The organism is Micromonospora sp. NBC_01699 (assembly GCF_036250065.1).
Taxonomy (GTDB): Bacteria; Actinomycetota; Actinomycetes; order Mycobacteriales; family Micromonosporaceae; genus Micromonospora_G.
The window spans coordinates 1,726,183-1,841,525 of the sequence record NZ_CP109199.1 but is presented as its reverse complement, the minus strand read 5'-3'; the positions used below and the strand labels follow the sequence as shown (position 1 = coordinate 1,841,525).

General features: G+C 70.6%; 99 protein-coding genes and 2 pseudogenes (2 of these 101 only partly in view). 51 read left to right on the top strand and 50 right to left on the bottom strand.

Annotation, left to right across the window (positions count from 1 at the left end):
* The 4 genes from OG792_RS08320 to OG792_RS08305 all read left to right on the top strand — a co-directional run.
* Positions 1-1,981 carry the 3' portion of a bifunctional aldolase/short-chain dehydrogenase gene (locus OG792_RS08320; RefSeq protein WP_329108648.1) on the top strand. Its footprint begins 59 nt before the window's first position, so the window shows 1,981 of its 2,040 coding nt (coding positions 60-2,040); its start codon lies off the left edge, out of view; it ends in the stop codon at positions 1,979-1,981.
* Between the two features lie 58 nt (positions 1,982-2,039).
* A complete protein-coding gene (locus tag OG792_RS08315) occupies positions 2,040-3,530 on the top strand; it encodes a rhamnulokinase (RefSeq protein ID WP_329108647.1) in 1,491 nt (496 codons plus the stop codon).
* 371 nt (positions 3,531-3,901) lie between these two features.
* Positions 3,902-5,206, top strand: coding sequence for a DUF1996 domain-containing protein (locus OG792_RS08310; protein ID WP_329108646.1), 1,305 nt, complete (start codon positions 3,902-3,904; stop codon positions 5,204-5,206).
* Positions 5,207-5,324: 118 nt separating this feature from the next.
* Positions 5,325-5,936, top strand: coding sequence for a DUF305 domain-containing protein (locus tag OG792_RS08305; RefSeq protein ID WP_329108645.1), 612 nt, complete (start codon positions 5,325-5,327; stop codon positions 5,934-5,936).
* 19 nt (positions 5,937-5,955) lie between these two features.
* Here the strand turns inward: OG792_RS08305 and OG792_RS08300 are convergent, their stop codons facing one another.
* Both OG792_RS08300 and OG792_RS08295 read right to left on the bottom strand, forming a co-directional pair.
* Complete coding sequence (locus tag OG792_RS08300; RefSeq protein WP_329108644.1) at positions 5,956-7,170, bottom strand: zinc-dependent alcohol dehydrogenase; 1,215 nt, start codon at positions 7,168-7,170, stop codon at positions 5,956-5,958.
* Between the two features lie 184 nt (positions 7,171-7,354).
* Positions 7,355-8,656, bottom strand: a complete 1,302-nt coding sequence (locus OG792_RS08295; RefSeq protein ID WP_329108643.1) for an ABC transporter substrate-binding protein — start codon at positions 8,654-8,656, stop codon at positions 7,355-7,357.
* Positions 8,657-8,882: 226 nt separating this feature from the next.
* On the opposite strand from OG792_RS08295, the gene OG792_RS08290 reads away from it, so the two are divergent.
* From OG792_RS08290 to OG792_RS08280, 3 genes are all read left to right on the top strand, one after another.
* The gene (locus OG792_RS08290; protein ID WP_329108642.1) at positions 8,883-10,067 is read left to right on the top strand and encodes a Gfo/Idh/MocA family protein; all 1,185 of its coding nucleotides are present in this window, start codon (positions 8,883-8,885) and stop codon (positions 10,065-10,067) included.
* Between the two features lie 261 nt (positions 10,068-10,328).
* A complete protein-coding gene (locus OG792_RS08285; RefSeq protein WP_329108641.1) occupies positions 10,329-12,707 on the top strand; it encodes an acyltransferase family protein in 2,379 nt (792 codons plus the stop codon).
* Positions 12,708-12,962: 255 nt separating this feature from the next.
* Positions 12,963-15,902: a M36 family metallopeptidase gene (locus OG792_RS08280; protein WP_329108640.1), complete on the top strand. Its 2,940-nt coding sequence runs from the start codon at positions 12,963-12,965 to the stop codon at positions 15,900-15,902.
* A gap of 214 nt (positions 15,903-16,116) precedes the next feature.
* Here OG792_RS08280 and OG792_RS08275 read toward each other — a convergent pair whose 3' ends face one another.
* On the bottom strand, positions 16,117-17,184 hold the full coding sequence (locus OG792_RS08275; protein ID WP_329108639.1) for a hypothetical protein: 1,068 nt from the start codon (positions 17,182-17,184) through the stop codon (positions 16,117-16,119).
* 188 nt (positions 17,185-17,372) lie between these two features.
* Between OG792_RS08275 and OG792_RS08270 the strand changes: the two genes are divergently transcribed.
* Complete coding sequence (locus tag OG792_RS08270; protein WP_329108638.1) at positions 17,373-18,044, top strand: class I SAM-dependent methyltransferase; 672 nt, start codon at positions 17,373-17,375, stop codon at positions 18,042-18,044.
* 9 nt (positions 18,045-18,053) lie between these two features.
* Complete coding sequence (locus OG792_RS08265) at positions 18,054-19,238, top strand: cytochrome P450 (RefSeq protein WP_329108637.1); 1,185 nt, start codon at positions 18,054-18,056, stop codon at positions 19,236-19,238.
* Between the two features lie 43 nt (positions 19,239-19,281).
* Here OG792_RS08265 and bioD read toward each other — a convergent pair whose 3' ends face one another.
* Positions 19,282-20,022 carry a dethiobiotin synthase gene (bioD, locus tag OG792_RS08260; RefSeq protein WP_329108636.1) on the bottom strand — a complete coding sequence of 247 codons (741 nt, stop codon included), beginning with the start codon at positions 20,020-20,022 and terminating at the stop codon, positions 19,282-19,284.
* A 31-nt stretch (positions 20,023-20,053) separates the two neighbouring features.
* Complete coding sequence (locus OG792_RS08255; RefSeq protein WP_329108635.1) at positions 20,054-21,190, bottom strand: 8-amino-7-oxononanoate synthase; 1,137 nt, start codon at positions 21,188-21,190, stop codon at positions 20,054-20,056.
* Positions 21,191-21,548: 358 nt separating this feature from the next.
* Between OG792_RS08255 and bioB the strand changes: the two genes are divergently transcribed.
* From bioB to OG792_RS08240, 3 genes are all read left to right on the top strand, one after another.
* Entirely contained in the window at positions 21,549-22,544 is a 996-nt protein-coding gene (gene bioB / locus OG792_RS08250) for a biotin synthase BioB (RefSeq protein ID WP_329108634.1), read from the top strand.
* A gap of 14 nt (positions 22,545-22,558) precedes the next feature.
* Positions 22,559-22,777 carry a biotin synthase auxiliary protein BsaP gene (gene bsaP / locus OG792_RS08245; RefSeq protein WP_329108633.1) on the top strand — a complete coding sequence of 73 codons (219 nt, stop codon included), beginning with the start codon at positions 22,559-22,561 and terminating at the stop codon, positions 22,775-22,777.
* Positions 22,778-23,213: 436 nt separating this feature from the next.
* Positions 23,214-24,239, top strand: coding sequence for an ice-binding family protein (locus OG792_RS08240; protein WP_329108632.1), 1,026 nt, complete (start codon positions 23,214-23,216; stop codon positions 24,237-24,239).
* 101 nt (positions 24,240-24,340) lie between these two features.
* On the opposite strand, the gene OG792_RS08235 is transcribed toward OG792_RS08240, so the two are convergent.
* Positions 24,341-24,949: a TetR/AcrR family transcriptional regulator gene (locus OG792_RS08235; protein WP_329108631.1), complete on the bottom strand. Its 609-nt coding sequence runs from the start codon at positions 24,947-24,949 to the stop codon at positions 24,341-24,343.
* 115 nt (positions 24,950-25,064) lie between these two features.
* Between OG792_RS08235 and OG792_RS08230 the strand changes: the two genes are divergently transcribed.
* Together OG792_RS08230 and OG792_RS08225 are read left to right on the top strand one after the other, a co-directional pair.
* On the top strand, positions 25,065-25,976 hold the full coding sequence (locus OG792_RS08230) for an SDR family oxidoreductase (RefSeq protein ID WP_329108630.1): 912 nt from the start codon (positions 25,065-25,067) through the stop codon (positions 25,974-25,976).
* A gap of 479 nt (positions 25,977-26,455) precedes the next feature.
* Positions 26,456-27,040: a hypothetical protein gene (locus tag OG792_RS08225; protein WP_329108629.1), complete on the top strand. Its 585-nt coding sequence runs from the start codon at positions 26,456-26,458 to the stop codon at positions 27,038-27,040.
* A gap of 364 nt (positions 27,041-27,404) precedes the next feature.
* On the opposite strand, the gene OG792_RS08220 is transcribed toward OG792_RS08225, so the two are convergent.
* Complete coding sequence (locus tag OG792_RS08220) at positions 27,405-28,367, bottom strand: hypothetical protein (RefSeq protein WP_329108628.1); 963 nt, start codon at positions 28,365-28,367, stop codon at positions 27,405-27,407.
* A 12-nt stretch (positions 28,368-28,379) separates the two neighbouring features.
* On the bottom strand, positions 28,380-28,994 hold the full coding sequence (locus OG792_RS08215) for an RNA polymerase sigma factor (protein ID WP_329108627.1): 615 nt from the start codon (positions 28,992-28,994) through the stop codon (positions 28,380-28,382).
* 748 nt (positions 28,995-29,742) lie between these two features.
* Here OG792_RS08215 and OG792_RS08210 point away from each other — a divergent pair.
* The 5 genes from OG792_RS08210 to OG792_RS08190 all read left to right on the top strand — a co-directional run bounded on the left by OG792_RS08210 (position 29,743) and on the right by OG792_RS08190 (position 32,657).
* Complete coding sequence (locus OG792_RS08210) at positions 29,743-30,933, top strand: helix-turn-helix domain-containing protein (protein ID WP_329108626.1); 1,191 nt, start codon at positions 29,743-29,745, stop codon at positions 30,931-30,933.
* A gap of 291 nt (positions 30,934-31,224) precedes the next feature.
* Positions 31,225-31,449: a hypothetical protein gene (locus tag OG792_RS08205; RefSeq protein ID WP_329108625.1), complete on the top strand. Its 225-nt coding sequence runs from the start codon at positions 31,225-31,227 to the stop codon at positions 31,447-31,449.
* Positions 31,446-31,592: a hypothetical protein gene (locus OG792_RS08200; protein ID WP_329108624.1), complete on the top strand. Its 147-nt coding sequence runs from the start codon at positions 31,446-31,448 to the stop codon at positions 31,590-31,592. The genes OG792_RS08205 and OG792_RS08200 overlap by 4 nt, the downstream gene beginning before the upstream one ends.
* 504 nt (positions 31,593-32,096) lie before the next feature.
* Positions 32,097-32,372 (top strand): hypothetical protein, encoded by a 276-nt coding sequence (locus OG792_RS08195; RefSeq protein WP_329108623.1) that lies wholly within the window; start codon positions 32,097-32,099, stop codon positions 32,370-32,372.
* Between the two features lie 12 nt (positions 32,373-32,384).
* A complete protein-coding gene (locus tag OG792_RS08190; RefSeq protein ID WP_329108622.1) occupies positions 32,385-32,657 on the top strand; it encodes a hypothetical protein in 273 nt (90 codons plus the stop codon).
* A 106-nt stretch (positions 32,658-32,763) separates the two neighbouring features.
* On the opposite strand, the gene OG792_RS08185 is transcribed toward OG792_RS08190, so the two are convergent.
* Positions 32,764-35,568 carry a glycoside hydrolase family 9 protein gene (locus OG792_RS08185; RefSeq protein WP_442932451.1) on the bottom strand — a complete coding sequence of 935 codons (2,805 nt, stop codon included), beginning with the start codon at positions 35,566-35,568 and terminating at the stop codon, positions 32,764-32,766.
* 538 nt (positions 35,569-36,106) lie between these two features.
* Between OG792_RS08185 and OG792_RS08180 the strand changes: the two genes are divergently transcribed.
* Entirely contained in the window at positions 36,107-37,675 is a 1,569-nt protein-coding gene (locus OG792_RS08180; protein WP_329108620.1) for an aldehyde dehydrogenase family protein, read from the top strand.
* A gap of 93 nt (positions 37,676-37,768) precedes the next feature.
* Here the strand turns inward: OG792_RS08180 and OG792_RS08175 are convergent, their stop codons facing one another.
* Together OG792_RS08175 and OG792_RS08170 are read right to left on the bottom strand one after the other, a co-directional pair.
* A complete protein-coding gene (locus tag OG792_RS08175; RefSeq protein WP_329108619.1) occupies positions 37,769-38,710 on the bottom strand; it encodes an NAD-dependent epimerase/dehydratase family protein in 942 nt (313 codons plus the stop codon).
* Positions 38,711-38,959: 249 nt separating this feature from the next.
* Positions 38,960-39,361, bottom strand: a complete 402-nt coding sequence (locus OG792_RS08170; RefSeq protein ID WP_329108618.1) for a hypothetical protein — start codon at positions 39,359-39,361, stop codon at positions 38,960-38,962.
* Between the two features lie 186 nt (positions 39,362-39,547).
* On the opposite strand from OG792_RS08170, the gene OG792_RS08165 reads away from it, so the two are divergent.
* Positions 39,548-40,009 carry a VOC family protein gene (locus OG792_RS08165; protein WP_329108617.1) on the top strand — a complete coding sequence of 154 codons (462 nt, stop codon included), beginning with the start codon at positions 39,548-39,550 and terminating at the stop codon, positions 40,007-40,009.
* A gap of 84 nt (positions 40,010-40,093) precedes the next feature.
* Here OG792_RS08165 and OG792_RS08160 read toward each other — a convergent pair whose 3' ends face one another.
* Complete coding sequence (locus tag OG792_RS08160) at positions 40,094-41,266, bottom strand: GNAT family N-acetyltransferase (protein WP_329108616.1); 1,173 nt, start codon at positions 41,264-41,266, stop codon at positions 40,094-40,096.
* Between the two features lie 75 nt (positions 41,267-41,341).
* A complete protein-coding gene (locus OG792_RS08155) occupies positions 41,342-42,064 on the bottom strand; it encodes an amino acid-binding protein (RefSeq protein WP_329108615.1) in 723 nt (240 codons plus the stop codon).
* Between the two features lie 220 nt (positions 42,065-42,284).
* Between OG792_RS08155 and OG792_RS08150 the strand changes: the two are divergent.
* The 3 genes and pseudogenes from OG792_RS08150 to OG792_RS08140 form a co-directional block, all read left to right on the top strand.
* Positions 42,285-43,385: pseudogene (locus tag OG792_RS08150) on the top strand (phosphotransferase family protein); the annotation flags it as partial.
* Between the two features lie 4 nt (positions 43,386-43,389).
* Positions 43,390-44,073: a hypothetical protein gene (locus OG792_RS08145; RefSeq protein WP_329108613.1), complete on the top strand. Its 684-nt coding sequence runs from the start codon at positions 43,390-43,392 to the stop codon at positions 44,071-44,073.
* A 48-nt stretch (positions 44,074-44,121) separates the two neighbouring features.
* Positions 44,122-45,360, top strand: coding sequence for an acyl-CoA dehydrogenase family protein (locus OG792_RS08140; protein WP_329108612.1), 1,239 nt, complete (start codon positions 44,122-44,124; stop codon positions 45,358-45,360).
* Positions 45,361-45,470: 110 nt separating this feature from the next.
* Here the strand turns inward: OG792_RS08140 and OG792_RS08135 are convergent, their stop codons facing one another.
* The 9 genes from OG792_RS08135 to OG792_RS08095 all read right to left on the bottom strand — a co-directional run bounded on the left by OG792_RS08135 (position 45,471) and on the right by OG792_RS08095 (position 56,103).
* Entirely contained in the window at positions 45,471-46,517 is a 1,047-nt protein-coding gene (locus tag OG792_RS08135; RefSeq protein WP_329108611.1) for a LacI family DNA-binding transcriptional regulator, read from the bottom strand.
* Between the two features lie 83 nt (positions 46,518-46,600).
* Positions 46,601-47,992, bottom strand: a complete 1,392-nt coding sequence (locus OG792_RS08130; protein WP_329108610.1) for a GH1 family beta-glucosidase — start codon at positions 47,990-47,992, stop codon at positions 46,601-46,603.
* Entirely contained in the window at positions 47,989-48,897 is a 909-nt protein-coding gene (locus OG792_RS08125) for a carbohydrate ABC transporter permease (RefSeq protein ID WP_329108609.1), read from the bottom strand. Before OG792_RS08125 ends, OG792_RS08130 begins: the two co-directional genes overlap by 4 nt.
* Positions 48,898-48,907: 10 nt before the next feature.
* Positions 48,908-49,894, bottom strand: a complete 987-nt coding sequence (locus tag OG792_RS08120) for a carbohydrate ABC transporter permease (RefSeq protein ID WP_329108608.1) — start codon at positions 49,892-49,894, stop codon at positions 48,908-48,910.
* A gap of 71 nt (positions 49,895-49,965) precedes the next feature.
* Entirely contained in the window at positions 49,966-51,279 is a 1,314-nt protein-coding gene (locus OG792_RS08115) for an ABC transporter substrate-binding protein (RefSeq protein ID WP_329108607.1), read from the bottom strand.
* 257 nt (positions 51,280-51,536) lie between these two features.
* Entirely contained in the window at positions 51,537-52,103 is a 567-nt protein-coding gene (locus tag OG792_RS08110) for a plasmid pRiA4b ORF-3 family protein (protein ID WP_329108606.1), read from the bottom strand.
* Between the two features lie 388 nt (positions 52,104-52,491).
* On the bottom strand, positions 52,492-53,652 hold the full coding sequence (locus OG792_RS08105; protein WP_329108605.1) for an alkaline phosphatase PhoX: 1,161 nt from the start codon (positions 53,650-53,652) through the stop codon (positions 52,492-52,494).
* A gap of 225 nt (positions 53,653-53,877) precedes the next feature.
* The gene (locus OG792_RS08100) at positions 53,878-54,660 is read right to left on the bottom strand and encodes a TIGR03089 family protein (RefSeq protein WP_329108604.1); all 783 of its coding nucleotides are present in this window, start codon (positions 54,658-54,660) and stop codon (positions 53,878-53,880) included.
* A 249-nt stretch (positions 54,661-54,909) separates the two neighbouring features.
* Positions 54,910-56,103 (bottom strand): endonuclease, encoded by a 1,194-nt coding sequence (locus tag OG792_RS08095; protein ID WP_329108603.1) that lies wholly within the window; start codon positions 56,101-56,103, stop codon positions 54,910-54,912.
* A 298-nt stretch (positions 56,104-56,401) separates the two neighbouring features.
* Between OG792_RS08095 and OG792_RS08090 the strand changes: the two genes are divergently transcribed.
* Positions 56,402-57,280 carry a pyrimidine reductase family protein gene (locus OG792_RS08090; protein WP_329108602.1) on the top strand — a complete coding sequence of 293 codons (879 nt, stop codon included), beginning with the start codon at positions 56,402-56,404 and terminating at the stop codon, positions 57,278-57,280.
* A gap of 142 nt (positions 57,281-57,422) precedes the next feature.
* Positions 57,423-58,805: a hypothetical protein gene (locus OG792_RS08085; protein ID WP_329108601.1), complete on the top strand. Its 1,383-nt coding sequence runs from the start codon at positions 57,423-57,425 to the stop codon at positions 58,803-58,805.
* 13 nt (positions 58,806-58,818) lie between these two features.
* Here OG792_RS08085 and OG792_RS08080 read toward each other — a convergent pair whose 3' ends face one another.
* Together OG792_RS08080 and OG792_RS08075 are read right to left on the bottom strand one after the other, a co-directional pair.
* Positions 58,819-59,445, bottom strand: a complete 627-nt coding sequence (locus OG792_RS08080; RefSeq protein ID WP_329108600.1) for a hypothetical protein — start codon at positions 59,443-59,445, stop codon at positions 58,819-58,821.
* Between the two features lie 4 nt (positions 59,446-59,449).
* The gene (locus tag OG792_RS08075; RefSeq protein ID WP_329108599.1) at positions 59,450-60,094 is read right to left on the bottom strand and encodes a TetR/AcrR family transcriptional regulator; all 645 of its coding nucleotides are present in this window, start codon (positions 60,092-60,094) and stop codon (positions 59,450-59,452) included.
* 92 nt (positions 60,095-60,186) lie between these two features.
* Here OG792_RS08075 and OG792_RS08070 point away from each other — a divergent pair, with 92 nt between their 5' ends.
* From OG792_RS08070 to OG792_RS08030, 9 genes and pseudogenes are all read left to right on the top strand, one after another.
* Positions 60,187-60,942 carry an SDR family NAD(P)-dependent oxidoreductase gene (locus OG792_RS08070; protein ID WP_329108598.1) on the top strand — a complete coding sequence of 252 codons (756 nt, stop codon included), beginning with the start codon at positions 60,187-60,189 and terminating at the stop codon, positions 60,940-60,942.
* Between the two features lie 179 nt (positions 60,943-61,121).
* Complete coding sequence (locus OG792_RS08065) at positions 61,122-62,498, top strand: extracellular catalytic domain type 1 short-chain-length polyhydroxyalkanoate depolymerase (protein ID WP_329108597.1); 1,377 nt, start codon at positions 61,122-61,124, stop codon at positions 62,496-62,498.
* Between the two features lie 255 nt (positions 62,499-62,753).
* A complete protein-coding gene (locus OG792_RS08060; RefSeq protein ID WP_329108596.1) occupies positions 62,754-64,523 on the top strand; it encodes an ATP-binding protein in 1,770 nt (589 codons plus the stop codon).
* Positions 64,524-64,533: 10 nt separating this feature from the next.
* A complete protein-coding gene (locus OG792_RS08055; protein ID WP_329108595.1) occupies positions 64,534-65,679 on the top strand; it encodes an exonuclease SbcCD subunit D in 1,146 nt (381 codons plus the stop codon).
* Positions 65,679-68,159 carry an SMC family ATPase gene (locus OG792_RS08050; protein WP_329108594.1) on the top strand — a complete coding sequence of 827 codons (2,481 nt, stop codon included), beginning with the start codon at positions 65,679-65,681 and terminating at the stop codon, positions 68,157-68,159. The genes OG792_RS08055 and OG792_RS08050 overlap by 1 nt, the downstream gene beginning before the upstream one ends.
* Complete coding sequence (locus OG792_RS08045; protein WP_329108593.1) at positions 68,156-69,130, top strand: hypothetical protein; 975 nt, start codon at positions 68,156-68,158, stop codon at positions 69,128-69,130. The genes OG792_RS08050 and OG792_RS08045 overlap by 4 nt, the downstream gene beginning before the upstream one ends.
* A gap of 45 nt (positions 69,131-69,175) precedes the next feature.
* On the top strand, positions 69,176-70,033 hold the full coding sequence (locus OG792_RS08040) for a spermidine synthase (protein ID WP_329108592.1): 858 nt from the start codon (positions 69,176-69,178) through the stop codon (positions 70,031-70,033).
* Between the two features lie 249 nt (positions 70,034-70,282).
* Positions 70,283-70,867, top strand: a pseudogene (locus OG792_RS08035) (sigma-70 family RNA polymerase sigma factor); the annotation flags it as partial.
* Positions 70,864-71,640 carry an RNA polymerase subunit sigma gene (locus tag OG792_RS08030; RefSeq protein WP_329108591.1) on the top strand — a complete coding sequence of 259 codons (777 nt, stop codon included), beginning with the start codon at positions 70,864-70,866 and terminating at the stop codon, positions 71,638-71,640. The pseudogene OG792_RS08035 and the gene OG792_RS08030, both read left to right, overlap by 4 nt.
* A gap of 75 nt (positions 71,641-71,715) precedes the next feature.
* Here OG792_RS08030 and OG792_RS08025 read toward each other — a convergent pair whose 3' ends face one another.
* Positions 71,716-72,576: a helix-turn-helix transcriptional regulator gene (locus OG792_RS08025; RefSeq protein ID WP_329108590.1), complete on the bottom strand. Its 861-nt coding sequence runs from the start codon at positions 72,574-72,576 to the stop codon at positions 71,716-71,718.
* Positions 72,577-72,679: 103 nt separating this feature from the next.
* Here OG792_RS08025 and OG792_RS08020 point away from each other — a divergent pair, with 103 nt between their 5' ends.
* Entirely contained in the window at positions 72,680-73,435 is a 756-nt protein-coding gene (locus OG792_RS08020; RefSeq protein ID WP_329108589.1) for an SDR family oxidoreductase, read from the top strand.
* An 18-nt stretch (positions 73,436-73,453) separates the two neighbouring features.
* Here the strand turns inward: OG792_RS08020 and OG792_RS08015 are convergent, their stop codons facing one another.
* The 4 genes from OG792_RS08015 to OG792_RS08000 are packed head-to-tail and all read right to left on the bottom strand — an operon-like array spanning position 73,454 to position 80,363.
* The gene (locus tag OG792_RS08015) at positions 73,454-76,639 is read right to left on the bottom strand and encodes a DEAD/DEAH box helicase (RefSeq protein WP_329108588.1); all 3,186 of its coding nucleotides are present in this window, start codon (positions 76,637-76,639) and stop codon (positions 73,454-73,456) included.
* Positions 76,632-78,446, bottom strand: a complete 1,815-nt coding sequence (locus OG792_RS08010) for a phospholipase D family protein (protein WP_329108587.1) — start codon at positions 78,444-78,446, stop codon at positions 76,632-76,634. The genes OG792_RS08015 and OG792_RS08010 overlap by 8 nt, the downstream gene beginning before the upstream one ends.
* The gene (locus OG792_RS08005; RefSeq protein WP_329108586.1) at positions 78,433-79,719 is read right to left on the bottom strand and encodes a DUF6361 family protein; all 1,287 of its coding nucleotides are present in this window, start codon (positions 79,717-79,719) and stop codon (positions 78,433-78,435) included. Before OG792_RS08005 ends, OG792_RS08010 begins: the two co-directional genes overlap by 14 nt.
* Positions 79,716-80,363, bottom strand: a complete 648-nt coding sequence (locus OG792_RS08000) for a DUF6308 family protein (protein WP_329108585.1) — start codon at positions 80,361-80,363, stop codon at positions 79,716-79,718. Before OG792_RS08000 ends, OG792_RS08005 begins: the two co-directional genes overlap by 4 nt.
* 328 nt (positions 80,364-80,691) lie before the next feature.
* On the opposite strand from OG792_RS08000, the gene OG792_RS07995 reads away from it, so the two are divergent.
* On the top strand, positions 80,692-81,354 hold the full coding sequence (locus OG792_RS07995; RefSeq protein ID WP_329108584.1) for a hypothetical protein: 663 nt from the start codon (positions 80,692-80,694) through the stop codon (positions 81,352-81,354).
* Positions 81,355-81,436: 82 nt separating this feature from the next.
* Here the strand turns inward: OG792_RS07995 and OG792_RS07990 are convergent, their stop codons facing one another.
* On the bottom strand, positions 81,437-82,756 hold the full coding sequence (locus OG792_RS07990) for an NAD(P)/FAD-dependent oxidoreductase (protein WP_329108583.1): 1,320 nt from the start codon (positions 82,754-82,756) through the stop codon (positions 81,437-81,439).
* Positions 82,753-83,700: a ferric reductase-like transmembrane domain-containing protein gene (locus tag OG792_RS07985; protein WP_329108582.1), complete on the bottom strand. Its 948-nt coding sequence runs from the start codon at positions 83,698-83,700 to the stop codon at positions 82,753-82,755. Before OG792_RS07985 ends, OG792_RS07990 begins: the two co-directional genes overlap by 4 nt.
* Positions 83,701-84,035: 335 nt before the next feature.
* Here OG792_RS07985 and OG792_RS07980 point away from each other — a divergent pair, with 335 nt between their 5' ends.
* The 3 genes from OG792_RS07980 (at position 84,036) to OG792_RS07970 (ending at position 87,312) form a co-directional block, all read left to right on the top strand.
* Positions 84,036-85,034 carry a DUF4142 domain-containing protein gene (locus tag OG792_RS07980; RefSeq protein WP_329108581.1) on the top strand — a complete coding sequence of 333 codons (999 nt, stop codon included), beginning with the start codon at positions 84,036-84,038 and terminating at the stop codon, positions 85,032-85,034.
* A 29-nt stretch (positions 85,035-85,063) separates the two neighbouring features.
* Entirely contained in the window at positions 85,064-86,071 is a 1,008-nt protein-coding gene (locus OG792_RS07975) for a Pecanex-like protein 1 (protein WP_329108580.1), read from the top strand.
* A 320-nt stretch (positions 86,072-86,391) separates the two neighbouring features.
* Positions 86,392-87,312 carry a DNA-3-methyladenine glycosylase family protein gene (locus OG792_RS07970; RefSeq protein WP_329108579.1) on the top strand — a complete coding sequence of 307 codons (921 nt, stop codon included), beginning with the start codon at positions 86,392-86,394 and terminating at the stop codon, positions 87,310-87,312.
* A gap of 62 nt (positions 87,313-87,374) precedes the next feature.
* Here OG792_RS07970 and OG792_RS07965 read toward each other — a convergent pair whose 3' ends face one another.
* Positions 87,375-88,442 (bottom strand): ATP-dependent DNA ligase, encoded by a 1,068-nt coding sequence (locus OG792_RS07965; protein WP_329108578.1) that lies wholly within the window; start codon positions 88,440-88,442, stop codon positions 87,375-87,377.
* Between the two features lie 218 nt (positions 88,443-88,660).
* Here OG792_RS07965 and OG792_RS07960 point away from each other — a divergent pair, with 218 nt between their 5' ends.
* Complete coding sequence (locus OG792_RS07960) at positions 88,661-90,235, top strand: alpha/beta hydrolase (RefSeq protein ID WP_329111157.1); 1,575 nt, start codon at positions 88,661-88,663, stop codon at positions 90,233-90,235.
* A gap of 5 nt (positions 90,236-90,240) precedes the next feature.
* Positions 90,241-90,699: a GNAT family N-acetyltransferase gene (locus OG792_RS07955; RefSeq protein ID WP_329108577.1), complete on the top strand. Its 459-nt coding sequence runs from the start codon at positions 90,241-90,243 to the stop codon at positions 90,697-90,699.
* A gap of 54 nt (positions 90,700-90,753) precedes the next feature.
* On the opposite strand, the gene OG792_RS07950 is transcribed toward OG792_RS07955, so the two are convergent.
* The 5 genes from OG792_RS07950 to OG792_RS07930 all read right to left on the bottom strand — a co-directional run bounded on the left by OG792_RS07950 (position 90,754) and on the right by OG792_RS07930 (position 94,925).
* Positions 90,754-91,161 (bottom strand): hypothetical protein, encoded by a 408-nt coding sequence (locus tag OG792_RS07950; RefSeq protein ID WP_329108576.1) that lies wholly within the window; start codon positions 91,159-91,161, stop codon positions 90,754-90,756.
* A complete protein-coding gene (locus OG792_RS07945) occupies positions 91,158-91,619 on the bottom strand; it encodes a hypothetical protein (protein WP_329108575.1) in 462 nt (153 codons plus the stop codon). Before OG792_RS07945 ends, OG792_RS07950 begins: the two co-directional genes overlap by 4 nt.
* Before the next feature lie 379 nt (positions 91,620-91,998).
* Positions 91,999-92,811, bottom strand: a complete 813-nt coding sequence (locus OG792_RS07940; protein ID WP_329108574.1) for a hypothetical protein — start codon at positions 92,809-92,811, stop codon at positions 91,999-92,001.
* A gap of 394 nt (positions 92,812-93,205) precedes the next feature.
* Positions 93,206-94,243: a non-homologous end-joining DNA ligase gene (ligD, locus tag OG792_RS07935; RefSeq protein WP_329108573.1), complete on the bottom strand. Its 1,038-nt coding sequence runs from the start codon at positions 94,241-94,243 to the stop codon at positions 93,206-93,208.
* A gap of 91 nt (positions 94,244-94,334) precedes the next feature.
* Positions 94,335-94,925 carry a hypothetical protein gene (locus OG792_RS07930; RefSeq protein WP_329108572.1) on the bottom strand — a complete coding sequence of 197 codons (591 nt, stop codon included), beginning with the start codon at positions 94,923-94,925 and terminating at the stop codon, positions 94,335-94,337.
* A gap of 66 nt (positions 94,926-94,991) precedes the next feature.
* Here OG792_RS07930 and msrB point away from each other — a divergent pair, with 66 nt between their 5' ends.
* Positions 94,992-95,405, top strand: coding sequence for a peptide-methionine (R)-S-oxide reductase MsrB (gene msrB / locus OG792_RS07925; protein WP_329108571.1), 414 nt, complete (start codon positions 94,992-94,994; stop codon positions 95,403-95,405).
* A gap of 78 nt (positions 95,406-95,483) precedes the next feature.
* Here the strand turns inward: msrB and OG792_RS07920 are convergent, their stop codons facing one another.
* Positions 95,484-95,759: an isoamylase early set domain-containing protein gene (locus OG792_RS07920; RefSeq protein WP_329108570.1), complete on the bottom strand. Its 276-nt coding sequence runs from the start codon at positions 95,757-95,759 to the stop codon at positions 95,484-95,486.
* 158 nt (positions 95,760-95,917) lie between these two features.
* Here OG792_RS07920 and OG792_RS07915 point away from each other — a divergent pair, with 158 nt between their 5' ends.
* Entirely contained in the window at positions 95,918-96,178 is a 261-nt protein-coding gene (locus OG792_RS07915; RefSeq protein ID WP_329108569.1) for a Prokaryotic metallothionein, read from the top strand.
* Positions 96,179-96,251: 73 nt separating this feature from the next.
* Entirely contained in the window at positions 96,252-96,701 is a 450-nt protein-coding gene (locus OG792_RS07910) for a GNAT family N-acetyltransferase (RefSeq protein WP_329108568.1), read from the top strand.
* 125 nt (positions 96,702-96,826) lie between these two features.
* Here OG792_RS07910 and OG792_RS07905 read toward each other — a convergent pair whose 3' ends face one another.
* Complete coding sequence (locus OG792_RS07905; protein ID WP_329108567.1) at positions 96,827-98,017, bottom strand: GNAT family N-acetyltransferase; 1,191 nt, start codon at positions 98,015-98,017, stop codon at positions 96,827-96,829.
* Positions 98,018-99,341: 1,324 nt separating this feature from the next.
* On the opposite strand from OG792_RS07905, the gene OG792_RS07900 reads away from it, so the two are divergent.
* On the top strand, positions 99,342-100,133 hold the full coding sequence (locus tag OG792_RS07900) for a hypothetical protein (protein ID WP_329108566.1): 792 nt from the start codon (positions 99,342-99,344) through the stop codon (positions 100,131-100,133).
* Between the two features lie 275 nt (positions 100,134-100,408).
* Here the strand turns inward: OG792_RS07900 and OG792_RS07895 are convergent, their stop codons facing one another.
* From OG792_RS07895 to OG792_RS07875, 5 genes are all read right to left on the bottom strand, one after another.
* Positions 100,409-101,002 (bottom strand): hypothetical protein, encoded by a 594-nt coding sequence (locus OG792_RS07895; protein ID WP_329108565.1) that lies wholly within the window; start codon positions 101,000-101,002, stop codon positions 100,409-100,411.
* Between the two features lie 14 nt (positions 101,003-101,016).
* Complete coding sequence (locus OG792_RS07890; protein WP_329108564.1) at positions 101,017-101,628, bottom strand: matrixin family metalloprotease; 612 nt, start codon at positions 101,626-101,628, stop codon at positions 101,017-101,019.
* A gap of 949 nt (positions 101,629-102,577) precedes the next feature.
* Entirely contained in the window at positions 102,578-102,850 is a 273-nt protein-coding gene (locus tag OG792_RS07885; protein ID WP_329108563.1) for a hypothetical protein, read from the bottom strand.
* Positions 102,847-103,056 (bottom strand): hypothetical protein, encoded by a 210-nt coding sequence (locus OG792_RS07880; RefSeq protein ID WP_329108562.1) that lies wholly within the window; start codon positions 103,054-103,056, stop codon positions 102,847-102,849. Before OG792_RS07880 ends, OG792_RS07885 begins: the two co-directional genes overlap by 4 nt.
* Complete coding sequence (locus OG792_RS07875; RefSeq protein WP_329108561.1) at positions 103,053-103,244, bottom strand: hypothetical protein; 192 nt, start codon at positions 103,242-103,244, stop codon at positions 103,053-103,055. Before OG792_RS07875 ends, OG792_RS07880 begins: the two co-directional genes overlap by 4 nt.
* Positions 103,245-104,091: 847 nt before the next feature.
* On the opposite strand from OG792_RS07875, the gene OG792_RS07870 reads away from it, so the two are divergent.
* Together OG792_RS07870 and OG792_RS07865 are read left to right on the top strand one after the other, a co-directional pair.
* On the top strand, positions 104,092-104,946 hold the full coding sequence (locus OG792_RS07870) for a helix-turn-helix domain-containing protein (RefSeq protein WP_329108560.1): 855 nt from the start codon (positions 104,092-104,094) through the stop codon (positions 104,944-104,946).
* A gap of 2 nt (positions 104,947-104,948) precedes the next feature.
* Positions 104,949-105,143, top strand: a complete 195-nt coding sequence (locus tag OG792_RS07865) for a DUF397 domain-containing protein (protein WP_329108559.1) — start codon at positions 104,949-104,951, stop codon at positions 105,141-105,143.
* 183 nt (positions 105,144-105,326) lie between these two features.
* On the opposite strand, the gene OG792_RS07860 is transcribed toward OG792_RS07865, so the two are convergent.
* Positions 105,327-106,079: an acetate uptake transporter family protein gene (locus OG792_RS07860; RefSeq protein WP_329108558.1), complete on the bottom strand. Its 753-nt coding sequence runs from the start codon at positions 106,077-106,079 to the stop codon at positions 105,327-105,329.
* A 258-nt stretch (positions 106,080-106,337) separates the two neighbouring features.
* On the opposite strand from OG792_RS07860, the gene OG792_RS07855 reads away from it, so the two are divergent.
* Positions 106,338-108,542, top strand: a complete 2,205-nt coding sequence (locus OG792_RS07855) for a ricin-type beta-trefoil lectin domain protein (RefSeq protein WP_329108557.1) — start codon at positions 106,338-106,340, stop codon at positions 108,540-108,542.
* Between the two features lie 52 nt (positions 108,543-108,594).
* Here OG792_RS07855 and hemQ read toward each other — a convergent pair whose 3' ends face one another.
* Genes hemQ through hemE form a run of 3 tightly spaced genes read right to left on the bottom strand, consistent with a single transcriptional unit; the run spans position 108,595 to position 111,888 of the window.
* A complete protein-coding gene (gene hemQ, locus OG792_RS07850; protein ID WP_329108556.1) occupies positions 108,595-109,311 on the bottom strand; it encodes a hydrogen peroxide-dependent heme synthase in 717 nt (238 codons plus the stop codon).
* Positions 109,308-110,786 (bottom strand): protoporphyrinogen oxidase, encoded by a 1,479-nt coding sequence (hemG, locus tag OG792_RS07845; RefSeq protein WP_329111155.1) that lies wholly within the window; start codon positions 110,784-110,786, stop codon positions 109,308-109,310. The genes hemQ and hemG overlap by 4 nt, the downstream gene beginning before the upstream one ends.
* A gap of 19 nt (positions 110,787-110,805) precedes the next feature.
* Complete coding sequence (gene hemE / locus OG792_RS07840; RefSeq protein WP_329108555.1) at positions 110,806-111,888, bottom strand: uroporphyrinogen decarboxylase; 1,083 nt, start codon at positions 111,886-111,888, stop codon at positions 110,806-110,808.
* A gap of 117 nt (positions 111,889-112,005) precedes the next feature.
* On the opposite strand from hemE, the gene OG792_RS07835 reads away from it, so the two are divergent.
* On the top strand, positions 112,006-112,578 hold the full coding sequence (locus tag OG792_RS07835; protein WP_329108554.1) for a DUF3000 domain-containing protein: 573 nt from the start codon (positions 112,006-112,008) through the stop codon (positions 112,576-112,578).
* Between the two features lie 98 nt (positions 112,579-112,676).
* Here the strand turns inward: OG792_RS07835 and OG792_RS07830 are convergent, their stop codons facing one another.
* Positions 112,677-113,396 (bottom strand): hypothetical protein, encoded by a 720-nt coding sequence (locus tag OG792_RS07830; RefSeq protein ID WP_329108553.1) that lies wholly within the window; start codon positions 113,394-113,396, stop codon positions 112,677-112,679.
* A gap of 49 nt (positions 113,397-113,445) precedes the next feature.
* Positions 113,446-114,720, bottom strand: a complete 1,275-nt coding sequence (locus OG792_RS07825) for a S1C family serine protease (RefSeq protein ID WP_329108552.1) — start codon at positions 114,718-114,720, stop codon at positions 113,446-113,448.
* A 220-nt stretch (positions 114,721-114,940) separates the two neighbouring features.
* On the opposite strand from OG792_RS07825, the gene OG792_RS07820 reads away from it, so the two are divergent.
* Positions 114,941-115,343 carry the 5' portion of a ribonuclease D gene (locus tag OG792_RS07820; RefSeq protein WP_329108551.1) on the top strand. Its footprint extends 917 nt past the window's final position, so the window shows 403 of its 1,320 coding nt (coding positions 1-403); it begins with the start codon at positions 114,941-114,943; its stop codon lies off the right edge, out of view.

Below are 115,343 nucleotides of genomic sequence, written 5' to 3'. Positions count from 1 at the left end.
CCGGCGCAACACCAACTTCGGCGGGGGCAACGTCTCGGTCAAGGCCAGCGGCGACGACCCGGTCACCGGTGCGCCGGTCGAGCTGATGTGGGTCAAGGGCTCCGGCGGCGACATCGGCACCCTGACCGAGGCCGGGCTGGCGGTGCTGCGGCTGGACCGGCTCCGGGCCCTGGTCGACGTCTACCCGGGCGTCGAGCGCGAGGACGAGATGGTCGCCGCGTTCGACTACTGCCTGCACGGCAGGGGCGGTGCCGCGCCGTCGATCGACACCGCCATGCACGGCCTGGTCGACGCCCCCCACGTCGACCACCTGCACCCGGACGCCGGCATCGCGTTGGCCACCGCCGTCGACGGCGAGGAACTGACCCGCCGCTGCTTCGGCGACCGGGTGGTCTGGGTGCCGTGGCGCCGGCCCGGCTTCCAACTCGGCCTGGACATCGCCACCCTGGCCCGGGAGAACCCGCAGGCCATCGGGGTCATCCTCGGCGGGCACGGGATCACCGCCTGGGGTGCCACCAGCGAGGAGTGCGAGGCCCGCTCGCTGGAGATCATCGCCACCGCCGAGCGGTTCCTGGCCGAGCACGGCCGACCCGAGCCGTTCGGCCCGGTCCTGCCCGGCCATGCCGCGCTGCCGGCCGAGCAGCGCCGGGCGAAGGCCGCCGCGCTGGCCCCGATCATCCGGGGCCTGGCCAGCACCGACGCCCGGCAGGTCGGCCATTTCAGCGATGACGAGGCGGTGCTGGACTTCCTGTCCCGCGCCGAACACCCCCGGCTGGCCGCGCTCGGCACCTCCTGCCCGGACCACTTCCTGCGGACCAAGGTCCGGCCGCTGGTGCTCGACCTGCCGGCGGACGCACCGCTGGAGCAGGCGGTGGCCCGGCTGCGCGAGCTGCACGAGGCGTACCGCAAGGACTACCGGGCCTACTACGACCGGTACGCCGAGCCCGACTCCCCCGCCATCCGGGGCGCCGACCCGGCGATCGTGCTGGTCCCCGGCGTCGGCATGTTCAGCTTCGGCAAGGACAAGCAGACCGCGCGGGTGGCGGCCGAGTACTACCTCAACGCGGTCAACGTGATGCGCGGCGCCGAGGCGGTCTCCAGCTACGCGCCGATCGACGAGTCGGAGAAGTTCCGGATCGAGTACTGGCTGCTCGAAGAGGCGAAACTGCGCCGGCTGCCGGCGCCGAAACCGCTCGCCGGCCGGGTCGCGCTGGTCACCGGCGGCGGCTCCGGCATCGGGGCGGCGATCGCCCGCCGGCTCGGCGCCGAGGGCGCGGCCGTCGTGGTCGCCGACCGGGACGGCGCCGCCGCCGCGAGCGTGGCGGCCGAGATCGGCAACACCGACCGGGCGGTCCCGGTCACCGTGGACGTCACCGACGGCGCGGCGATCGAGGCCGCGTTCGCCTCGGCGGCACTCGCCTTCGGCGGCGTCGACCTGGTGGTCAACAACGCCGGGCTGTCGGTGTCGAAGTCGCTGCTGGACACCACCGAGGCCGACTGGGACCTGCAACACGACGTGATGGCGAAGGGCTCGTTCCTGGTGTCCCGGGCCGCCGCGAGGCTGCTGATCGACCAGGGCACCGGCGGCGACCTGATCTACATCGTCAGCAAGAACGCCGTCTTCGCCGGCCCGAACAACGTCGCGTACGGGGCGGCCAAGGCCGATCAGGCGCACCAGGTCCGGTTGCTCGCCGCCGAACTCGGCACGTACGGCATCCGGGTCAACGGGGTCAACCCGGACGGTGTGGTCCGGGGGTCGGGCATCTTCGCCGGTGGCTGGGGCGCGAAACGGGCCGCGGTGTACGGCGTACCGGAGGAGGACCTGGGCGCGTTCTACGCCCAGCGGACCCTGCTGAAGCGGGAGGTGCTGCCGGAGCACGTGGCCAACGCGGTCTTCGCACTCACCGGCGGGAACCTGTCGCACACCACCGGGCTGCACGTGCCGGTTGACGCCGGCGTGGCCGCCGCCTTCCTGCGCTGACGAGACGACAGCGGATGGCCAGCGACAATGCACGACCGGCAACGATGGATGACCGGCGATGAGGCGTAACGCGTCGGGGTCGGCGGCGGTGGCCGCGGTCGACCTCGGCGCGTCCAGCGGTCGGGTGATGCTGGCCGAGGTCGACCGGGACCGGATCAGGCTGACCGAGGCGCACCGGTTCGACAACGGCCCGGTACGCCTGCCCGACGCCCTGCACTGGGACGCGCTGCGGCTGTACGCGGAGACGCTGACCGGCCTGCGCACCGCCGTGGCCCGCCGCCCCGACCTGGCCAGCGTCGGGATCGACTCCTGGGCGGTGGACTACGGCCTGCTCGACGCGGGCGGGGCGCTGCTCGGCAACCCGGTGCACTACCGGGACGGGCGTACCGACGGGGTGTCGGAGCGGGTGGTGGCGGCGCTCGGCGCGCAGCGGCTCTACCGGGTGACCGGGCTGCAACTGCTGCCGTTCAACACGCTGTTCCAGCTCACCGCCGCGCTCGGTACGCCCACACTGGCGGCTGCGCAACGAATGCTGCTGATCCCGGACCTGCTGTCGTACTGGCTGACCGGGGTGGCGGGCAGCGAGGTCACCAACGCCTCCACCACGCAACTGCTGGACGTACGCACCCGCGAGTGGGCGAGCGAGCTGATCGAGCAGGCCGGGCTGCCGGCGCGGCTCTTCGGCCCGCTGCGCCGCCCCGGCGACCCGGCCGGGGAGCTGCTGCCCGAGGTCGGCGAGGCGATCGGCGCGAGTTGGCCGGTGCCGGTCACCGCGGTCGGCTCGCACGACACCGCCTCGGCGGTGGTCGCGGTGCCCGCCGAGGGTGACCGGTTCGCCTTCATCTCCTGCGGCACCTGGTCCCTGGTCGGGCTGGAACTGACCGAGCCGGTGCTGTCGGCGGCGAGCCGGCGGGCGAACTTCAGCAACGAGGCCGGGGTCGACGGCACGGTCCGCTACCTGCGCAACGTGATGGGACTCTGGCTGCTTCAGGAGTCGCTGCGCGCCTGGCGGGCGGCCGGGTTGACGGTGGAGCTGGGCGAGTTGCTGGCCGAGGCGGCCCGGCGTCCGGCGCTGGCCGCCGTGGTCGACCCGGACGACCCGGAGTTCCTGCCGCCGGGCGGGATGCCGGCCCGGATCGCGCGGGCCTGCGTACGGCTGGGGCAGCCGGCGCCGGCCGATCCGGCGGCGGTGGTCCGGTGCATCGTCGACAGCCTGGCGCTGGCCCACCGGGCCGCCGTCCGGCAGGCGCAGGAGCTGTCCGGCCGGGACGTGGACGTGGTGCACGTCGTCGGTGGCGGCGCCCGCAACGAGTTGCTCTGCCAGCTCACCGCCGACGCCTGCGGGCTGCCGGTGGTGGCCGGGCCGGTGGAGGCGACCGCGCTGGGCAACGCGCTGGTGCAGGCGCGGGCGCTGGGCGTACTCGACGGTGGGCTGGCCGAGTTGCGGGCGGTGTCGCGCCGCGACGGGGCGCTGCGGACGTACCGCCCGACCCCCGGCGCGGCGGCGGCCTGGCAGTCGGCGGCGGACCGGGTCGGCCGGTCCGGCTGAGACCTCCCGCGGGGGGGGGTGCCCGCGGGTACGGGAAGGGGGTGCCGTGCCTCGTGCGGTGGCGCGGCACCCCACCCCGGGGGGGCATCGATCGTGGTCAGGGAGATTCGTCCGGGGGAAGACCTTGTTCCGGAACCGTCCCGAAGCATTGACTCTGGGCGATAGAGGAGTCAAAGTGGTGCCAGAGAGCGCTCTCAGCACACAGTTCGATACTCGTCCGTAACCCGTACGACACAGGTTTCGGTGCGCCCGACCAGCGCCCGTCCCGGCCCGCCTCGACTGTGGAGCCGGGCGCCGCCGCAGCCCACCCACGGACGTTGCACCGGTGGCGACTCCCACGCCGCTCTCCGCCCATGCCCCGAAGGAGCCCCATGCACCCGGTCGCACCACCAACCCGTTCCAGACCACGTCGGCGGCTGCGCCTCGCCACCGTGACCACCGCACTCGTCGCCCTGCTCGGCACCTACTTCGCGGTCGGCATCGGCCCGGCCGCCGCCGCCGAGATCACGCTCTCCCAGGGGCGCCCGGCCACGGCCTCCACGGTCGAGGGGGCCTTCGCGGCCACCGCCGCCGTCGACGGCAACGCCGCCACCCGCTGGTCCAGCACCTTCGCCGACCCGCAGTGGATCCAGGTCGACCTCGGCTCGGCCCGCGCGGTCAGCCGGGTCGCACTGAACTGGGAGGCCGCGTACGCCAGCGACTTCCGGATCCAGACGTCCACCGACAACGTCAACTGGACCACCATCCACACCACGGTCAACGGCACCGGCGGCAGCAAGAGCATCGCGGTGTCCGGCAACGGCCGGTACGTCCGGCTGCACGCCACCAAGCGCGCCACCGCGTACGGGGTGTCGCTGTGGGAGTTCCAGGTCTTCGGCGACGACGGCGGAGCACCGCAGCCGCCCCCGCCGAACGGCCCGATCGTCCGGGTGGCCGAGTTCCTGGCCGACTGCCCGTTCACCCGCCGACTGCCGGACGACCCGATCATCTTCCCCGGTCTGCCCGGCGCGTCGCACATGCACAGCTTCTTCGGCAACACCTCGACCAACGCCAACTCGGACTACACGAGCCTGGCCAACGCGTCCAGCAACTGCAACCCGTCCATCGACCTGTCGTCGTACTGGGTGCCGACGCTGTACAACAACAACGTGCCGGTCGAGCCGACCATCGTCACCTTCTACTACCTGGGCGAGGGCGTACGGGCCGACATCGTCGCGCAGACCCAGCCGATGCCGCTCGGCCTGAAGATCGTCGCCGGCAACGCCCGGGCCGCCAGCGGCGACGAGAGCATCGCCCGCTGGTCCTGCCTGCACGCCGGACAGGTGCCACCGGGCAAGGACTTCGTCAACTGTCCGGCCGGCACCATGATGGAGTCGTACCTCGACTTCCCGCAGTGCTGGAACGGCCGTGACCTGGACTCGCCCGACCACAAGAGCCACATGGCGTACCCGGTCAACCAGGCCTGCCCGTCCACCCACCCGGTGCACGTGCCGAAGCTGCGCCAAGTGCTGCGTTACCCGGTGAACGGCAACCCGGCGAACTTCCGCCTGGCATCCGGGCCCGGCTACACGATGCACGGCGACTTCTTCAACGTCTGGCCGGCGGCGGAGATGGAGCGGCGGGTGCTCAACTGCATCCGCCCGGTCATCAAGTGCGGCCACGACGGCACCTACTGACCCGACAAGTGAAGAACTGACCCGAAGCGAAGAGTTGTCGCTCGACGGCGGGGCCCGGTCGACCGGGCCCCGCCCCGGCGGTTGGAGAATCGAACCGCCGCGAACCGGGGAGGCCGAGATGAGCAGGATCGTCCGTGACATGGCAGTGGTGGCGCTGGTCGGCGTACTCGTGACGGGTTGTGCCCGCACCGGCGACGAGCCGGCGGCCGGCGGCGGCGCGGCCGAACCGGTCGCCTCGACCGCCGCGACGCCCACACCGAGCGCCACGGCCGGGGACTTCAGCCCGACCGACATCGCCTGGACCCAACTGATGATCGCGCTGGACGACAAGACGCTGCTGCTGGTCGACCTGACGCCGAAGCAGACCACCGATCCGGACCTGCGCGGCCTGGCCGACCGGGTCGGCGACGGCCACCGGGCCGAACTGACCCGGCTGCGCGAACTGCTGCGCCAGGCCGGGGTGGCGGAGAGCAACGAACACGAGGGGCACGACATGCCCGGCATGGTCACCGCCTCGGACCTGCGCGCGTTGACCGCCGCCACCGGTCCCGCGTTCGACCAGCTTTTCGTCACCAACATGCGCGACCATCTGGAGCAGACGGTCCGGCTCGCCCAGGCGGTCCGCAAGTCCGGGCACGAGCCGCACGTCCGGGAACTGGCCGGCGAGATCGAGCAGGTCCGGGCCACCCAGCTCGACCAGCTCGCCACCGTCGGACCACCGGCCGGCTGAGAGCCGGGCCGGGCTGCGGTCAGCTGCCGGGATTGATCGCCACCTTGAGCCAGCCCGGCTCCCGGCGGTCGAACTCCCGGTAGGCGCCGACGATGTCGCTCATCGGCTCCTGCTCCGTGATCAGGCCGGACGGGTCGACCGTACCGTTGCCGATCATCTCCACCAGTTGCGGCAGGTAGTGCCGGTGGTTGGCGTTACCGGCCTTGATGGTCAGGTTCTTGTTCATCGCGACCCCGGTCGGGAACGAGGTCATCGTCGGCGGGTAGACGCCGAGGATGCCGAGCGTGCCGGCCTTGGCCAGCGCGTCGACCGCCCAACGCAGGGCCTGGCCGGGCGCGTTGCCCGGCACCCAGTTACCGTCTGAGGGAGCGGCGTTCGCCGTCACGTCGGCCCGCTCCCGGGCGATCAGCTCGGCCTGCTGGTCGGCCCGCTGCGCGGCGGGCCCCTCGGTCGCCCGCTGGGCGTCGACGCCGACCGCGTCGATGGCCCGGTCCACCCCGATGCCACCGGTCAGGTCGTCGATCACCGACACCGGGTCCTCGATGCTGAAGTCGATCACCTCGGCGTGCTGGCCCTTGGCGGTGGCGAGCCGGTCCGGCAGCTGGTCGACCGCGATGACCCGGCCCGCGCCCTGGAGCTGTGCCGCGAGGATGGCCAGTTGACCGACCGGTCCGCAGCCGAAGACCGCCACCGTGTCCCCGGCGGACACGTCGGCGATCCGGGCACCGAACCACGCGGTCGGGAAGATGTCCGAGAGCAGGATCGCCTCGTCGTCGGAGACGTCGTCGGGGAGCGCGACCATGCCGTTGCTCGCGTACGGGATGCGGGCGTATTCGGCCTGGAGTCCGGCGAAGCCACCGGCGCTGGCCGGAGCCCCGTAGTACGCGGTGCCGGCGCGGCGGCCACCGGGGTTGGCGTTGTCGCACTGCGCCTGGTAACCGGCCCGGCAGTAGGAGCAGAACCCGCAGGAGATGGTGGACGAGATCACCACCCGGTCACCGGGAGAGAAGTTGCGGACCGCGCTGCCGACCTGGACCACCTCGCCGACGCCCTCGTGGCCGAGGATGCTGCCCTCGCGCAGTCCGGGCAGGGTGCCCCGGACGAAGTGCAGGTCGGTCCCGCAGATGGCGCTCCGGGTGATCCGGACGATCGCGTCGGTCGGTGCCTCGATCCGCGGATCCGGGACCTCGTCCAACCGGATATCGCCGACATCGTGCCAGACCGTTGCCCTCATCGCCGAGCCCCTCTCCCCAGGTCCACCAACCGTCGCCGACGGCCTACCCGACCCGGCGGCCGGAAAACCGCGGCCGGGTCGGGTCGGCGGCCGGAAAACCGCCGCCGCCCACGGCGACCTGCCCGGCTCCGGACGTGGCGGTGCCCCGGTCCACCCGGACCGGGGCACCGTCGGGGTCGGGTGCTCAGCCGAGCTGGCCCTCGGCCTCGGTGATCAGGCGCTTGGCGCCCTCCTGCGGCGGGATCCGGCCGAAAATGACCTCGTCGTAGACCCGCTGGAACTCGGCCTTCACCGCACCGCCGCCCTTGGGCTGGGCGGGCGGGGTGGGCAGCAGTTGACCGGTCACCGAGCTCTCGAACTCGTAGACCAGCTTGTCGTTCGCGGCCAGGCTCGGGGCGAGCGCGTCGCGTACCTTGCCGTTGGCCGGCATGCCCCGGGAGACCGCGAGGACCTTGCCGGCCGCCTCGTCGTTGATCAGGAAGTCGATCAACATCGCCGCCTGCTTCGGGTGCTCGCTGCGCTCGGCCACGCTGTACGCCATGGCCATCGAGGCGATCATGCCGCGCTTGTCGGTGTCGCTGGGCATCGGCGCGATCGCCAGCGGGGCGCCGTACGCGGCGATCATGGGGCTGAAGCTGGAGTCGTAGTTGACCTCGGCGGTGACGCCCTTCTTGATCAGCGAGGAGTTCTGCACCGACCCGTCCATCTGGGTGGTCAGCTCGGCCGGGGCGAGCGCGCCGGCCTTGCGGAACTCACCCGTCATGGTCCAGAACTGGGTCAGGTCGGCCTCGTTGAAGCCGAGCTTGCCTTCGTCGGTGTAGATCTTCTTGCCGCGCTGCTGCAACCAGATGTCGAACCAGTCGATGGCGAAGCCGAAGTCGCCGAAGCCGGCGACCTTGCCGCCGCCCGCCTGGTTCAACTTCTGGCCCGTGGCGAGCAGATCGTTCCAGGTCCAGGTGGCGGTGGGGGCGGGCACACCGGCCGCGCTCCACAGTGCCGGGTCGTAGATGACCCCCTGGGTGTTCTGCGCGATCGGGATGGCGTACGTCGCGTCGCCGACCTTGCCCGCGGGCAGCAGCGTGGGGGTCAGGTCGCCGACCTTCAGGGTGCCGTCCTTGATGTACTTCTCAAGGTCGAGCAGGGCGTTTCGGTCGGCGTACTCGCGCAGGTAGGCGCGGTCCATCTGGACCACGTCCGGGGCGTCGCCGCCGGCGATCTGGGTGGACAGCTTCTGGAAGTACGCGTCGAAGGCGCCGAACGAGGTCTGCACCTTGATGTCCGGGTACTTCGCCTCGAACAGGTCGATGGCCTCCTCGGTCACCTTCGCTCGCGCGTCATTGCCCCACCAGGTGAACTGGAGGGTGACGGGGCCGTCGTCGGCCGCGTCGTCACCGCCGCCGCAGGCCGCCAGCGGCAGGGCGAGCAGCGCCGACACGGCGACCGCTGCGGCCCGTGCGGCGCGGTGGGTTCGACGGGATCTGAACATAAGGGGTTCTCCTTCGCTGGGGGCGCGTGGAGCAGTGGGTAAGCGCTTGCCCGGCACGGGCGGCTTGGCCATATGAAACGGTTTAACTAGACCCGGACGCTAGGACCGCTCCACCCTCTTGTCAAGGGATGGTTACCAGTCGGCGTCGCCTCTGTTACCTGGGCCAGCGGACGGTTGTGGCGACGCGGGTTGAATCGTTACATATTCTGTCGGTAGCCTCGCCCGCATGTCCGAGCCCACACCACCACCCACCGTGGCCCTGGTCGGCGCGACCGGCTACGGCGCCCAGCACCGGCAGGCCATCGCCGCCCTGGAACGAGCCGGCCGGGTCCGACTGGTCGCCCTCTGCGACACCCGGCCACTCACCGAGGAGGCCGGACCGGCGGTCGCCGTACACACCGATCACCGCGCGATGCTGGCCGCCACCCGACCGGACATCGTGGTGGTCAGCACCCCGCCGCACACCCACCTGCCGATCGCCCTCGACGCGGTCGCCGCCGGCGCCGACCTGCTGCTGGAAAAACCACCGGTGACCAGCCTCGCCGACCACGACCGGCTCACCCTGGCCGTGCGTGACGCCGGTCGGATCTGCCAGGTCGGTTTCCAGGCGCAGGGCTCGCACGCGCTGGCCGCGCTCCGGCAGGCCGTCCGCGACGGGCGCCTCGGGACGATCACCGGCATCGCCGCCGCCGGCACCTGGATCCGCGACGACGCCTACTACAACCGCTCCCCCTGGGCCGGCCGACGACTGGTCGACGGGGCGCCGGTGGCCGACGGGGCCCTGGTCAACCCGTTCGCTCACACCCTGATGCTCGGCCTCGACCTGGCCCGCACCGCCGCACCCGGCACGACGCCGACCCGGTTCACGCTGGAGCGCTACCGCACCCGCGAGATCGAGGTCGAGGACACCGCCTGCCTGCGGGTCGAGTTCTCCGCCGGCCCGCCGCTGCTGATCGCGGTCACCCTCAGCGCCGCCGAATTCCGCGAGGGTGACCTGCTCGTCCACGGCACCCACGGGTCGGCGGTGCTGGAGTACCCGACCGACCGGCTGCTGTTGCGCCCGGAGTCGGCCGCCGTCCCCGGCGCCGCCGCCACGGCTCCCGCCGACGGCCGGACCGGGCTGCTGGCCAACCTGCTCGACCACCGGCGGGACCCCTCGGTGCCGCTGGTCGCCGCGCTCGACGCCACCCGCGACTTCACCGCGCTGGTCGAGGCGATCCTGACCGCGCCGGCACCGACCCCGGTCGCGGCGCAACACCGGCGCCGGCGGCAGGACACCGGCAGCCCGGCCTGGGTGATCGACGGCGTCGACGCGGCGGTCACGGCCGCCGCGACGACCATGACCACGTACGCCGACCTCGGCCTGCCGTGGACCACCGCACCGTACGCGGGCACCCTGTCCCCGCGGTAAGCCGCTGCCCCACTTCGTACGCGACCCGCCTGCCTGGTCCGCGTCGCTGACCGCTCGGCGCGGATGAGCAGGCAAAACGCCACACTCATCTAATATCAAGTCGAAATTGGGCACAGGCGACTTAGTCGTCCGTCCAGGTGCCGGCGCACCCAGGCAGTGTCTCGCGGAACTTTCGATGAGCGTTCCCGTGATCACGGAGAGTTCGGCTCACTGTGGCCGGCCGAACTCTCCGTGATCACGGGAGGCGGACGGTAGGCGGGGATGACTCAGCTGGCGAGCCGGGCCGGGAACAGGGGCACCGCGCAGCCGCACCGGCGGGGCGACATCGACGGGCTGCGCGGGCTGGCGGTCGTACTGGTGCTGCTCTGTCACGCCGGGCCGTGGGTCGTACCCGGTGGTTTCGTCGGGGTGGACGTCTTCTTCGTGACCTCCGGCTTCCTGGTCACCGGGCTGCTCGCCGACGAGCTGGGCCGGACCGGGAGGATCGCGCTGGTCGACCACTACGGTCGCCGGATACGACGCCTGCTGCCCGCCGCCCTGGTCGTGCTGCTCGCCACCCTGCCGCTGACCTACCTGCTGCTGCCACGCTTCCGCTGGGCGCAGACCGGCTGGGACGTGGTCGCCGCCGGTGCCTGGGTGACGAACTGGCGGGTTGCCGGCGGCGGTGACCAGCTCGCCGCCGACGCCTGGGCCAGCCCGACCCAGCAGTTCTGGGCGCTCGCCGTCGGCGCGCAGTTCCACCTGCTCTGGCCGCTGCTGGTGCTCGGGATCGCCCTCTGGGCCGCCCGCCGGGGCGCGGCGCCGCGCCGCTGGCTGCTGCTCGGCGCGGGACTGGTCGCGCTCCCGTCGTTCGTCTGGTCGACCGTGCTCGGCCGGGACGACCCGACGGCGGCCTTCTTCGTCACCACCACCCGCGCCTGGGAACTGGCACTCGGCGCCGGCCTGGCCCTGCTGACCGTCCCCCCGCCCGAGGCGCGAACCCAGCCACGAAGCGAGCCACGAAGCGATCCCCAGGGCCAGCCCGAGAGCCGGCCACGAGATCGGCTGGCCGCGCCGCTGAGCCGGCTGCGCGTCCCGCTGAGCCGGATGACCGCGCCGCTGACCCGGCTGCGCGTTCCGCTGAGCCGGATGACCGCGCCGCTGACCCGGTTGCGGATTCCGCTGAGCCGGATGACCGTGCCGGTCGCCGCCGCGCTCGGCTGGGCCGGGCTGGTCGCCATCGGACTGGCCGCGCTGCTGCTGGACGAGGCGACGGCGTACCCCGGATTTGCGGCGCTGCCGCCCACCCTCGGTGCGGTGGCGGTGATCGCCGCCGGGAGACGGTCCGGTGCCGCCGGGCCGGGGCGACTGCTGTCGCTGCGCCCGGTACGCGCGGTCGGCGCGATCGCCCTCCCGCTCTACCTCTGGCACTGGCCGCTGCTGGTGCTCGCGCACGCCCGGTTTCCGGACCTGCACCCGATCGGTGCCGGTACGGTGCTGCTCGCCGCCGCCGCGCTGGCGGTGCTCACCCACCGGTACGTGGAACGCCCGCTGCGTACGCCCGGTTTCTCGGCCCCGTGGCAGGCCGGGCAGGCGCTGCGGTTCGGCCTGCTCGGTACGACCGCAGTGGTGGTCGCGGGCCTGCTCTTCCAGCTCACCGTCTGGCCGCCACCACCACCGAACCCGGCCACCGGATTGGCCGGTTCACCGATCGACGCGAGCCCGAGCCCCGGCGCGAGCCTGAGCCCCGGCCCGACGCCGAGCGCCACGTCACCGACCGCAACGCCCTCGGCCGGAGTGGCGCAGGGGGCGGCGGTGCTCGGCGTGGAGCCGCGCGGCAGCCGGGCCGGAGTGCCGGTGGACCGGGTCGCGACGATAGTGCCGGAGCCGGCGAAGGCCGGTGCCGACCGACCCGACGGGTACGACGACAGGTGCCTGACGCCGGTACGGGACAGCAAACTGCTGTCCTGCGTGTACGGCGACCGGGAGTCCGCCTTCACGGTGGTGCTCGCCGGTGACTCGCACGCCGCACAGTGGGTGCCGGCGTTGCAGCCGATAGCGCACGCGAACAGGTGGAAGCTGGTCACGTACACGAAGGCGGGCTGTCCGTTGCTGCGGTCGCCGGTGGCGCAGGCGAAGCGGGCGTACCCGACCTGCACCGAGTGGAACCGGGCGGTACGGGCCCGGCTGACCGGGGCGGATCGCCCCCAGCTGCTGGTCACCAGCAGTTCGGCACACAGCCTGTACGCCGACGGCCGGGTGTTGACCGGCGAGTCGGGCCGCAACGCGCTGGCCGAGAGCTTCCGGCAGACCTGGTCCGGGCTGGCCGGCACGGATCTGCCGACCATAGTGCTGCGCGGCACCCCGCAGCCGGGGCGGAACGTGCCGGACTGTGTGGCCAGGCACCGCGAGCGGTTGACCGAGTGTGCCGCGAGGCGGGACACCGCGCTGGCCGGGATCGGCGCGGTGCAGCAGAAGGCCGCGGCCGGGCTGCGCGGGGTGCACCTGATCGACCTCAACGATTCGATCTGCCCGGCCGACCGGTGTGCCGCGGTGATCGGCGGGATGCTGGTCTACCGGGACGCCGAACACCTGACCGCGAGTTACGCGGCCAGCCTCTCCCCCCGGCTGCGCGGCGAGCTGGACCTCGCCCTGGCCTGATCGCCACACCCGACTCGGCCACCTGATCGCCACACCCGACCTGCCGCCTGATCGCCACGTCCCGTCCCGGCCCGTCCCGGCCCTGATCGGCTCGGCCGCGCTCGAAGATCACATTCGGACCTCCGAAGGTGATCTTCCCTTGCCATGATCGGGTGGCTACTGGTATTCACGTATCTATACCTATGCACGTCCACCCAACTCCTTGAGCCGACCGGACCGGTCGGCTCTTTCGCAGCCCCGTCCAAGGAGGATCCCTTGCGTCTACCGGAGCGGACAGTGTTCGGCAACAGATGGCGGGTCATGCCCGCGTTCGCCACGGCCGTCGTGATCGCGGCCACCCTTCCCGGTGCCACCGCGGCCAGCGCCGCCCCCGACAGGGCGGCACCGGCGACCCCGGCCGCCGCGAAGGACTCGTCCGTCGACGAGCACAACCACGAGGCCAGGGACAAGGACAACCGTCGGGGTACGGCGAGCCCGAGCAGCAGCCAGCGCTCGGTCGCCGGCCGGGTCGACACCTCCGTACGGTGGAACGCGTTCGGCACCCCGCACGCGCTCGGCCCGGTCGACGCGGGCCTGGCCACCGGTCTGGCCACCGACCCGGAAACCGCCGCCCGGCAGTACCTGGTGGCGCAGCGGGACCTGTTCGGCCTGGACGAGGCGGCCGTGGCGGGCATGGAGAAGCTGCTGGTCCGGCCGATCGGCACCGGTGCCGTGGTCACCCTGCGGCAGCGCTTCGGTGACCTGCCCGCCGGGGTGGACGGCCTGGTCAGCGTCGCGGTCGACCGGGGCACCGTCGTGCACGTCAGCTCCTCGCTCACCCGCGACACCAGCGCCCCGGCGCCGCTGACCATCTCCGCCGACGAGGCGTACGCCGCCGCACTGGCCGACGCCGACCTGACCGCCGACCAGGTGGCCAGCCACGACCTGCGCAAGGTTGCCGTACCGACCCCGGTGGACGGGAACCGGGCGGCCTGGGAGGTGACGCTGATCGGCAAGGCGAGCACCGAACCGGCGGCCTTCACCACCTTCGTGGACGGCACCGACCGCAGCGTCCTGGTCCGGGAGGACCTGGTCGACTACGACTCGGAGAACCCACAGTGGGCGGTCTTCCCGGCCAACCCGCCGAGCCGGACCAACCCGCGTCACGACGACCGGGTCACCTGGTGCTTCACCTCGACCCGAGGCTGCGAGAAGACCGTCCAGGACGCCGCCAGCGGCCAGGCCTGGGACGTCGACCTGGCCACCGGCGAGCCGACCCTGACCACCCGGGGCAACTCGGCGAACAACGTCGTCTCCTGGGGTGCCGGCACCCCGGTCGTGCCGGCCACGCCGAGCCCGACCCGGGAGTACGACTACCCGTTCACCGACCAGTGGCGACAGTCCAAGTGCAACCCCGAGGTGTTCACCTCGTTGCAGCGCAACGACATCGACGCCGCCACCGCGAACCTGTTCGCGATGCACAACCGGATGCACGACTGGGCGTACAACCTCGGCTTCGACGAGGGCGCGTGGAACCTCCAGGCGGTCAACCTCACCGCCGAGGGGCTGGGCAACGACGCCGAGCAGGGCCGCGCCCAGCAGGGTGCGCTGACCGGCAACCGGAACAACGCCAACCAGTCGACCCCGCGCGACGGCCTGCCGCCGAGCACCAACATGTACCTGTGGCAGCCGATCGCCGGTACGTCGTACCCGCCCTGCGTGGACGGTGACTACGACATGACGGTGATCGGGCACGAGTACGCGCACGCGATCACCAACCGCATGATCGGTGGACCGGATGCCGGTATCGGCGGCCACCAGGGCGGCTCGATGGGCGAGTCGTGGGGTGACCTGCTCGGCACCGAGTACCTGGTGCAGAACGGCTGGAAGCCGGCCGGGAAGAGCCCGTACATCGTCGGTGGCTACGTCACCGGCAACCTGGAGAGCGGCATCCGCAACTACGACCTCAGCCGTAGCCCGCTGAACTACTCCGACGTCGGCTACGCCCTGTCCGGCCCGGCGGTGCACGCCGACGGTGAGATCTGGGGCGCCACCAACCACCGGATCCGCTCGGCCCTGGTCGACCGGTACGGCGACGGCAAGCCGTCGATCCAGGTGGCCTGCGCCGAGGGCAAGCTCGCCGTCGACAAGTGCCCGGGTAACCGGCGCTGGACGCAGCTGGTCTTCGACTCGTACCTGCTCCAGGCGGTCAGCCAGGTCAGCATGCTCGACATGCGGGACAACATGCTCGCCGCCGACGTGCTCCGCTTCGGCGGTCGCAACCAGGACATCATCTGGAACGCGTTCGCCGAGTCGGGCATGGGCCGGGACGCGGCCACGGTCAACGCCGCGGACACCGACCCGACGCCGAGCTTCGCCTCGCCGCACGCCCGCAACGCCACCGTCACGCTCCGCCCGAAGGGCGACAGCGCGAGCGCGCCGGTCCGGCTCTACGTCGGCGAGTACGAGGCCCGCGCGGTGCCGATCGCGGACACCGACCCGGCCACCGCACTGCCGGACACCTTCGAGATCGTGCCGGGCAAGGAGTTCTCCTTCCTGGCCGTGGCGCCCGGCTTCGGGCACACCCGGTTCACCGAGAAGTTCAAGTCGGGCGAGCGGGAGAAGCTGGACCCGGACCTGGAGCGCAACCTCGCCTCGTTGACCGCCGGCGCGGTGGTCAGCGGTGACGGGGTCAACCTGGACCGGATCGCCGACGACACCGAGGCCACCAACTGGGCGTCGCTGGACGGCGTGGCCGGCAAGCGGGTCACGGTGGACCTGCCCGGTGACCGGGCGCAGACCGTACGGCGGGTGAACGTGAGCGCGTACCTGCGGCCGGCTATCGCCGGTGACGTGGACACGGGCAGCCAGAACGCGTTGTCGGCGTTGCGGTCGTTCACCGTGCTCGCCTGCGACGACCGTCGTTCGGACTGCACCGACGACGCGAGCTACCGGAAGGTCTACACCAGCCGGTCGGACGCGTTCCCCGGTGGGGCGTTCCGGCCGTACACCCGGGAGCTGAACATCCGTTCGTTCGAGATCCCGAAGACGACCGCGACCCACCTGCGCCTGGAGGTGACCGACAGCCAGTGCACCGGCGGTCCGCTCTACGCCGGCGAGCAGGACAACGATCCGGCCACCGCGACCGACTGCACCGCGAACAGCCCGTTCCGGACCCAGGTCCGGATCGCGGAGTTCCAGGCTTTCGAGCGGTAGTCGGAAGGTTCGAGCGGTAGTCGCAACGTTTCGAGCGGTAGTCGCAACGTTCGAGCGGTAGTCAGCCAGGTTGACGGGTCCGCCTCCGGTCGCGCCACGGCCGGAGGCGGACCCGTTCCCGGTTGCCGCGGTCGGGGCACGACCGGAGGAGGTCGCTGCGGCAGCCGGGGGTAGATGCCGTGGCCGGGTGCGGGCCACGGGTGGATGGACCGCGTCAGCGACGCCCGCGCGGGGTACGGCCCCAGACCGAACCGGTGGATCCGTCGGTCTGCCAGACCGGTCGGCCGTGCCCCGCGCCGGCGTCCGTACCCAGGTCGATGGTGCCGTCGGCACCGGTGTCGGCGCGGCGACGAGCGCGCCGGAAGAGTCCGCCGCCGGGACGGCCGCGGCGCTCGGCACCTCGCCCGGCGTCACCTCGGCCGATGCCGCCGGTGGGTTGACCGAGGCCGCCGCCGGTGCCTTGGCCGAGGCCGCCGCCGGTGACGGCGTTGAGCAGCCGGTGCCGGACCCGCATCAGCAGGCCGACGCCGAGGAAGAGCAGGAGCGCACCGGCCAGGAAGCCGACCTGGACCAGTCCCAGCCGGCCGGAGTTCGCCGCCGGGTCGGGGCGACCGCCGCCGGTTCCGGAGGCGACCACCGGCTCGTCCGTCGGCACCGGGATCAGCTCGTTCGACTGCTCGCCCGCCGACTCCTCCGGCGCCGCCTCGGTCGCCTCCGGTGACGGCGTCTCGGTGGGTCGGGTGGCCGTCGGGGTGGGCCGGGCCCGGTTGCCGGCGACCGTACGGGTGGCGGATCCGCTGGCCAGCAGGCGGGAGCGGGCGTCGAACGCCTCGGCGGTCACGGTGACCCGACCGCCGGCCGCCTCGGCACCGAAGGCGATCCGGTAGCGGGCGGTGACCGTCCGGTCCCGGCAGAGTTCGCCGGGGTCGAGCTCGGTGTCGGTGATCCGGGCCGCGTCCCCGTCAGCCCGCACCTGTACGGGGAAAGAGCCGGTCTCCTCGACCCGGTCGACCCGTACCTGGTCCAGCCGGAGGCCGGCCACCCGCAACACCAGTGACCAGCGCACCTTGCGGCACTCGCCGCGCTCGCTGGTGCCGACCACGGCGGAGATGGTCGCCGGCTCGCCACCGGCGGTGAACTGCCCCGGCAGGTCGAGCCGGGTGTCGAACCCCGGCGCCGCGCTCACCGGTGTGCCGGTGGCGAGCAGGCCCACCCCGGTCACCCCCGCGAGTACGACACCCAGCCGGCCGATGATCTGCCGCACCGCCACCACCGCCTCCATTCACGTACACCTATTGGTTTCGGTGATCCGATTACTCCCCGCAACGCTAGAACGGGATCAGGCGGCCGGAAAGGGGCGTAAGTCAGCACCCAGCGCAAATGAAAGCCCCCACTTTGACCGACAGTGGTGAACCGGTCACCCGGCCCCCGCGACACGCCGGCACCGACCGGCCCGGCACAATCCGGGTGGTGTCCGAAACCTCGGCGGCGTTCGTCCGCCTGCACGCCCGGCTGGCCCCGGTCGCCTTCGTCCCGGAGGTACGACTGCACCAGGCCGACGAGCCGATAGGTCTGTGGCAGCTCACCGAGGGTGAGTTCCGCAGCGAACAGCCGCCGCCGTTCTGGGCCTTCGCCTGGGCCGGCGGCCAGGCCCTGGCCCGGTACCTGCTCGACCACCCGGACGAGGTGGCCGGTCGCCGGGTGCTCGACTTCGCCTCCGGCTCCGGGCTGGTCGCCATCGCCGCCGCCCGCGCCGGAGCCGCACACGTACGCGCGGTCGAGATCGACGAGCGGGCCGGCGCCGCGATCGAGCTGAACGCGCTGGCCAACGACGTCCCGGTCGACATCACCGTCGCCGACATCCTCGACGACGACTCCGCCGGTGACGCCCAGCTCGTGCTCGCCGGGGACGTCTTCTACAGCCAGGCGATGGCCAACCGGGTGCTGCGCTTCCTGCTCCGCGCCGCCCGCGGCGGGGCGCGGGTGCTGGTCGGCGACCCGGACCGGGCGTTCCTGCCCCGGGGCCGGTTCATCAAGCTGGCCAGCTACGACGTGCCGGTCCCGCCCGCGCTGGAGAGCGTACGGGTGAAGCCCACCACGGTCTGGGAACTCGATCCCGGCAAGCCGGGTGCCGCTGGGTAGCGTGTCGGCGTGCTGTTCCGCAGTTGGGCGGCGGGGACCGTGGACCGGCCGTGGCCGGACGTGACCACCGTCGCCGACCACGTCGACGTCGACCACCTGGTGGTGACCCGGCACGCCCTGGTCCGCCAGGTCCTCGCCGACCCGCAGACGTACCGGCCGGACAACGCGCTGGACGCGATGAGCCCGATGCCGATCGCCGCCCTGCGGATCCTCGCCGGGTACGGGTTCCGGCTGCCGCCGACGCTGGCGAACAACAGTGGACACAGCCACCCGGCGATCCGGACCATCGTCGCCGACGCCCTGCACCCGGTGCGGGTCGCCGAGCAGCGGGACTGGCTGACCGGCGTGGTCCGTACCCGAATCACCCGGCTCGCCGCGGAGCTTGCCGCCGGCCGCCCGGTCGACCTGTACGCGGACCTCGCCGCCGATCTGCCGCTGCTGGTGCTCGGCCGGCTGGTCGACCTGCCCGACGCCCGGATCGAGGTGGTCAAGGAGTTCACCCGGTCCGCGCTCGAACTGTTCTGGGCCCCGGTCGACACCGCCCGTCAGCGGGCCCTGGCCGACATCGTGGGCCGTTTCCACACCGTGCTGCGAGACTTCGCCGCCACCGGCTCCGGGCTCGCCGCCCGGCTGCGCGCCGCCGGCCACCCGACGGACGTGGTGGTCGGCGCCCTGTTCTTCCTGCTGGTCGCCGGGCAGGAGACGACGTCACAGTTCCTGACCCTGCTGCTGCACCGGCTCACCGGCGAGCCCGAGGTGCTGTGTGGGCTGGCCGACGGCACGGTCGAGGTGGCCGACGTGGTGGAGGAGGGACTCCGGCTGGAGCCGCCGATCGTCACCTGGCGTCGGGTCGCCGTCCGGGACACCACGCTCGGCGGTGTCGCCGTACCGGCGGGGCGCAGCGTCGTACTCTGGCTGGCCCGCGCCGGCCGGGACCCGGCGGTGGTCGCGGAGCCGGAGGAGTTCCGGCCCGGCCAGCCCGGATCCCGCCGGCACCTCGCCTTCGGTGCCGGCGCGCACCGTTGCGTCGGGGCCCAGCTCACCCGGATGGAGGCCGCCGTGGTGGTCGCCGAGACCGCGCCGCTGCTGCGTGACGTCACCGTCGTACGCGCACCCTGGTGCCCGGACAACCTCTCCTTCCGCATGCCCGACGCCCTGGTCATCGCGGCCCGGAAGCCAGACGCGCCGGCGTGACCTGACCTGTCCCGGCCTTCCCGTCCCGGTGACGCCGGGCCGCTCAGTGCACGTCGTCGGCCCAGGTACGCCAGTCGTCGAGCACGCCGTACAGGGCGGGGGTGAGCCAGCCGGGCGCGGAGCGCCGGAACACACCGGGATCCATTGCGCCGGCCCCGTCCGGCAGCGCGCCGACCATGTTCGGCACCAGCTCGCTGAGGTTGGCCCAGTGCACCAGCTCCGGCTCGTTCGGCCAGGCGCCCAGCACCACCCCGGCCGGCACCGCGCGCCGTTCCAACGCCTCCAGGGTGAGCGCGGTGTGGTTGAGCGTGCCGAGTCCGGCGCGGCTGACCACCACGGCCGGCGCACCGAGCGACACGGCCAGGTCGGCGACGGTCCACGGTTCGCCGGAGGGGCGTACGCCCATCGGCACCAGCAGCCCACCGGCCCCCTCGACCAGCACCAGGTCGTGTTTGTCGGCTTCGGCGCGTATCGCGTCGACCACCGCGTACAGCTCCAGGGGTTCCGCCGCCGCGACCCTCGCCGCCGCCAGCGGGGCCAGCGGTTCGGGAAAGTTCGCCAGCGTACGGGCGGTCAGCGGGGCGGCCAACCGGTTGATCGTGTCGATGTCCGATGGGGCGCCGGTCACCGTACCGGTCTGGCCGGGTTTGATGACCGCGACCCGCAGCCCGGCCGCCTGCGCGGCGGCGGTGATCGCCGCGGTGACCACGGTCTTGCCCACGTCGGTGTCGGTGCCGGTGACCAGGATCGGTCCCCGCCACGAGGTGACGCTCACCGGGCCCACCCCCTGATCGGCCCATGGTTGGCGGAGACGTTCACGGGGCACACTCCACGATCACGTCCAGGGCCCGGTCGAACTCGGCCCGGGGCACCCCGGTGTTGATCGTCAGCCGGAGCCGGGACCGACTGTCCGGAGTGGATGGTGGGCGGAAGCAGCCGACCGCGACCCCCCGGTCCAGGCAGTCGGCCGCCCACGCGGTCGCCGCCTCGGGCCCCGGCGCGGTCACCGAGACAACCCCGGCCGCCGGTGCCGACACGTCCAGTCCGGCCAGGCCGAGGCGGCGAACGACGGTGGCGGCCCGGTCGGCCAGCTCGGCCCGCAGCGGGTCACCGGCCCGCGCCAGCCCGGTGGCGGCGAGCACACCCGCCGCCACGGCCGGCGGCAGCGCGGTGTCGTAGATGAAGGTCCGGCCGGTCTCCACCAGGTGCCGGACCAGTTCCACCGGCCCGGCGACCACGCCGCCGGCCCCGCCGAGCGCCTTGGAGAGCGTCGCGGTGACGACCACGTCCGGTGCGCCGGCCAGGCCGGCGTCGACCACCGCGCCGGCTCCACCCGGACCGAGTACGCCCACCGCGTGCGCGTCGTCGACCAGCAGCAGTGCCCCGTGCCGGCGGGCCACCTCGTGCAGCCGGGCCAGCGGGGCGAGGTCGCCGTCGACGGAGAACACCGACTCGGTCACCACCACCGCCGGCCGTCCCGGTGCCGCCACCAGGGCGGCCTCGACGGCGGCGACGTCGTTGTGCGGGGTGACCACGGTCTGCGCCCCGGACAGCCGGCACCCGTCGATCAGCGAGGCGTGGTTGTGCGCGTCCGAGACGAGCAACGTACGCGGCCGGACCAGCGCCCGTACGGCACCGAGGTTGGCGAGGTAGCCGGAGGAGTAGACCAGGGCCCGCTCGGCGCCGAACCAGTCGGCCAGTGCCTGTTCCAGTGTGGTGTGCAGGTCGGTCGAGCCGCGCACCAGGCGCGATCCGGTGGCGCCCAGCCCGTACGCGTGCAGTGCCCCGGTGGCGGCGGCGGTGACCGCCGGATGCCGGGCCAGCCCGAGGTAGTCGTTGCCGGCGAGGTCGGCCACCGGGTCGGTCGCGCCACGGGGGCGCAGTTGCCGGGTCAGGCCCGCCTTGGCCCGTAGCTGGGCACGCCGGTCCAGCGCCTCCAGCCAGCTCGCCACGTCGACTCCCGTCTGCCCGGCCCGGCCGGGACCACCCGGCCCGGCATGATCACGTCCGTGCCCGCCGACCCCGTCCCGACGGGCGAAAATTACCACTTCGCCGGGCGCCGGCCGGGAAGGCGGGCCGTACGGCGGACCGTTCCACGGACGCGACGCCGGGCGACGGTCACCTTAGCCGGTTGCGCCGACAACCGGGCCGGGCGACCGGCGCACCGGAACCGGTTCCGGTCCGGCTGGCCGTGATCGCCGGCTCGACCGGCGCGGAAGCCGGGAGACACGACGGCCGGAGCCGGGAGACACGACGGCCGGCGAAACCGGCGGCTCCCATCGATGGGCCAACCCCTTGTAGGGTACGACCATGCCAGAGATCCTCGACCGGGCGCGTGCCCAGGTGCTCGGTGAAGGTGTCGGTCTCGACGAGGCCAGCGTGCTCGCCGTGTTGCGCCTCCCCGACGAGCACCTGCCCGCCGCCCTGCAACTCGCCCACGACGTGCGGATGCGCTGGTGCGGCCCGGAGGTCGAGGTCGAGGGCATCGTCTCACTGAAGACGGGCGGCTGCCCGGAGGACTGCCACTTCTGCTCCCAGTCGGGGCTGTTCGCCTCGCCGGTCCGCTCGGTCTGGCTGGACATCCCGTCGCTGGTCGAGGCGGCGAAGCAGACGGCGAAGACCGGTGCGACCGAGTTCTGCATCGTCGCCGCCGTACGCGGCCCGGACGCGCGGCTGATGAAGCAGATGCGCGAGGGTGTGGCCGCGATCAAGGCGGAGGTGGACATCCAGGTCGCCGCCTCGCTCGGCATGCTCAGCCAGGAGCAGGTCGACGAGTTGGTCGACATGGGCGTGCACCGCTACAACCACAACCTGGAGACCTGCCGGTCGTACTTCCCGAACGTGGTCACCACCCACTCGTTCGAGGAGCGGTGGGAGACCCTGCGGATGGTGCGCGAGTCCGGCATGGAGGTCTGCTGCGGCGGCATCCTGGGCCTGGGCGAGTCGGTGGAGCAGCGGGCCGAGTTCGCCGCGCAGCTCGCCGAGCTCGACCCGCACGAGGTGCCGCTGAACTTCCTCAACCCGAGGCCGGGTACTCCGCTCGGTGACCAGCCGGTGGTCGAGGGCAAGGACGCGCTGCGGGCGATCGCCGCGTTCCGGCTGGCGATGCCGCGTACGATCCTCCGGTTCGCCGGCGGACGGGAGATCACCCTCGGTGACCTCGGCACCCGGGACGGGCTGCTCGGCGGCATCAACGCGGTGATCGTCGGCAACTACCTGACCACGCTGGGCCGTCCGGCCGACGCCGACCTGGCGCTGCTCGACGAGCTGAAGATGCCGGTCAAGGCCCTCTCCGCGACGCTCTGAGCAGGGGAAATCCGGTGATTGCGAGCGGAGCAGAGCCGGTGACGACAGCGGCGGCCCCCTGGTGCGACCGGTGCGGCCGGTCCACCGGGGACGGCTCGCACGCCGCCTGCGCGGCGGCCCGTGCGCTGGAGCCGCCCCGGTTCTGCCCGCAGTGCCGACGCCGGATGAAGGTGCAGGTCCTACCGACCGGCTGGTCGGCGGTCTGCGTGGAGCACGGCGAACTCCGCCACTGACGCCACCGGACGACGCCCGGGTGCTGTCTCGCGGATCTTGTCAACTTTCATGATCTCGAAGAGTTTGGCCGGTCAGCGCGAGCCAAACTCTTCGCGGTCATGGGAGCGCCTAGTAGCCGTCCAGCTCGCATCGACCCGAGCCAGGATGCCGCTCAACAGCAGGCCCGATCGGTGCCCGCGCGGAGCCGGTTGACCTCAGGAAGGCAACTCCGGGACCGAAATCTGGACCGGGACCGGGGGCCGGGCATTGCGGAGTCGCCGAGTCAACTCGTACGGCAGCGATCGGATCCTGATGATTTGACCACTCCGACCCGATTTGCCTAGCTATGGTCGTGGAAACCCGCCAACCAGGGGTTAACTCACCAACCGGCTATTTCGGCGCTCCACGACCCGTTGAGTCGTCTTTTGCCGGCCGTGCTCACGGGAGGGCCGTTCTGTGACGGTTACAGTCACTCATCATGTTCGCCGGGCGTTGCTGCCCGCATCCGTAGGACTCGCCGCGGTGGCCGTCGTCACCTCGGTCGCCCTGCTCCTGGTCAACAACAGCGGCGCCCAGGCCGCCCAGGCTCCCGTCGGTCTCGGTACCGCCGCGAACTTCTCCGTCCTCGCCGGTTCCACCGTCACCAACACCGGCCCCAGCTTCCTCGCCCAGGATCTCGGCGTCAGCCCCGGCAACACCGCCACCGGCTTCCCACCCGGACTCGTCGGCGGCGCCATCCACCTCGCCGACGCCGTCGCCCTGCAAGCGAAGAACGACCTCACCACCGCCTACAACGACGCCGCCGGCCGCACCCCCTTCACCAACCTTCCCGCCGAGCTCGGCGGCAGCACCCTCATCCACGGTGTCTACCGGATCGGCGCCGCCCAACTCACCGGCCAACTCACCCTCGACTCCCAGAACGACCCCGCCGCCGTCTGGATCTTCCAGATCGACTCCACCCTCACCACCGCCCCCAACAGCAGCGTGATCTTCATCAACGGCGCCTCCCCCTGCAACGTCTACTGGCAGATCGGCAGCTCCGCCACCATCGACACCGGCACCATCTTCGTCGGCAACATCCTCGCCGCCACATCCATCACCATGAACACCGGCGCCACCCTCCAGGGCCGCGCCCTGGCCGAGACCGGCGCCGTCACCCTCGACACCAACACGATCACCGAACCGATCTGCTCCCAGCCGACCGGCACCCCCACCTCGACCCCGACGGGTACGCCAACCGGCACCCCGACCGGCACCCCGACCGGCACCCCGACCGGCACCCCGACCGGCACGCCCACCGGGCCGCCCACGGGCACCCCGACCGGGCCGCCCACCGGCAGGCCGACCCGCAGCCACCTGCCGATCACCGGCCCCGGCGGCGGAAGCACCCTGATCCCGGTGCTGACCGCGGCCGGAACCAGCATGGTCGTAGTGGGTGGGCTGCTCGTCTTCCTCTACCGCCGACGGATGCACGAGTCCTGATCCGACGGCCCCTGACCGGCTGACCGGATCAGGAAGCGCGACTGGCACCAGCCGGGACGGCACACCGACTCATCGGGGTGCCGTCCCGCGCGGTGTCCGGATCAGGGATCCAACCGCCGACGGTACGGCCGAAGCAGGAACCGGAACTGACCTCTGACCCGGTCGCCCAGCACCCCCCGGGGTTGCAGCGCCCAGGTGATCATCATGCCGTTGTAGGCGATGAGCAGCGCCTCGGCAAGCTCGTCCAGCTCAGCACCGGCACCGGCACCGGCCAACTCTCCGGTACGCGCCGCCTCGGCCAGCAGGCCCCGGATGCCGTCGCGCAGCGCGGCGGTGAAGTCGCCGGCCTGGGCGTACAACTCGGGGTCGGTGAGGTCCATCATCAGGAAGGCCACATGATGGGCCATCTGCTCGTGCCGTTTGATGCCCCCGGTCAGCCCGGCCAGTACGTCCTCCAGCCGGTCCAGCGCCGACACCCCTTCCCGCCGGGGCTCGCGGAACGCCTCCGTGACGTCCTGCACCCCCCGACGGGACACCGCGACCAGCAACCCGCGCTTGGAGCCGAAGCGCTTGACCAGGGTGGCCGGCGAAGCGCCCGTACGCTGCGCGACATCGGCCAGGGTGAGCGCGGCCGGGCCGATGTCGGCGATCGCCGAGGCGGCGGCGGAGAGAATCCGGTCGTCGGTGAAGGCCAGGGGTCGGGGACTCATGGATGGCAGTGTAGTTGATAGTAAATGAACCACCATTTACCATCGTTGCCGGCACTCCCCCGGTTCACGGGACTGCCGGCACCCCGCAACGAAGGACGGAAGGCGGCAGCACCCGATGAGCACTCCCGAACAGCCCTTGACCGGACAGGTTGCCCTGGTGGCGGGCGGCACCCGAGGCGGCGGGCGGGGCATCGCCGTACAACTCGGCGCGGCCGGCGCGACCGTCTACGTCACCGGACGCAGCAGCCGGGCCGGACGCTCGGAGTTGGACCGTCCGGAGACCATCGAGCAGACCGCCGAGCAGGTCACCGCCGCCGGCGGCACCGGCATCCCGGTGCGCGTCGACCACAGCCAGCCCGACCAGGTCCGGGCCCTGGTCGAGCAGATCACCGCCGAACAGGACGGCCGCCTCGACATCCTGGTCAACTCGATCTGGGGCGGTGACCCGCTGACCGACTGGACCAACCCCATCTGGCAGCAGGATCTCGACACCGGCCTGCGGCTGTTGCACCAGGCCGTCGACACCCACATCGTCACCAGTCGCTACGCGCTCCCGCTGCTGGTTGCCGGTGGCCGGGGGCTGGTGGTCGAGGTGACCGACGGCAACACCGCCCGCTACCGGGGCAGCATCTTCTACGACCTGGCCAAGTCCGCGGTCATCCGGCTGGCCGTCGCACAGGCGGCAGAACTGCGACCGTACGGGGTGACGGCGGTTGCCATCACGCCGGGCTTCCTGCGCTCGGAAGCCGTACTCGATTACCTCGGAGTGACCGAGGCGAACTGGCGGGACGCGATCGCCGAGGACCCGCACTTCGCCCGGTCGGAGACACCCGCGTACCTCGGTCGGGCGGTCGCCGCCCTCGCCGCCGACCCGGACGTACTCACCATGACCGGCCGCGCCCTCTCCACCGCCGCCCTCTACCCGAAGTACGGCTTCACCGACGTCGACGGCACCCAACCCGACTTCCCCGCCTACTGGGCCGAAGCCCTGGAAGCCGAACACGGCCCCCTGGGCACTCCCCTCTAGCGAGCGCTGCTGCGCGATCGGGGGCCCGTGCCACGCGCCGCCATTCCAGACCCGGCTCACGCCCCCTCACGAGCGGTGGTTGTTCCGTGTTTGGCTCATCTGCCCGCAGGCCGTAGCGCTCGCTTCGCACGGCGAGGGGTGGTTGGCAACGACAGGACCCCTGCTATGAAATTGATCACTTCCAATTTTTTGCGACCCTCGCCCGAACGTCCGTTCAGCAAATATCACAGTACGTAGTAGCCGCATGTCCAGAAAGTCATGCTTTTTGGGCGAGTGACTACCGAGCGTAGCCGACCCACTCTGTCAAGTGATGATGCGAATGGAGTGGTCTAATCGACCTGCGGGCCTGATTGCTTCACGAAGAAGTGATACAACGTTCCTACCGAGGCAACGAGATCGACAAAGGTCAATTGACTGGAACCTAGTTGACCTCAACCACAACGGACCAATGTCCTATTCCAGAGTCGTCGGGAGGCAGCGTGCGACTGAACAAGAGGCTACTCGCCGCCACATCAGTGGTGGTCGCCGTACTGGTTGGTGCGGTAGCGCCTGCACAAGCAGCCGGCAGTACGTCGGAGAAATCAGGTCAGTATTGCGTGGTGGTCCTCGGAAAGGCTTCAAACCCCGCTACGATATCTCCCGAGCTGTACCGCCACTGCTCCCCGCATTCCTTCGACACACGCGCACACCTGCAAGACATCGAGGTGCAGAATGAACTGGCCGGCATCCTAGCGGCAACCAACGCAGTTACCGGAGGTGAGGTAGCCACATCTGCGGTGGCCTCCACCCACCTGTTCAGGGCGTGGTCAGCCGCGGGATACGAAGGCGAGTACTGGGACTACTACGGATCCGAACCATGTGACGAATACGGTTACTACTGGAATCCATCGGGTTGGTGGAGCACGCATCTCAGCTCAATCGAGCGGGGCTATCAAAGCAACTGCGATCGGGTACGTCTACACACGATTGACGGCAGTGCCTGGGCAGAATTTAACGTGTCGCTCAGTAATTTGACATCGACCTACAACGACAACGTCGGCGAGTTGCAGATCTGGAACGGCTGAGGTAAGTCCATTTTCGTTCGACGCCAAATCTCGATCAATCGCCGAGATTTGCAGCAACGACGAGTCATTGAAGTGAGCGGCCACCGCGCTATGATTTCCTAGCGGTGGCCCCTCGCATGCTAGAACCCATCCGCTCTTGTTGGCGCCCCTGATGGACGCACGAAGGCGCCATCATGTCGGCAATTGCCGATCGTCAGATTCTATGAAGCTCGCGGAGGCGACGACCCACACTGGCCAAGTGAACCACGCAACAACCACCGGTTTGACCTGTTCCGAATTACAGCCGCCCCTTTCTCAATTTGACCTACGTGCCAGATTTTCGCAACGCAGCAGCATGTCAGAGCACTATCCGTCGCTCCTGTCCTCATGGTCGTTGCGCGGTTGTCGTGGTGTAGCCGCTACCGATCCACACCGTATAATTAACGGTGGCAGGTACCTCAATCGGCAACCCTCCCCGCTCAAGTGCGATATTCTCTGAGTCGAGCAAAGCTCCAGTGTTCGCGTCGAACACCAGTATGAGGCGCTCAGCAACTCGGTCACGCTTCTCGGCGCCTATGGCAACCCCTCGTCGGCCGATCCGGTCGGTTGCGTTGCCCATGAATTTCAGATCGGGTTGCGTGGCTAGCATGTTGAGCAAACCACTTTGCAGCGTTGGAGGCACCACCTGCTTCAACCAGAGATCCGTGACGGCCCTTAAGGTGTCGAATGACGTGCTCCGCTCGAAAGTCTTACGCAAAGACTCCGGTGTCGTTTCGCCTGCGATGAAATCTCCAGGCAAGCCGCCCGCAGAGAATTGCTCGTCCCGATTTATCTTGGTGCCAGTTGTCACCTTAAGTCGACCGGAACCATCATTCGCAATCCATTGCTCCCTTTCCATGATCTCGATACCCGAGTGCAGGACACGATTCTCCGTGTCGGCCGCGACGTTTAGGTACCATCCGCGCTTTTGCAGGTAGTGATAGGGGCCTGATCCTGTCGCTGGTGGTTGAATTTGAGCACGGAGGGCGAGATCCAAAAAGGCTTCTTGTGCGGTCCGATATTTCATCGTCGATTCATACGTCAACATCGGCGGCGTTGCCGCGTACGCACTCTCACTGTTGAGCGACGGAACGAGCAGGACCCCTGCACCCACCAGGGCCGCCAGCCCGACAGCCAATATGGCTCGGCGCTTCAGGAGCCAAGGCACTCGCGGCGAGGGGCTCTCCATTTCGTCGTACGCATCGCTGTACCAGCGAGTCCCAATCGGCAGATCGGTGCCCGGTGGCCGGTGGTCGGGGAACCTCTGCGCCTCCATACGACGCAGCGCATTCTTAACTTGCCTGCTCATGATGGTTCTCTTTCATGTGTGCTCACTGGTAGCCCGACGGGTAGCGGGTAGAGACCCACCGGAACTGCGGCCTAAGCTTTTCCTGTCATCGCGTACGGCATTTTCATTCCGTTCACCAAAGGTGTTAGTTGCGTCAAGTTGTTCGAGCGCGGCCGCCAGACGACGACGCGCTCGGTGCACCCGCACTGCGAATGTGGGTACAGAGCAACCCGCCACCAGGGCAGCCTGAGTATGGGACAAGTCGTCCCATACTGTGAGAATAAGTGCTTCGCGATCCTGATCGTTCAGCCTCGTCAACGCAGTCAGCACCAGGATGCGCTCGATCGCGACAACATCGGCCCCTCCTTGCGTGGTTGTTTCAACGTATTTGGCTAGCTCAACCGCAATCGCGTCTTGACGATGGCTTCGGCGCACGTGCTCGCTCATGACGTTCCTGGCAGTCACCAACAGCCAGGGCAAAACCGATTTTGGCAGCTGTGTGCGCCTTCGCCAGGCGATCAGGAACGTCTCATCGGCAACCTCATGAGCCTGGTCTGAAATGATTCGTCGCGAGACATACGCCAGCACTCGTGGATGAAACTGCACGTAGAGGCGCGTGAACCAAGCCGCCTGTCCCTCTTCCTCCATGATCCTCCTTGACGCGTCGCTCTACAGGTAATGGTCAGACGAGTGGGTATCCTTACATCGAAGCTGCGACTTTCTGCTGAAGCCGGTCCACACAAGGCTCTGATCAGCAACGACGGCACTTGCTCGCGCTCACCATCGACGTCCTCGACGCGCTGGAATGATCGCTTCAGCCACGTTGACGAGTGCGGCGGGCAGCGACGGCACTCACTACCGCAGACTGCTGGGCACCTGCTCCTCACCATGAGATCGAGAAGGTAGCCCAGCAGTATCTACGCAGTCCCTCCTGGTCATCATCCCCAGGTACAACGAGGCGGACGATTTCAGCGTGTCGGCTGCGGGTGACCCACAGCGTCAGACCCTCCGCGCACCTTCAGAGGCATCACCTGGCCGCCCAACTTGTAGGTGAACCGCATCTCGGCCTCACCTGCCGGCAGGTCTATCGGCACCGAGCCGACTCCTAAGGTGCCGAGGCCAAGGCCGGACGGCGCGTCCCGCACCGGCGTCCGATCGAGGGATCCATGCGATGACCCCTCGCTTGGCAGGTCCTGGGAGAACCTGCCCGTTCGATCTGTCGAGGCGACGGATCCGGGAGGTACGGGCCAGGTAGGTGCACGATCATGCGAGGGGGTACCCACAACCCTTGGTGGCCCCTCGTTCGTTTCCCCGGTGTACCGTCCGAAGTGGCGGCCCGCCAGTTGTAGCGGCTGGCGCGGTCGCCGCCCAGACCACTACCTGGGAAGGCATCACCGTGGCTACAGACACGATCGGCGCACGGATCAAATACTGGCGCCTGCGTCGCGGTGGGATGACCCAAACCGTGCTCGCCGGGCTCGCCGGGCTCTCCCAGGCTTACATCTCGCAAGTCGAACGTGGCCGGAAGACTATCGAACGGCGGGCCACCCTCATCGGGATCGCCGCCGCTCTACAGGTCACCGTCGCCGACCTGCTCGATCAGCCCGGCGACCCAACGGACCCCATCAAGGCTGGTGCTGCGGACACCGTACCGGCGATCTGGGCCGCCCTGATCGAGATCGAGGAAGGCGAGCGCCGCACCCCGAACCGGATCGGCGAGCAACTGAGCGCCGAAATCGCGCGGACTGCCGAGCTTCGGGACCAGGCGAACTATGCGGCCATGGCGCGGGAGCTACCGGCGCTACTGCTGGCCGCCGCCTGCCATGACGACGGAGGCCAGGCGCTGGCCCAGGTCGGTTACCAGACATCGGCGTGCCTGCGTCACCTCGGATACCGACACCTGGCGCGGGTCGCGGCGAAGGTTGCTTTGGTCGCTGCCGAAACCTCGGAAGATACTGCCTGGATCGGGGCGGCCAGGTTCGCCACCACCCAGTCGTTGCCGATTGAGGCGGCCAGCGTCGCTAGTCGGGTCGCCAGTCGGGCGCTCGTCGACCTCCAAGGCGCAGCAGCCGCGCCCGACGTACGGCAGATGCTTGGCCAGCTCCACCTCTCGGCGGCGTTCACCTCGGCGGTGGACGGCCGGGCCGATGACGCGAGTAGGCATCTCGCCGAGGCCGACCGGGAGGCGAGCACGCTCGGGGACCCAATCGACGGGGCAGGGTTCAACCAGGCGTGCTTCGGGCCGACGAACGTCAAGCTGTGGGAGATGTCGATCGCCGCCGAGCTGGGCGAGTACGGCCGGGTCATCGAGGTAGCACGAGCGATACGACCTGACCCGCTGCGCGCGGTGATCCGGCATCAGTCGTACTGGCTGGACCTCGGACGGGCACTCGCGCACTCGGGGCGCAACGACCGGGAGGCGTTGACCGCGTTCATGCGAGCGGAACGGGCGGCGCCAATTACGTTCACGCTGAACCCGCTCGCCCACGACTCGGTCGTAGCGATGGTGCACCGAGCCCGCGACCGGTCAATGTCGGACGACCTGCGCATCCTGGCCCGTCGTGTCGGCGTGGATGTGCACGCATAACCGCGAGTAATACCGCCCGGTTCAGCCGTCCGTAACCTCGTGATTACGGCGCGGCGGCCTGGCGCTCCTCAATCGCAACGGCCGCCGCGCCCCCCGATCGCGTCGGGCCAGCTACCCCCGTGGCTGGCCCGGCGCACCGGGGGCGCGGTGTCCATGAGGGGGTGGCCCCGCCCCCATCCCGATCACGCCCCGCCGGTGCCACCGTGCCGGCCGGGCGTACGGGGCGCGGGACGTGACCGAGCTGGCTCGCACAGGCCACGTACCGCGCTCCACCTGACGCGGAGGTGAGCAGTGGCGATCAACAGCACACGACGGAAGTGGTTCGCAACGGCCGCCGAACCCGGCCCGGTCGAGCGGGCGGCCCCGCCGACGACACCCGACCCGGCACCCGGGGTCGTCCGGCCGGACCGGCACCTGGTGACCCTGATCGTGGGCGCGGCGACGATCGGCGGCCCACGCCAATCCACGACCGGCGCCCGACCGGCCCGCAGCAACAACGGGCGGTGGCCGGCGTGAGCAGCGAGGCCGAGGAAATGATCCTGACCGCGTTACGGGTCGTCGCGCAGCACCGGGAGAGCCGGTGCGAGCAGTGCACCGAGGACGGGTGTCCGGCGTTCGACCGGGCGCGGGCGTTGGTGTTGACGCCGGGCGAGTGGTGAGCGGGCAGGGCGGTGACGTGCTGCGACGTAGCCTGCTGCCTGGTCTGGTCGTGGCGCTGGAGCGCGTCCGGCGGAACCCCACGGGGTGACCGATGAGTGGGGAACTGAGCCTCGACACGTTGAAGTGGATCGCTCGCGAGGAGGTCACCAGACATCGCCGGTACCGCCTCTGGCGACCGGTCTGCCTCCACTGCACCCAGTACGGATGCCCGTACATGGATCGCGCGATCGAGTTCCTACAGGCCCTCGCGCGAGGCACGAGCACCGACACGCGGGCCGGCACCGAGGGCGGGGCAACATGAGCCGACAGGATGAGCCGCTGACCAGGGCCGGGATCTGGTGGGCCGTCCGCATGACCCTCCAGGGCCACGCTAACGGCCGGCGTTGTCCACAGTGCACGGACGACCACGAGTGCCGACAACTCGACTGGGCGATCAAGGAATGGACCGAGGCCAGGCCAACCTCACCGGTATCGATACTACTCACCGGAGCGGGCGTGATCCCGTGACCGACGAACCAACCCCGCCCCCTCCCACCGGGAACATGCCGGACCCCACCGCAGACGGCACACGGTCACTGGTGAAGGTCACCGTCAACCTCACCCCGCGCGCGGTGGACGCCCTCGACCTGGCCCGCGGACGCACCCGAGACACCAAGACCGACACGATCAACCGGGCACTGGTCGTCTACCACCTGGTCCTCGACCTGATGGAACGCGGCGACGGAAGCCTCACCCTACAAAACCCCGACGGCCGCACCGAACGAGTCCACCTCCTCTGACCGGAGAACGACATGGATCACAACGAGACAGAACCACGGGGCTCCCTGCACCGACCGAACCAAGACTGGTACTGCACCGACGACGGCGAAGAATGGCCATGCCCAACCCACAAACGCCGCATGTGGACGTACTACCAGGACGATCACCTCCGCCTGGAAGGGATCATGAATCGGTTCCGCGACCGCGCCATCGTCAGCGGCATGTCCCACGAGATCGCCACCGCCCGATTCGTCGGATGGGTCAAAAATCCCCCCATCCCACAGGCAAAACGCCCCACCCCTTGACCGCGCTAATACAGGGAATGAGTGGCTATCCGGCGGCGGATAACCACTCATTCTCTGTATCAGCGCACCGAAGCCGGACGGGGGTGGACGGCGGGGCGGCGCGGGGTTAGGACAGGGTGCAGGGGGAGCCGTTCACGGTGAAGGTGGTGGGGCGGGGGTTGGTGCCGGTGTGGGTGGCGTTGAAACCGAAGCTGGTGGAGGCGCCCGGTGCCAGGGTGCCGTTGTAGGACAGGTTGGTCGCGGTGACCGAGGTGCCGGTCTGGGTGACGGTGGCCGACCATGCCTGGCTGACCCGTTGGCCGGCGGCGTACGCGAACGCCAGCGTCCAACCGGTGAGCGCGGTGCCGCCGGTGTTGCGGATGGTGACGGTGGCGGTGAAGCCGTTGCTCCAGTCGCTGGTGGTGTAGGTGACCGCGCACGGCCCGGCCGGAGCGCTCGGCAGTGTGGTCACGCTGACCGGTGCCGACGCGGCCGAGACGTTGCCGGCCAGGTCCACCCCGACGACGTAGAACTGGTACGCCGTGGCCGGCGTCAGCCCGGTCACCGCCAGCGACGTGCCGACCGGTGAGCCGACCAGCACGTCGGTGGCGCCCGCCTCCCGGTAGACGCGGTAGCCGGCGAGGTCCCCGCCCGAGGAGGGCGTCCAGGTCAGGGTGAGGCCGGTCGAGGTGATCGCCGAGGCGGTCGGGGTGCCGGGCGTACCGGGTGGGGTGGTGTCGCCGCCGCCGGGGGCGGTGGTGAACGTGACCGGGGCGGAGGCGGTCGACCGGTTGCCGGCGCCGTCACGGGCGACGACGTAGAACGCGTACGCGGTTGCCGGGGTCAGCCCGGTCACCGCCAGCGACGCGCCGACCGGTGAGCCGACCAGCAGGTCGGTGGCACCCGCCTCCCGGTAGACGTCGTAACCGGCCAGGCCGCTGCCGCCGGTGTCGGTGGACGGGGTCCAGCCCAGCGTCGCGCCGGTGGCGGTGACCGCCGAGGCGACCGGGGTGCCGGGTACGGTCGGCGCGGTGGTGTCCGGGGTGGTCGGGCCGGGCTCGGTGCCCCAGACCCGTACGCCACCCTCGTAGAGCGGGACGTTCGGGTTCGGCCCGACGGTGGCCTGGTAGGACGGGTCGTTGGCCGGGTTCCAGGTTCCGCCCTCCGGTACGCCGATCTTGAACTGCACCTCCATCCGGTGCGCCGACTGACCGGCCGGGGCGATCGTGTAACCGGCACAGTTGACCTCGACGTACCAGAGGTCGCCGGAGGCTTGGCGGGCGGTGGTGGGCGACGGGCAGCCCTGGGTGTATCCGCTGGTCACCTCGATGGCGCTGGTGCCCTCGCGGCGGAAGTAGTAGCGGAACGTGGCGGCCTTGAGGGCACGGGCGGGGAAGGCGGACTTGTTGTAGACGATGGCCTTGATGCCGGTGGAACGGGTCTCGTTCTGCATCATCGTGGTCTCGACGGTCAGCTCGTCGATGTCCGGTGTCTCGGTCGGCGGGAAGCTGGCGAGCGGGCTGCCGCCGTACTCGGAAAAGAGCCGGACCAGCGCGGACGTGAAACCGGCGTTGTAGTCGGTGGCGACCTCGTTCATCACGTAGTCGCCCCGGCTGTCGGTGTAGGCGTCGTTCGGCGCGGACGGGCCGCCGACGAGCGCGCCGTAGAGCACGTGCCGGGTTTCCACCGGTACGGTCTGGCTGTCCCACCAGGAGCCGTGCGCGGTGCGGTGGTGCGGATTGCGGGGCGGGTTGGCGCCGAAGCCGATCAGATAGCTGGAGTTGCGCGGGTTGTCGCCGAGCGCGTAGTTGATCTGCTTGACCGCGAAGTCGTGGTAGCGGGTCTTGCGCGCGGTGTCGGTGGTCCGGTCGGCGTAGACGAGGGCGGCGAAGGCGGTGTTGGCGGCGTAGCGCAGCGCACCCCAGGTGTCGAGCACCGCCATCCCACCTGGTGAGGTGCGCACCTTCTCGCCGTTGACGCCGACGGTCCAGTAGTCGAGCCAGCGGTTGGCGTCGTCGACGTACTTCTGCCGGCCGGTCAGGTTGGCCAGCAGGATGTACGTGCCGAACTGCTTGTTGTCCCAGGCCACGGTCCACTTGTAGAGCCGGGTGGTGGACTGCGGCTCGGTGCCGAGGCGGTCGTACTCGGCCTCGGCCTTGGCCAGGTAGGCGGCCTCGCCGGTGGCCCGGTGCAGCCAGATCGCGCCCCAGACCAACTCGTCCTGGTAACCGCTCCACGAGCGGTAGTAGCTGGTCACGTCGGTGATGCACTCGTGATAGGCGCGGCGCACGGTGTCGGCGAAGGTGTAGAGCTGGCGGGCGTGGCTGACCAGCCGGTCGGCGTAGGTCGGGTCGGTGGGCCGGAACACGATCGAGGAGGCGGCCATCGCGGCGGCCGTCTCCCCGGCCAGGTCCGCGCCGCCACAGCTAGCATCGATTTTGTACGCGGGCCGCGCCATCGGCATCACCTCGGCCGGTCCCCACCACTTGTGGTCGTCGTCGCCCTTGCCGACCTGCCCGTAGAGCACGTTCGCCGACGGGTGTGCCCTGATGAAGTAGTCGTTGACGTACCGCAGATTGTTGAGCAGGTGCGGAAGCTGGCCGGAGGCGGCGTAGCCGTCGCGGTACTCGACCGCGCCCCAGGCGAGCATGGTGGCGCTGAACGCCATCGGGAAGCCGAACTTGACGTGGTCGCCGGCGTCGTACCAGCCGCCGGTGAGGTCCAGGCCGGCGTCGGCGCCGTCGGTGAGCGCGGAGTCGCCGCGCCAGGAGACCCGGTTCCAGTCGGGTAGCCGGCCGCTCTGCTGGGCCTCGTAGAAGTACAGCGACTTCTGCAACGCCTCGGCGTAGTTGTACGCCGGCGCGGCGACCGCCGTACCGGACGCGGCTACGGGTGCGGCGGTGGCGGGGCGGGTGGTCGGGCCGGCGCCCAGGAGGGCCGCTGCGGTTACCGTGAGTAAACCGAAAGTGGCGATTGTTCGGTACCACCGTCCGGGCCGGACCCTACCGGTGGGCCGGGCACGTTGACCTTTTGGCCAGGCCGGCGCGATGCTGGGCAGCACTAGACTCGCTCCTGTCCGTGGAGCCGCGCGCGGCAACGCGTAGCGGAGGACATTGGAGGGGCGGATGTGGGCGCATCCGCCCTTTCGCTATGTCGACGCCCCGGCGGCGCTCGCGGCATGGTGGTGGGGTCCGACGGAGGCGCGGGAGCGCTCCCATGGATGTCCAACAATGTAACCGCCGCATTGCCGCCTTGTGAAGAGCGATCGATGCCAATGGCTGATCGCCCGGTGGCTGATCCCGATCGGCTGAGCCCGCCGGTACCGGCGTGATCGTCCAGCGGGTGGGCTCGACCGTCCTGGGATACGAGCGTACGGTTGCCGACCACCGGCCCGGCGCGAGAGAGTACGCCCAGGTCAGCGGTGCCACCGATGCTGCCGCTCCACTGGTCACGATCTCCAGGAGGAAGCGATGGCACTACGCCTCGCCCACGGCACCGGGTGGCAGGAAACCCTCGCCCGCGCGGTCACCACCACCCCCGAAGCGTTCGACCCGGCGACATCCGACATCGTCACCCTGCGCAACCTGGTCCAGGGTGCCTGGCAGTCGGTCGGCGTACCGACGCCGGTCCGTACCCCGGTCGACAACACCGTGCTGGTCAACCTGTCCCGGTTGGGCGCCGAGCCGGCCCGCGCCGCGGTCGCGTTCGCCGCCGCCGAGCACCGCGAGTGGGCGGCCACCCCGCTGGCGCAACGGAAGGCCCGGGTCACCGAGGCGCTGGACGAGCTGACCGTCCACCGTGACCTGCTGGCCCTGCTGCTGGTCTGGGAGATCGGCAAGCCGTGGCGGCTGGCCTGCGCCGACGTCGACCGGGCGCTCGACGGCGTCCGCTGGTACGTCGAGCAGATCGACCGGATGCTCGCCGACGGGCGGGAGCCGCTCACCGGCCCGGTCAGCAACATCGCGAGCTGGAACTACCCGATGAGCGTGCTGGTCCACGCCGAGCTGGTGCAGTTGCTCGCCGGCAACGCGGTCATCGCCAAGACCCCGTCCCAGGGCGGCGCGGTCTGCCTGACCGTCGCGCACGCGCTGATGCGCCGGGCCGGACTGCCGGCCACCCTGGTCTCCGGCGGCGGCGAGGAACTGTCCGAGGTGCTGGTCCGGGCACCGGAGATCGGCGCGGTGGCCTTCGTCGGCGGCCGGTCCAACGGCGGCAAGGTCGCCGCCGCGCTGCTCGACTCCGACAAGCGACACTTCATCGAGCAGGAGGGGCTCAACGCGTGGGGCATCTGGGAGTTCTCCCAGTGGGACATGCTGGCCAAACACCTGAGAAAGGGCTTCGAGTACGGCAAGCAGCGGTGCACCGCGTACCCCCGGTTCGTGGTGCAGCGGGACCTGGTCGACGGGTTCCTCGACATGTACCTGCCGGTCGTCCGCTCCGTACGCTTCGGCCACCCGCTCGCCGTCGGTGACGACCGGGTCGACGGCGATCCCCTGCCGGAGCTGGACTTCGGTCCACTGATCAGCACCGCCAAGGCCGACGAGCTGCGCCGCAAGGTCGAAGAGGCGGTACGCGGCGGCGCGATCCCGCTGCACCGGGGCAAACTCGACGGGGCGCCGTTCCTCGACGGCCAGGACACCTCGGCGTACGTGGCACCGGCGGTGCTGCTCGCCCCGCCCGGCCGGTCCCGACTGATGCACGCCGAACCGTTCGGGCCGGTGGACACGATAGTGGTGGTCGACACCGAGGATGAGCTGCTGGCCGCGATGAACGCCTCCAACGGTGCGCTGGTGGCGAGTCTCGCCTGCGACGACGAGGACGAGGCGGCCAAGCTCGCGGTGGACCTCCAGGCGTTCAAGGTCGGCATCAACCGGCCCCGCTCACGGGGCGACCGGGACGAGCCGTTCGGTGGGCGCGGCGCCTCCTGGAAGGGCGCGTTCGTCGGCGGCGACCTGCTCGTGCACGCGGTCACCCAGGGCGGCCCCGACCAGCGGCTGTACGGCAACTTCCCCGACTACAACAGCTACCCCGCCACCTGACGATCTCGAACGCGGCGACGCCCCGCTCCGGAAGCTTCCGAGCGGGGCGGCCTCACCGCGACACATACGCCAGCAGGGGTGAACGGGTGAGTGCTACGACCGGGCTGCGCTGGTCTCGACCGAACCGGTGTCGGGAAAGGTGTCGTGGAACGCCGGGTCCAGCGACCGGCCACTCGTCGGCTCGATGAACAGCTCGGCCAGCAGGAGGTCGGCGAAATGGGTCGCATCGAGGCCCGACTCCTTGCGACCGAGGGCCGCCAGCAGGCCACCGAGTCGCAGAAACGCCCGTACGGTGCCGGCCGGCAACCGACGCACCCGGCGCGGTAGGCCAACCGCCTCGGCGGTACGGGCGATCATGTCGTGCCAGGTGAGGTTCTCGTCGGCGACCGGGATGTCCGCACCGCTGGCCCGCTCCAGGGCATCGACCGCGACATCGGCGACGCTGCGTGCCGAGGCCGCGGCGGTCCCGCCGACGGGTACGGCCAGGGGCGCCCGGGACCGGGCCCAACGGTCCAGCGGACCGGCCCAGTTGGGTAGCCGGTCCCCGGCCCGGCCGAGGATGAAGGGCAGCTCCAGCACGGCGACCGGCAGCTCCGGGCCGGCGGCCACCCGCCCCTCCCGGGCCTGCTCCAGCCGGCACCGGATGTAGGTGTGCCGGTCCGCGAGCCGCCACTGCGGGTGCAGCCGATCGTGGTACGTGTAGTACGAGCCCATCAGCACCCCACGGGTGAGACCCTCCTGGCGGGCGGCGGTGAACAGGCGTACCACGGGTTCGACGATGTCCCGCCGGAACACCGGGTAGATCGGCTTGGGTAGCGGCTGCTGCTCGTCCGTACGGGTCGCGTACACGACGCCGTCGTGGCCGGCGAGCAACGGCCGCAGTTCCCCGATCGAGGCGGACCCGACATCGAGTACGTGGTCGACGCCCGGACGGGCCGTACGCGCCACCGTGCTCACCGTGTGACCCCGCTCGCGCAGCACGGTCACGACATGGGCGCCGATCAGTCCACTTCCACCCACCACGAGAATATTCACGCTGAATCGTCCACGCCGGACCCCGTTGGTTGTCAAGCGATGATTTGCCGAAGAACCGGTTTCCGGGTTGGGTTCAGGAAGCCGTCGACGGTCCGCTCCGGCGCAGTACGAGCGTCACGAAACCACTCGTGGTCGTCCCACTCGGCGGCGTCGCTGGCGTGGGCGTACACCGGTGTCCACCCGGACCGTTCGGTGATGTGGTCGACGGCCGGCCACCGCCCGCGGGTGGAGTGTGATCCGCCGAAGGACCTAACCGGCGCTGGTCGGTCTTCCGGGAATGTCGATCCAGCGGGCGGCCGCGTCGACGGTGTCCGCCGGGGTGCTGTTGAACGCGATCGCCGCGTCGGGGGCGTGTCGTCGAATCAGATTGAGCACCTGCTCGAACAACTCCACCTGGTCTTCGGACGTCCGCACGCCGCCGCCGACGACGACGCACTCCCAGGGTCGAGCCGCCAGGGCGGCGCCGACGACCGCCGCCACGTCGTCGCTGCCGTCGAGGCCGAACAGGCAGGTCTCGACGCCGACACCGTGCTCAGCGAATCGAGCGATTCCCACCGCGATCGCGTCGGCGACCGGCCGGGGATCCCAGGGCCCGGGAACCCGGTACGGGTCGAGCCCGATGACGAGGACCCGGGGAGTCGTTGTGTCCACCCCCGGACCCTACGTCGTCTCACCTGCTGATTCGTGCTGCCGGGTCCGTTCGAGCACGGATCGGGTATCCCGCGACCCGTGTCGCGGGACGGGATTCGCGGCTGGCCGGGGATAGGCTTTCTGGCCGGGCAGCGAGCACCTCGGTCGATGCCAATCCATTGAAGCTGATGAAAGCGGAGCAACCCGATGAGCCGCCAAATCCAGGTCACCTTCGACGCCCACGACCCACGGGCGCTGTCGTCCTTCTGGCGCGACGCACTGGGCTACGTCCACCCCGGCCCGCCCGGCGTGGACCTGGCCGGGGACGCCGACCCGCTGGCCGCGTGGGACGACTATCTCGACCGGGTCGGGGTGCCGCAGGAGCAGCGCAACACGAGGTCGGCCATCGAGGACCCGAACGGGCTCGGTCCCCGGCTGTTCTTCCAGCAGGTGCCGGAGGGCAAGGTCGCCAAGAACCGCGTCCACCTCGACGTCCGTGCGGCACCCGGACTGTACGGCGAGGAGCGGATGGCCGCGCTGGAGGTCGAGTGCGATCGGCTCGTCGCACTGGGCGCGACGCGGGTACGTCGCGACGAGCCGGCCCTCCCGTTGAGCGCCGGCTTCATCGTGCTGACCGACCCCGAGGGCAACGAGTTCTGCCTGGACTGACGACCCGCCGTTGCCGACCGGAACCGGGAAGAGGGTCCCTTCCTGCCGTCCCACAGGAAGGAACCCTCTCCCCTTTCGCCCCAGTTAGGCTGTTCCGGCGGCCCGGCTCCGCACCGGAGCCGGGCCGCTGGGGTCTTCGTCCGCCGAATCGGCGGAGGTGTCGACCGGGTCGGCGGCAGGCCGCCCGGTGGTCGGGGCGACGCCGCCGTCCGGCGCGACGGCCGGTTGGGCGCCGTTCAACGGCAGGGTGACGGTGACCAGGTCACCATCGGTGTCGACCGGTTCCGGCCGGCCGACCCGGTGCAGCACCCGGAGCAGGCCGAGGTTCTCGGCGTACGCGTGTGCCACCAGCGCCGCACACCCGCCCCGGCTCGCGTACGCGACCAGCCGGCGCATCAGTGCACCGCCCAGCCCACGCCGCTGCCAACCGTCCTCGACCAGCAGCGCCACCTCGGCCACGGCACCCTCGGGCACCAGGTTGGCCATCGCCACCACCCGTTCCGGGGTGCCGTCGACACCGCCGGTCACGGCCAGCAGGGTCATCCCCCGCGCCGGTTCCAGCAGCCGGCGCAACCGGTCCGGGGTCGGATCGGCCCCGCCCAGATAACGCTGCCAGCGGGTACGGGCCGAGCAGCGCCCGTGCATCGCCAGCACCGCCGGCAGGTCCTCGGGGCCCGCCGGTCGTACGACGAGTTCCGCCCCGTCCGGCAGGACCAGGGTGACCTGTTCCGCCGTACGGCGTACCACGTTCGCGGCGAGGTCGACCAGCGCCTGGGCGCGGGCGTACTCGGCGGGGGTGAAGGCGGGTGCCGTACGGAGCACCTCGTAGGAACCACCGGCCGGATCGGCCAGTCGCATCGTCTCCAGTCCGGCCTGCGGACGGCTCTGTCCGGGGGCCGGGCGCCAGGTGACCGCATCGGCCCCGAGCAGGGCGCGCAATCCCTCGCCGAGCGCGTCCGGGTCCCGGACCAGCCGGCTGGCCAGTCCCAACGCCCGGGTCGGCTGGTCGACCAGGCCACGCGCCTCGCTGCGCGCCACCCAGCAGTCCCGCCCGCGTCCGCGTTCCACCGCGGCGACCAGGTCGGCCGCGGTCAGTCGTTCCGGTGCGTCGACCAGGAAATCGTCGAGCGCGCCGGCCTCGGTGGTGTGTACCTGCACGGTGAGGATGTTGACTCCGCGCAGCGCGAGACTGGCGGTCAACACCGCCAGGTAGCCGGGCCGGTCGTCGACCGTCGCCCTGATCCGCCACAGCGCCATCTCAGCTCCTCTCCCGGATCCGGCCGGCCCGCTGGTGGCCGGGTTCACGGGTCACTCCGCGTCAGTTACGAGCGGTCACGAACGGATGGCCGCCGGGGGCGCACTGACCAGGTCGAGCCGGTCACCGAGAATGACCGCCGCGGCCCGGACCAGTTGCGCCACCCGGTCCACCTCGGTGATGTGGAAACCTGCCGCCGACAGGCCCTCCGCATCCACCCGAGCCACCATGAGCACCAGCCCGGCCCGGCCGAACGGCGCCGCCACGTAGTGCGTGCCGACCGGCCCGTCCAGGGGTCGGGCCCGAAGTGGCGTCACCTCCGGCAGGGTCAGCGGGCTCGGCGCACGCCAACTCGCGTACGCCACCGCCGGTGCCCCACCGGGCGCCCCGGGGAACGCCGAACCCCGCCGAGACGCCCAGTCCGCCGGCACCACCGCAGCCGCCGCCCAGTCCGCCGCCAACAGACCGGGTACGGCGTCCACCAGCGTCGCCAGCCCGTCGGCCGGGTTTCCCGCGACCTGGGCCAGCAACTCGGCGTCCTGGCCTCCGCTGGTGGGCGCGCCGATCGCCCGCCAGACGCCATCGACCTGCACGCCGGGTATCGCCGCCAACCCGGCCATCAGCCGTTCGACCCGGGACGCACCGGGCCAGACCACGGTGAAGTCGTCGACGGCTCGCCCACCGAGCCGCTCCAACACGATCACCTGGACGATGTCGGCACCCGCCACGCCCAGCGTGCGGGCCACCTGTCCGAGCGCGCCCGGACGGTCTGGCAGGGTCACCCGTACCCTCAGCAGCATGTCTGTTCCTCCGTCGACGAGTCGGCGCGGGAACCCCGGGCGCCTGCTTGCGGCGTCTGCGCGCCGGCTTATCTCAAGCAAGATTGCCCGCTGACCATTTCGCCCCTGTTGCCGTACCATGTCCCAGCCGCAACAAGCCGTTCTTGACAAGTTGGCCCAGGTGCCATCAACTGTTCGGATGACCGAGCCGCCGGGCAGCGCCGTCCGGGAGTCGCCGGCCGGTCTGGATCTCGACCGGCTCGCCGGGCACCTGCGCGCACACCGTCCCGATCTGCTCGACGGGCGACCGGAGGCCCGGCTGATCGCCGGTGGCCGGTCCAACCTGACCTACCGGGTCCGGGCCGGTGCCCGCGACTTCGTGCTGCGCCGCCCGCCGCTGGGCCACGTACTGGCCACCGCGCACGACATGACCCGCGAGTTCCGGGTCATCTCCGCCCTGGCCGGCACCGGGGTGCCGGTCCCGGCCGCCCTGCTGCTGTGCCCGGACGACACGGTGATCGGGGCCCCGTTCTACCTGATGGAATGGGTGCCGGGGGTGGTCTACCGCGACCGCGCCCAGACCGACCGGCTCAGCCCGCACCAGCGGCGTGGCCTGGCGCTGGCAATGATGGACACCCTGGCCGTACTGCACGGGGTCGAACCCGCCTCGGTCGGCCTGGCCGATTTCGGTCGGCCCGAGGGATACCTGGCCCGACAGGTACGCCGCTGGGGCGGGCAGCTCGACCAGTCCCGCAGCCGGCCCCTGCCCGGCATGGCGGAACTGCGCCAACGGCTGGCCGACACCGCACCCGAGGGCGCCAACGCGGGCCGGATCGTGCACGGCGACTACCGCCTGGACAACCTGCTGACCGAGCCCGGCCCGCCGGAAACCGGTAACGAGCCGGCGGTGGCCGAGCCGACGACAACCGGCCCCCGGACAACCGGCGACGAGCCGGTGCTGGCGACCGTCCGGGCGGTGCTGGACTGGGAGATGGCCACCCTCGGCGACCCGCTGGCCGACCTCGGGCTGCTGCTGACGTACTGGGACGTTCTCGGTGACCGGGACGAGGCGGCCGGCAACCCGGTCGCCGACGGGCTGGGCCCACGGGCCGGGTTCCCGGCCGGCGCCGAGCTGATCGAGCGGTACGCCGGCCGCAGCGACGTCGACGTCGGCCCGCTGGACTGGCACATAGCGCTCGGCTGCTTCAAGCTCGCGGTGATCTGCGAGGGCATCCACTACCGGCACACCCTCGGGCAGACCGTGGGCGAGGGATTCGACCGGATCGGCGAGATGGTGGCCCCGCTGGTCGAACACGGCCTGACCGCCGTACCCCGGCCCTGACGTCATGTCCGACAAACCCGCCGTGACCGGCGAACACGCCATGACCGACGGACCGGCCGCCCCCGTTCCCCGGTCACTGGCCGTCTTCGCGCTCGCCTACGGGCTGCTGCATCACCTCGGCGGGGCGCTCGGCGGGCTCGGTACGGTCGGGCCGACCCGGTGGGCCGACTGGGCCGAACTGCTGGTCCCGTACGCGGTGCTGGTCCCGGCGGCGGTGGCGCTCGCGGCCGGCGGCGCGGGTCGGACGGTGTGGGCGGTCTACCTGGCCGGCGCCCTCGCCTACGCCGAGGGCAAGGGCGTACACGTGGCCGCGAACTCGATCGCCAACGTGGCACCGGGATCGGCGGCGCACCTGTGGGACGAGATCGTCGGGCACTACGTCTGGTACGCCGGAACGGCTCTCGTCCTCGCCGCGCTGGCCGTCACCTTCGCCCGGTCCGACCCGCCGCGCGGGATCGGCGGCTACCTGCTGGCGCTGCTGGTCGGGCTGACCCACGCGACGAACTCGCTGGAGGGCGGCACCGCCGTCTTCGGCCTCGTCGTCGCGATCGTCGCCTGTGGTTGGGGCTGGGCGACCCGGGCCCGGCTGGGCCGGCTACTACTGGTCGGGTACGCACCGGCGGTGCCGCTGCTGCTCGGGTACGGCCTGTGGCACGGCGGTTTCCCGCAACCCTCGGAACTCGGCTGAACCGGACCTGATCGGAACTCGGTTGGACCGGACCTGGGAGGAGAACAGATGGAGTTCGGATTCGACGCCCGTACCACCGAGCTGCACGCAAGACTGCACGAGTTCCTGGTCGACCACGTCTACCCGGCCGAGCCGGTGTACGCCGCCCAGGTGGCCGGGGCGACCGACCCGTGGACCCGACCGCCGGTGCTCGCCGAACTCAAGGCGAAAGCACGTGAACGTGGGCTGTGGAACCTCTTCCTCCCCCACCCCGAGTACGGCGCCGGCCTGACCAACGTGCAGTACGCACCGCTGGCCGAGCTGACCGGGCGCAGCCCGTACCTGGCGCCGGAGGCGCTCAACTGCGCCGCCCCGGACACCGGCAACATGGAACTGCTGGCCGAGTTCGGCACGCCGGAGCAGCGGGAACGCTGGCTGCGCCCGCTGCTCGACGGGGAGATCCGGTCCGCTTTCTGCATGACCGAACCCGAGGTGGCCTCGTCGGACGCGACCAACATCGCCACCCGGATCGAGCGCGACGGCGACGAGTACGTGGTGACCGGGCGCAAGTGGTGGTCGTCCGGGGCGATGGACCCGCGCTGCGAGATCCTGATCGTGATGGGTAAGACCGATCCGGGCGCCGAGCGGCACCGGCAGCAGAGCATGGTGCTGGTCCCCCGGAACACCCCCGGCGTGACGGTCGAGCGCGGGATGTCCGTCTTCGGTTACACCGACGGCGCGCACGGCGGGCACGCCGAGGTCAACTTCGACGGCGTACGGGTCCCGGCGGAGAACCTGGTCGGTGCGGCCGGGGACGGGTTCTCGATCGCCCAGGCGCGGCTCGGGCCGGGGCGGATCCACCACTGCATGCGCCTGGTCGGGATGGCCGAACGGGCGCTGGAGCTGCTCTGCCGACGTACGTCGGAACGGGTCGCGTTCGGTCGGCCGCTGGCCGAACAGGGGGTGATCCGGGACTGGATCGCCGAGTCGCGGGTCCGGATCGAGCAGGCCCGGCTACTGGTGTTCAAGACCGCGTGGCTGATGGACACGGTCGGCAACCGGGGTGCGCACACCGAGATCCAGGCCATCAAGATCGCCACCCCGGCGATGGCCGAGTGGGTGATCGACAAGGCGATCCAGGCGTACGGCGCCGCCGGCGTCAGCCAGGACACTCCCCTGGCCGCCCTCTGGTCCCAGGCCCGCACCCTCCGCCTAGCCGACGGCCCCGACGAAGTCCACCGCGCCTCCCTGGCCCGCCGCGAACTCCGCCGCTGGCCCGCCCCCCCACCCCTCTCCCCGTCGATCTAGGGCAAATACGTGCTTGTTGATCTCTAATCACCCCCATTTGCCCTAGATCGACGGGGACGGGGGCGCCACGCGGGGGGAGAGGGAGGGGGGAGGGGGAAGGGGGGAGGGGGTTAGGCGGAGGCGCGGTGGACTAGGTGGGTGGCTAGGAGGATGTGGGGGGTTTGGGGGTCTTCGTGGCGGATTCGGGACATGAGGAGGCGGGCCATTTGGCGGCCCATTTCCTCTACCGGCTGGTGGACCGTGGTCAGGGGCGGGTCGGACTGGCGGGCGATGGGGGCGTCTTCGAAGCCGACGACCGCCACGTCCTCGGGGACCCGGCGGCCGGCGTCGCGCAGGGCACGCAGGGCGCCACAGGCCATCAGGTCGGAGGCGACAAAAACCGCGTCGAGGTCCGGGCACTGTTCGAGCAGCCGCCGCATGGCCGCCGTGCCGCTGCTCTCACTGAAATCGCCGTACGCGATCAGCTGTTCGCTGAGCGGTCGACCACTGGCCTGGACGGCCTGGCGGTAGCCGGCGAGCCGGGCGACGCCGACGCCCATGTCCTGCGGGCCGGCGATCGTGGCCACCCTGGTGCGCCCCCGCTCGACCAGGTATTCCACCGCCTGCCGGGCCCCACCGGCGTTGTCCACGTCGACGAAGTAGGCCGCCTGGGCACCGGGTTGCAGCATCCTGGCCGGGCGACCGCCGAGCACCGCCGGCAGGGACCGCTGCTCCAGCAGGTTCGGCAGCGGATCGGAGTCGTGCAGGGAGAGCAGGAGTACGCCGTCGACGTGCTGCGGGGTGAGGTGGTGCTCGACCCGTTCCCGTTCGGCCGGGGACTGGGCCATGGCGAGCCAGAGCTGCATAGGGGTGTCGAGCAGCCCGGAGCTGATGCCGCGCACGATGCCGGCGAAGAACGGTTCGCCGAAGACCCGCTCCTCCGACTCCGACACGACCAGCGCGACGGAGTCCGTACGCTGTGTGACCAGCGCGCGGGCGGCGCGGTTGGGTACGTAGCCCAGCTCGGCGATGGCCTGTTGGACCGCGGCCCGCGCCTCCGGGCTCACCTGGGGTGACCCGTTGACGACGCGGGAGACAGTGCCCCGGCCGACCCCGGCACGGGCGGCGACCGCGTCCAGGGTGGGTCGCCCGAGTGACCGGGTGCGCTGGGTTGTCATGGTGTGCTCCTCCGACGGTGGGGTGGGTCGGCACCGACCCGGCGCGGGTTGGTGCCGACACCCCGGAAACTGGCTGGCCCCGGTTATTGTGCGGCCAGACCGTTACGTCGGATCACGTCGGCGTACCACCTGGCACTGGACTTGGGGGTACGAAGCTGACTGTCGTAGTCAACGTGGATCATGCCGAAGCGCTTCGTGTAACCCCACGCCCATTCGAAATTATCCATCAGGGACCAGGCGAAGTACCCGCGCAACGGCACGCCCGAAGTGATCGCGGTGTGGCAGGCCCGCAGGTGGGCGTCGAAGTAGGCAACCCGGTCGATGTCGTCGACCTCCCCGTCGACCACCTCGTCGACGAACGCGGCCCCGTTCTCGGTGACGTAGAGCGGCAGTTCCGGATACTCCCGGTACACCCGCTCCAGCACCTCGACCAGACCGGGGGCGTCGATCTCCCAGTTCATGTCGGTCACCGGCACACCCCGGGTGACGAACCGGACGTGTTCGCTGCCGGGCCAGTTCGACGGTGCCCGCCAGTACGGCTCCGGCTCCACGCCCTCGACCGGGGCGGCCACCACGTGCCGGCTGTAGTAGTTGATCCCGAGCACCGACAGCGGAGTGGAGATGATCTCCATGTCGCCGTCGCGTACGTGCTTGAAGTCGGTCACCTCGGCCAGGTCCTCGACCACGTCCGGCGGGTACTCGCCGAGCAGGACCGGGTCGAGGAAGAACCGGTTGGCCAGCCCGTCGATGCGTCGGGCGGCGTCCGCGTCGGCGGCGGTGTCCCGCTCCGGCGAGACCGCGTACAGGTTGAGCGTGATGCCGAGGTCGTGGTCGGGCCGGGCCTCCTTGATCGCCCGTACGGCGAGACCGTGGCCGAGCATCAGGTGGTGACCGGCCTGGACCGCCGCCTCGGGGTCGCTCAGTCCGGGCGCGTGCGCCCCGGAGCCGTAACCGAGGAACGCCGAGCACCAGGGCTCGTTCAGGGTGGTCCAGTAGCGGACCCGGTCACCGAGGGCGTGGTGGGCCAGCACCGCGTAGTCGGCGAACCGCTCGGCGGTGTCCCGCAGCGGCCAGCCACCGGCGTCCTGCAACGGCTGCGGCAGGTCCCAGTGGTAGAGCGTCACCCACGGCTCGATGTCGTGTTCGAGCAGGTCGTCGACCAGCCGCTGGTAGAAGTCCACCCCCTCGGGGTTGACCCGACCGACGCCGCCGGGCTGGATCCGGGTCCAGGAGAGCGAGAACCGGTACGACTTCAGCCCCAGCTCGGCCATCAGTTTGATGTCGTCGCGGAACCGGTGGTAGTGGTCGCAGGCGACGTCACCGGTGTGCCCCTGGATGGTCAGGCCGGGGGTGTGGCTGAAGGTGTCCCAGATCGACGGGGTACGGCCACCCTCGGTGGCGGCGCCCTCGATCTGGTACGCCGCGGTGGCGGCGCCCCAGAGGAAGGTGCTCGGGAAGATGAGCTCGTTGGTCACGACTTGACGGCGCCTTCCATGATGCCGCCGATGATCTGGCGGCCGAAGAGGATGAACACGATGAACAACGGCAGCGTGGCGATCAGCGTGCCGGCGAAGATCTGCGAGTTGTCGGCGAAGTAGGCCGAGTTCAGACTGCGCAGGGAGATCTGGACGGTCGGGTTGGCCGGGTCGGCCAGCACGACGAAGGGCCAGAAGAACTGGTTCCACTGTTCCATGAAGGTGAGCAGCCCGAGTACGGCCGCCGCCGGTCGCAGTGCCGGGGCGACCACGTGCCAGTAGACCCGCCAGGTGGAGCAGCCGTCGACCCTCGCTGCCTCGATCAGCTCGTTCGGGACGGCCTGTTCGGCGTACTGGCGCATCATGAAGATGCCGAAGCCGCCGATCAGGAACGGTACGGTCACCGACGGCATGGTGTTGAGCCATTCGAGCTTCGCCATCAGGATGTAGAGCGGCAGTACGCCGAGCTGGATCGGCACCATCATCGAGGCGAGGATGATCAGCAGCAGCGCGTTCTTGCCCTTGAACTTCAGTTTGGCGAAGGCGAAGCCGGCGAGCGAGCCGAAGAAGACGGTGGCGATGGTGATCGTGCCGGAGACGAGGAACGAGTTCATCAGCCCCTTGACGATGTTCGCGTCCCCGTTGGCGAGCACCCGCTCGATGTTCTCGCCGAGCTTGCCGCCGGGCAGGAACGGCGGCGGCCAGGAGTTGGCCGCGTCGTTGGTCCGCGAGGCGATGACGATCATCCAGTAGAACGGGAACAGCGACAGGAACACCGCGAAGATCAATCCCACCCAGGTCAGCGGGCTGGCCTTCCAGAGCCGTTCGGCCCGGTTGCGGGGCGGGCGGCCGGGGCGGGGCGGGGCGAGTGGCGAGGGCCGGGGCCGCAGCGTCGTGGAAGTCATCGTCGGGTCCTCACTTGTCCGAGCTGATGCGGCGGGCCAGCAGGTAGTTGATCAGCGACATGCCCGCGATCAGCACGAAGAGCACGAGCGCCACCGCGCCGGCGTAGCCCCACCGGAACCGGGTGTTCATGACGTCGAGCAGGTACATGGTGATCGTCTGGAACTGACCCTGCGAGCCGCCGGAGATGCCGCCGGATCCGCTGGTGAACAGCAGCGGTTCGGTGAAGAGTTGCAGGCCGCCGATGGTCGAGATGATCAGCGTGAAGATGATCGTCGGGCGGAGCTGCGGAATGGTGATCGACCAGAACTGCCGGGTCTTGGACGCGCCGTCGAGCGCGGCCGCCTCGTAGATGTCCTTGTTGATCGACTGCATGGCGGCCAGGTAGATCAGTGCGTTGTAACCGACCCAGCGCCAGTCGACCATGGTCGAGATGGCGAACCAGGAGGCGTACCGGTTGGCCCGCCAGTCGATCGGGTCGATGCCGACCAGGTCGAGCAGCCAGTTGGCCAGTCCGAACTCGCGGGCGTAGATCATCGAGAAGATCAGTGCCACCACCGCGGTGGAGGTGATGATCGGCATGGCGATCGCCATCCGGAAGAACGTCTGGCCCTTGATCCGCCGGTTCAGGGCGTTGGCCAGCAGCAGTGCGATCAGCAGCTGTGGCACGGTCGACATGGCGAACATGCCGAAGGTGTTGACCACCGCGTTCCAGAACTGCGGGTCCTGGCTGATCTCGACGAAGTTGTCCAGTCCGACGAAACTGATGGTGGTGTTCATCGGCGACCGGTCGGTCAGCGCGATCCAGACGGTGTAACCGATCGGATAGGCGCTGAAGATCGCGAAGATGACGAAGAACGGCAGGATGTACAGGTAGGGCGAGACCCTGAGGTCCAGCCGGGTGAGCGAGCGGCGGGGGGCACGCCGGCGGCCCCGCTCGTCGTCCGCCGGGTGGCTGTGCCGGCCGGCCGGCGGGGCCGGGTCGAGATCCAGGCTCATCGGAAGTCCTTCAACTAGGGCGTGGCGCCGACAGGGGAAACCTGTCGGCGCCACCCGCGCTCACGGCCGGGTCACTTACCGGCGGCCGCACCGTTCTTCAACGCGTCCTTCCAGGCCGCGTCGGCGGCCTGTCCCTGCTCGACCGCGCGCAGCGCGTTCTCCACCGCGGTCCGTACGGCCTGGTTCTTCGGGCCGAGGTAGACCGGCTTCAGCTCGGTGGCACCGGCGGCGAAGATCTTGCCGATCGGGGCGTTGCTGAAGTAGTCGTTCGTCGCCGCGGTCACCGCCGGGTCGTTCAGCGCGGCCGGCTGCGAGGGCAGGTTGCCCAGCTTCTTGAACACCTCGATCTGGCTCTGCGCGCTGGTCAGGTACTTGGCCAGCTCGGCCGCCGCCTTCTGGTGCTTGCTCGACTTCGGTACGCCGAGGAAGCTGCCGCCCCAGTTGCCGCCGTTGCCGGGCGCCTTGGCCACGTCCCACTTGCCGGCCGCCGCGTCGCCGGCCTGGCCCTTGATCACACCGGTCATCCAGGCGGGGCAGGCGATGGTGGCAAAGGTGCCGTTCTTGAAGCCGGCGTTCCACTCGTTCGAGAACGACTGGAGGTTGTTGGAGAGCTTCGCGTCGATCATCTTGGTGGTCAGGTTGAACGCGGTCTGGACGTCCGGGTTGGTGTCCAGCACCAGCTTGTTGCTCTTGTCGTAGTACGTGTAACCGGTGCCGGCGCCCGCCGTCTGGCTCAGTACGACGTTGAAGAAGTTGGTCGCCGAGTCGACGAACTTGTTCTTCGGGTCGGCGGCGGCGAACTTGACGCCCTGCTCGATGAACGCGTCCCAGGTCGGCCAGAGCTTGCCGACCTCTTCCCGGTCGGTCGGCAGGTTGGCGGCCTTGAACAGGTCGGTGCGGTAGCAGATCGCCATCGAGCCGACGTCGGTGCCGAGGCCGAGGACCTTGCCGTCGGGCGTGGTGCCCTGCTCCCACTTCCACGGCAGGTAGTTGGCCTTGAGGTCGTTCGCGCCCTCGTCGGCCAGGTTCACGAACTTGTCGGCCTGCGCGTAGAACTGCACGATCGTGCCCTCTTCGAGGGCGACGATGTCGCCGGCACCGGAGCCGGCGGTGATCTGCTGGGTCAGGCGGGTGTTGTAGTCACCCAGCCCGAGGCCCTTGCCGCGTTCCTGGATCGTGACGTTCGGATGGTCCTTCTTGTACTGCTCGTACAGGGACTCGTACCCGAAGCCCTGGTCGCCGAAGACGTCGACGATCAGCGTGACGGGCGCGTTGGGATCGGCCGATTCTGCTGACGAGTCGTCGCCACAGGCCGTCGTGGCGAGCACGGCGGCGGACGCGATCGCGATTGCCGCGAACCGCCGACGGCGGGACGTGACGCTCATCCTGACCCCTCTCAGGTCGCATGTATGTGTGGTGGGGAGGCGGTGGTGGTGGTACGGGTCTGGCGCGGGACGGCTGCCCGGGGCGGAGATCGTGGCTCGATGCTGTGGCGCGAGCCACAGGGCCGGGAGCGCTCCCATGAGATTGCCGGGGGGTTACCGGAGTGTCAAGACCCCAATGGGAGCGTTCCCATTTCGTTACCGCCGCCGACCAAGGTCACCAAGGGAGAAGAAGGTGTTACTTCCGGTCGTCGGGGCGGTCAGCAGAGCCGGCGGGTCAGCGTCGTGACCCGGTCGGGCGCGAACGCCTCCGCGTCGAACGACCGCCCGATCCACTCCCGCATCGACTCGTGGTCCGGATGCTCCGGGTCGGCGAGCGCGACCAGAAAGGTGCGGTAGCCGAACGGCCCGCCGACATCCTCCGGCGGGCAGGCGCGGGCACCGGTGACGCAGATCGGGTACCGCTCCCCCGGATCGGCACCGAACGCGTCCTCCACCGTGACGTCGTGCTCCCACCAGTCACCGAAGTCGTACGTGTAGCGGAACCTGCTCCCCTTGCCGATCACCGCGTCCAGCCGGGTGTCCAGCTCGTCGCGCAGGGTCAACTCACCGTCGGGGTCGGGCTCGCCGTACTGGAGGCCGTCGATCTCGAACGAGTGCAGGTGGCAGTCCTGCCAACCCATCACGTGCTGGAAGACGCGGTGCAGCCGGTCCAGGGTGTAGCCCCCCGGCACCAGCACCCGCCGCCACACCACGGGCGTGACATCGGAAAGCGAGATCTTCAGTTGGAAGATCTGCCGCTGCGGGCTCGACAGTTCGCGCACCATCAATCAATACCATGCAGGTCAGCGGCGTAACGCAGACTCAACGGAATAGCCCGAAATCTATTTTCCGCCGGGCCGAACTTTTACTGTGAGCCGGTGGGTGACAGCCACGACGGCCGCGCCGGGAAACAGCAACCCAGACGGTCTGCGGGACGTGAAGCGGGCCGGGTAACGCCGGGTCAGGCCTCTTCGGGCTCGTCGCGGTATTCGCTGAGGGTGAACACTGATCACCACCGTGACCTCGGTGCTGAAGCGCAGGGACGAGTTGGTCCACCAGTCGAGCCAGGCGGTGCCCCGGTAAGCATCCACACCGCGCAGCTTGCCACCGGGGTGCGGAACTCCGGCCAGGCGGGCCGGGGTTCCGCTTCCCGATCGTCCGTTGCGGTGGGGCTCAGGTGCGGAACGGGCCGGTGACGCAGTAGGTGATGCCGCCGGAGGAGGAGCCGGAGGTGCCGCGCTGGGACGAGAAGTACAGCCGGTTCCCGGCCGGGGTGAACGCGGGACCGCAGATCTCCGACGAGCCCTGGCCGGTGATCCGCAGGAAGACGGAGATCTTGTCGTCCGGCGTGATCACGCAGATCTCCATGTTGCCGCCGTCCTCGGCGACGTAGAGGTCACCGAACGAGGAGCCGGTGATGTTGTCCACGCCGGTCAGCGGGGCCGAGCCGGGGCTGACGAGGTTGTCGTCGTAGGCGAGTTCGTACGTATTGTTGGTGAGGTTGAGCTGCCAGACCCGGTTGTCGCCCTTGGTGGTGAACCACACCGTGTTGTTGGAGTAGTGGCAGCCCTCGCCGCCGTTGAACGACTTGGCGCCGGAGACCTGCGACCGGGTGGCGGTCGGGGAACCGTCCGGGTCGGGTACGGCGGCCCAGCTGAACGAGCCGGACGTGGCGCTGCCGGCGACCAGCACCTGGAGCGCACCGCCGGACAGGTCACCCCAGGTGTTCGGAATGAACCGGTAGAACTTGCCGTTGGTCTCGTCCTCGGTGAGGTAGATGACCCGACGGTCCGGGTCGGCCGCGGCGGCCTCGTGCTTGAACCGGCCCATCGCCGGGCGGACCACGGCGGTGCCGCCCAACGGGTACGTCTCCCACACCCGGCCGAGGTCGACCTCCTCGCAGGACAACCAGGTGTCCCACGGGGTCTTGCCGCCCGCGCAGTTGTTGTTGGTGCCGGACAGGATCCGGGACGCACCGACGACGGCTCCGCTTGCGTTGAACAGGATCCGGGACGCGCCGCCGCCGGAGCCGGAGCTGGTCTCGGAGTTGGAGACGTACACCCAGCCGGTGCCGTTCGCGTACACGGCGCCGCCGTCGGGCGCGCTGTGCCAGGTGTACGAGGTGCCGGTCACCACCTGACCGGAGCGGGCGACGATCTGGCTGGTGAAGCCGGCCGGGAGCGCGATGCCGTGGCTGTTCGCCGCCTGGAGCGGACCGTACGGGCCGGACGCGTTCTGCGCCGGTGCCGCGTACGCCGCCGACCAGGCGGTGAACGGCAGCGCTACCGCGCCCGCTCCGAGCACCGTGGCGCGCAGCATGTTCCGTCGATCCATCGTGGACCTCCTCTTGGGTGGGTCCGAGGAATGTAACGATACGCTGTTTCTGGGGAACGGTACGCAAATGAACGACTGCCATCAATGTGTGGAACGAACAGACCGGGTCCGGCACGGATGGGACGGGCCCGCCCGGCTCAGTCGATCCAGCAGATGACGGCGTCGCCGCGCCTGGCTGCGGTGGTGAAGAACCGGCGGGCGTAGGGCAGATAGTGGGCGGGGCGTTCAGAAGACGCGGGTGGCGCCTTCGGTGCGGGCGCGGGACTCGGCGGTGCCGGGTGCGAGGTTGTGGCAGAGGATCACCGACGCACCGGCGAACAGTGGGGCCAGCAGCCAGACCACCGGCTGTTCCTGCCCGGCCGTGTCGACCAGCACCCGGTCACCGGGCCGCAGGTCGCGGGACTCGGCGATGCCCTGGGCCACCGTCGCCCACTCCCGGTAGCTGGTGCCGTCGACCGTGGCGGCGTCGGTGGGCCGGACCGAGGCGTACGACGGCGCGCTGTCACCGTGTTCGCGCACCTCGACCAGGTAGTCCCGGTAGCCGGCGGGCACCTCGCGGATCGGCTCGGCTCCCGGATCGAGCCCGAGCACGAACTGGTGCTCCGCCTCGGGCACGTCCTCCAGCCAGTTGTCGATCCGGTTGTGGGCCACGAAGCTGACGTCGACCGGCAGGTCCGCGCCGGGGCCGATGCGCGGCAGCCCGGCGGTGGCCATCGGGTGGAAGGCCACCGACACGCCGGCTGACCAGGCGCCGAGCAGCACCGCCGCGGTCTGCCAGTGCGGCGGGAGCAGCACCGCCGCCCGGTCGCCGGGATGGAGCCGGCAGCCGTCGACGAGCAGGTTCGCCGTCCTGGCGACCCAGCGGCCCAACGCCGCCACGGACAACTCGGTCCGCTCCCCGGTCGCGTCGTCACAGTAGGTGAGCAGTGGCCCGGTGGTGTCGACCGCGGCCGCTGCGGACAGCAGGGCGGGGACTTCTTCGGTACGGCGTGCGGCAGCCAGGTCCATCGGACGCTCCAGGGGCTGAGCCGGCGGAGATCGGCGGGCCGGCGTACGGAACGGTCAGGGGCGACCATACCGAATCCCGTCCGAATGGGGCTCGTTCAGAGCGGTAACGCGAAAGTGTTGTACATCAAAGATGGTGTACGTACTCGGCTGAGTATGTAGAGGAAAACCGCGTTATCGCTTTCGGCGGGACTACGCGCCGTCACCGCGCCGGAGGGGGCGGTGGCGATCGGGGTCGCCACCGCCCGTGGCTCAGTTACCCCAGATCGCGGTCGCCCACTCCGGGTGGTCGATGAACGGGTTGCGGTTGCCCTGCCAGTTGTCGTAGATGACCTGGTTGCGGCGCTTCTCGAACGCGTCCGGCGGGTCCGCACGGTTCCACTGCAACAACACCGACAACTTCCCGATGTACGGTGCACTGCCGTTGTTCACCGCCTGGTTCATCTCCAGGTTCGCCCAGCCGTCGCCGCCCTCGTACCGGATCGCCATGTACATGATCATGCGGGCCACGTCGCCCTTGACCGCGTTGCGCGGCTCGAACGAGTCGCCGTCGGTGTAGTTGCCCGGCGCCTCCGCGACGGTGCTGCCGCCGGTGTCGAAGTCCTTGTTGCCGCGGGAGGCGTTGACCGAGACGTCCTCCGGCCGCAGGTGGTGTACGTCGGTGCCCGGCCCGGTCGCGGTACCGAAGTCACCGTGCGACTTGGCCCAGACGTGCTCGCGGTTCCAGTCGTTCGGGTTGCCGCCGTTGGTGTTCTTGCTCTGCGACCGCCCGCTGTAGAGCAGGATGACGTTGCCCGAGTTCGCCGGATCCTGGTCGGTGGCCTTCAACGCCTCCCAGACCTGGTCGTACGTGAGCTTGGTCTGCACCCTGATCACATTGTGCAGGGCGCTGCGCAGCGCGGTGCCGGTCTTGCCGATCGCGCTCGCGTAGTAGGTCCGGTCGTAGTCGCCCGGCGGGCTCGTCGTCGGACCCGTCGTCGGCGTACGGGTGGGGGTGGGGGTCGGGGTGGAGCCGCCGAGACTCATCGCCGTCGGGTCCTTCAACCCGCCATGGGAGAAGTAGGCGGTCAGCGTCCCGGTGACGGTGACCAGCCGGCCGCGCAGGCTCGGGTTGGACAGGAGACCGAAGGTGCTCCGGTAGGAACTGGTCACCTGGACATAGAGCATCCGCGACGTCGCGGTCTCGCTGGCCAGGTCGGCGATAGCGATGGCGGTGTCACCGGTGAAACCGGACCTGAGCACCGTGTTGGTGGCCGTCGGCTGACCGATGACGTACCCGGTGACCGAAGCGGACCTACCGTCCTGGGCGGCGAGTGCGCCGGCCACCGTCAGGCTCGCCGCCGCCGAGGCGGAGATCGCCGCGACCGGCAACCCCACCCCGAGCACAAGCGCGAGCCCGGCCGCCAGTCGCCACGTACGGGCGCCGACGATCCTCTTGATATCCATAATTGGCGATGCTAATCGAGATCATCATGTTCACGTCATGCGTGCATGGTCATACTTCCCGCGTACGGGCCGCCGTCCGGCACGCCCGGAAACCCGGGCGCCTGTCCGGCCCCCGGAACTATTCGCCGCAACCGGGGCCGACCCCCGGCGCGCGGCCGGTCGTACCGCATAGGGTTTCGGGCATGATCTGCCGAGCGTGCCGCGAGCGGCGGCATGGCCAGTGCCCCGGCCGGAACTGGTGCGACTGCCAGCACCGGGCCCCGGCGCCGACCCCTCCGGTGACCGGACCGGCCGGCGAATGACCGAGTCCACCGCCGCCGCGCCCACCCCACCCACCGACCCGCGTACGCCGATCCACCGGCTCTGGCCGGCGCCGGACGGTACGCCACTGGACGACGCCGCCCTCGCCGCGCTGTACGGCCGGACCGAGCAGCCGCACCTCCGGGTCAACTTCGTCTCCAGCATCGACGGGGCGGTGGCCGTCGACGGGTTCTCCGCCGGGCTGTCCGGTGGCCCGGACAAGCGGGTCTTCGGCGTACTCCGGATGCTCTGCGACGCCCTGGTGGTCGGCGCCGGCACCCTCCGCCAGGAGAACTACGGCCCGGTACGCCTCGACGAGCGTCGCCGGGCCTGGCGGCGCGCGCACGGGCTGGCCGAGTACCCGACCCTGGTGGTGGTCTCCGGGGCGCTGGACCTCGACCCCCGGCAGGCGGCGTTCGCGAACGCCCCGGTCCGCCCGGTGGTGCTCACCCACGGGCGCTCCACCCCGCCGGCCGGGCTGACCGCCGTCGCCGACCTGATTCGGGTCAGCGCCGACCCGCAAGACCCGAACAGCCGCAGCGCGGAGTCCACCGAGATCGGCCTGGTCAACCGGGTCGGACTGGTGGACCAGAACGACCGGGCCGACCTGGTCGACCGGGTCGACCTGGCGGCCGGGCTGGGCGAACTGCACCGGCGGGGCCACCGGCAACTGCTCTGCGAGGGCGGGCCGTACCTGTTCGGCGCGCTCACCACCGACGACCTGGTGGACGAGGTCTGCCTGACCGTGTCCCCGCTGCTGGCCGGGGCCGGGGCGGGCCGGATCACCGCCGGTACGCCGAGCCCACCGCGCGGGATGGGGTTGCGCCACCTGCTCGCCGCCGAGTCGACGCTACTGCTGCGCTACACCCGCGACTGAGCACCTACCCGGCGCGGCGGCAACTCGACCAACCGGGCGATATTAATCAGTCTTCGTCTATAGAGCGGGTCCCGGTTTCCTGGCAGTCTGCATGGGCGGACCCGACGGTCCGCCCATGCAGACCGTTACGGGGAGACTGTCGATGACCGCGCCAGTAGCCGACGCTCCGGCGACGATCGCGCCAGCAGCCGACGCTCCGGGCCGGGTCGGGGCGGCCGTGGAGCGGATCCTGTTCGGGATCGGGGTGATGCTGCTGGCCGTCACCCCGAAGCCACCGATGATGGGCGACGGTCTCGCCCGCTACCAGGCCCTGCTCGAACTGCTCGAACAACACCAGCTGCCGGGCACCCAGTACTCGATGATCGGGCCGCTGTTCGCGACGCCGCTGTGGGTGATCGGGCACTGGTACGGCAACACCCAGATCTGGCTGGTGCAGTACAACTTCATGCTGTTCATGGTCGGGCTGGCCGCGATCTACCTGCTGCTGCACGGCCGGGTGCCGGCCCGTACGCGCCGTCGGTTCCTGCTGTTGCTGGTCGGCGGGAGCATGATCGCGGCGCACGTACCGGACTTCTACGGCGAGGTGTTCACCGCGACGACGGTCGGCGTCGGCCTGCTGGCCGTGGTGCTGCCGGACACCAGGTGGGCGACCAGGGCGGCCGGCTGGGCGGCGGTGGTCCTCGGCGTCGCCAACACCCCCGGCTCGATCGTCGCGCTCGGACTGGTCGTCGGAGTGCTCTGCCTGCGCCGCCGCCGGGTGCGCTACCTCGCGGCCCTGCCGGTCGCCGCCGCCCTGATCATCGGCGAGTCGTGGTGGCGGTTCGGCGACCCACTGCACAGCTCGTACGCGGGGCACGGTGGCGGCCCGACGGTGCTGCCGTACTCGGGGGAGCCGGGATTCTCGTACCCGTTCCTGCTCGGGTTGGTCGCCATCCTGTTCTCCTTCGGCAAGGGGCTGGTCTGGTTCACCCCGGGCCTGTTCCTGCCGGTCCGCGAACGGCTGCGGCAGGCCGCACCGGAACTGTGGACGGTCTGGCTGCTGTGGGCGGTGTTCGTGGCCGGGCTGGTGCTGCTGTACGCCAAGTGGTGGGGCTGGTACGGCGGCATGTACTGGGGGCCGAGGTTCTTCCTGATCGCGATGCTGCCCGCCGCCCTGGCCCTGGCCGTGAGCCTGGAACCGGGGCGGGCCGGGCCCTGGGTGAACGTGGCGACGCTGGGCGCGCTCGCGCTCTCGGTCTGGGGGGCGGCGAACAGCCTCGTCTACGGGCAGTTGCGGCCGTGGACCTGTTACGAGAACAACTACCACCTGGAGGGGCTGTGCCACTTCACGCCCGAGTTCAGCCCGCTGTGGTACCCCTTCGTGGACACCCCGGAGCTGACCGGGTTGCAGCGCGGAACCCTGGTGTTCTACGCCGTACTGCTGCTCTGGCTCGTCGTGCCGCTGCTGCGCCGGCTCGGCGGGCAGGTGGCGGCGGCGGCCGGCGGACACCGCGACCTGGCGGACCGGCACAGCTGGAACTGGTGACCCGGCACGGCGCCTATTCCGGGGACGGGACCCCCGGTGGCGCGGCCGGGCCGGCGAACAGGTCGGTCTGCTCGTCGACCCGCAGGCCCACCGCCGCGTGGGCCGGGGCGGGACGGTCGTGGACCGGCTGCCGGGAGTAGAGCCGGGCCTTCGGATCGGCGCCGGGCCGGGCGGTGACCGGGCAGGTGACCAGGTGGATCGGCGACGGCGGCGGTTCGAAGCCACGGCTGCCCCACCGTACCCAGATCGGGATCCGGCCGGCGGCGGCCTCGGCCAGCAGCTTCTCCACCGAGCGGCGACGGTCGGTCCGGTCGATCTCGACCGCGAGCGGTGGGCCGTCCGGCCGGGCACAGGCCACGTCGAGGAACGAGTGCCGGTGCGCGTACGGCGGGGGTAGCGGCAGCACGCTCGCGGCCCGGCGGTAGACCCGCCAGCCCCGGCCGGTCGCCCAGGCCGCTATCTCCTCCACCAGCAGCGCGGTGACCTGTTCCTGGCTGCGGTCGACGAAGGCGAGCGCGGCCAGCCGTCCGGCCAGCGACGCGGCGATCGGTTCGCCAATCCCGGTCACGTCCACGGCGATCGGTTCGCCATCCCCGGTCACGTCCACGGCGATCGGTTCGCCATCTCCGGTCACGTCCACGGCGTCACGCTAGCGTCTCCGGCCGCGACACACGAAGGCCCCGGCCGCCGGTCGGCCCGCCCCGGCGGAGGTTCTCGATGGTCAGGTCGAGCGCGGCTTCGAGGTGGGTGATCCGGCCGGTGGAGAGCATGATCACCACGCCGCCCTGGATCCCGGCGAGCAGGGCCGCCGCCGCCCGGTCGGTGTCCAGTTCCGGGTCGACCTCGCCCGCGTCGCGCATGTGCCGCAGCCCCCGCTCGATCTCCGACTGCCACTGGCGCATCAGCGCCTGCACCACCGCCTGGGCGCCGGGGGTGCTGCGGCCGAGTTGCGAGACCAGCAGGTTGAGCGGGCAGTGCTGGCCCTGATCCAGGTAGCGGGCCACGACCGCGTCGCGCCAGGCGTACCAGGCGGGCCAGGAGGTGAGGTCGCCGAGGAACGGTTGCTGGTCGGACAGCACCCGGTCGGCCTCGTACCGGGCCACCGCCAGCAGCAGTTCCTCCTTGCCCTCGGGGAAGTAGTGGAAGAGCTGGCTCTTGCTGGTGCCGGTGCGGGCGCGTACGTCGTCGAGGGTGGTGACGGCGATGCCTCGCTCACGGATCTCGGCGGCGGCACCCTCGACGATCCGCTGTCGGGTCGCCGCACCCTTCGGGGTCAGTGTCCCGGTCACGCCGACCACCTCCTTTTTCTGGACTTGCGGGTCCAGTTTATCGCGGGCACCGTGGATCGCACACCTTCCCCCCACACAGAGGAGAAACGATCGTGTCCGCACGTCTTCAGGACCGCACCGCCCTGGTCACCGGGTCGACCGACGGCATCGGCGTCGCCGTCGCCCGAGCACTGGCCGCCGAGGGCGCCCACGTCGTGGTCAGCGGCCGCGACACCGGCCGGGGCGAGAAGGTCGTCGCCGGCATCGCCGAGTGGGGCGGCCGGGCCACCTTCGTCCGCGCCGACCTGGCGCGGGGCGCGACCGCCGTACGCGAACTCGCCGAGGCCGCCCGGACCGCGACCGGCGCGACGCTCGACATCCTGGTGAACAACGCCGCCATGCTGCTCACCCCCACCCCGACCGGGGAGGTCCCCGAGGAGGTGATCGACCGCGCGTTGGCGATCAACGTCAAGGCCGCGTTCCTGCTGACCGGCCTCGTCGCACCGGAGATGGCGGCGCGGGGCAGCGGCGCGATCGTCAACATCGGCTCGATCAGCGGGCTCGCCGGCTCGGCCGGGTCCGCCCTCTACAGCACCACCAAGGCGGCGATCCACTCGCTGACCAAGTCCTGGGCCGCCGAGTACGGACCCCACGGTGTACGGGTGAACACGGTCGCGCCCGGCCCGACCTTCACCGAGAAGGTCGCGGCGCTGGAGGAGTACCTGGCCCCGATGATCATGCGGATGCCGTCCCGGCGGGCCAGCACGCCGGACGAGGTGGCGAAGGCGGTGGTCTTCCTGGTCGGCGACGACGCGTCGAACATCCACGGCGCCACACTCAGCGTCGACGGCGGCCACTCGGCAATCTGAGCCGGCCCCGGACCGAAACTTTACGGCCCAGAATACGGCCTTCCACCTGAGGATACTTGTGTCTATCTATCTCTTGTGTAGTGAAAACTTTCGATCCATACTTCGGAATGTTTCACCACCATGGGCCATCCGGCAAGCCCTCCGGCGCTATCGGCCCCCACCACCATGAAGGGGAACGCATGAAACGACTCGTCCGGCTGCTCGGCGCGGCCGGGGCCGCGGCGGCGCTGGCCCTGCTGAGCCTGACCGTCGCCACCCCGGCCGCCGCGGCCACCCTGACCGAGGTGACCGGTTTCGGCACCAACCCCAGCAACCTGCGGATGCACCTGTACGTCCCGGACCGGGTCGCCGCCCGACCCGGCATCCTGGTGGCCCTGCACTACTGCACCGGAACCGGACCGGCGCTCTACTCCGGCACCCAGTTCGCCGCCCAGGCCGACCAGTACGGGTTCATCGTGATCTACCCGTCGGCCACCCGCAGCGGCCAGTGCTTCGACGTCGCCTCGGCGCAGTCGCTGCGCCGCGACGGCGGCAGCGACCCGGTCTCGATCCTGTCGATGATCAGGTACGTCCAGCAGCGGTACAACGGCGACCCGGACCGGGTGTTCGCCACCGGCGTCTCGTCCGGCGCGATGATGACCAACGTCCTGCTCGGCAACTACCCCGACGTGTTCAAGGCCGGCGCCGCCTTCGCTGGCGTACCGCACAGTTGCTTCGCCACCACCGACGGCTCCTTCTGGAACACCCAGTGCGCCACCGGGCAGATCATCCGTACCGCGCAGCAGTGGGGTGACCTGGCCCGCAACGCGTACCCCGGTTACACCGGCGCCCGGCCGAGAATGCAGCTGTGGCACGGCACCAACGACGAGACACTGCGCTACCCGAACTTCGGCGAGGAGATCAAGCAGTGGACCAACGTCCACGGGCTGGGTCAGACCCCGACGTTCACCGACACCCCGCAGTCCGGCTACACCCGCACCCGGTACGGCGGCAGCGGCGGCACCGCCCCGGTCGAGGCGATCAGCATGCAGGGCGTACCGCACAACCTGCCGGTGAACGCGGCCGAGGCGATCCGCTTCTTCGGCCTGAACACCACCACCCCGCCGACCACCCCGCCGCCGACCACTCCCCCGCCGACGACGCCGCCCGTCACCCCGCCGCCCACCACGCCGCCGCCGACGACGCCGCCCGTCACGCCCCCGCCCACCACGCCGCCGCCGACCACGCCGCCGGTGGGTGCCGGCTGTGCGGTCGGTTACACCGTCAACTCGTGGAACACCGGCCTGACCACCGCCATCACCATCGGCAACCGGGGTAGCACGCCGATCAACGGCTGGACCCTGGCCTTCACCCTGCCGGCCGGGCAGACCATCACCTCCGGCTGGAACGCCACCTTCAGTCCGAGCAGCGGCGCGGTGACCGCCCGCAACGTCGGCTACAACGCCACCATCGGCCCGAACGGATCCACCAGCATCGGCTTCCAGGCCAACCACACCGGGAACACCGGTCGACCGACCTCGTTCACCCTCAACGGCGTCGCCTGCACCGTCAGCTGACCCGGCGGCTGTCCGGGGTGACACCCACCGTCCCGTCACCCCGGACAGCGCACCGGGTGCCACGACGTGAAACCCGCCACCGGTACGACGTTCCGACGCCCCGGCCCAGGCGCGTCGACTTGGCGTGCTGTCGTACAGGTGGGGCAGGATGCAACACGTGTCGTGTCTTGAGCAGAAAGCCTCCCCGGTCCGCGCGTCGGAACCCACCCACGGATCGACCCCGGTCCGCGCGTCGCAGCGAGCCGGAGCACGGCGATGAGCACCCCGCCCGACGGCGTCGACCCGACCGACCCCGGCGCGGTCGTCGGCCGGGTGCTGGGCACCGCCGACGCCACCCCGCTACAGTTCTGGACCGCCGTCGGGCCGGACAGCTACCTGCAACTCGACGACGTGGTGGTGACCCGGCGTGAGCTGCCCGACCGGGAACCGGTGACAATCGCCGGGGTGGTCACCCAGGTCCGGGCCCGGCACGAGGGCGCGCAGTTCGACTCGGACGTCTTCGCCATCGCCGACGGCACCCTGCCGGCCCAGGTGCAGGAGGCCGCCGAGATCACCACCACCCGGGTCGACCCGGAGTTCTACGTGCCGCCGTCACCCGGCGCGCTGGTCTACCGGGCCACCGGCGAGGCGCGCGACTCGGCGCTGCACTTCGACCGGATGGAACGGCGGGTGCCGATGGGCACCGGCCGGGACGGGGTGCCGGTCTTCCTCAACGCCGACTTTCTCGACGGCAGCCGGGGCGCGCACGTGTCGATCTCCGGCATCTCCGGGGTGGCGACCAAGACCAGCTTCGCGACCTTCCTGCTCTACTCGGTGTTCCGCTCCGGCGTGCTCGGCGGCGACGCGGTCAACGCCAAGGCGCTGATCTTCAACGTCAAGGGCGAGGACCTGCTCTTCCTCGACCACCCGAACACCCGGCTCGACGCGGCCACCACGGCGGCGTACGCGAAGCTCGGGCTCACCGCCGGGGCGTTCCCCGACGTTCGGGTCTACGCGCCGCCGAGGGCCGGTGACGCCTCCGGCACCCCGGACGTGAGCAGTCGACTGACCGGGGTGGACAGCTTCTACTGGACGCTGAGCGAGTTCTGCTCCGACCGGATGCTGCCGTACGTCTTCGCCGACGCCGACGACGAACGCCAGCAGTACACGATGGTGGTCCACTCGGTCACCGCCCACCTGCACCGCTACGCCCAGCCGGCCGACGGCGGGGTGAGCATCGACGGGGTCCGGGTGCACTCCTACCCCGACCTGGTCGACCAGGTGGTGGAGCAGCTCACCGACGAGGAGACCCGGTCCACCTGGGCCGGCAGCGCGATCAACACCGGCACGGTGAACGCCTTCGCCCGGCGCCTGATCAACAGCAAGAAGGACCTGGCCCGGTTGATCCGGGGCGACCTGGCCACCCGCCGGCCGCACCGGATCAACACCGCCGAGAGCGCCCAGGTCACCGTGGTCGACCTGCACAACCTGCCGGACCGGGCGCAGCGGTTCGTGGTCGGCGTGACGCTGAAGACCGAGTTCGAGAACAAGGAGAAGACCGGCACCGCCAAGCCGCTGCTCTTCGTCGTGCTCGACGAGCTGAACAAGTACGCACCCCGCGAGGGCTCCTCCCCGATCAAGGAGGTGCTGCTCGACATCGCCGAACGCGGTCGCTCGCTCGGGGTGATCCTGATCGGCGCCCAGCAGACCGCCAGCGAGGTCGAACGGCGGATCGTCACCAACTCGGCGATCCGGGTGGTCGGCCGGCTCGACCCGGCCGAGGCGTCCCGCCCCGAGTACGGCTTCCTGCCCCCGGCGCAACGCCAGCGCGCCCTGCTGGCCAAACCCGGCACCATGTTCGTCAACCAGCCGGACATCCCGGTCCCGCTCTGCCTGGAATTCCCCTTCCCGGCCTGGGCGACCAGGGTTTCCGAGGCCGGTCAGGCCCCATCGGAGACGCTGCGCTCGATCACCCAGGCGGCCGACCCGTTCGCGGTGGTCGGCTCCGGGGCCGGCGCGCTGACCGACGACGACATCCCGTTCTGAGGACCCCACCGTGAAGATCCTGCACACCTCCGACTGGCACATCGGCAAGGTCCTCAAGGGACAGTCACGGCTCGCCGAGCAGGTGACGGTGCTGACCCAGGTGGTCGAGGTGGCCCGCGCCGAACGACCCGACCTGGTGATCGTCGCCGGTGACCTCTACGACACCGCCGCACCCACCCCGGAGGCGACCCGACTGGTCACCCGCGCGCTGACCGCGTTGCAGAACACCGGGGCGCAGGTCGTCGCGGTCGGCGGCAACCACGACAACGGGCCGGCGCTGGACGCGCTGCGGCCGTGGGCCGACGCGGCCGGGGTGACCCTGCGCGGCAGTGTCCGGGACACCCCGGAGGAACACCTGGTCGACGGGGTCACCGCCGGTGGCGAACGGTGGCGGCTGGTCGCGCTGCCGTTCCTGAGCCAGCGGTACGCGATCCGCGCCACCGAGATGTACGAGCTGACCGCCGCCGAGGCGAACCAGACGTACGCCGACCACATCGGGCGGCTGTTCCGGCGGCTCACCGAGAGTTTCACCGAACCGGACAGGGTGCACCTGGTCACCGCCCACCTGACAGTGGTCGGGGCGATGGCCGGCGGCGGCGAGCGGGAGTCGCAGACCGTACTCGGGTATGCGGTGCCGGCGACGATCTTCCCGACCAACGCACACTACGTGGCACTGGGTCACCTGCACCGGTCCCAGCAGGTGCCGGGCCCGGCCCCGATCCGGTACAGCGGCAGCCCGTTGGCGATCGACTTCGGCGAGGAGGAGAACCGGCCGTCGGTCACCATCGTCGAGGTCACCACCAGCACCGCCGCCCGTACCCGCGAGGTGCCGATCACCGCCGCCTCACCGCTGCGTACGGTCCGGGGCACGCTGGCCGAGCTGGGCGAGATCGAGGCACCGGACGGCTGGCTGCGGGTCTTCGTCCGGGAGACACCCCGCGCCGGGCTGCGCGAGGAGGTGCAGGCCCTGCTCCCCCGCGCGCTGGAGGTCCGGGTCGACCCGGAGATGCTGGCGGCGGCCGGACGGGTCCGGTCCGCGCCCCGGGCCGGCCGGTCGGCGCGGGAACTGTTCGGCGACTACCTGGACAGCCGGGCCCCGGACGACGACGGCGTACGCGACCTGTTCGACGAGCTGTACGAGGAGGTGGGCGGGTAGTGCGTCCGCTCCGGCTGGACCTGGCGGGCTTCACCGTCTTCCGGGAGCCCACCACGATCGACTTCACCGACGCCGACTTCTTCGCCCTGGTCGGTCCGACCGGTTCGGGCAAGTCGACGGTGCTCGACGCGATCTGCTTCGCCCTGTACGGCACCGTGCCGCGCTGGGGCGGCAGCCGGGGCATCGCCAACGCGCTCGCCCCGTCGGCGGTCGAGGCGCGCGTCCGGCTGGTCTTCGACTCCGCCGGCTCCCGGTACGTGGCGACCCGGGTGGTCCGGCGGGACAGCCGGGGCAACGTCAAGACCGGCAACGCCGGGCTGCAACGGATGCCCGACGGCTTCGACGTGACCAAACTGGACACCGGGATGAGCCCGGAGGACCTCGGCGAGGCCCTGGCCGGCACCCCGGCCCAGATGGACGCCGCCGTGCAGGTCGCGGTCGGCCTGCCGTACGAGCAGTTCACCAGCTGTGTGGTGCTGCCGCAGGGGCAGTTCGCCGACTTCCTGCACGCCAAGCCGGCCGCCCGGCAGGAGATCCTGGTCAACCTGCTCGGCCTCGGCGTCTACCAGAAGGTCCAGGAAAAGGCGACCAAGCGGGCCGGCGACGCGGAGGCGGACATCGCCGCGCTCGATCGACTGCTGGCCGGGCTCATCGACGCCGACGAGGCGACCCTGGCCGCCGCCGGGCAGCGCGTCGAGGCGATGCACCGGCTGGCCGAGGACGTGCGGGCCGCCGTACCCGAACTGGATCGGGCCCGTGCGTCGGCGGAGACGGCGGCGGCCCGGCTGACCGCCCTCGACGGCGAACTCGCCGAACTGGACCGGATCCACCCGCCGGCCGACGTCGCCGCCGTGGCGCTGGCGGTCAACGACGCGCGGGCCGCCGCGGCCGAGACCGTCGCGGCGGTCACCCTGGCCGAGGAACAGGAAGAAAAGGTACGCGGTGAGCTGGCCTCGGCCGGTGACCCGACCCTGCTGCGGCTGCTGTTGCAGGCACACACCGAACGGGACCGGGTGGCCGCCGAGGCGGACGCCCTCGCGGCCGGGCTGACCGCCGCCGCGACCGACCACACCGCCGCGTTGGCCGCCCTCGACCGGGCCCGCGTCGCCGCCGAACGGGCGAGCCTGGAACTGGAGACGGCGCGCGGGGCGTACCAGGAGGCGCAGACCGCCGACCGGGCCGCCGCGCTGCGCGGCCACCTCACCGCCGGGGCCCCGTGCCCGGTCTGCGAGCAGGAGGTGCACCTGGTGCCGGCGGTACCGGCCGGCTCGGCGGTGACCGCCGCCGAGGCCGCCGGACACGCGGCCAGGACCGCCGCCGACGCCGCGACCAAGCTTTTCACCGAACGGGACCGGGCCGCCCGCGCCCTGGAACGTGACCTCGACCGGGCCCGCGCGCGGCACGACCAGCTCGCCGCCGCCCTGTCCGAACTGGACACCCGACTGACCGACTCCCCCGGCCCGGCCGCCCTGCGCCGCGAACTCGCCGCCCTGGACAAACTGCGCGGCCAACTCGACCGGGCCGGCACGGCGGTGCGCACCGCCCGGGAGGCGTCCCGGCGGGCTCGGGCCGGTGTCGAGTCGGCCGAGGAACGGGTCAGGCTGGCCGGGCGGGACTTCGACACCGCCCGCGACCGGATCGCCCGACTCGGCCCGCCCGCCGCCGACCGGGACGACCTCGCCGCCGCCTGGGCGGCCCTGCGCGACTGGGCCCGGCGGGAAGCCGACCGGCGACGGGCCGACCGGGTCGACGCCGCCGCCGAGGTGGCCCGCGCCCGCGACGCCGTCGACACCGCCGCCGCCGCGATCGCCGCCCTGTTCACCGCCGCCGGAACCGAACCCGGCCGGGCCGGCACCGACCCGGTCGGCGCGGCGGCCGTCGCGGTGGTGGCCGCCGAGGCCGAACAGAAGCGGCTGGCCCAGCGACACGAGCAGGCCCAACAGCTCAACGGGAAACGGGCCGAACACGAGGCAGCGGCCCGTACGGCCAGGTCGCTGGCCGGGCACCTGCGGGCCAACAACTTCGAACGCTGGCTGCTCGCCGAGGCACTCGACCTGCTGGTCGACGGCGCCTCCCGGATCCTGCGCGAACTCACCGGCGGGCAGTACGAGCTGACCCACGACAAGGGCGAGTTCTACGTGGTCGACCAGCACGACGCCGGCCTGCGCCGGGGCGTACGCACACTGTCCGGCGGGGAGACCTTCCAAGCCTCGCTGGCCCTGGCACTGGCCCTGTCCGAACAGCTCGCCGGCCTGTCCACCACCACCGCCAGCCTGGAGTCGATCCTGCTGGACGAGGGCTTCGGCACCCTCGACGTGGCCACCCTGGACACCGTCGCGGCGACCCTGGAGACACTGGCGGCGCGCGGTGACCGGATGGTCGGCGTGGTGACCCACGTACCGGCGCTGGCCGAACGGGTGCCGGTCCGGTTCGAGGTCCGCAAGGACGCCCGGACCGCACGGGTGGAGCGGATCGGATGACCGGCGTGCAGGCGCCGCCGCCCCGGTACTACGTCGACGGCTGGGACCCGTCCTACGGGGCCTCGTTCGAGGCGGCCGGCGGGCCGGCGGCACCGAGCAGCGCACAGGTCGACGCGACCGTCGAAATGCCCGCCGACGAGTGGCGGGCGGTCGGCGTACCGGACGGGTTGGCGGCGCCGGACGTGGTGCTGCTGGTCGACGGGGTGCGCCGGATCGACGCCAGCGTCTGGACCCGCGAGGACGACGGCGCCTCGTACCCGGGCATCGCCGCCTCGTACGCCGCCGGCGTGGTCCGCTGCGACCTGCGGCGCGGCGTGGCCGAACTGGCCGGGGCGCGGGTCGCCCGGGGCCTGTTCACCGCCAGCCCGTCGGCCGGGGACGTGCTCGCCGGCCGGATCCGCTACACCCTGCACCGGGTCGGCGGCACCGGCGAGCTGAGCAAGCTGCCGGCGGCCGTACAGGGGCCGCTGACCGCGCTGGAGGTCGAGGTCTCCGACGCGGCCAGGACCGACGACGACCTGCTGGTGCTGGACGGGCCGCTGCGCAACCGGCGCCACCTGCCGCGCACCATCGGCTACATCAAGACCCAGCACAGCCAATACCTCGACGCCGGGCTGACCGCCGTGGTGACCCGGCTGGCACCGGGTCAACGGTCACCGGTGTTCAAGCTCGGCACCGCCTGGGGCGGCTACTCCTGGTATATGCGGCTGCCGGGCAGCACCGGCGCCCCGTGGGCCGGGATCGTCCGGGTCGAGTGCTCGGCCGAGTTGGACGCGCCGGAGGCGATCGGGCTCGCCGACCGGTCCCTGGTGACGCTGCCCCGGTTCGCCTCGTCGCCGTACAAGGATCCTCGGGCGCCGCAGAACCTGATCCCGATCGCCGGACTGGAACGGCGGCTGCGCGCCCTGCTCGGCGACGCCCGGCTGCTGCACCGCACGCTGACCGTCGCCGCCAACCGGCCGCCGCGCTGACCCGGCCGCCATACGTGGGCGGGCCGACCGACGATACTGGGCGACATGGCACGTAAGCGAGGTCCGGACCGGCTCGCCGTACGGGTCGACACCGGGCTCGCCGAGCTGGTGCCCGACCCCGACCGGCCGCGATCGTTCACGCTCAATCTCGACGGCACCCCGCAGTCGCACGTCGACCTGGACGACCCGACCCACCTGGAGTTCGAGTACATCCGCCGGATGGCCGCCGCGATCGACCTGGTCGCCCCGGCCGGTACGCCGCTGCGGGTGCTGCACCTGGGCGGCGGCGCGCTGACCCTGCCCCGGTACGTGGCCCGGACCCGTCCCGGCTCCACCCAGCGGGTGGTCGAGGTCGACGGTGCCCTGGTCGAACTGGTCCGGCGGGAACTGCCCTGGCCCCCGCAGGCCCGGCTGAAGGTACGGGTCGCCGACGCCCGCGAGGCGCTGACCGGCACCCCCGACGACTCGTACGACCTGGTGGTCGCCGACGTGTTCGCCGGTGCCCGGACCCCGGCCCGGCTCACCTCGGTCGAGTTCGCCGGTGAGGTGGCGCGGGTGCTCCGCCCGGCCGGCACGTACCTGGTGAACGTCGCCGACGGGCCGCCCCTCAAGCACGTCCGGGGTCAGGTCGTCACGGTCCGGTCGGTGCTGCCGCTGGCCTGCCTGGTCGCCGACGCGGCGGTGCTGCGCGGCCGCCGGTACGGCAACCTGGTGCTGGTCGCCGGGCGGGTGCCACCGCCGGTGGCCGAATTGACCCGCCGTGCGGCCGGTGACTGGTTTCCCGGCCGGGTGCTGGCCGACGAGGAGCTGGATCGGTTCACCGGCGGCGCCAGAATCGTGGTGGACGCCACCGCGACCGCCTCCGCCCCGCCGCCGGCCGGCACCTTCGGCGTGGCCGGGTGATCTGGGTCACCCGGGGCCGGGTGAGCCGCCTCGCAGCGGGGCGATTTCGGCTCGACCGGGATCCGGTCCGCCGGGGTTGATCCGTTGCCGGTCGGGATCCGTACCCCACGGTGGCCGGATAACGGGACAGCGGAGGGGTGAATGCACACGGTGACCGAAGAACGGCCTGTCGACCTGGTCCGGGCGGACTGGGTGCGCGCCCCTCGACCCCGGCGGGAAATTGAAGCCGGGGGCGGTATCGACGCCCGAATCGCTGCCGGCAATGATGAGCGCGTGACGCCACGATCGGCTACCGGCCGCCACCAATCCGGGTCAGCCGAGGCCAACCGTTCCGACGATCTGGTCCGGCTTCTCTATGAGCAGCATGCCGGCCCTCTGCTGATGTTCGTGCTCCGGCTCACCGGCGGCGACCGGCAGCGGGCCGAGGACGTCGTACAGGAAACGCTGTTGCGTGCCTGGCGCAACGCGCACCGGCTCGGTGCCCAGGGGCAGACGTCCCTGCGGCCCTGGCTGGTCACCGTCGCCCGGCGGATCGTCATTGACGAACATCGCAGCGGACAGGCCCGGCCGGCGGAAACCTACGACCGAGATCTGGAAACCTTCTCCGAAGCCGACGAAACCGAACGGGTGCTACGCCTGATGACGGTTACCGACGCACTCCGTACGCTGAGCGACTCGCATCGGGAGATCCTGGTCGCCACCTATTTCCGGGGCCGTACGGTGCCGGAGGCCGCCGAGGAGTTGGGGTTGCCACTGGGCACCGCCAAGTCCCGGGTCTACTACGCGCTACGCGCCCTGCGGACCGCGCTGCAACAGCGGGGGGTGACCGAATGAGCCGGTCCGACCACTTCGACGTCGCCTCGTACGCGCTCGGCGTGCTCGACGAAGAGGACACCGTACGGTTCGAGGAGCACCTGGTCGACTGCTGGGCCTGCGCCGGTGAACTGGAGTCGCTGCTGCCGGTGGTCGACCTGCTCGCCGAGGTCGACCGGGACGACCTGGCGGTGATGGAGCGGGCGACCGCCGACGACACCATGGTCACCCGCGCGCTGAACGTGGTCAGCCTGGACCGCAAGCGGGCCCGCAGCCAGCGGATCCTCAGCCTGGCGGCGGGCGTGGTCGTGGTGGCGCTGCTGAGCGGACTGGCCCTGGTGGCCGGGGCGAGCTGGGTCGGCGACGGTCCGCAGACGAACGCGCTGCCCAGCGCACCGCCGTCGGCCTCGGCGGGCAACCCGCCGAACCCGGGCGGCGGCTTCGGCGGCCCCGAGCTGGGTGCGGGCGAGAAGCTGACCGTCACCGACCAGAACACCGGGGTCCGGGCCGACCTGCTGCTCGACGACCGGCCGTTCGGCACCCAGATCTCGTTCGCGCTGAGCAAGCTCACCGGTCCACGGCTCTGCCGGCTGGTGGTGCTGCGCAAGAACGGCGAGCCGGAGGTGCTGTCGAGCTGGACCGTGCCGGCCGAGGGTTACGGCACACCGGCCCGTCCGGAGCCGCTGCTGTTGCAGGCCACCACCGCGACGCGCCGGGCCGACATCGACCGGATGCAGGTGCAGGCGGTCGACGCCAACGGAGCCGCAACGGCACTGGTCACCGTGCCACTCTGAGCCGCCGACCGGAACGCCCGCAGATGACGCCGGGCCGCTCACCCGCGACGGCGCCGGGGTGAGCGGAAGAAGAGGCTAGGCGCTGGGCAGGTCGGCCCGGCTACCGAGCCGGCGGAAGGCATCGTGGGTGGGTGAGCCGGGCTCGGCCACGTAGACGATCAGCCGCTGGTCGGTGTCGGCCAGGTGCAGCACCTGACACTCGAACGCGAGTGCGCCAATCTCGGGGTGCGACACCCGTTTCACTATCCGCCGCCGGACCTCGACCTCGTGGTCCGCCCACAGTTCGGCGAACCGGGACGAGCTGCCGAGCAGTTCGGTGACGAGTTCCTCGATGCCCGGATCTCCCGGATAACGCCCGTAGGCGGCCCGCAGGTCAGCCAGCGAACTGCGGGCGAACCGCAGCGTGTGGGCGTCGTCCCAGTGCGGGTCGGTGGCGGGCTGGCGGAACATCCAGCGGATCATGTTCCGGTCCGACTCCGGTACCGCCGACAGGTCCCCGACGAAGTACGTCGCCAACCGGTTCCAGGCCAGCACGTCGTACTTGGCGTCGACGACGTACGCCGGGGTCTCGACCATCGCGTCGATCAGGTGCCGTACGCCCGCCGTCACCTCCCGGCTCGGCCCGACCGTCGCGGGCGGGTTCTCCCCGGCGATCCGGAACAGGTACTCCCGCTCGTCCCGGGTGAGCATCAGCGCCCGGGACAACGCCAGCAGCACCTGCCGGGACGGATGCGGGCCCCGCCGCTGCTCCAGCCGGATGTAGTAGTCGATCGACATCCCGGCGAGTTGGGCCACCTCCTGCCGCCGCAGCCCCGGCGTACGACGACCGATGCCCTCGGGCAGACCGGCGTCGCCCGGACGCAGCCTCGCCCGCCGACTGCGCAGGAACGCGGCCAGCTCGTCACGCCGCAGCCCGGAGGAGTTCGCCGTGGTCATGGCTCCCATGGTCCCCCCTGCCCGACCGACCGTGGGTGGTACCGCCGGTACCAGCCTCGGCCGGTCTCTCCCGCCCCGGCTCGCCCGGCGGCACGCTCGACCCATGACCACCGACATGACCGCCCTGATCACCGGGGCGAACAAGGGAATCGGACTCGCCACCGCCCGGCAGCTCGGCGAACGCGGCTACACCGTGCTGGTCGGCGCCCGCGACCCGCAGCGGGGTCGGGAGGCCGAGCGGACGCTGCGCGACGGCGGCGCCGACGCCCACGCCGTCGAAGTCGACGTCACCGACGAGGAGTCGGTCGCGCGCGCGACAAAATGGATCACCGACCGGTACGCCCAGCTGGACGTACTGGTGAACAACGCGGGGATCGCCCGGGGCGACGGGACCGGCCGGCCGAGCGAGACCACGCTCGCCACCCTGCGCGCGGTGTACGAGACGAACGTCTTCGGCGTCGTCGCGGTCACCAACGCGCTGCTGCCGCTGTTGCGGGCCGCCCCGGCGGCGCGGATCGTCAACGTCTCCAGCGAGGTCGGCTCGATCGGCCTGCTGAGCGATCCGGCGCACCCGCTGTTCCCGATCGCCTCGGTGCCGTACCCGTCGTCGAAGTCGGCACTGAACATGGTCACCGCCATGTACGCGAAGGAACTGCGGGACGGCCGAATCAAGGTGAACGCGGCGAATCCCGGTTACTGCGCGACCGACCTGAACAACCACGGCGGATTCCGTACGCCGGAACAGGGTGCCGAGGTGAGCGTCCACCTTGCCACGCTGGGCGAGGACGGGCCGAGTGGCCTGCTGTGGGGCTTCGTGATGGACGGCGGCAACAACGAGTACGGCGTACTGCCCTGGTAGTCCCGTCGCCGGGCGGGGTCATTCCGCCGGCGGTCGCAGGTCGACCCGGATCCGCGACAGCGCCTGCCGCTGCTCCGGAGTCGTCGCGCTCGCCACGTTGCGGAGCAGCTCCTCCTGTCGCGGTTGGCCGAAGGCGATGCGGTACATGACCGTCGAGTCGAGCAGGTGCGGCAGCACCGACGCGTCGCGGGTGTAAGGCGCGACGAGCAGGTGCCGCTCGATGTTCGCCGGCCCCTCGAAGACCCAGTACGGCACGATCTCCGACTCCCCCACCGACCGGTGGCCGGCAGCGGTCTCGAACATCGCCCGCCACGGGTCTTCGAGTGGGCTCGCGGGCAGCCCGCAGCGGTCCGCCACGTTCTTCCGCACCGCGTGCCCCTTGTAGCGGTGCACCCGACCCTCGCGCTGCTCCAGGTCGACCGGGTTGTGCGGCAGATTCCAGTGGACCACGGCATGGCAGTAGAGGTGGAAGTCGAGGCCCTCCTGCCCGATGGAGGTGGTGGCCAGCACGAACGGCCAGAACGGCGAGTTGAACGCCTCGGAGACCTGCTCGGCGCGTACCTCCCCGTTGGTGTCGTCGCGTCCGTGACCGAAGCGGGCGGCGTACCGTCCGCGCATGTGCCGCTGGTTCAGCCCGCCGGCCGCGTCGAGCACGTCCACCTGGTACGGCACGGCCCGCAGGGTCGCGGCGCGGTACACGTGCTCGGCGAGGTCCGACAGCGTGGACACGTCGAAGCGCTGCCACTCGGCGAGTACGTGCAGGTACTCGTCGAGCACGGCCTGGAGGTTGCCCCGGGCGGCGTAGCCCAGACACTCACGCCAGAACACGTCATGGTCGCGCCCCGCTACTATCGCGGTCGCCTCCGGACCGTTGAACATGGCGCGGATCCCGAACGCGACCCGCGCCGCCGCCGGCAGCGTCTGGTACGGCGTCGCCGCCGGCAGTACCCGCCGGATGGCCCGTAGCGCGCACACGGCCGGCGAGGCGAGCGCCACTTCGGTGAGGACCTCGACCAGGTCGTCCGGCGGGGCGCCGAGGCCGCCCGGAACCGCTCCCGAGGCGGCGATGCCCCGCCACTCGTCCATCCGGCTCCGGTAGGTGTCGGCGCCCTCTTCCGTCCAGCTGCCGACCGGGTCGACGGTGGCGGCGGTGGTCTTGCCGCGCCGGTGTGACTCGTGGTCCAGCAGCAGTGGTGCCAGCCAGTACCAGCGCGGATCAGTCGGGCGGCCCCGGTGCCCCGCCGTCAACCGGTCGATCCGATCGCCCAGCACCCGCCCGGCCGCCTCCGCGACGGCGTGCCAGGTCGGCGGTACGCCGCCGCTGGTGGTCCTGATCGCCAGTGGGTCGACCAGGTCGGCCAGGGCCACGCTCGGGTAGAGCAGGAGGTAGGTGGTCTCCGCGTCGATCCGGAGCGGACGGACGGCCTTGCTGGCGGCGTCGGCGTAGGTCACGTCGGAGTGCGCACCGATCGTCGCGCGTTCGACCTCGTAGCTGAGCATCGCGCTGATCGAGTTCGGGACCGCGTGCCAGGCGGAGAAGACCAGGTGCTTGGTGAACTCGCGGGCCTGCGGTGACTCGAACTCGCCGTCGGCCCGGTAGTACGGCGCGGACGCCGGCATCCACAGCAGGTCGCGGGCCACCGGCCCGGCCGCCGAGGACAGCAGCTGCCGCAGTCGGGCGTTGGCGGGCGGGACCTCACGGTAGGCGTCGACATCGGACCAGGGCACCACGGCTGTGGTACCGACCAGTCCGTCGGTGAGTGTCGCCGGTTTCTCGGCCGCCGCGATCGCCTCGTGGAGGGTGGCCTTCACCTGGTAGTTGTCCCGGTGCAGGAAGCTCAGGAGGTAGGGGACGGATTTCCACAGCTCGACCAGGTCGAGGGCACGTGGGTGGTCGCCGGGCGCGACCTGACCGGCCAGCCGGGTCGCGGCGAGGTAACCCCGGATCTCGTCCGCGTCCGGGGTGTTGACGGTGTGGGTGACCGTTCGGAGCATCCCGTCACGGTCGGCGGTGCTGGCCAGTCGCTCGGTACGCACCATCACCGTACGCAGGCGTTCGGAGATGGATCGGGTCGCGGTCACCACGGGATCGAGCCCGTCGCCCGCGATGCGGTTCAGCGCCGACCGCAGTTGGCGAAGGTCGGTGGCGAGCCCGTCGGCGCCCGACTTCCCGGCCAGGAACTCGACGGTACGGAGAAGATCGCCATAATGATCGTTCTCACCCGCGGCCCGCTCCACGTCGGTGGTGTGCATCCGGTACGGCGTGGCGGACAGCAGGAGTGCCCGGGTAGCGGCGGTGTCGTCATCGCCGCCGCTGCCGGTGAGGCTGTCCATCAACGGCTTGATCTCGGGTTCCGTGCTGTGCAGCAGGTCGGCGAAGCGCTGGAACTCGTCGAAGATGACCAGGTTCGGACGGAGCAGTTCGGCCCCGGTGGCGGCCATCGCGCGCCGTACCCGGCCGATGAAGACATTGCGTACGGCATCGGCGTCCGGATCCCGCCGACGGGCATCGCGGTCGAACTCGGCGGCGAGCCAGCCGAGCGTCTCCCGCATCCGCCACCCGGTGACGGCCCGAAATTCGGCATCCACGTCCCGGAAATGGCGAGCGAACATTCCTTTGGCCCCCCACGCGGGTGTGAGCGACCCGCGCGCCTCGGCGAACCTCGTACGCAGCTCGCGGAGGCTGCCCTCCCGGTCTTTGATGTTGCCGGCGAAGGCCCGGTACACCCCCCTGTGTTCCACCTCGTCGCGGCCGAAGACGCTCGCCACGAACTCGATCGCGAGGGCCCGCTCGGCCACGGTGCCGAGTGCGGTTCCGTGTTGCAGCGAGGTGCCCGGGGTGAGTGCCACGAAGTTGACGCCGGCAGCCGGTCCCGGCGGCTGTCCGGGCAGCAGGGACAGCCGGCCGGTGATGTTGGTCGGGGTGAGTCCGACCGGGCTCAGCTTCCGAAGATTCTGTTTGACGATCGCACTGTTCGAGCACATGTAGACGATGTCGATCCGCCGTTTGCCGTGTTGGCGCAGGTGCGTGATCGCCTGTGCGACCACCGCTCGGGCCACGAGCGTCTTGCCCAGGCCGACCTCGTCGGCGACCAGGAAGCGCCTCGTCGGGTCGGGGTCGAGGTACAGCCGGCGGAACGCGTACCGCGCGGTCCGCTGCTGGAAGTCGGTGAGACCGGCCAGCTCGTCGGGGGTGTCAGCCACGAACGTCCTCCCGGGCGATCTGCCACACGGCGTCCCACAGGTCGTCCAAGCCCTCCGGTAGACGCCCGCCGCCGTGTCGAACGGTGGAAAGCAGGTCGGCTATCTGGCGCAGCCGTCCCGAGTCCCGGGCCAGGGCCCGGATCATCAGCTCCGTCAGCGGGAGCCGTTCCAGGTCGCCGCCGCTCCAGATATCGACCCCGGCACCGTTAGTCCCGTCGCCGTCGAGCGGCGCGTCGTCGTCGCTGAGCAGGGCCACCAGATAGCGAACCAGCCGGTGCTCGTCGCCCAGCAACTCGGCCACCAGCAGTTGCCGCCGGTTGTCCGGCTCGCCGTGCATGGCGCAGCGGACGACGAAGGCGGTGGAGAGCTTGGCCAGGGTCAGTTCGATGACCAGGAAGGCGGAGAGGGTGGTGAGGGTGGCCGATGTCTCGTACCCGAGGCGACCGTCGGAATCGAGCGCGGCCGGTCGGTCGGGCTGCCCGACCGTCGCCGGCCAACAGCGCAACCCGACATCTTCCGGTACGGGTAGCGCCTCGTCCGAACGGTAGGTGACGCCGTACCGGCCCGGTTCGGACTCGACCACGGTGGCCGAGAAGGCGACGGCGGCCACGAGCCGACGAAGCCGGTCGAGCTCGTCCTGGTTGTCGTCAACCGGCTCCTCCGGCTCCGTACCGTCGTCTTCCCAGGGCACCAGTAGGTCACGCAGGGTACGCGCCTCCGGATCGCCCTCCTTCCGTTCCCTCAGCAGCGCCGAGGCGGAGTGCCGCTCGTTTGTCGTACGCAGCTGGAGCAGAACCTCGACGTTGCGTTCGAAGGCGGCGCTGGTGGCGTTGGCGCTGCCGGTCCACCAACTCGTACCGGTCTCGTCGTCGGTGACGTAGAGCTTCGCGTGCAGGCCGTTGTCCACCCGCCGAGGATCGTCCCGGGATGCTCCGGACAGGTCGCCGACGTCGTCCAGGACCGCCGGGTTGAGGGTGAAGCGGTCGTACGATTCGCCCGCCTGGCCGACGGCCGCAAGGGCGTCCGGTCGGGACACGACGCTGCGCCGTATTGATGCCTGGGGCAGGCGTTTCAGGGTGTGCGCGGTGAGGAACGGGGACAGTACGAGCAGCCGGTGACAGGTTTTCGGGAAGGGCCACGATCCGCCGCCCAGGCCGAAGGCGTGCAGCCGAAGGTCGCCGAACCCGGCCGGTGACGCGAACGGCACGGTGTCCAACTCGTCGCCGAACCCGCCGATCCGGTCCCGGCGCGCCGACGACAACGGGCTGACCGACAGGTCGGGCAGGGCTCGGACCACGTTGCCGATTCCGGGTAGCGGCTGCCCGTCCGGGTCGGACTCCAACACGGTGATCGTGTCCCAGCAGCGGTCGAAGGTCAAGTTGCGGGTGGCGACCAGCACCCGGTACGTGGGGCCGCCGGCCGCGTCGACGTACCGCAGTGCCCACAGCTTCGGGTGGAACACCCCGCCCTCCGGCGCGGTGACCGGGACGACCGCCTGCTCGACGAAGCCGAGCAGGACCCTGCGCCGGTGCAGTGGCGGTGCGATCTGGCCCGCGTCGCAGAACACCGTGATCCGGTCCGCAGCGCGGTTCAGCGCGTCGAGCAGGCCGACGGGCGTGAACCCGTCCGGTTCATCGTCGTCGTCATCACCCCACCCGCCGCCAGCGGAGTGGGCGGTCGCCGCGGGGACCACGAGCAGCGTGGTCAGGTTGAGGCTGTAGGTGGTCCCGACCGCCCAGTCGAGCCGGGTGCCGGGCGGCGGCCGGAGGCTGTCGACCAGGGTCCGCCGACTGTCAGGCTGGAGCATCGGCGGCCTCCGCTCCGACAAGGCCCAAGTGCAGGTCCGACATGAGATTTCGTACGGTCTGCCAGCGGTAGCGCAGCGGCGCCGCCCCGATCGAGCCGCCGTCCCAGGACTGGAGTGCGGTCTGATGGGTCAGCCGGGCGTACCGGCCCTTCAGGGCCAACTCTTGTTCCCTGATCCGGCTCCGCGACGAGGCATCATCGAACGCCGCCCGTGGATCGAGGACTGCCGCGCCGATCCAGTGTTGCAGCAGGTCTCTGGTGCCCGGCCGGACTCGGCCGCCACACTCCGAGACCGTCGCCCAGAACTCCTCGGGGCGCGCCCACCAGTCGGTGAACGCGTCAGTGTGCTTGGTGACTCGCTCGAACCAGTGGTCGAGTTGCCCGTTGAGCACGTTTACCAGCTTGGTCGTGTCGACGTGCAGCACCTTCGCTGCCCGCTCGGCGAGCAGCACGTTGTAGAGCAGTTGCGCACCGAACACGATCTCCGAGAAGTGACGGGCGTGGGTCAGCACTCGGGCGACGGCCTCAGGGAGGCTGTCTGTCCGCTCGTCCGACCAGGGATCCTCGCTGTCCTGCCAGGATGCGGCGCCCTCGGCGAGGCAGGCGAGCATGGAGGGGTCACCCGCCGGATGCGCCCCGGGCATTCGGGTCGACCGTAAGCGATCGCGCAGATAGTGCGCCTCGGGCTCGGTGAGCCCCATCGTGAGTCCCGTTCCGGGGAACTCGGCCGGCGGTTCCGGCAGCCCCGGGTCCCAGAAAGGTGGCGAGCCACCGAGCACGTCACCGCCGTCGTCGCGGATCGTCCGGTCCGCTCCGCCCGGTCGGGTCGCCAGGTTCGCGTACTGGGCGAGAGTGACCTCCGGTCGGGTCCGTACGCCCCACGCGCCGAGCCCGTGCCAGTAGACCGAACTGGGCATCCGGGCCAGGTTCCTACGCGCCCGGTAGCCGATCACCCCCTGGTTCGGCCCGATCGGGCGCAGCGCCTCGATCAGCCGGAGTTCCTGCTCACGCAGCCGATCCTGGAAGGTCGTACGACCCGGCCGTCGGGCGGCCACCGCCTGACAGGTCCAGGGCACGAAGAGGAAGTAACGCAGCCGGGTCTGGATGGTCGACGTACCCGGAAAGAGGGCCTCCGAGAACGCGTCCCGGATGGTGCCGGTGCCGATCGGATCGAGGGTCTCCCGGTCGTCCAGCGCCGCGATCGCGGCCTGGATCCGACGGGTCTGGTCGTCATCGATGTCCAGCCAGGAAATTGTCGACACGCCAACGGTCACGCCGTCGGTCCTTCCGCACACCCGACATGACAGTGATGCCAGATCACGATGTCGGCTGCCCGCAGAACCGACAGTGGACGGTCATCGAGCGTCCGGACCCCGTCGCTGATCGCGGTCAACCATTGCTGGCTGGCGCTGAGGTCGACCAGGAGGGCGGTGAAGAATGCGGCCGGTCCCCTGGTCCGGTAGAAGCCACGCAGCACGCTGTCGTAGAGCGGTACGAAATCCGGCCGCAGGCGGTGCAGGATCTTGCAGACGGTGACCGCAGTCCAGCCTCGAACGTCCTTGGTCAACGTGTTCGCCTGGCGGAGCATCCGGAAGGGCTCGTCGTCGATCGAGTCGAGGTCGAGAAACCGTGGGCCCGTACCGTCGACCGTCCGGTCGAGTACGAGCTGCATCGCGTCCCGCAGGCTGGTCGCCGGACTCGGACCGGGGTGGAACAGGGGCAGCACCTGCGGGTGTCCGAGTCTGAGGCTCAGCAGGTTCGCGGCGAGACAGTCGAGCGGTGTCAGCCGGTCCGGTGTCGAGTACCACCGGTCGTAGCTGCCGAAGGCGAATCCGGCGGCGGGATCGGTGTAGGCGGCCAGATGCCGCTCGGCGCAGGGTCTCAGGGAGGCGATCGTCGGCGTAGCACCGTCTGTCACAGCTTCTCCCCCAGCCACCCGTACGTCACCCAAGTGAGCTTGGTCTTCCATCGAAGCTATCGAAAGGTCCGAAGGACCACTGCCCGGTACCCGGATCGCCCGGGGTGGCGGACCGTCAGTTCGCCGTCCACGCCGGGTGGGTCCGTGTCCGCACCGACCGGGCGCCGACACGACCGCGAACCCGACGAACTCCCTCCAACCAGGCTGGTACGGGAATCAGGACGGAACAGTTCAACGGTTTGCTGTGAAATTGTCCACCGTCTATCACCTCATCCGCTCGGCGGGGATCCGCGTACTTCCCGGTGACCTGCCAAGCTGAGGAGGACACGTGGCACTGATCAAGCGAACCGCGACCGTTGCGAGCACACTGGCCGCAATGACCGTGGTGGCCGCACTGACGGCCTGCGCCCCGGCCGGGTACGACGCGACCCAGACCGCCAACACCGAGCCGGTCGCGAATGCGGCGGCCGAGGCGGCGGCAGCGCCGAGCGCCACACCGGAACCGTCGGAGTCGGCCGCGCCGAAGCCACCGTCGAACGTTCCTCTCACCACCGAACTGAACGGCAAGAAGGTCGCCAAGATGGGTGAGGTGGTCACCGACCAGAAGGGGTGGATCCTCTACCGCTTCGACAAGGACTCGGCCAACCCGCCGACCAGCAACTGCAACGGCGACTGTGCCATCCTCTGGCCGCCGGCCCTGACCGACGGCAACACCGAACTGACCGGGGTCGCCGAGGACAAGGTCGGCGAGGTGACCCGCGACGACGGCACCCGTCAGCTCACCATCGGCGGTTGGCCGGTCTACCGCTACATCGGTGACCTGAAGCCGGGCCAGTGGAAGGGCCAGAAGGTCGGCGGCACCTGGTTCGTGGTCGCCCCGGACGGCAAAAAGAACCTGAGCTGCCTGCCCGAGGGCACCCCGAAGCCGGTCCCGCTGCCGCAGGGCGAGGGCGGCGCCGCCGAGAGCACCGGCGACTCGTACTCGTACTGACCGGTGGCCACCGACGCGGCGGTCGGCCGTTGCCGTAGGGGCGCGGCCGGCCGTCGCCGGTGGTCGGTGTGGTGGTGCCGGTTCAGCTTGCCGCGGCGAGCCGCCGCCGTGGGGCGGCCGGCGCCGCGACCGGCTCCGGGACCGCGACCGGTTCGGAAACCACGGGTACGGAGACAGGGGCGGCCACGGTGACCGAGGCGCTGGCGAGCATGGACCGGGTGACGGAGGTGAAGGCGTGCGGGGCGTTGACCGCGACCAGTCCGACGAGGCGACCCTCGTCGTGGTAGCCGACCAGCACACCGGCCCGGGCCACGTCGCGCCGGCCCGGACGCAGCTCGGTGACGGTCACCTCGGCGTGCCGTGGCAGCTCGCCGCAGACCTGGATGCGCAGCCCGTACTGGTCGGACCAGAAGCGGGGCACGACGGTGACCGGCGGTGTCTCCTGGTCCCCGGCGAGCAGGGTGTGCGCGGCCGCCCGTCCCTGTTGCAGGGCGGCGATCCACTGTCCACACCGGACCGGCCGGGCGGAGTAGCGCAGGTTGGGCCAGCGGGCGACCGTACCGGCGGCGACGATCCCGGCGGCGCCGAGCACCCGCAGGCTCTCGTCGCACAGCACCCCGTCGGTGAGGTCGAGCCCGGTGCCGTCGAGCCAGTCGACGTCGGGTCGCTCGCCGGTGGTCGTCACGACCAGGTCGGCGTGGATCTCGTCGCCGTCGTCCAACTCGACCAGCCAGCCCCGGCGGCGCCGGCTCAGCCCGGTGACCCGGCGGCCGAGCCGCAACTGCACCCCGTCGCGGGCCACCTCCCTGGTGACCAGCCGGCCGACCGTCTCGCCGACCGCGCGTCCCAGGACGTACGGCTTGGCGTCGACCAGTACGGCGTCGCGGGCCAGGGTGCGTACCGCGGACGCGACCTCGCAGCCGGTCAGACCGGCCCCGATGACCACCACCCGGTCGGCGTCGCGCAGGGCGCCACGCAGCGCCCACGCGTCGGCGAGGGTGCGCAGGGTGTGCAGGCCCGGTTCGCCGACCGGCCAGTCCGGGGGCAGCGCCGCGGTGGCACCGGTGGCGATCACCAGGCCGTCGTAGCGGAACCGCTCGTCGGTGTCGGTGCTGACGATCCGGCGGTCCGGGTCCAGGTGCACCGCGCGCCGGCCGAGATGCCAGGTGATGTCGGCGCCATCGAGCACCGGCATCCGTACGTCGCTGGGCCGTCGGTGCCCGGTGAGCAGCCCCTTCGAGCAGGCCGGTCGGTCGTACGGGGCGTCCGGCTCGCCGCCGAGCACGCGTACGTCGCCCCGGAAGCCGGCCCGGCGCAGTTCCTCGGCGGCGGCCACCCCGGCCCGTCCGGCACCGACCACCACAATCCGGTCGTACGCCGAGCGTGGTCCACGCCGTCTCACGGCGCACCGTCCCGGCGGTGCACCCCCGTGCCGCTGCCCGAGGGTACGGAACGCGGGCCCGGACGGGGTCGGGGACGGCGGGCGGCGCGAGTGGGCCGGTCGGGATCGGGGTCGGGAGCCGACGCCGGTTCGAGGTCGGGGTCGACCGGGAGCGGGGTGAGCACGGTGGTCGGCACCCGGTTGAGGGTAATCGCCCTGGCCGGGCAGACCTCGACGGCTCGGAGCACCGCGTTGGTCTGGTCGGCCGGAACCATGGCCTTGTACGCCAGCCGCCCGTCGCCGCGCAGGGTGAACACGTCCGGCGCCTCGTGTTCACAGAAGCCGAACCGGGCGCATCGGTTGGCGTCCACGTCGATCGAGATCTCCTGTCCGCGTCGTCGGGCGACGAACCGGTCGCCGAGGTCGCGTCGCAGGTCGCCGGCCCAGGGTGTGGTGGTGAACCACAGCGCCACCGTGGACAGCCAGGCCACCAGTACGCTGCCCCAGACGGCGGGCGGCCCGACATCGGAGCCGGAGATCAGCACGTGTGCGACGAGCAGCATGAAAGCCACGTACGTCAACGCGTGCAGCGCCCGCCACCGGGAGTATCCGAGCCGACGCTGGATCAGTACGGACAGCGTGGTGGCGAGCAGCAGTTCGAGCGCGATCACCCCGACCCCGATGCCGATCGGGTCCTCCGGGTTGAGGAAGGGGATGAACTGGTCGACCAGCCGGACCGGGCCGCCCGGTGAGGCGAGCTGGGTGAGGGCGTGCACCAGGCCGAGGCAGAGCCCGAGCAGGGCGATCGTGGAATGAGTGGCGTGCGCGGTCGAATGGCGGATCCGGGTCAGTGCCCAGCCGTTGCGCAGGACCAGGCCGGACAGCACCGCGAGCCAGAGCAGGAAGAATGAAATAAATCCCACGGTCGCGGCGATGAGATGGACACTTTCCTGCGCACTGCGCACGCCAGCGGTCCTCCTATTCCAGATGGTGCCGACCCGTTGCTTCCAGATGGCACCAGCCCAACGCCGGGTGTCTATATCATTCCGGGCTACCAGCCAGTATGGTGCCCTGGGCGCAAAAGTCAAGGCGACCCTGACCAACCTTGTGGCCTGGGCATTGAACCGTGCCCATCAGCCGAACGGACGATGTCGGGGGTTGACGGTCGCCGACATAAGTTCCACTTAAGTAAGACCTAAGAATTCCGTATCTTGTTGGCCCCGGATTGACGTACGGACAATATGATCCGTACGGTTTCCGGGCAGTCGAAGATTTGTTGATTGTCAGGGGAGGTGAGCCGATGTTGACCGCACTGCCCCGTTCGCGGCGTCGGCCGGTGACGATGATCACCGCAATTGCCGGTGCCCTGCTCGGCGGCGTGCTCGGCGCGCCGGTGGCGGCCGTGGCCGCCCCACTGTCCGGCCAGCCGGTGCAGGCCCAGCCGATGCAGGCCCAGCCGATGCAGGCACAGCCGATGCAGGCACAGCCGATGCAGGCACAGCCGATGCAGGCACAGCCGATGCAGGCACAGCCGGTGCAGGCCCAGCCGGTGCGGCAGGTGGCGGCACCGGCGCTGGTCCCGGCCATGCACCCGTCCGGCGGCCCGGTCAGCGGCGACGTGCCGAATCCGCTCGGCGAACTGCCGGCCAAGCCGTCGGCCGCCGGGCCGGTCGGTCCGGCCGACCGGGACCTGCTGGTCAAGGTCAAGCTGGCCGGGCTGTGGGAGATGCCGGCCAGCGACATGGCGGTCGCCAAGGGCGCCTCGGTCAAGGTCAAGGAGGTCGGCGGGAAGATCGGCCCCCAGCACATGGTGCTGGACGATCTGGTGAACAAGGCCGCGGCAAAGCTGGGCGTGCCGCTGCCGACCGAGCCGACGCCCGAACAGAAGGGCTGGCTCGCCGAGATGCAGCGCGCCTCCGGCCCCCAGTTCGACCTGGTCTTCGTGGAGCGGCTCCGGGCCGCCCACGGCAAGATTTTCCCGGCCATCGGTGCCGTCCGGGCCGGCACCCGCAACGAGGTCGTCCGGGAACTCGCCGCACAGGCCAACGCATTCGTACTGACCCACATCACGCTGTTGGAAAGCACCGGGCTGGTCGACTACGAATCCCTCCCGCTGCCGCCGGCGCCCGCCCCAGCGGCGGCCGCGGCGGCGGTGGTCGGTGGGACCGGCTCACTTCTCAGCGGTGTCGACACCCGCGCCGCCACCGGCGGCGTCAACCCGACCGTCGTCTGGCTCGTGCTGCTGGCCGCGCTGATCGCCGGCGCCTACAGCATGGTCCGCCTGATCCGCCCCCGCTGATCAACCCTCGAAGGAAGAGGTGGCTCCACGTGTACGACAGCCCCGCTCGCAGTAACCGGCAGAGCCGGTCGCCCCGCCCGCAACGCCGTACCCGGCTGATCGCCGTACTTGCCACGGTGGTGGTCTTCGGCGGCATCGTCGCGGTCACCCAGGTCTCGTCGGCGGGAACCAACTGGCGCGGTAGAGGCGCGCCATGCCCACCGGCGACCACCCCGGCACAGGCGACCGCGTCACCCGGCGCGAGCGCTCCGGCGGCGACGCTGAGCCCCGGCGCCCCGGCACCGACCGGTAGCGCACCGAACCCGGCGAACCCGGCCGCGGCGTACCACGACCACGGTGCCATCCAGCACCCCGGCGACGGGCAGGAAGCACCGATCGCCGGTACGCAGAACCGCCAGCAGGACCGCAACAAGGGCCGCAACTGCACCCCGCGCCCCGGTACGTCGAGCAGCGCTCCCCCGGTCGGCAACCCGGCCAACCCGGGTGCCCCGCTGGAGATCCTCGGCAACAGCTGCGAGCAGAGCCAGAAGACGGCGCACGACGGCTTCCAGAACGGCGACCGCTGCGTCAGCACCGAGTTCGGTGAGGTCGGTACGGCCGAGGACAACCCGTCGCTGCTGATCACCAACGCACCGCGCCGGGTCCGGGTGAACCAATCGTTCACCATCCGGGTCAGCACCCGCAACCTGGTCCGGGACCGGTTCCTCGCGGCCGGTCAGGGCGGCTACTACAAGGAGAGCTCGTTCCTGACCGCCGACGGCCTGGTCCGTGGGCACTTCCACACCGCCTGCCGGATGCTGACCAGCGACCGGGCCGCGCCCGATCCGGCGCCGGTGCCCGCGTTCTTCGTGGCGACCGAGGACGGCAAGGGCGGCGCCCAGGCCGACGAGGTCACGGTGACCGTGCCCGGCCTGCCGGCCGCGGGTGAGGCACAGTGCGCCTCCTGGGCCGGCGACGGCTCGCACCGGATACCGATGATGCAGCGGGCCAACCAGGTCCCGGCCTTCGACGTCGTACGGGTGACCGTCACCCGGTGATCCGGCTCTCCCCCGGCGCCGCTACCGGCGCCGGGGGCGGGACTTCCCCGAGCAGGCGCGGGCACATCGACATCGGTCCCCTCCACGTCGGTGTGTCAGAGGTCCCCAACCATCCCCACAGCTGATCCGGCGACCATGCGGACGGACAGGAAGGACGGCCCCACCAGCCAGGACAGCTGACCTGCTCCGGGTAGGGCAGGCACCGGAACGCGCACGGGCGTTCCGGTGCCTGCCCTTTCTCCGTACCCCGACCCGCCACCGCTGCGCCGGTCCGAACCCCGTGGCCGGGTGGGGCGGAGGGTGCGTGGCACAGTGGGGCGGTGACCGAGACCGGGCCGGCGGCGACGCGGACGATCCGTCCGCCCGAGGGCTACGCGCTGGCCGCCTCGGTCGGGCAACTGGCGATGGGCGCGCACGACCCCTGTGCCCGGTTCGCCGACGGGGCGTTCTGGTGGGCCACCCGTACCCCGGCGGGGCCGGCGACCCTCGCGCTGCGGCGTACCGGTGGGGAGTTGCTGGCCACCGGGTACGGACCCGGCGCCGACTGGGTGGTCGAGCGGGCCGACGCGGTCGCCGGCCTCCGCGACGACCTCACCGGTTTCACCGCCCTCGCCGCCCGGCATCCGGTGGTGGCCGAACTCGCGCATCTTCACCGTGGGCTGCGCCTACCCGCCACCGGGCAGGTCTTCCCCCGGCTGCTGCGGACGATCATGGAACAGAAGGTCACCGGCAAGGAGGCGTACCGGGGGTACGCGGCGACCGTCCGCCACTTCGGCACCCCGGCCCCCGGGCCGCTGACGTCGCTGTGGGCACCGCCGGACCCGGCCACCGTGGCGGCGGCGCCCTACTGGGTGTTCCACCCGTTCGGGGTGGAGCAGCGGCGGGCCGACACGCTGCGCCGGGCCGCCGCGGTCGCCGACCGGCTGGAGCGGTGCGCGGACTCGGCCGAGGCCACCCGCCGGCTGACCGCCATCGCCGGCATCGGGCCGTGGACCGCCGCCGAGGTGGTCCGGATCGGGTACGGCGACGCCGACGCGGTCAGCGTCGGGGACTACCACATCCCGAACACTGTCGCCTGGGCGCTGGCCGGGCAGGCGCGGGCGGACGACGCCCGGATGCTGGAGTTACTGGAGCCGTTCCGGGGCCATCGTGGTCGGGTCTGCGTGCTGCTCGCCGCCGCCGGAATCCACGCACCCCGGTTCGGGCCACGGATGCCGCTCCGCTCGTTCGCCCGCTTCTGAGCACCCTGTCGGGGGCGGTTACCGGGTCCGGCGCCGCCGGGGACTCCCGGGACGGACGAGGGTCAGCGGCTGGTGAGTACGTCGGCCAGCTTGAACCGCACCGCCCGTTCGAGCTGGGCGTAGGTGCAGGTGCGCGGGTCCCGGTCCGGCCGCCAGCGCTCGAACTGGGTGGTGTGCCGGAACCGCACACCCTCCATGTAGTCGTAGCGGACCTCGACCACCCGTTCGGGGCGCAACGGCACGAAGGACAGGTCCTTGCCGGCGTTCCACCGGCTCACCTCGTTCTTGCGCGGCGTACGTTCGCCCTGCTCGTGCGCGGCGCTGTTCCACGGGTGCCCGTCCATCGAGGTGACCAGCGGCTGCAACTCGACGAACAGCTGTTCCCGTACGGCCATCGAGAACGCGCCGATGACACCGACCGAGACCAGTACGCCCCGGTCGTCGTAGAGGCCGAGCAGTAGCGAGCCGATCCGGTTGTCGGCCGACTTGTGCACCCGGTAGCCGGCGAGCACACAGTCGGCGGTCCGCTTGTGCTTGATCTTTGACATGACCCGTTTGTCCGGCTGGTAGGTCAGCCCGGGGTCCTTGGCGATCAGGCCGTCGAGACCGGCGCCCTCGAACTCGGCGAACCACCGCCGGGCGGTGTCCTCGTTGTCGGTGACCGGGGTGACGTGAATCGGCGGCAACGCGCCGGCCAGGCTGCGTTCCAGCAGCTCCCGTCGTTGTGCGAAGGGCCGGTCGGTCAGGTCGTCGTCGCCGAGCGCGAGCAGGTCGAAGGCGACGAAGCTGGCCGGGGTCTGTTCGGCGAGCAGCCTCACCCGGCTCGCGGCGGGGTGGATCCGCTGCTGCAACGCCTCGAAGTCGAGCGTGTTCCGGTCGGTGTCGGCCACGATGATCTCGCCGTCGATCACCGCGCGGTTCGGGAAGTTGGCCCGGACGGCCTCGACGATCTCGGGGAAGTAGCGGGTCATCGGCTTCTCGTTGCGGCTACCGATCTCCACCTCGTCGCCGTCGCGGAAGATGACGGACCGGAAGCCATCCCACTTCGGTTCGTAGAGCTGCCCGGCGGGGATGTCGCCGATCGGCTTGGCGAGCATGGGCGCGATGGGTGGCATCACCGGTAGATCCATGCGGCCCATCGTCCCCGCTGCCCGGTGACGTGTCCACGGAATCGCCGGTGCGGCGGTGGGGGCGGCGGGCGGCGGGGGGGCGGGGCGGTGACCGCGTAGCCTGGCCACTGAGTCGATCGGGAGGACCTCTGGTGACCAGCACGCCCCGTCCACCGCTGGCCGACCGACGTACCGGTCCGCCCGGCGTCGCCCGTACGTCCGGTTCGCGCGCGGCGGGGCTGCTGCGCCGCCGGTGGCGGGTGCCGGCCGCCGCCGTCGCCGCCACGCTGGTGCTGAGCGGCTGCACGCTGCCGGTCCTCGCACCGCGTACGGACGGCGGCCCGGACCGGGCACCGGTCGGCGCGACGGCCGACTGGAAGCCCTGCCCGGAGACGCCGAGGGAACTCGTCGGCCGGGCGGCACCGGACATGCGCTACGACTGCGCGACGATCGGCGTACCCCGCGACTGGCAGGCGACCGGTGCGACCGCGGGCGCCGCCGCCAGCCCCGGCGGCGGCGGGACCTTCGACATCGCCCTGATCCGGGTCCGCTCCGTCAAACAACACGACCGGATCGGCTCGCTGCTGATCAACCCGGGCGGGCCGGGCGGCTCCGGCGTCGACACCGCCGTCTACCTCTCCTTCGGCGCCGCCCTCGGCGGCCTGCCCGACGACATCACGCAGCGGTTCGACCTGGTCGGCTTCGATCCGCGCGGAGTGTCCCGGTCCAGCCCGGTCAAGTGCATCTCCGACGCCGAACTGGACTCGAACTTCGGGTACGACCCCGATCCGCGGACCCAGGCCGAGTTCGACGGCGCGGTGGCCCTGTCCGAGCGGATCGGCGAGGCGTGCGGCGACAGGTACGGCGACCAGTTGCGCCTCTACTCCACCGAGCAGGCGGCCCGGGACATGGACGCGGTGCGGGCGGCCGTCGGCGACGAGAAGACGACGTACCTGGGCTACTCGTACGGGACGCTGCTCGGCGCGACGTACGCCCAGCTCTTTCCGCGCAACGTCCGGGCGCTGGTGCTCGACGGCGCGATCGACCCGAAGCAGGACGTGGTCGCCAGTTCGGAGAGCCAGGCCAAGGGGTTCGAGCTGGCGTTCACGAACTTCGCCAACTGGTGCACCCGGACGCCGGCCCGCTGCCCGATCGCACCGGACCCCCGCGGCGCGGTGACCGACGCGCTGGCCAAGGCCGACGTCTCCCCGGTACGCGCCGGCAACGGCCGGACCGCCACCGGCGGCTGGGTGATGTACGCGGTGATCTCCTCGCTCTACACCGAGTCCGGCTGGCAGGAGCTGGCGAAGGGGATCGACGAGTTGGCCGGTGGCAACCCGAACCGGGTGTTCGAACTCGCCGACTCGTACGCCGAGCGCGGCCCCGACGGCCGCTACTCCAACCTGTTCGACGCGAACCTGGCGATCAACTGCGCGGACGAGGACAGCGTGCCCGACCTGCCCCGGATCCGCGAACTCCAGTCGCAGTGGCGGACGAAGTACCCGCTGTTCGGCCCGCTGCTGGCGGTGGGCCTGCTGAGCTGCCGGTACTGGCCGGGGCAGCGTGACCCGTACCCGACCGGGGCGGCGACCGGGGCGCCTCCGATCCTGGTGGTCGGCACCACCGGCGACCCGGCCACGCCGTACGAGCACACGCCGGAACTGGCCGCGATGCTCGGCGTCGGCAAGGTCCTGACCTGGGAGGGCGAGGGGCACACCGCGTACCCGCAGACGCCGTGCATCAACGCGGCGGTGGACGCGTACCTGCTCGACCTCACCGTGCCGAGCGCCGGCACGCGCTGTCCGGCCCGCTGACCGGCGTGACGGAGATCAGTTTCCGGGCCGCCCGGCGGACCGACGTACCGGCGATCGTGGCTTTGCTCGCCGACGACGAACTCGGCGCCACCCGCGAGATCGTCGGTGAGGACACCGACGCCGCGTACTGGGCCGCGTTCGAGGCGATCGACGCCGACCCGCGCAACGTGCTGGTCGTGGCTGAGCAGGGCGGCGAGGTGGTCGCCACGTTGCAGCTCACCTTCATCCCGTCGCTCACCCGCGGCGGTGCCGAGCGCGCCGAGATCGAGGGGGTACGGGTACGTGCCGACCGGCGCGGCACCGGCGTCGGCCGACTGCTGGTCGGGTGGGCGGTGGAGCAGGCCCGGGAGCGGGGCTGCGGGCTGGTCCAGTTGACCACCGACAAACGACGTACGGCGGCGCACCGCTTCTACGCCGGGCTGGGTTTCCGGGCCAGCCACGAGGGCCTGAAGCTCTCGCTGTAGCAAGCGTGCGCCACCGACCGCCGCAGGCGGTCCGGGTCAGGGGGTCGGTCCGGGTCAGGGGCGGGAGCCGGGACCACCGCCGGAATCAGCGGCGAGGATGTACTCCCGGAGATGCTCGATTGTCGCGTCGCTGGCGAAGATGGCGCGCTGCCACCGGCGGATCAGGTCGGTCATCTCCTGGACCTCGGCCCGCAGTTCGCGAATCTCCCGGCTGGCGTCCGCGGCCTGTCGACGGGCCCGTTTGGTCTCCGCCTCCAACTCGGCCACCCGGGTCTTGAGCGGGTCGACCAGGGTCAGCGCGGTGTCGGTCAGTACATCGGCGGCGTCGGCCCGGAACTTGCGTCTCTGCAACGCGACAGTGGCGATTGCGGTCACCCCACCGGTGCCCCCGAGCAGTCCCACCGCGGAAAGCAGGATCTGGACCCAGGGAGGACCGGCCGGGGCGGATGCGGCGGTGATCACGGTAAATCTCTCTCCATGAGCAGGGGGACGTCGACAAAGGTGTAGGTGCTACTGGCCCGCAGCAGCCGGCGCAGGTCACGGATGATCTGGCCACCGCGCCAGTACGACGCGGCCGAGACGGCGGCGATGAAGGTGCCGGCGGCCAGGCCGGCTCGGCCGCTGATGGCGAACACGGCGATGGCGTACATCCCGGTGGTGGTGCCGAGCATGACGACGGCACCGAGTTCCAGGCCCAGCCCGGTGGAGAGCTGGCCGCGCCAGCCAATGCCGAGCAGGCCGACCATGCCGCCGACGATCAACCCGATCTCCCAGATCGCCTGGACGACCACCGGCATGGCGACGCTCACCGACCGGGGCCGGGTGTCGATGAGGATCAGGCCCGTGCCGCAGACGGCCGCCGCGACCAGCAGGGTCACCTCGAACGGCTGCCGCCCCGAGATGATCATTAAGGGACGCATGGCAAACTCCCGTCCGCGGCGGGGCAGTGGCCGCCCGTCGAGGTCTGGTCGGAACCGGCGCGACCGGCTGGATCGTGCCCGCCTACGCGGTGGGCGATGAACGTCATGGTGTTCCCCCTGGCCTTAAGTGGTAGCACGGCCGACGAGCCTCCACCGGTCCACACCGGTGTCGCATTTCAGCAGGTCAGATGCCATACCGACGGCACTCATACCGGTCGCGGCCAGATCGGAGGTGACCGCGGGTGGGTGGGCGGCGGGCCGGGTCGGGTGCGTCGGAACGGGCCTGACCCGCCGCCCGGTGGACGCCGACGACCCGCCACAACCAGGTACGGCGGGCCGTCGGCGCACGGGGCGGATCCGGCTGCCCCGCGAGCGGTGCTCAGGACACGCGCGGCGTGCTCGCGACCCGGCGGAGCAACGCGTCCGCCAACTTCTCGTAGTCGATCGGCGTCGGCTTCGCCGCCTCGGCCGCCTGGAGCTTGAGCAGGGTGGTGACGTCCCGGCGGAGCTGGTTGAACTCCCGGACGAACTTCATCTCCCGGGTGCCGCCGTCGGTGGTCTCCTGCATGTCGAGCAGCGCGTCACTGGCCTGCCAGGTCACTGACAACGCGCCGTCCTGCGCCGGGGTCATCATGTCGGTGTCCTCCTCTTCTTCCTTGTTCGCGGTGTCGCCGAGTGCGATCGCGAGGATCCGTTCCATCAGTGGGCGGTTGGCGCAGTGGCGCCGGTCGAGGCTCAGGTGCCAGTGCCACAGGTGTGAACTGTCCGAGGTGGCCGCGACGTTGCGTACGTTGTCCCAGCCGTCCACCACCTTGTCGCCGTCGACGTTGCAGTAGATCTCCCGGACCTCTTCCAACTGCCCGGCCTTCATCGCGCCGAGCAGCCGCCCGGACTGGGCGATCATGGCTTCGGTCGCGCCGGGGGTGAAGTCGAAGCCGGCGATGTGTCGTGGTTGGTCGGCGGTCAGTCCGGTCTGTTTGGTGTAGGTACGGCTGGTACACAGTGGGCTCTTCTCGACGAACTCCTGCGACCGGTGCGCCCCCCGGAGGTGCTGGTAGTCGCCCTTGGTCCCGGCCGCGCCACGGGGGCGACCGGTACGCCGGCACAGTTCGTCCCCGAGCCAGTTCAGCTCGGCGGTGACGATCTCGCGGCGTACCCAGGGATCGGCGTTGAATTCTGCCTGCGTGGCCATGTAGGCACCGCTTCCCGAACACGTACCGACCGGTTCGCGGGCAGGGTGGGGCGTACCGCCGGCGGCGGCGAGGAACGCGGTGCCCGAGAGGTCGACCTGGCCGGTCAGTGGTCTGCTGTTCGATGATTTCCTCGACCTGGCGAGGACTTACCGGCCGGTCCACCTTGCTCCGGCCGTCACCGGGCAGCGTTGCCCGGCCGGCGATCCGACGGGTACAGCACACCGGTTTCCGGTCCCGGTGCGCGCCGGTCAGGGGACGTCAGTACGTCCAGATCACCTGCCGACAACGCCGTTACCTCAAGCAACGAGTGCCCTGACCTGGGGTTTCGTCTCGGCGGAGAGAATGGCACATTTGGCGATCACGCCGAGCCGCAACCGGTCGAGCGATACATCGTTATTCGGTTTTCGTGTCGTCCTGTCGGGCCCGGCTGGGCTGGACCCGCTTCGGCTCGCCCGGCATCTTCGGGTGGTCCGGCGGGTACGGCAGGTCCCCCGAGCCGCCCCGGTCGTCCCGGTCGGCCCACTCCAGCAGCGGGGTGATGTCCCACGCCGCCTCGTCCATCCCGGCGTGCGGATCGCCGATCTTCGCCACCCGCTCCGGCACCGTACGCAGGTCGAAGTCGTCCGGCTCGACGTCGGGCAGCTCGTCCCAGGTGACCGGGGTGGAGACAGTGGCGCGGGCGTTGGCCCGCAACGAGTACGCGCAGGCGATGGTCCGGTCGCGGGCCATCTGGTTGTAGTCCAGGAAGACCTTCTCGCCGCGCTGTTCCTTCCACCAGGCAGTGGTGGCCAGGTCGGGCCGGCGCCGCTCGATCTCGCGGGCGAACGCGATCACCGCCCGGCGTACCTCGGTGAAGGTCCAGCGGGGCTCGATCCGCAGGTAGACGTGCACGCCACGACCGCCGGAGGTCTTCGGCCAGCCGGTCGCGCCCAGTTCGTCGAGCAGTGCCCGGACCTCGCCGGCCACCGTCACCGCGTCGCCGAAGTCGGTGCCCGGCTGGGGGTCGAGGTCGATCCGCAACTCGTCCGGGCGGTCGACGTCGGCGGCCCGGACCGGCCACGGGTGGAAGACCACGGTGCCCATCTGCGCGGCCCACGCGACATGGGCCAGGTCCGCCGGGCAGAGCTCGTCGGCGGTACGACCGCTCGGGAACTTGATCTGTGCGGTCTGCACCCACGGCGGCACGCCCCGGGCCGGCACCCGCTTCTGGAAGAACATCTCCCCCTCGATGCCGTCGGGGAAGCGTTGCAGGGTGGTGGGGCGCGAGCGCAACGCCTGCATGATCCCGTCGCCGACGGCGAGGTAGTAGTCGAAGACGTCCTTCTTCGTGTAGCCACGACTGGGGAAGATGACGCGGTCCGGGCTGCTCAGCCGTACCTGATGTCCCGCCACCGCGACCTCGACGGCCGCTGCCTTCGCGCTGCCAACCATGCCGCGACCATATGTCAACCGGATGCCCGGCACGGCCCCGGCGGGCCGGTCCCGCCCGATACTTCGCCCCGTGGGCGTGCCGGGTGGTGGTTCAGCCCCCGTCGGGGGCCGCGTGGCGCGCCGCCGGTCCGGCGGTGCCGCCCGGCACCCGCCAGTCCCGGTGGGTCGCCCAGACGTTGCAGATCAGGAAGAGTTTGCGCTCGAACCTCGGGTCCCGGCCGAGCACCCCGTCGTAGGGTGCGCGCAGCCGCAGGGTGGCGCCGTTGTGCAGGTAGACGGCGACCAGGGTGCGTCCGCGGCGGCGTTCCGCCCGGATGTCGACCACCAGCCGCCAGGGCGCGAAGCCGTCCAGCCCGAGCGGCACACTGCGTACGCCCAGTTCGTCCAGGCGGGCGCCGATCCGGCGCCGGACGGCCAAGCCGTAGATCAGGCCGAGCGGCACCGGCACCAGCAGGGCCAGCCAGGTGGAGTGCGGCGGGGCGCGCAACTGCCAGGTCCCGCCCACCAGTACGGCCAGCAGGGTCGGCCCGGTCAGCGCCGCCCCGGTCAACGCGACGGCGCCGACGAAACCGGTCCAGAGCCCGCTGACGATCACCTGACGCCAGGTCGGCCGGAAGCTGGCCAGCACCGCGAGCTGATGCCTGCCGTCCCGGTCCCCGCCCGGCCTGGTGGCCGTCCGCATGCCCTGTCAACGACCGTCGGGGACGGTTGGTAATCATCCACCCCCCGGCCGCCGTACCGTTGGGGTATGACTCTTGACAAGAAGGAGCTTCCCCGTACGGACGACGAGTGGCGGGTCCGCCTGTCGCCCGAGGAGTTCCGGGTGCTGCGCCAGGCCGGCACCGAGCGGGCCTGGACCGGCGAATACGTCGAAACCAAGACTCCGGGGACATATCGCTGCCGCGCCTGCGACGCGGAACTCTTCACCAGTGACACCAAGTTCGACTCGCACTGCGGCTGGCCGAGCTTCGACCAGGCCCTGCCGGGCGCGATCCGCTACATCGAGGACCGCTCGATGGGCATGGTCCGGGTCGAGGTGCGCTGCGCCAACTGCGACTCCCACCTGGGTCACCGGTTCGACGGCGAGGGCTTCACCCCGGCCGACGCCCGGTACTGCATCAACTCCGTGTCGATGCGCCTCGATCCGAACGACGTACACTGACCCACCCGCACCACGGCGGACGGCCGTCGCCCGACGGCCGTCCGGAAACCCGGGGAGCCGCCGCGTCGAATGGCCCGCTCAGAGCAGTAGCCGGCCGCCCTGCTGGTCGACCTGGTCGGCCTGGTCGTCGTCGAGCCAGACCCCACCGGTGGCGAGGTAGCGGAAGCGGTATTCGCCGGGACCGAGCCGGACCGTCACCGTACGGCGGCCGTCCCGACGCGCGACCAGCTCGTGCCGGCCGGGCTCCCACCCGTTGAAGCAACCGACCACGCTCACCGCGCCGGTGGGCGCGTCCTTCGGCAGCGAGAAGGTCACTCGGGTCTGGTTCCCGAACAGTCGACTCCGTTTGATCATTTCGACCTCCAGCCCTCCGGCCACCGCATCCGACACCTGCTGCCCGGTTCAACGGGCCAGCCGGGGAGCCGGTCGCGGTGAGCGTTTTATCGGTTTCGGCCGCCTTCGCCCGGTCGGCCGGTCAAGCTGGATCCACTGTCTGAAACGGGGGGTTTGTCATGGGAACCTGCGAAGTCTGCGGCAACGACTACTGGCTCGCGTTCGAGGTACGGACGGTGAGCGGCGACTCGCACACCTTCGACTCGTTCGAGTGCGCGATCCAGAGCCTCGCGCCGATCTGCGAGCACTGCCGGGTCCGGATCGTCGGACACGGGGTGGAGGTCTCCGGCCGGTTCTTCTGCTGCGCCCACTGCGCCCGCGCGGTCGAGGGCGACCGGGGCGCCGCCATCAAGGACACCGTCGGCGCCCGCCCAGCCTGACCCGCGCCCGCACTCGCACCGGTACGGGCCCCAGGGCGGAGGGCCGCACCGCCGTCCCGCATACGATCAAGGGATGCCGCCGCAGCAGATCACCCTCCACCTCGCCCCGTTCGCCGACCTCGACGCCCGTACGTTGTACGACCTGCTCCGGCTGCGAGTCGACGTGTTCGTGGTCGAGCAGGAGTGCGCCTACCCCGAGCTGGACGGGCGGGACGTCGAGCCCGGCACCCGCCACCTGTGGTTGGAGCAGGACGGCGGGCCGGTGGCGTACCTGCGCATTCTGGCCGACCCGGACGGCGTGGAACGGATCGGCCGGGTGGTGGTGGCCCGGCACGCGCGCGGCGACGGCCACGCCGGCCGACTCATGGCCGAGGCGCTCACCATCATCGGCAACCGCACCAGCGTCCTGGAAGCGCAGGCACACCTAGCCGCCTTCTACGCCCGCTACGGCTTCACCCCCACCGGCCCCGAGTACCTGGAAGACGGCATCCCCCACCTCCCCATGCGCCGCACCCCCGCCTAACCCCCTCCCCGCCCCGCCGCCCGCCGGTTGGCGGTTGGCGGCGACTGATGTAGAGAAAGAGTGGTTATCCCGCCCCGGATAACCACTCTTTCTCTACATGAGTGCGGATCTTGAGGGGTGGGGGGTTAGAAGGTGGTGGAGAGGTGGGGGGTGGTGCGGGGGAAGAGGGAGCGGAGTTGGGTGGCGGCGGAGGGTGGGACGGTGCCGAAGCCACGTAGTGGGAGGTCGTCGGGGTCGGCGACGCCGTAGACCAGGGCGGAGATGCCGGCGGCGGTCAGGGTGGCGGCGGGTAGCGCCGGGGCGTCGGCCCGGCTGACCGTCAGTTGGCCGTCGGTGCCGTCGAGCAGGTAGGAGCCGGCGAGGAGTGGGTCATCGACGATCTCGACGCGTACCCGGCCGGGGCCGGTCGGGAGGCCGTGCAGGCCGTCCAGGGTGAGCAGTCGGGCCATCGGTGCCACCGCGCCGGGGAAGGCGACCGTACTCTCGGTGTGGGTGGCGAGGTCGGCGGCCCAGAGTTCCGGGGTCTCGTCGGCCGCGACGATCGCGCTGATCCGGGCCACCTGGTCGACGTGGCGGGCGAAGAACTGCAACAGCAGTGCCCGGCCGAGCGGACCGACGGTGAGCAGGTCGTCGGCCCGCAGGGTGCCGCCGTGATCGTCGATCCGGTACGTGACCGCCCCGATCACCTCACCCTCGTGCGAGGCGCTGACCAGCCAGCGTTTGTCGTCGTCGCGAAGGTGGACGGCCCGACTGTCGGGCAGCACACAGAACCCGTGCCGGGACGCCACCAGCCGCTCGGTGAAACCACGATAGGTGTCGTACCCGTCCCGGATCCGTTGCAGGCGCAGCTCACCGGGCAGGTCGGCGCGCAGCCACTCGCCGAGGTCGGCCGGGGAGAAACTGACCGTACGCGGCTGCGGCAGCGCGGCGTAGCCGAACCTGGCGTAGAAGGAGGGGCGGAACGGGTAGAGCGAGCTGACCGCGTACCCCTCGTCGCGCAGTTCGCCGAGAAGCTGGGTGAGCAGCGTACGGACGTGGCCCTGGCGACGGGCCAGCGGATGGCTGGCCACCCCGGAGATGCCGGCCATCGGGTGGACCACACCCCGGACGTTCTGCCGCATCGGGATCGCGCTGACCGCCGCCAGTGTTTCGTCACCGTCCTGCACGACCAGGGTGATGCTGTCCGCGAGGTAGGGCAGGAAGTCGTGGAACCTCGCCACCTCGTCCGGCTGCGTCGGCGACGGCTCGAACGCGTACGACTGCAAGCGCCAGCTCGTGGTGGGACGTTCCTCGTTGGCCAATCGGCGGATCTTCATGACCCCATCCCAACCGGCCACCGGCACCGGCTCAACCCATTTGACGGTACGGCCGCACCCGACCGGCCCGGGGCCGATCGGTACCGGTGAAGCGCACGGCGTCGGAGCGGGGCAGTCCTGCAACTCCGTGCGGGGCCCTTCTGGTGCGGGCTACTCGCCTCGGAGCCGTACATCATTGTCGTCGTCAGGCAGAGGCTCCCACTCATGTTCGCCTGCAAGTAGGTGCTGTGCCGCCGGTCGGGATCGTGCCCAAGCTAAGACCTCCGCGCGGGTGCCGTCGAAATCTTCGGCCCCAAACGACTCGTCCCGTTCGTTCGGCCGGTCGTATTGGTCGATCCAACTAGCTGCATAGGTTATGGCGGGATAAGGCGGGGCACCGCCCTCAGCTTTTACATACACGGTGCCGTGTCCGGGGCGGGGTGATCCGTGTCGCTGTGGTTCATTCACGAAGTGATCCAGCGGCGCGGACGTATAGTGCCGGGCGATCGGGCGGCGTTCGTTCTCCATCGGCTCACCCTATCGCCGCCTACGTGCCGCTGACCCCGTAGCGGGCACGCCCGCTACGGCGTGCCCGCTCGGCTCCATAGTTACCGACTAGTGCTGCTTGTTGCCTGCCGGGGAACCTCTACGACTGCGACCATCCGGATCCGTACGATTCGGCACCCAACGCGGGCGGATCCGGGCTGGTGTACTGTCCGCTGCTCTCCCGGTTGAACTTGGAGGACTTCCACCACACCCACCAGCGGCCGGGGTACGAGCTGGACGGGTCGGTCCACTCGAATTGGCGGGTGCTCCAGCCGCCGGAAAAGCTTTCATCGGCCCGAAAAACAGTGTCTCCCAGTCGGGTGGGCAGACTAAGAAGCCGCAGTCTCCGGTGCCAAAGAGCTGACAGCAGCGGCCGATGACGCCCGCCGTCCGCGATTATGCATTATGGAGTAGTGGGAATACGGCGAACCGTATTCAGCTGCCTATTATCCGACGAACTACTCTCCTGCCGCGCCAACCGCCAACGGGCGCCTTCGCGGTAGCCTCGTTCGGTGGCAGCAACATCCACATGTTCAATCACGTTGAAACCTGCTCGGTGTGAGAAACGAACTCGGGGCCGAGGGCTTGGAGATCTAACATACAGACCGTGGGTCCGTCCGTGCGGCATGACTAGAGGAGCCGGCGATCCGAACCTTTTCGGTGTTCGTTCGCCGGAGGTAGACCGGAAGATAGAGACTGCTGGCATGTATCCGATGCGCCGACGGGTGTCGTGGTCCCGACACCTACCCGGCCCGAACGTCCCATGCCCGGTGTGATCGACCGGCAGCAAACTGCGACGGTGACCAAACGCCACCACCTACTCGCCGCCGCACTGACCGTGACGCTTGCCGGATGCGGGAACACCGAGCCCGCCGCCCAGCCGTCACCGGCGGCGTCTCGACCGTCGGCCGTAGCGACCGCCCCTCCGGCTGACAGGGACAACGACGGCATCCCCAACACGGCGGACCTCTTCCCCGACGATCCGACTAACATTCGCCGGGTGGTTCTCGACTGCGGACCCGCACGATACGCCGTCCTTATCGACCCGAACAAGGGCCCTGACTTCACCCAAATCTGGTCAGCGAAGGCCAGTTCCTGTGATGCCGACACCGCCGTCACCCCCACCACCCCGTTGGAGCAGCAGGCGTACAAGGCGTCGGGCTACATAGACAACGATGTGGAGACCTTGTACACGATCTGCGCCGAAAACGACCCAACAGAGATGTACACCGAAGAGGAGTACGCGGCAAGCGTCGAACAAATCGCGGAGCTGACCGGGGCCCTGACCTTGTGTCCGAAGCATCCGTTGGGGGCGAGGTGGAAGCAGGCAATCGCACGAGGCTCAGCGGACGCCAAACTGACTAAGGAGGGGCGGCTGTTCGCCGATGGCACCTACCTCGTCGGCAGCGAAATCAAGCCCGGGACGTACGTAGTCACCGACGTGAAGGGCTGCTACTGGGAGCGGCAGAACCGAGACGGCGGCACGATCGACAATTACTTCACCGCCGGGGCCCGACGGGTACAGGTGACGATCCGGTCGACGGACTACGCGTTCCATGCCGAGGGGTGCGGGGAGTGGCGACCGAAGTAGCAGCGCAAGGAGCGACCCCGGACAGCCAAGGTAAACCGGGATCGCTCCTTCAGTTCGTTCAGGCCCTGTCAGACCATCGACCGACTGCGGCGCGTGCTCGATGAGATGGGCCTCCGAGAGCCATGGCCGGAGCCGGCGAGCGCCTGACCGAGACAGCGAGCGGGAAAGCGGGAGCGGTCCGGACCGCTCCCGATCTTCCCTCCCCCGCCGACCGATAGGGAGGGCCCGCCCCGAGAGCGCCACCGCAGAAAGTCACGCCGAGCGGGGCGAGGTGCCTAGGCGGGAAAACTTCCCGCGTGTACCTGTTCGACGGTCAACTCAGCAGGGAGGTTGGGTTTCGGCGCACCGGCAAACCGGTACCGGGCGGAATCTCCGGAGCCCTCCAGGACGTACACCCCCTGATCGCCGGTGATGACCCACTGCCCGGTAGGCACCCCCTTCTCATAGATCCATGGGGTCACGAACAGGAGGTATTCCCGGCCCTCGACCAGCAGGGGCGACAGATCCGCCGCTACGGCCGTCGCGCTCCCGGTCTGCCGCACCTCCAGCGCCCCCAGGGGCGGCACCTGGCCCCACACTGCCGGCCCGATCAGCTTGACGCTGGTGACGGTAAACGGCACACCGTGCAACATCTCGACCCGAGCGTCCCCGGCCGTCGCCCGCACGGCGACCGTGCTTTCTGCCTTGAGTTCCGCAAACGTGTTGTAGTCCTTGATGCGGGAAACGTGAATGTCCCCTTGACCCGCGCCCGCGCTTCGTTCAGCGGGGGCGGAGGCCGACCCGTTTACCCGGTCCACACCACCGCAACCCGCCATCGGCGCGGCGAGCAGGACCAGCCCTGCAACGGCGATCGGAAGTTTCCAAAACATCGACAGCCCCTCAGTTAGTAGATGAAATTAATTGCGGCCACGTCGTCGGACTGAGGGAGGAACTGGCTACACGTATCGTAACGGAACGCCACGGTGTAGTACATGAGCGCCAGGCCGCCGCAGGTGTTTCCTGGGTGACTCTGGTGGTTGATCCCAAGCGCGTGCCCGATCTCGTGCCCGAACACGCTCTGTCGTTTGTCTGCCGGGTACGCGTCCGTGTAGTACGTGTTCAGCATCGATGTCAGCGGCAGGCGCTCCCACACGGCCAGTCCGCCAGCACATGATGGATTGCTTGCGGGTGCTTGCGTCTGACCAGCCCATCCGGTGTTTCCCCAATATGCCTGATCCACGATCAAATTGGGGGTGGTCCCAACGAGTTGCATCGTGACTGGGGTGTAGTTGTCCCACGCTGCGGCTGCTTCGATTGCCTGTTGGCCGTAGCCGCCGCCGCCCGTCTCATCGGACCACCGGACAGTAGACGAGGGCATCTTGCACCAGAACAACACGTAGTCGATGCCGGCCGGGTCGTCGTGGGCTGTGGCCGGCGATCGGGGGACGACGACAACCGCGAGCGCGGTTGTCAAGGCCAGGAATGTCGCCACTAGGCAACGTGAGGCGTTCTTCATGCCAATCACGCTAGGTACCCAGTCAGTGACCGTCAATAGATGTCGATCAATTAAATTATTGGAGCCGAACGGGACAATTCCAGCAGATATCCGGGCAACTGTCAGTCGCCCCAATTTCCTGCCCAGCCCTAGTGATCCGCCGACGAACGCTCCTTAAAAATCTTCACTTAGTCGGAACGATCGGGAGCGCCGGGCCCCCCGATCCGAAGCAGATCTTTTCCGTGCCTACCTCGTCATGGAAGGGCGCCGCCTTTCCGGGCCGCACCTCGAATGTTCGCGTACACACGCTGCACTTGCGGACCGGGTACCGCACGGTGTTTCTCTTCACTAGATTGATCGCAATCGCCGTCGTATGGGTGGACACGTCAGCCACCCGAGAAAACGGGCGTCCAACTCTTCGGGGGCCACGTCCATCAGCTCGGCCCCCGCAAGCTTCCGGTATTGCTTCATGTAGATCCGGAGGTTCTGCGGCCTCCCGTGAGCCACCGCCAACAGCCGCCGCTGGAAGAACCAGCAGGGCCACGGATCGCGGCAGGCGCGACAGCGCCAGTCCGGGCCGTGCTGGTGCTGGGCTATCACGTCTTCGTCGTCGTCATCCACGGGGCAGTTCCGCTCGCTCTCGGCTACCGGTGCGCTGAGTTGGAATCTTTAAGATGACCGGAGGAGGTGGAGGACTCGGCGGGTACGCCCACTCTCGTGCTTGGCGAAGGGCGGCAACCCGCCCCCACAGCGCGACGTTTCGCCCGTCCGTCCCGTCCCACTCGTTCGAAACACCGCGCAAATTGACCCACCCAGGTCCAGGGGTGTGGATCTCGGCCACGCCAGTACGCGATCCGTCGATCGATGTGAGTGAGTTCTCACGGCGGGGTCCGGTGGGGTGCCGGCTACCATCCGAGGTCGCTTTGGCCTTTGACTTGCCTCGTCGTACTTTATGGTTTGTCACCTCCGGTTAGATCAGGTGCACCCGTTCGAGGGATCCGTCGGTGTTTCGCAGGGTGAGGCTGCCGTCCCCGTGGTCGATCAGGTCGAGGACCAGGTGGTAGGCGACCAGCGCGCGGTTGATCGTGTCGGTCTTGGTGTCCCGGGTACGCCCGCAGGCCAGCTCAAGCGCACGAACCGAACGCGGTACCAGGTTGACGGTGACCTTCACCAGCGACCGACCGCTCTGGTCGGCGCCACCCTCGGCAGCGAGAGCTGTGGCTGCGATCAATCCGTCAGTCACACGATCACGCCCGCGCCGCTGAGCAGCACCGACACCGCCGAAGTCGGTCTCGCCTCGATCCACTCCTTGATCGCCCAGTCAAGCTGCCGGCACTCGTAGTCGGCCACGCACTGCGGACAGCGCCGCCCGTTGACATGCCCCTGAAGCGTCATGCGTACGGCCCACCAGATTCCGGCCCTCGTCAGCGGCTCATCCTGCCTGCTCATGACTCCCCGTCCCCGGCCCCGGCCTGCGCATCGATGCCCGCGTCCCGTGGGAGGGCCTGTAGGAACTCGATCGCGCGATCCATGTACGTGCATCCGTACTGGGTGCAGTGCAGGCAGACCGGGCGCCACAGGGTTCCCCTGCGGTGTCGTTTCACCTCCGCGCGAGCGATCCACGCCAACGTGCCCACGCTCAACTCCCCACTCATCGGTCACCCCGTGAGTTCCGCCGGATGCGCCCGCACGAACCCGGCCCGCCCCGGCCGAGCGGCGGAACAGGGTAGGCCGGACCACCATTGAGGGGGCGTGGACGCGGACCAGGCCCCGGCGGTGCCGGGGGCAGCTCGGACGGCCGCGTTGCAGCCATCGGGCAAGGGAAGGGACTCAGAGCCCGGCGGCGCCAACGGTGCCCGCGCACGCAGTAGTGGAACAGCCGGAGCCAACTCCGGCGATGTCGTGGATGGTCAGGCGCTACCCGCAACCGATGCCTAGACATGGTGATGCCTGCCGGGGTTGGGGTCGGTCATGCGGTCGGTGGTCGCCAACCCGCACTTAGGGCACCACCGGCTTTTGACCTTGAAGATGGTCAGCCCAACGGCGAAACCCACCAGTAGCGTCAACAACGGGACAAAGAGGTCCATACACCATCCCACAGGTAAGATCACTCATAGTGATCAGCTCGACTTATTGCCAATTAGCTTGCATCATTCACCCTGACTAACGCAACGGTGCTGAGACAACCCGTTCAACGTCGATCAGTGAGAGGGGTGACGGTGGGTGCAGAATTGGACTCTTTAGGATCAATCGACCACAGCGGTCCATTGGCAGCGTCCCGGCGGGGTAGCCGACAGATTGAGAGACGCGATGCGGCTGGACATGTCCGCGCCGGTGAGCGGCTACCCTCCCAGCATCGGCTAGCCCGGCATCACGGGGTTGGGAAGCCGAACGTCCAACAAGCGCTTGACATACCGCGCAACGACGGGCTATTGCTCCATCGCGGGGCAACGCATGGTCGTGGCGAGCGAGGGAGAGGTTACGGTGCCTGACCAGAAGCGAACTCCCACGGTTCGCGCGAGACAACTCGGACTTGACCTGCGCAGGCTCCGCACGGAAGCCGGACTGTCCGCTGAGGAGGCGGCCGGGCTGGTCGGGTGTTCGCAAGGAAAGATCAGCCGGATTGAACTGGCCCAGTCGGGTGTCAGCAAGGGTGACCTGTTCCTGATCCTCAAGACGTACAACGTTCCGGAGGAGACTCACGAGCAGTTCTGGCAGCTCGCACGCGAGGGGCGTGGCCGAGGCTGGTGGGAGGACTACCGCCACGTGATCACAGGTGGCCTGAGTACCTACATCGCATTTGAGGCCGAGGCGACCGCCGTCAACTCCTGGAACTGGGGCTTCATGCCGGGCCTGCTCCAGACGGAGGGATACGCCCGAGCCCTGTTCGCCAGCGATCCCCGCCGCGTCGACCCGGATGAGATCGACCGGCTCGTTGACGCCCGGATGGCGAGGCAGGTGAGGCTAACCGATGGCAGCCTGAGCTTGTGGGTTGTTCTCGACGAGTCCCTGTTGCACCGCCCGATAGGCGGACCGAAGGTGTTTGCCGAACAGCTCGACCGGTTGGCTCACCCCTCGCCCGAGGTGACAGTCCAGATACTCAAGCAGCAGACAGTCTGGCACTTCGGTCTTGGCGGAGGGTTCAGCGTCATGTCGTTCCCGGAGCATCCGTCGATCGTCTTCACGGAGAGCCTGACCGGTGATTCGCACGTCGAGCAAGAGGATTATGTGAGCCGGTATACGCTCGCCTTTGACCACCTACGGGCGGTAGCAACAGGCCCCGACGAGTCACGCACGGCAATCGAACGTGCGCGCGATTATTGGATGAAGGAAGGCTAGCCGTGAATCTCACCCACGCCGCATGGCGCAAGAGCAGCCGCAGCAACGGCAGCGGCAACGGTGACTGCGTGGAAGTGGCCGACAACCTCCCTGGCCGGGTGCTCGTCCGGGACACCAAGGACCGCGACGGCGGTACCCTGACCTTCGGGCCGGAGGCGTGGCGGGCGTTCGTCAGCTTCGCGTCGAGTGCCAGTTAGTCACTCGATCGACTACGGAAGTTTGGTCTCCCTGTCAGACAGATTTCCAGCTAAGAAGGGCCCCAGCGCGATGCTGGGGCCCTTCTTTGTAGCCGACCTACCCGTTTTTCCACCCTCATGCGCACTGCTTGCAGTATCGGCGTCGTCTTCGGAGTAGAAGTCGCCGCTCAATCCACCACCAGGCTACTGGCCGACCTTGATGCCCGGTTCGCCGGAGACGAACTGGATGTTCTGGCGGGGCTGTCGGCCGGGCACGTTGACGCCGTGGCGCTTGCCGATCGGCAGGATGACCCGCCCGTAGGTCGCCTCCAGCATCATCGCGGTGGCGGTGTACCAGGCGATCAGGGCCGAGACGACGAAGAGCCAGGCGCCGGTCGTCCGCCAGGCGGAGCTGTCGGAGATCTGGCCGACGCCGAAGGTGGTCGCACCGGCGGCGAGGGTGATCAGCACCCCGGCGAGCCCGAGGTTCACCGCCAGGGCGGCAGCCGCACCGGACCAGGTGATCGCGGCGAGTGCGATGAACCAGTAGCCGAGGGCCACGAACGGCGTGGGCTGGGTCAGTACGCCGATCGCGATCAGCAGGAAGAGCAGCCCGTACGACAGCCAGAAGGCGCCCCAGATCCCGTGCATGGCGGTGGCCAGCCCGTCCCGCGCCCGGTACGCCCACATCCCGGCCAGGAACTGGGCCAGGCCGCCGAGGAACGCGGCGAACGGGAAGAGGAACTGCGGGGTGGTCGAGTTGCCGTACCAGCCGGCCAGGTTCGCGCCGACGACGAAGGTGGCGGCGGCGAAGCCGAAGAGCCCGAGGATCGACGGGGCGGCCACCGGTTGCAGGACGACGGTGGCGTGGTTGCGCCAGAACTCGAACTCGCCGTCGTGGCCGTCGTGGCCGTCATGGCCGCGTATCGGTGGTCCGGGGCGTGACATGTGAGACATCTCCAGACTCCTTCTCCAGCGGATCTCACCGCCTGACGCGGCTGGGCCCGTAGCGGTTGCCGACTACCCGCCCGAACAGGCATTACACCGGATGTGGCGGCTTGTCGTCGGTCGCGACCACGGGGAGCTTTTTCGGTCATATGTTGACTTCCCCCCATGGCCGGAATAGCCTTCGGCCAATCTGTAAAGTTTGTGAACTGATTGACATCAGTCACTGCTATGCCGCCGTCGGCGGGCAGCCGGCGAGAAGGAAGCGCCATGACCCCGAGCAGCGCCATGACCCCCAGCAGCAGGACCGTCGGCCGGATCCGGCCCCGCATCGTCGCCGTACTCGCCACCGTCGCGGTCGGGCTCGCGGTGGGCGCGGTCGGCGTCACCCACGCCCTGGCCGCCACCACCGGCGCCATCACCGGGTACGGCGGCAAGTGCGTCGACATCGCCGCCGCCAGCAACGCCAACGGAACCAGGGTGCAGCTCTACACCTGCAACGGCAGCACCGCCCAACAGTGGACCGTCGGCGACGACGGCACCATCCGGGCCCTGGGCAAGTGCCTCGACGTGGCGAGCGCGTCCACCGCCAACGGGGCCAGGGTGCAGATCTGGGACTGCAACGGCAGCGGCGCCCAACAGTGGACCGCCAGCGCCGGCCTGCTGCGCAACCCGACGGCGAACAAGTGCCTCGACGCCACCGGCCCCTCCTCCGCCGACGGCACGCCGCTGCAAATCTGGGAGTGTTTCGGTGGACCCAACCAACAATGGGTCCTGCCCACCGGCGGCGGCAATCCGACGCCGACGCCGACCGCACCGACGACACCGCCACCGGGAGGCAACGTGGACCTGGGACCGAATGTCTCCGTCTTCGACCCGTCGATGCCCGCAGCGACCATCCAGAGCCGTCTCAACACCGTCTTCCAGCAGCAGGAGAGCAACCAGTTCGGCAACAACCGGTACGCGCTGCTGTTCAAGCCCGGCACGTACAACGTGGACGTGAACGTCGGCTTCTACACCCAGGTCGCCGGGCTCGGCTACCTGCCCGACAGCGTCACCATCAACGGCGGCGTGCACGTCGAGGCGGACTGGTTCCAGGGCAACGCCACGCACAACTTCTGGCGCGGCGCGGAGAACCTGTCGGTCAACCCGCCGTCGGGCACCGACCGCTGGGCCGTCTCCCAGGCCGCCGCCTACCGCCGCATGCACGTACGCGGAAATCTTCAGCTCGACGACGGCGGCTGGTCCAGCGGCGGCCTGCTCGCCGACACCCGCATCGACGGCCAGGTCCGCTCCGGCTCACAGCAGCAGTGGCTGTCCCGCAACACCCAGTGGGGCAGCTGGACCGGCTCGAACTGGAACATGGTCTTCGTCGGCGCGGTCAACGCCCCGGCCAACAGCTTCCCGAACCCGCCGTTCACCACCGTCGCCCAGACGCCGGTGGTACGCGAGAAGCCGTTCCTCTACGTCGACCAGGCCGGCAACTACCAGGTGTTCGTACCGGCGGTCCGGACCAACACGACCGGCACCAGCTGGGCGTCCGGCGCCCCGGCCGGTACGTCCCTGCCGATCGGCCAGTTCTTCGTGGTCAAGCCCGGCGCCACCGCCGCGACCATCAACGCGCAACTGGCCCAGGGGAAGCACCTGCTGTTCACCCCGGGGATCTACCACCTGAACGACACCCTGCGGGTGACCCGGCCGGACACGGTAGTGCTCGGCCTCGGCCTGGCCACCCTGATGCCGGACAACGGCATCGTCGCGATGAGCGTCGCCGACGTCGACGGGGTGAAGGTCGCCGGGCTGCTGTTCGACGCCGGACCGGTCAACTCGCCGGTGCTGATGGAGGTCGGCCCGACCGGCTCGTCGGCCAACCACTCGGCCAACCCCACCTCGCTGCACGACGTCTACTTCCGGGTCGGCGGCGCGGCGGTCGGCAAGGCCACCGTCAGCCTGCGGGTGAACAGCTCGAACGTGATCGGCGACCACCTGTGGATCTGGCGCGGGGACCACAGCTACGGGGTCGGCTGGAACGTCAACACCGCCGACACCGGCCTGATCGTCAACGGCAACGACGTCACCATGTACGGCCTCTTCGTCGAGCACTACCAGAAGTACCAGACCATCTGGAACGGCGAACGGGGCAGGACGTACTTCTACCAGAACGAGATCCCGTACGACGTGCCGAACCAGGCGAGCTGGCAGAACGGCTCGCAACAGGGGTACGCGGCGTACAAGGTGGCCGACTCGGTGACCACGCACGAAGCCTGGGGGCTGGGCAGCTACTGCTTCTTCAGCAGCAACCCGAGTGTGGTGCTGGGGCACTCGTTCGAGGTGCCGAACCGGGCCGGCGTCCGGCTACACAACATGACCACCGTGTCGCTCGGCGGGACCGGCACCATCCGCAACATCGTCAACAACGTCGGCGACCCGGCGAACTCGGCCGACAACGTCGCCACGCTGGTCAACTACCCGTGATCGGGTAACGCGGTGCGGGCCACGGCAGGAAACGCCGTGGCCCGCACCGCGCTCACGGCAGGCTGGCGACCAGTTCGCCGACCGAGCGGCGGCGGCCGGTGTAGAACGGCACCTCCTCGCGTACGTGCCGGCGGGCCCGGGAGGCGCGCAGGTCACGCATCAGGTCGACGATCCGGTGCAGTTCGTCGGCCTCGAAGGCGAGCATCCACTCGTAGTCGCCGAGGGCGAACGAGGCGACCGTGTTGGCCCGTACGTCGGCGTAGCCGCGAGCCATCCGGCCGTGCTCGGCGAGCATCTCCCGGCGCTCGGCGTCGGGCAGCAGGTACCACTCGTACGAGCGCACGAACGGGTACACGCAGATGTAGTCGCGGGCCGGCTCACCGGCCAGGAACGCGGGCACGTGGCTCTTGTTGAACTCCGCCGGCCGGTGCAGCGCCATCTGCGACCAGACCGGTGCCAGTTGCCGACCCAGTCCCGTACGCCGGAACAGCCCGTACGCCTCCTGGAGCGCGTCCGGGGTGGTCGCGTGCCACCAGATCAGCAGGTCCGCGTCGGCCCGCAGGGCGGAGACGTCGTAGCTGCCCCGGACCACCACGTCCTTGCTCGCCAGGTCGGCGAAGAGCGCCTCGACCTCGGCGGCTATCCGGTCCCGGTCGTCCGGCAGCGGGCCGGTGGCCCGGAAGACCGACCACATGGTGTAGCGGACAGTGTCGTTCAGCTCCCGCAGCCGGGCCGCGTTGCTCTGTTCCGCACCAGCATCCGTGCTCATCCCGTGGCTCCTCCCAACGCCTTGACGATCTCTTCCGCGGCGGTCTCGCCGGAGCGTACGCAGATCGGCATGCCGACCCCGTCGTAGCCGGCGCCGGCCAGCGCCAGCGTCGGGTGGCTCGTCCGCAGCGTGTTCCGCGCCGCCGCCACCCGTTCCAGGTGTCCCGGCTGGTACTGCGGCAGCGCCCCGCCCCACCGCTGGACGTGGCTGGCCACCGGCGCCGGCAGTGCGCCACCGGGCAGCAGTCGACCCAGTTCCCCGTGCACCGCCGCGACCAGCTCGGCGTCCTCGCGCTGCAACAGGTGCTCCTCGCCGTAGCGGCCGACCGAGGCGCGCAGCAGCGCCAGCCCGTCCGACCGGCGCTGGTGCGCCCACTTGGTGCTGAAGAAGGTGGCCGCCTTGGTCAGCGTGCCCTCGGTCGCCGGCACCAGGAAACCGGAGAGGTCGGGCAGGGTCGCCGCCGGCACGACCAGGGTGACCAGCGCCACGCTGGCGTAGTCGAGCCGGCCGACCAGGGCACCGACACCGACGTCGACCCCGGCGAGCAGCCGGGCGGCCGGACGCGCCGGCAGGGCCAGCACCACCGCGTCCGCCTCGACCTGTTCCGGGTCGCGGGTGGGGCCGATCACCAGCCGCCAGCCGGTCGGGGTGGGGGCCAGCTCCCGTACCGTCGCGCCGAGCCTGATCTGGACCCCGCCGACCGCCGTACCGCTGCCGGCCCCGACGGGTGCCACCAGGTGTTCGGCCGCGGCCGTGACCAGCCGACCCAGCCCGCCCTCCACGGTGGCGAAGACCGGTCGGCCGGGGGTGCGGGGCGAGGCCGCCAGGGCGGCCCGGACGGCGCCGGTCAGGGTGCCCTCGATCCGGGCGGTGCGGGCCAATCCGGGCATGGTGGTGGCCAGCGAGAGCGAGTCCGCCCGGCCGGCGTAGACGCCGCCGAGCATCGGGTCGACCAGCCGGTCGACGACCTCGTCGCCGAGCCGGCGCCGGACCAGCTCACCGACGGCGACGTCCTCGTCCGGGCCGAGCAGCGGGCCACCGCCGTCGCGGTCCCGGTCCGCCGCCGGCTGCGCCAGCGCGGACACCTTTTCCAGATCTCCGGGTACGCCGACCAGCGTGCCGCCGGGTACGGGCAGCAGCCGGCCACGCAACGCGATCGCCGCCTGCCCGGTCGCCGGGTGCACCAGGTCCTCGCCCAGCCCCAGCCGGCGGGCCAGGGCGACCGCCGCCGACTCGCCCCCGGCGGGGTCGCGGGTCAGGAACGCCTCGGCACCGAACTCGACCGGCGCTCCGGCGACGCTGCCGGTACGCAGCTTGCCGCCCAGCGAGCCGGACTGCTCGTAGACGGTGATCGTGCTGCCGTCCGGTGCCCGGTCCCGCAACCGCAGCGCGGCGGCGAGACCGGTGATGCCGCCGCCGACCACCGCGATCCGCGCCGGCCGTCCCGCCGCGTCGTCCCGCGTACCGGTTTCCATGCTCAGCAAGCTTCCATGATCAGCGGGCGGATGCCTCGTGCACCAACGCGACCACCCGGGTCAGCACGTCGGGATCGGTCTCCGGCAGGACGCCGTGGCCGAGGTTGAACACGTGTCCCGGAGTCGACTCGCCCTCGGCCAGGATCCGGCGCACCTCGGCCTCGACCACCGGCCACGGGGCGAACAGCACGCACGGGTCCAGGTTGCCCTGCACCGCCCTGTCCGGGCCGATCCGTACGGTGGCGGCGTCCAGTGGCGTACGCCAGTCGACCCCGACCACGTCGGCCCCGGCCTCGCCCATCGCGCCGAGTAGTTCCGCGGTGCCCACACCGAAGTGGATCCGGGGCACGCCCGCGTCGGCCAGGCTCGCCAGCACCCGGGTCGAGTGCGGCAGCACGAACCGCCGGTAGTCGGCCTCGGAGAGCGCCCCGGCCCAGGAGTCGAACAGCTGGATCGCAGACGCACCCGCGTTCACCTGCACCCGGAGGAACTCCTCGGTGATGTCGCCCAGCCGGGCGCAGAGCGCGTGCCAGATTTCGGGCGCGCCGTACATCAGGGCCTTCGTCTTCACGTGCGTACGCGACGGGCCGCCCTCGACCAGGTAGCTGGCGAGGGTGAACGGCGCCCCGGCGAACCCGATCAACGGCGTGTCGCCGAGGTCGGCGACGAGCAGCCGGACCGCCTCGTCCACAAAGGAGAGATCGGCGGCGTCGATCGGCCGGATCCGGTCCACGTCGGCGGCGGCACGCACCGGCTCGGCGACCACCGGACCGGTCCCCGGCACGATCTCCAGGTCGATTCCGGCCGCGGCGACCGGCACCACGATGTCGCTGAACAGGATCGCGGCGTCCACGCCGTGCCGGCGTACCGGCTGCATGGTGATCTCGTGGACCAGTTCCGGCCGCCGGCACGACTCCAGCATCGGCACGCCGGCCCGCAGTTCGCGGTACTCCGGCAGCGAGCGGCCGGCCTGCCGCATGAACCAGACCGGGGTGTGCGGCACCGGCAGCCGTCGGCAGGCGCGGACGAACGGAGAGTCGGCGGGGCCCGCCGGGGCTGGTTCCCCGCCCCGGCTCACGTTTCCGGCAATCGTGGTGGTCATCGGCGCAATCGTGCCACGCCCGATGGTGGCAGCGGAGGGGGCCGGGCCATTTGTGAGCACGAACGCGGACGGCGCGCCGATCCCCCGCCACGCCACCGGTCGGCTTAGGCTGCGAACATGGCCGCCCCGATCGTGCTACCCGAGACGTTCACCCGCGCGGTGGCCGGTCTGCGCGCGGCCCCGCCCCGGGACGAGATCCTGCTCGAAGAGGTCGGCGCCCCGCAGCGGCTCGCCCCGTACGCCTTCGCGCTCAGCGCCAGCGTCCTGCGCGACGGTGACGAGGTCGCCACCGGGCGGCTCATCCTGCTGCACGACCCCGCCGGTCACGAGGCGTGGGAGGGAACCCTACGCCTGGTGACGTACGTGACCGCGGAGCTGGAGATCGACCTCGCGGCCGACCCGCTGCTGCCCTCGGTCGGCTGGACCTGGCTCACCGACGCGCTGGACGCGCAGGGCGCCGACCACCGGGCCCTGGGCGGCACGGTGACGCAGACCATGTCCACCCGGTTCGGCGACCTGGCCGGGCCACCGGCCGCCGGTGACATCGAGATCCGGGCCTCCTGGACCCCGCTCGGCGCCGACCTGCACGCCCACCTGCTCGGCTGGTGCACACTGCTGGCGTCGACCGCCGGGCTGCCCCCGCCCGGGGTGACCGCGCTGTCCGACCGCCGCCCGGCCGGCGCCGCCTGACCCACCCGCGCCGGGCAGCCGACCCACCCGGCCGCGCCGTCGGCCGGACCTTCCCGGTCATCGGCCGTACCTTCCCGGTCATCGGCCGGTCTTCCCGGTCAGAGGTAGCCGTCGGCCTCCGCGCAGACCTTGTCCGCCTCGTCGATCGCCTTCTTGAAGGCGGACTCGCTGGTCGCGGTCATCGCCTTGCTGAACAGGTCGAGGCAGTTGGCGATGACCGCCTTCTGCCGGGCCTGCTCGTCCCGGTCGTTCTTGGTCCCGGTCAGGTCCTGCTCCACCGCCTTGATCCGGTCGTTGGCCGCCTCCAGACCCCGGTTGAGCCGCTCGATCTCGCGCGAGTTCGCGGCCAACCGGGTGTCCCGGTCGGCGACCTGGCCGCCGAGTTCCCGCTCGGTCCGGGTCAGCTCGTTGTTCTTGGTGACGAACAGGCCGGTCATCACCGCACCGACGCTGAAGAGCAGCGCGACGACGATCGACAGCACCAGCACCGTCCGGCGGCGACCACCGGCAACCGGCGGCGGAGGTCCGTACGGCAGGCCGGGTCCCGGCGGCGCGGACATCGGCTGCCCGACCGGCACACCCGACATCGGCACACCCGACATCGGCGCTCCCGGATACGGCTGCGGACCACCGGAGACCGGGACGCCCGGGTACGGCTGCGAGCCGCCGGGAACGGGCGCTCCCGGCGTCGGAAGCGCGGAGACCGGCGGGTGGTACGGCGGCGGGGCGTAGGCGGCACCCGGGGCGGTCACCGGTGGCAGTGGGGTGGTCGGATCGACCGGTGGCGGGTCGTCGGGACCGTTCAGGGGCTGGGACATGCACTTTCCTCCGAGGGTAGGACCGGGTGCCGGAGTGTCCGGCCGAACATCAGCAGATCTTGAAGCCGTCGCAGGCGGTCGCGATGGGTACGGCCAGGCCGATTCCCTCGGCGTCGCGGGCCTTGGCGGTGGCGATGCCGACGACCTGCTTCGCCCCGTTGATCACCGGACCACCGGAGTTGCCCGGATTGATCGGCGCGTCGAACTGGATCACCTTGCCGGGGCCGTCCTCGTTGTCGCGGAAGGCGCTGACCACACCGGTGGTCACGCTGTCCTCCAGGCCGAGCGGAGCACCCACCACGACGATCTGCTGGCCGGACTTCACCACCTCGGGGGCCGCGACCAGGCCGGTGAACGTGCCGTCCGTACTGAGCTGGGCGATGTCGTTGGCCTTGTCGACCTTGACGATGGTGGCCGGGAAGCGCTGGTCCGTACGCTCAAGGAAGACCTGCCGGCCGCCGCCGTCCCACAGCTCCTCGACCACGTGGAAGTTGGTGAAGAGGTTGGTTCCGCCGTTGCCGGTCGGCTTGCCGACGGCGAACGCGGTGCCGGTGAACTGCCCGGCCCGGACCCGGAACACGCTGGGCAGCACCGCGCTGGAGATGGCCTCGGGGTTGAAGACCTGCCCGGCCCGGTTCTCCAGGTCCAGCGCCCGGCCCTCGATGCCGTCCAGCCGGGCGCCGTCGGCCCGCTGCGCGTCGGCCAACCGCCGATCGGTTTCGGCGAGCCGACCGGTGAGCCGGTCGACCTGGTACGCCTGGAACCCCACCGCCCCGGCCAGTGCGAGCACCAGCAGCAGCGCGGTCACGCCCGGCCAAGCCAGCCGCCGCCGAACCCGCGGCGCCGGTTGTCCGGGCGACGCCGGAAACGAGCCGGGCATGGGCGAGAGCGAGCCGGGCATGGGCGAGAGCGAGCCGGGCGTGGGCGAGAGCGAGCCGGGCGTGGGCGAGAGCGAGCCGGGCGTGGGCGGGAGCGAGGGGTAACCGGGCGGGCCGTAGCCGGCGCCGGGACCCGAAGCCGGTCCGTAACCGGGAGGCGGGGACGCCGGTCCGTAGCCCGGACCGGAAACCGATGCCGGACCGTGACCGGAAATCGGTACGGGGTCGGTCCGGGGCGGCTCCAGCCGCGGCGGCAGCGGCCCCGGCCTGATCCCGACCGTCGGTTCCACCTGCGGCGACCCCGGTACGCCCGACCACGGCTGTGCCGGGTGAGCCACCGTCGGGTCGTTGTGCAGGTCCTCGGTCGGCTGCCGCTGGCCGGGCACCGGTGCGCCGGGGTACGGCTCGGGGCCGGGCGCGGGGTACGGGTCATAGCCAGAGGTCATGAATCGACGTCCTCCCGTAGACGTTCGTGCCACAGTCGTACCGTCGGGCGACCAGCCCGGGATCCTGCGGCAAGGAGGCACCGTACCGGCCGTGCTGAGCTTTGTCTTCCCCCATGTCTGACTCGTCCAATCCGACAAATGTACGCACCAAGCGGCCGGACAAACCGCCGCGCCGGCCCGGCTGCGTATGGCGGATGCGAGTGACCACTAGGGTTGTCAGGTGACCGACGAACCACCCCTGCGCCGTCGGGCCGCGCAAAGCCAAGCAGGGGACGAGCCGCACAGCCTGCCGGCGTCCGCGCCGGAACCCGAGACCGTGGGGCCCGACCCAATGCCTGGCGGGCCCGTTCCGCTCCTCGCCCCCCGCGATGGCACACCGGAGCCGGTGGCAACCCCTGCCGCCCTCGCCGATGTCGTCGCCCGCTTCGCCGCCGGCACCGGCCCGGTTGCCGTCGACGCCGAGCGCGCCTCCGGCTACCGCTACAGCCAGCGCGCCTACCTGGTGCAGTTGCGCCGGGAAGGCGCTGGCACCGTGCTGATCGACCCACTGCCCCTCGGTGACCTACGCACCCTCGACGAGGCCCTCGCCGACACCGAGTGGGTGCTCCACGCCGCCAGTCAGG

Coding starts and splice junctions, on each gene's coding strand:
- OG792_RS07855 (WP_329108557.1), top strand. CDS start 106,338: ATGACCCCGAGCAGCGCCATGACCCCCAGCAGCAGGACCGTCGGCCGG.
- OG792_RS08105 (WP_329108605.1), bottom strand. CDS start 53,652: ATGGATCGACGGAACATGCTGCGCGCCACGGTGCTCGGAGCGGGCGCG.
- OG792_RS08010 (WP_329108587.1), bottom strand. CDS start 78,446: ATGCTCCAGCCTGACAGTCGGCGGACCCTGGTCGACAGCCTCCGGCCG.
- OG792_RS08290 (WP_329108642.1), top strand. CDS start 8,883: ATGTCCGAGCCCACACCACCACCCACCGTGGCCCTGGTCGGCGCGACC.
- OG792_RS08220 (WP_329108628.1), bottom strand. CDS start 28,367: ATGAGCAGGCAAGTTAAGAATGCGCTGCGTCGTATGGAGGCGCAGAGG.
- OG792_RS08045 (WP_329108593.1), top strand. CDS start 68,156: ATGACCGGCGTGCAGGCGCCGCCGCCCCGGTACTACGTCGACGGCTGG.
- OG792_RS08090 (WP_329108602.1), top strand. CDS start 56,402: ATGACCGAGTCCACCGCCGCCGCGCCCACCCCACCCACCGACCCGCGT.
- OG792_RS08030 (WP_329108591.1), top strand. CDS start 70,864: ATGAGCCGGTCCGACCACTTCGACGTCGCCTCGTACGCGCTCGGCGTG.
- OG792_RS07965 (WP_329108578.1), bottom strand. CDS start 88,442: ATGGATCTACCGGTGATGCCACCCATCGCGCCCATGCTCGCCAAGCCG.
- OG792_RS08285 (WP_329108641.1), top strand. CDS start 10,329: ATGACTCAGCTGGCGAGCCGGGCCGGGAACAGGGGCACCGCGCAGCCG.
- OG792_RS08135 (WP_329108611.1), bottom strand. CDS start 46,517: ATGACAACCCAGCGCACCCGGTCACTCGGGCGACCCACCCTGGACGCG.
- OG792_RS08275 (WP_329108639.1), bottom strand. CDS start 17,184: ATGGAGGCGGTGGTGGCGGTGCGGCAGATCATCGGCCGGCTGGGTGTC.
- OG792_RS08145 (WP_329108613.1), top strand. CDS start 43,390: ATGTCCGACAAACCCGCCGTGACCGGCGAACACGCCATGACCGACGGA.
- OG792_RS08215 (WP_329108627.1), bottom strand. CDS start 28,994: ATGGAGGAAGAGGGACAGGCGGCTTGGTTCACGCGCCTCTACGTGCAG.
- OG792_RS08230 (WP_329108630.1), top strand. CDS start 25,065: ATGAGCACTCCCGAACAGCCCTTGACCGGACAGGTTGCCCTGGTGGCG.
- OG792_RS08140 (WP_329108612.1), top strand. CDS start 44,122: ATGGAGTTCGGATTCGACGCCCGTACCACCGAGCTGCACGCAAGACTG.
- OG792_RS07980 (WP_329108581.1), top strand. CDS start 84,036: ATGTTGACCGCACTGCCCCGTTCGCGGCGTCGGCCGGTGACGATGATC.
- OG792_RS07830 (WP_329108553.1), bottom strand. CDS start 113,396: ATGTCCCAGCCCCTGAACGGTCCCGACGACCCGCCACCGGTCGATCCG.
- OG792_RS08305 (WP_329108645.1), top strand. CDS start 5,325: ATGAGCAGGATCGTCCGTGACATGGCAGTGGTGGCGCTGGTCGGCGTA.
- msrB (WP_329108571.1), top strand. CDS start 94,992: ATGACTCTTGACAAGAAGGAGCTTCCCCGTACGGACGACGAGTGGCGG.
- OG792_RS08300 (WP_329108644.1), bottom strand. CDS start 7,170: ATGAGGGCAACGGTCTGGCACGATGTCGGCGATATCCGGTTGGACGAG.
- OG792_RS08095 (WP_329108603.1), bottom strand. CDS start 56,103: ATGGATATCAAGAGGATCGTCGGCGCCCGTACGTGGCGACTGGCGGCC.
- OG792_RS08115 (WP_329108607.1), bottom strand. CDS start 51,279: ATGAGCGTCACGTCCCGCCGTCGGCGGTTCGCGGCAATCGCGATCGCG.
- OG792_RS07880 (WP_329108562.1), bottom strand. CDS start 103,056: ATGAGCAGGCAGGATGAGCCGCTGACGAGGGCCGGAATCTGGTGGGCC.
- OG792_RS07915 (WP_329108569.1), top strand. CDS start 95,918: ATGGGAACCTGCGAAGTCTGCGGCAACGACTACTGGCTCGCGTTCGAG.
- hemE (WP_329108555.1), bottom strand. CDS start 111,888: ATGACCACCACGATTGCCGGAAACGTGAGCCGGGGCGGGGAACCAGCC.
- OG792_RS07890 (WP_329108564.1), bottom strand. CDS start 101,628: ATGAAGAACGCCTCACGTTGCCTAGTGGCGACATTCCTGGCCTTGACA.
- OG792_RS07905 (WP_329108567.1), bottom strand. CDS start 98,017: ATGAAGATCCGCCGATTGGCCAACGAGGAACGTCCCACCACGAGCTGG.
- OG792_RS07930 (WP_329108572.1), bottom strand. CDS start 94,925: ATGCGGACGGCCACCAGGCCGGGCGGGGACCGGGACGGCAGGCATCAG.
- OG792_RS08165 (WP_329108617.1), top strand. CDS start 39,548: ATGAGCCGCCAAATCCAGGTCACCTTCGACGCCCACGACCCACGGGCG.
- OG792_RS08160 (WP_329108616.1), bottom strand. CDS start 41,266: ATGGCGCTGTGGCGGATCAGGGCGACGGTCGACGACCGGCCCGGCTAC.
- OG792_RS08060 (WP_329108596.1), top strand. CDS start 62,754: ATGAGCACCCCGCCCGACGGCGTCGACCCGACCGACCCCGGCGCGGTC.
- OG792_RS07895 (WP_329108565.1), bottom strand. CDS start 101,002: ATGTTTTGGAAACTTCCGATCGCCGTTGCAGGGCTGGTCCTGCTCGCC.
- OG792_RS07860 (WP_329108558.1), bottom strand. CDS start 106,079: ATGTCTCACATGTCACGCCCCGGACCACCGATACGCGGCCATGACGGC.
- bioB (WP_329108634.1), top strand. CDS start 21,549: ATGCCAGAGATCCTCGACCGGGCGCGTGCCCAGGTGCTCGGTGAAGGT.
- OG792_RS08120 (WP_329108608.1), bottom strand. CDS start 49,894: ATGAGCCTGGATCTCGACCCGGCCCCGCCGGCCGGCCGGCACAGCCAC.
- ligD (WP_329108573.1), bottom strand. CDS start 94,243: ATGGTTGGCAGCGCGAAGGCAGCGGCCGTCGAGGTCGCGGTGGCGGGA.
- OG792_RS08125 (WP_329108609.1), bottom strand. CDS start 48,897: ATGACTTCCACGACGCTGCGGCCCCGGCCCTCGCCACTCGCCCCGCCC.
- OG792_RS08190 (WP_329108622.1), top strand. CDS start 32,385: ATGGATCACAACGAGACAGAACCACGGGGCTCCCTGCACCGACCGAAC.
- OG792_RS08110 (WP_329108606.1), bottom strand. CDS start 52,103: ATGGTGCGCGAACTGTCGAGCCCGCAGCGGCAGATCTTCCAACTGAAG.
- OG792_RS08315 (WP_329108647.1), top strand. CDS start 2,040: ATGAGGCGTAACGCGTCGGGGTCGGCGGCGGTGGCCGCGGTCGACCTC.
- OG792_RS07940 (WP_329108574.1), bottom strand. CDS start 92,811: ATGGCCACGCAGGCAGAATTCAACGCCGATCCCTGGGTACGCCGCGAG.
- OG792_RS08065 (WP_329108597.1), top strand. CDS start 61,122: ATGAAACGACTCGTCCGGCTGCTCGGCGCGGCCGGGGCCGCGGCGGCG.
- OG792_RS08085 (WP_329108601.1), top strand. CDS start 57,423: ATGACCGCGCCAGTAGCCGACGCTCCGGCGACGATCGCGCCAGCAGCC.
- OG792_RS08180 (WP_329108620.1), top strand. CDS start 36,107: ATGGCACTACGCCTCGCCCACGGCACCGGGTGGCAGGAAACCCTCGCC.
- OG792_RS08310 (WP_329108646.1), top strand. CDS start 3,902: ATGCACCCGGTCGCACCACCAACCCGTTCCAGACCACGTCGGCGGCTG.
- OG792_RS08040 (WP_329108592.1), top strand. CDS start 69,176: ATGGCACGTAAGCGAGGTCCGGACCGGCTCGCCGTACGGGTCGACACC.
- OG792_RS08155 (WP_329108615.1), bottom strand. CDS start 42,064: ATGCTGCTGAGGGTACGGGTGACCCTGCCAGACCGTCCGGGCGCGCTC.
- OG792_RS08025 (WP_329108590.1), bottom strand. CDS start 72,576: ATGACCACGGCGAACTCCTCCGGGCTGCGGCGTGACGAGCTGGCCGCG.
- OG792_RS07835 (WP_329108554.1), top strand. CDS start 112,006: ATGGCCGCCCCGATCGTGCTACCCGAGACGTTCACCCGCGCGGTGGCC.
- OG792_RS08100 (WP_329108604.1), bottom strand. CDS start 54,660: ATGGACCTGGCTGCCGCACGCCGTACCGAAGAAGTCCCCGCCCTGCTG.
- OG792_RS08295 (WP_329108643.1), bottom strand. CDS start 8,656: ATGTTCAGATCCCGTCGAACCCACCGCGCCGCACGGGCCGCAGCGGTC.
- OG792_RS07910 (WP_329108568.1), top strand. CDS start 96,252: ATGCCGCCGCAGCAGATCACCCTCCACCTCGCCCCGTTCGCCGACCTC.
- OG792_RS08235 (WP_329108631.1), bottom strand. CDS start 24,949: ATGAGTCCCCGACCCCTGGCCTTCACCGACGACCGGATTCTCTCCGCC.
- OG792_RS07920 (WP_329108570.1), bottom strand. CDS start 95,759: ATGATCAAACGGAGTCGACTGTTCGGGAACCAGACCCGAGTGACCTTC.
- OG792_RS07825 (WP_329108552.1), bottom strand. CDS start 114,720: ATGACCTCTGGCTATGACCCGTACCCCGCGCCCGGCCCCGAGCCGTAC.
- hemG (WP_329111155.1), bottom strand. CDS start 110,786: ATGGAAACCGGTACGCGGGACGACGCGGCGGGACGGCCGGCGCGGATC.
- hemQ (WP_329108556.1), bottom strand. CDS start 109,311: ATGAGCACGGATGCTGGTGCGGAACAGAGCAACGCGGCCCGGCTGCGG.
- OG792_RS07945 (WP_329108575.1), bottom strand. CDS start 91,619: ATGCGTCCCTTAATGATCATCTCGGGGCGGCAGCCGTTCGAGGTGACC.
- OG792_RS08020 (WP_329108589.1), top strand. CDS start 72,680: ATGACCACCGACATGACCGCCCTGATCACCGGGGCGAACAAGGGAATC.